General features: G+C 28.7%; 82 protein-coding genes (2 of these 82 only partly in view). 7 read left to right on the top strand and 75 right to left on the bottom strand.

The window, feature by feature from the left end:
- The 7 genes from J4863_RS03550 to J4863_RS03520 form a co-directional block, all read right to left on the bottom strand.
- Positions 1-586, bottom strand: the 5' portion of a protein-coding gene (locus tag J4863_RS03550; protein ID WP_211619089.1) for a radical SAM protein. It extends 119 nt beyond the left edge of the window; only the first 586 of its 705 coding nucleotides appear in the window; the start codon lies at positions 584-586; the stop codon falls past the left edge of the window.
- A 73-nt stretch (positions 587-659) separates the two neighbouring features.
- On the bottom strand, positions 660-1,370 hold the full coding sequence (locus tag J4863_RS03545) for a queuosine precursor transporter (RefSeq protein WP_211619088.1): 711 nt from the start codon (positions 1,368-1,370) through the stop codon (positions 660-662).
- A 417-nt stretch (positions 1,371-1,787) separates the two neighbouring features.
- Positions 1,788-3,515, bottom strand: a complete 1,728-nt coding sequence (locus tag J4863_RS03540; RefSeq protein WP_211619087.1) for an SH3 domain-containing protein — start codon at positions 3,513-3,515, stop codon at positions 1,788-1,790.
- Positions 3,516-3,639: 124 nt separating this feature from the next.
- Positions 3,640-5,238 carry a L,D-transpeptidase family protein gene (locus J4863_RS03535; RefSeq protein WP_211619086.1) on the bottom strand — a complete coding sequence of 533 codons (1,599 nt, stop codon included), beginning with the start codon at positions 5,236-5,238 and terminating at the stop codon, positions 3,640-3,642.
- A 242-nt stretch (positions 5,239-5,480) separates the two neighbouring features.
- Complete coding sequence (locus J4863_RS03530) at positions 5,481-6,686, bottom strand: MalY/PatB family protein (RefSeq protein ID WP_211619085.1); 1,206 nt, start codon at positions 6,684-6,686, stop codon at positions 5,481-5,483.
- A gap of 21 nt (positions 6,687-6,707) precedes the next feature.
- Positions 6,708-8,315, bottom strand: a complete 1,608-nt coding sequence (locus J4863_RS03525; protein WP_211619084.1) for a tetratricopeptide repeat protein — start codon at positions 8,313-8,315, stop codon at positions 6,708-6,710.
- A 90-nt stretch (positions 8,316-8,405) separates the two neighbouring features.
- Complete coding sequence (locus J4863_RS03520; RefSeq protein ID WP_211619083.1) at positions 8,406-10,076, bottom strand: formate--tetrahydrofolate ligase; 1,671 nt, start codon at positions 10,074-10,076, stop codon at positions 8,406-8,408.
- Between the two features lie 293 nt (positions 10,077-10,369).
- On the opposite strand from J4863_RS03520, the gene J4863_RS03515 reads away from it, so the two are divergent.
- On the top strand, positions 10,370-11,032 hold the full coding sequence (locus J4863_RS03515; protein WP_211619082.1) for a C40 family peptidase: 663 nt from the start codon (positions 10,370-10,372) through the stop codon (positions 11,030-11,032).
- A 36-nt stretch (positions 11,033-11,068) separates the two neighbouring features.
- Here the strand turns inward: J4863_RS03515 and J4863_RS03510 are convergent, their stop codons facing one another.
- Together J4863_RS03510 and J4863_RS03505 are read right to left on the bottom strand one after the other, a co-directional pair.
- Entirely contained in the window at positions 11,069-12,127 is a 1,059-nt protein-coding gene (locus J4863_RS03510) for a hypothetical protein (protein WP_211619081.1), read from the bottom strand.
- A 28-nt stretch (positions 12,128-12,155) separates the two neighbouring features.
- Complete coding sequence (locus J4863_RS03505) at positions 12,156-16,454, bottom strand: PolC-type DNA polymerase III (protein WP_211619080.1); 4,299 nt, start codon at positions 16,452-16,454, stop codon at positions 12,156-12,158.
- Between the two features lie 245 nt (positions 16,455-16,699).
- Between J4863_RS03505 and J4863_RS03500 the strand changes: the two genes are divergently transcribed.
- Positions 16,700-17,419: a YebC/PmpR family DNA-binding transcriptional regulator gene (locus J4863_RS03500; protein ID WP_211619079.1), complete on the top strand. Its 720-nt coding sequence runs from the start codon at positions 16,700-16,702 to the stop codon at positions 17,417-17,419.
- 220 nt (positions 17,420-17,639) lie between these two features.
- Here the strand turns inward: J4863_RS03500 and J4863_RS03495 are convergent, their stop codons facing one another.
- The 21 genes from J4863_RS03495 to J4863_RS03395 all read right to left on the bottom strand — a co-directional run bounded on the left by J4863_RS03495 (position 17,640) and on the right by J4863_RS03395 (position 46,739).
- Positions 17,640-19,340, bottom strand: coding sequence for an AAA family ATPase (locus tag J4863_RS03495; RefSeq protein ID WP_211619078.1), 1,701 nt, complete (start codon positions 19,338-19,340; stop codon positions 17,640-17,642).
- A 54-nt stretch (positions 19,341-19,394) separates the two neighbouring features.
- Positions 19,395-20,816 carry a DKNYY domain-containing protein gene (locus J4863_RS03490; protein WP_211619077.1) on the bottom strand — a complete coding sequence of 474 codons (1,422 nt, stop codon included), beginning with the start codon at positions 20,814-20,816 and terminating at the stop codon, positions 19,395-19,397.
- Positions 20,817-20,870: 54 nt separating this feature from the next.
- Entirely contained in the window at positions 20,871-24,116 is a 3,246-nt protein-coding gene (locus tag J4863_RS03485; protein ID WP_211619076.1) for a DKNYY domain-containing protein, read from the bottom strand.
- Positions 24,117-24,209: 93 nt separating this feature from the next.
- Positions 24,210-25,187: a YwqG family protein gene (locus J4863_RS03480; RefSeq protein ID WP_211619075.1), complete on the bottom strand. Its 978-nt coding sequence runs from the start codon at positions 25,185-25,187 to the stop codon at positions 24,210-24,212.
- 126 nt (positions 25,188-25,313) lie between these two features.
- A complete protein-coding gene (locus tag J4863_RS03475) occupies positions 25,314-27,125 on the bottom strand; it encodes an Hsp70 family protein (RefSeq protein ID WP_211619074.1) in 1,812 nt (603 codons plus the stop codon).
- Positions 27,085-28,638 (bottom strand): DnaJ domain-containing protein, encoded by a 1,554-nt coding sequence (locus tag J4863_RS03470; RefSeq protein ID WP_211619073.1) that lies wholly within the window; start codon positions 28,636-28,638, stop codon positions 27,085-27,087. The genes J4863_RS03475 and J4863_RS03470 overlap by 41 nt, the downstream gene beginning before the upstream one ends.
- Positions 28,639-28,864: 226 nt before the next feature.
- The gene (locus tag J4863_RS03465) at positions 28,865-29,527 is read right to left on the bottom strand and encodes a sakacin A production response regulator (RefSeq protein WP_211619072.1); all 663 of its coding nucleotides are present in this window, start codon (positions 29,525-29,527) and stop codon (positions 28,865-28,867) included.
- Between the two features lie 218 nt (positions 29,528-29,745).
- Entirely contained in the window at positions 29,746-30,558 is an 813-nt protein-coding gene (locus J4863_RS03460; protein WP_211619071.1) for a lipopolysaccharide assembly protein LapB, read from the bottom strand.
- Positions 30,559-30,739: 181 nt separating this feature from the next.
- Positions 30,740-32,029 (bottom strand): hypothetical protein, encoded by a 1,290-nt coding sequence (locus J4863_RS03455; RefSeq protein ID WP_211619070.1) that lies wholly within the window; start codon positions 32,027-32,029, stop codon positions 30,740-30,742.
- Between the two features lie 247 nt (positions 32,030-32,276).
- Complete coding sequence (purB, locus tag J4863_RS03450) at positions 32,277-33,719, bottom strand: adenylosuccinate lyase (RefSeq protein ID WP_211619069.1); 1,443 nt, start codon at positions 33,717-33,719, stop codon at positions 32,277-32,279.
- Between the two features lie 264 nt (positions 33,720-33,983).
- On the bottom strand, positions 33,984-34,472 hold the full coding sequence (locus tag J4863_RS03445; RefSeq protein WP_211619068.1) for a hypothetical protein: 489 nt from the start codon (positions 34,470-34,472) through the stop codon (positions 33,984-33,986).
- Between the two features lie 85 nt (positions 34,473-34,557).
- The gene (locus J4863_RS03440; protein WP_211619067.1) at positions 34,558-35,856 is read right to left on the bottom strand and encodes an adenylosuccinate synthase; all 1,299 of its coding nucleotides are present in this window, start codon (positions 35,854-35,856) and stop codon (positions 34,558-34,560) included.
- A gap of 318 nt (positions 35,857-36,174) precedes the next feature.
- The gene (locus J4863_RS03435; protein ID WP_211619066.1) at positions 36,175-36,960 is read right to left on the bottom strand and encodes an ABC transporter ATP-binding protein; all 786 of its coding nucleotides are present in this window, start codon (positions 36,958-36,960) and stop codon (positions 36,175-36,177) included.
- On the bottom strand, positions 36,961-38,112 hold the full coding sequence (locus tag J4863_RS03430; protein WP_211619065.1) for an ABC transporter permease: 1,152 nt from the start codon (positions 38,110-38,112) through the stop codon (positions 36,961-36,963).
- A 30-nt stretch (positions 38,113-38,142) separates the two neighbouring features.
- Positions 38,143-39,129, bottom strand: coding sequence for an ABC transporter substrate-binding protein (locus J4863_RS03425; protein ID WP_211619064.1), 987 nt, complete (start codon positions 39,127-39,129; stop codon positions 38,143-38,145).
- A gap of 116 nt (positions 39,130-39,245) precedes the next feature.
- A complete protein-coding gene (locus J4863_RS03420; protein WP_211619063.1) occupies positions 39,246-40,220 on the bottom strand; it encodes an ABC transporter substrate-binding protein in 975 nt (324 codons plus the stop codon).
- A gap of 194 nt (positions 40,221-40,414) precedes the next feature.
- On the bottom strand, positions 40,415-43,078 hold the full coding sequence (locus tag J4863_RS03415; RefSeq protein WP_211619062.1) for a cation-translocating P-type ATPase: 2,664 nt from the start codon (positions 43,076-43,078) through the stop codon (positions 40,415-40,417).
- 92 nt (positions 43,079-43,170) lie between these two features.
- Positions 43,171-43,887: a hypothetical protein gene (locus J4863_RS03410; RefSeq protein ID WP_211619061.1), complete on the bottom strand. Its 717-nt coding sequence runs from the start codon at positions 43,885-43,887 to the stop codon at positions 43,171-43,173.
- A 183-nt stretch (positions 43,888-44,070) separates the two neighbouring features.
- A complete protein-coding gene (locus J4863_RS03405) occupies positions 44,071-45,384 on the bottom strand; it encodes a hypothetical protein (protein WP_211619060.1) in 1,314 nt (437 codons plus the stop codon).
- A 58-nt stretch (positions 45,385-45,442) separates the two neighbouring features.
- A complete protein-coding gene (locus J4863_RS03400) occupies positions 45,443-46,183 on the bottom strand; it encodes a gamma-glutamyl-gamma-aminobutyrate hydrolase family protein (protein WP_211619059.1) in 741 nt (246 codons plus the stop codon).
- Positions 46,184-46,274: 91 nt separating this feature from the next.
- Positions 46,275-46,739 carry a hypothetical protein gene (locus J4863_RS03395; RefSeq protein WP_211619058.1) on the bottom strand — a complete coding sequence of 155 codons (465 nt, stop codon included), beginning with the start codon at positions 46,737-46,739 and terminating at the stop codon, positions 46,275-46,277.
- Positions 46,740-46,900: 161 nt separating this feature from the next.
- On the opposite strand from J4863_RS03395, the gene J4863_RS03390 reads away from it, so the two are divergent.
- Positions 46,901-48,040, top strand: a complete 1,140-nt coding sequence (locus J4863_RS03390) for an exonuclease SbcCD subunit D (protein WP_211619057.1) — start codon at positions 46,901-46,903, stop codon at positions 48,038-48,040.
- On the top strand, positions 48,037-51,384 hold the full coding sequence (locus J4863_RS03385) for an AAA family ATPase (RefSeq protein ID WP_211619056.1): 3,348 nt from the start codon (positions 48,037-48,039) through the stop codon (positions 51,382-51,384). Before J4863_RS03390 ends, J4863_RS03385 begins: the two co-directional genes overlap by 4 nt.
- A gap of 89 nt (positions 51,385-51,473) precedes the next feature.
- Here J4863_RS03385 and J4863_RS03380 read toward each other — a convergent pair whose 3' ends face one another.
- The 12 genes from J4863_RS03380 to J4863_RS03325 all read right to left on the bottom strand — a co-directional run bounded on the left by J4863_RS03380 (position 51,474) and on the right by J4863_RS03325 (position 75,232).
- The gene (locus tag J4863_RS03380; RefSeq protein WP_249111568.1) at positions 51,474-53,129 is read right to left on the bottom strand and encodes a Na/Pi cotransporter family protein; all 1,656 of its coding nucleotides are present in this window, start codon (positions 53,127-53,129) and stop codon (positions 51,474-51,476) included.
- A 168-nt stretch (positions 53,130-53,297) separates the two neighbouring features.
- On the bottom strand, positions 53,298-55,082 hold the full coding sequence (locus J4863_RS03375) for an oligopeptide ABC transporter substrate-binding protein (RefSeq protein WP_211619055.1): 1,785 nt from the start codon (positions 55,080-55,082) through the stop codon (positions 53,298-53,300).
- A gap of 25 nt (positions 55,083-55,107) precedes the next feature.
- The gene (locus tag J4863_RS03370) at positions 55,108-56,007 is read right to left on the bottom strand and encodes an ABC transporter permease (RefSeq protein ID WP_211619054.1); all 900 of its coding nucleotides are present in this window, start codon (positions 56,005-56,007) and stop codon (positions 55,108-55,110) included.
- A 9-nt stretch (positions 56,008-56,016) separates the two neighbouring features.
- Positions 56,017-56,979, bottom strand: a complete 963-nt coding sequence (opp4B, locus tag J4863_RS03365) for an oligopeptide ABC transporter permease (protein ID WP_211619053.1) — start codon at positions 56,977-56,979, stop codon at positions 56,017-56,019.
- A 3-nt stretch (positions 56,980-56,982) separates the two neighbouring features.
- Positions 56,983-57,933, bottom strand: coding sequence for an ATP-binding cassette domain-containing protein (locus J4863_RS03360; RefSeq protein ID WP_211619052.1), 951 nt, complete (start codon positions 57,931-57,933; stop codon positions 56,983-56,985).
- 9 nt (positions 57,934-57,942) lie between these two features.
- Positions 57,943-58,962 (bottom strand): ABC transporter ATP-binding protein, encoded by a 1,020-nt coding sequence (locus tag J4863_RS03355; RefSeq protein ID WP_211619051.1) that lies wholly within the window; start codon positions 58,960-58,962, stop codon positions 57,943-57,945.
- Between the two features lie 329 nt (positions 58,963-59,291).
- On the bottom strand, positions 59,292-69,911 hold the full coding sequence (locus J4863_RS03350; protein WP_211619050.1) for an autotransporter-associated N-terminal domain-containing protein: 10,620 nt from the start codon (positions 69,909-69,911) through the stop codon (positions 59,292-59,294).
- Positions 69,912-70,260: 349 nt separating this feature from the next.
- Positions 70,261-70,983: an acid phosphatase AphA gene (gene aphA / locus J4863_RS03345; RefSeq protein WP_211619049.1), complete on the bottom strand. Its 723-nt coding sequence runs from the start codon at positions 70,981-70,983 to the stop codon at positions 70,261-70,263.
- 233 nt (positions 70,984-71,216) lie between these two features.
- On the bottom strand, positions 71,217-71,474 hold the full coding sequence (locus J4863_RS03340) for a SemiSWEET family transporter (protein WP_211619048.1): 258 nt from the start codon (positions 71,472-71,474) through the stop codon (positions 71,217-71,219).
- An 86-nt stretch (positions 71,475-71,560) separates the two neighbouring features.
- The gene (locus J4863_RS03335; RefSeq protein ID WP_211619047.1) at positions 71,561-73,510 is read right to left on the bottom strand and encodes a fructose-specific PTS transporter subunit EIIC; all 1,950 of its coding nucleotides are present in this window, start codon (positions 73,508-73,510) and stop codon (positions 71,561-71,563) included.
- Positions 73,511-73,558: 48 nt separating this feature from the next.
- On the bottom strand, positions 73,559-74,476 hold the full coding sequence (gene pfkB / locus J4863_RS03330) for a 1-phosphofructokinase (protein WP_211616194.1): 918 nt from the start codon (positions 74,474-74,476) through the stop codon (positions 73,559-73,561).
- Positions 74,477-74,497: 21 nt separating this feature from the next.
- Positions 74,498-75,232 carry a DeoR/GlpR family DNA-binding transcription regulator gene (locus tag J4863_RS03325; RefSeq protein WP_211619046.1) on the bottom strand — a complete coding sequence of 245 codons (735 nt, stop codon included), beginning with the start codon at positions 75,230-75,232 and terminating at the stop codon, positions 74,498-74,500.
- A gap of 261 nt (positions 75,233-75,493) precedes the next feature.
- On the opposite strand from J4863_RS03325, the gene J4863_RS03320 reads away from it, so the two are divergent.
- Complete coding sequence (locus J4863_RS03320) at positions 75,494-76,621, top strand: S1C family serine protease (protein ID WP_211619045.1); 1,128 nt, start codon at positions 75,494-75,496, stop codon at positions 76,619-76,621.
- A 90-nt stretch (positions 76,622-76,711) separates the two neighbouring features.
- Here J4863_RS03320 and J4863_RS03315 read toward each other — a convergent pair whose 3' ends face one another.
- A complete protein-coding gene (locus tag J4863_RS03315; protein ID WP_211619044.1) occupies positions 76,712-78,487 on the bottom strand; it encodes a 1-deoxy-D-xylulose-5-phosphate synthase in 1,776 nt (591 codons plus the stop codon).
- Positions 78,488-78,941: 454 nt separating this feature from the next.
- On the opposite strand from J4863_RS03315, the gene J4863_RS03310 reads away from it, so the two are divergent.
- Positions 78,942-79,649, top strand: a complete 708-nt coding sequence (locus J4863_RS03310) for a response regulator transcription factor (protein WP_211619043.1) — start codon at positions 78,942-78,944, stop codon at positions 79,647-79,649.
- A gap of 78 nt (positions 79,650-79,727) precedes the next feature.
- Complete coding sequence (locus J4863_RS03305) at positions 79,728-81,491, top strand: HAMP domain-containing sensor histidine kinase (RefSeq protein WP_211619042.1); 1,764 nt, start codon at positions 79,728-79,730, stop codon at positions 81,489-81,491.
- Positions 81,492-81,769: 278 nt separating this feature from the next.
- On the opposite strand, the gene J4863_RS03300 is transcribed toward J4863_RS03305, so the two are convergent.
- The 32 genes from J4863_RS03300 to J4863_RS03145 form a co-directional block, all read right to left on the bottom strand.
- Complete coding sequence (locus J4863_RS03300) at positions 81,770-83,035, bottom strand: hypothetical protein (RefSeq protein ID WP_211619041.1); 1,266 nt, start codon at positions 83,033-83,035, stop codon at positions 81,770-81,772.
- Positions 83,036-83,038: 3 nt separating this feature from the next.
- Complete coding sequence (locus tag J4863_RS03295) at positions 83,039-84,214, bottom strand: hypothetical protein (RefSeq protein ID WP_211619040.1); 1,176 nt, start codon at positions 84,212-84,214, stop codon at positions 83,039-83,041.
- Between the two features lie 26 nt (positions 84,215-84,240).
- A complete protein-coding gene (locus J4863_RS03290) occupies positions 84,241-86,811 on the bottom strand; it encodes a DUF2339 domain-containing protein (RefSeq protein ID WP_211619039.1) in 2,571 nt (856 codons plus the stop codon).
- A 69-nt stretch (positions 86,812-86,880) separates the two neighbouring features.
- Positions 86,881-87,579 carry a tRNA (guanosine(46)-N7)-methyltransferase TrmB gene (gene trmB, locus J4863_RS03285; protein ID WP_371815586.1) on the bottom strand — a complete coding sequence of 233 codons (699 nt, stop codon included), beginning with the start codon at positions 87,577-87,579 and terminating at the stop codon, positions 86,881-86,883.
- Between the two features lie 85 nt (positions 87,580-87,664).
- On the bottom strand, positions 87,665-88,957 hold the full coding sequence (locus J4863_RS03280) for a 3-deoxy-D-manno-octulosonic acid transferase (RefSeq protein WP_211619038.1): 1,293 nt from the start codon (positions 88,955-88,957) through the stop codon (positions 87,665-87,667).
- 142 nt (positions 88,958-89,099) lie between these two features.
- Positions 89,100-89,378, bottom strand: coding sequence for an HU family DNA-binding protein (locus tag J4863_RS03275; RefSeq protein ID WP_211619037.1), 279 nt, complete (start codon positions 89,376-89,378; stop codon positions 89,100-89,102).
- A 125-nt stretch (positions 89,379-89,503) separates the two neighbouring features.
- Entirely contained in the window at positions 89,504-90,157 is a 654-nt protein-coding gene (cmk, locus tag J4863_RS03270; protein ID WP_211619036.1) for a (d)CMP kinase, read from the bottom strand.
- Positions 90,158-90,206: 49 nt separating this feature from the next.
- Positions 90,207-91,127, bottom strand: a complete 921-nt coding sequence (gene prmA, locus J4863_RS03265) for a 50S ribosomal protein L11 methyltransferase (protein ID WP_211619035.1) — start codon at positions 91,125-91,127, stop codon at positions 90,207-90,209.
- 42 nt (positions 91,128-91,169) lie between these two features.
- Positions 91,170-91,949 (bottom strand): TIGR00282 family metallophosphoesterase, encoded by a 780-nt coding sequence (locus J4863_RS03260; RefSeq protein WP_211619034.1) that lies wholly within the window; start codon positions 91,947-91,949, stop codon positions 91,170-91,172.
- 2 nt (positions 91,950-91,951) lie between these two features.
- Positions 91,952-92,431 (bottom strand): N-acetyltransferase, encoded by a 480-nt coding sequence (locus J4863_RS03255; protein WP_211619033.1) that lies wholly within the window; start codon positions 92,429-92,431, stop codon positions 91,952-91,954.
- Between the two features lie 113 nt (positions 92,432-92,544).
- The gene (gene rny / locus J4863_RS03250; RefSeq protein WP_211619032.1) at positions 92,545-94,119 is read right to left on the bottom strand and encodes a ribonuclease Y; all 1,575 of its coding nucleotides are present in this window, start codon (positions 94,117-94,119) and stop codon (positions 92,545-92,547) included.
- A gap of 12 nt (positions 94,120-94,131) precedes the next feature.
- The gene (locus J4863_RS03245) at positions 94,132-94,524 is read right to left on the bottom strand and encodes a hypothetical protein (protein WP_211619031.1); all 393 of its coding nucleotides are present in this window, start codon (positions 94,522-94,524) and stop codon (positions 94,132-94,134) included.
- Positions 94,525-94,600: 76 nt separating this feature from the next.
- Positions 94,601-95,458 carry a lysophospholipid acyltransferase family protein gene (locus tag J4863_RS03240; RefSeq protein WP_211619030.1) on the bottom strand — a complete coding sequence of 286 codons (858 nt, stop codon included), beginning with the start codon at positions 95,456-95,458 and terminating at the stop codon, positions 94,601-94,603.
- Positions 95,459-95,654: 196 nt separating this feature from the next.
- Entirely contained in the window at positions 95,655-95,918 is a 264-nt protein-coding gene (gene rpsO / locus J4863_RS03235) for a 30S ribosomal protein S15 (protein WP_211619029.1), read from the bottom strand.
- 147 nt (positions 95,919-96,065) lie between these two features.
- Positions 96,066-96,707, bottom strand: coding sequence for a V-type ATP synthase subunit D (locus J4863_RS03230; protein ID WP_211619028.1), 642 nt, complete (start codon positions 96,705-96,707; stop codon positions 96,066-96,068).
- 2 nt (positions 96,708-96,709) lie between these two features.
- On the bottom strand, positions 96,710-98,089 hold the full coding sequence (locus J4863_RS03225; RefSeq protein WP_211619027.1) for a V-type ATP synthase subunit B: 1,380 nt from the start codon (positions 98,087-98,089) through the stop codon (positions 96,710-96,712).
- On the bottom strand, positions 98,082-99,854 hold the full coding sequence (locus J4863_RS03220; RefSeq protein WP_211619026.1) for a V-type ATP synthase subunit A: 1,773 nt from the start codon (positions 99,852-99,854) through the stop codon (positions 98,082-98,084). Before J4863_RS03220 ends, J4863_RS03225 begins: the two co-directional genes overlap by 8 nt.
- A gap of 21 nt (positions 99,855-99,875) precedes the next feature.
- Entirely contained in the window at positions 99,876-100,184 is a 309-nt protein-coding gene (locus J4863_RS03215; protein WP_211619025.1) for a V-type ATP synthase subunit F, read from the bottom strand.
- Positions 100,177-101,178 (bottom strand): V-type ATP synthase subunit C, encoded by a 1,002-nt coding sequence (locus J4863_RS03210; protein ID WP_211619024.1) that lies wholly within the window; start codon positions 101,176-101,178, stop codon positions 100,177-100,179. Before J4863_RS03210 ends, J4863_RS03215 begins: the two co-directional genes overlap by 8 nt.
- Positions 101,179-101,206: 28 nt before the next feature.
- The gene (locus tag J4863_RS03205; RefSeq protein WP_211619023.1) at positions 101,207-101,761 is read right to left on the bottom strand and encodes a V-type ATP synthase subunit E; all 555 of its coding nucleotides are present in this window, start codon (positions 101,759-101,761) and stop codon (positions 101,207-101,209) included.
- 24 nt (positions 101,762-101,785) lie between these two features.
- Entirely contained in the window at positions 101,786-102,271 is a 486-nt protein-coding gene (locus tag J4863_RS03200; RefSeq protein WP_211619022.1) for a V-type ATP synthase subunit K, read from the bottom strand.
- 60 nt (positions 102,272-102,331) lie between these two features.
- Complete coding sequence (locus tag J4863_RS03195) at positions 102,332-104,284, bottom strand: V-type ATP synthase subunit I (RefSeq protein ID WP_211619021.1); 1,953 nt, start codon at positions 104,282-104,284, stop codon at positions 102,332-102,334.
- Positions 104,284-104,595 carry a hypothetical protein gene (locus tag J4863_RS03190; RefSeq protein WP_211619020.1) on the bottom strand — a complete coding sequence of 104 codons (312 nt, stop codon included), beginning with the start codon at positions 104,593-104,595 and terminating at the stop codon, positions 104,284-104,286. Before J4863_RS03190 ends, J4863_RS03195 begins: the two co-directional genes overlap by 1 nt.
- Positions 104,596-104,859: 264 nt before the next feature.
- Complete coding sequence (locus J4863_RS03185; protein WP_211619019.1) at positions 104,860-105,288, bottom strand: hypothetical protein; 429 nt, start codon at positions 105,286-105,288, stop codon at positions 104,860-104,862.
- A 4-nt stretch (positions 105,289-105,292) separates the two neighbouring features.
- The gene (rsmH, locus tag J4863_RS03180; RefSeq protein WP_211619018.1) at positions 105,293-106,219 is read right to left on the bottom strand and encodes a 16S rRNA (cytosine(1402)-N(4))-methyltransferase RsmH; all 927 of its coding nucleotides are present in this window, start codon (positions 106,217-106,219) and stop codon (positions 105,293-105,295) included.
- 141 nt (positions 106,220-106,360) lie between these two features.
- The gene (locus tag J4863_RS03175; RefSeq protein ID WP_211619017.1) at positions 106,361-106,915 is read right to left on the bottom strand and encodes a DJ-1 family glyoxalase III; all 555 of its coding nucleotides are present in this window, start codon (positions 106,913-106,915) and stop codon (positions 106,361-106,363) included.
- Positions 106,916-106,995: 80 nt separating this feature from the next.
- A complete protein-coding gene (gene ptsP, locus J4863_RS03170) occupies positions 106,996-108,702 on the bottom strand; it encodes a phosphoenolpyruvate--protein phosphotransferase (RefSeq protein ID WP_211619016.1) in 1,707 nt (568 codons plus the stop codon).
- Between the two features lie 56 nt (positions 108,703-108,758).
- The gene (locus J4863_RS03165) at positions 108,759-109,403 is read right to left on the bottom strand and encodes an ankyrin repeat domain-containing protein (RefSeq protein ID WP_249111567.1); all 645 of its coding nucleotides are present in this window, start codon (positions 109,401-109,403) and stop codon (positions 108,759-108,761) included.
- Positions 109,404-109,902: 499 nt separating this feature from the next.
- On the bottom strand, positions 109,903-112,173 hold the full coding sequence (ftsH, locus tag J4863_RS03160; protein WP_211619014.1) for an ATP-dependent zinc metalloprotease FtsH: 2,271 nt from the start codon (positions 112,171-112,173) through the stop codon (positions 109,903-109,905).
- Positions 112,163-113,539 carry a tRNA lysidine(34) synthetase TilS gene (gene tilS / locus J4863_RS03155; protein WP_211619013.1) on the bottom strand — a complete coding sequence of 459 codons (1,377 nt, stop codon included), beginning with the start codon at positions 113,537-113,539 and terminating at the stop codon, positions 112,163-112,165. Before tilS ends, ftsH begins: the two co-directional genes overlap by 11 nt.
- Before the next feature lie 21 nt (positions 113,540-113,560).
- Complete coding sequence (mltG, locus tag J4863_RS03150) at positions 113,561-114,511, bottom strand: endolytic transglycosylase MltG (RefSeq protein ID WP_211619012.1); 951 nt, start codon at positions 114,509-114,511, stop codon at positions 113,561-113,563.
- Positions 114,512-114,531: 20 nt separating this feature from the next.
- Positions 114,532-115,343, bottom strand: the 3' portion of a protein-coding gene (locus J4863_RS03145) for a hypothetical protein (protein WP_211619011.1). The gene runs 94 nt beyond the window's last position; only the last 812 of its 906 coding nucleotides appear in the window; its start codon lies off the right edge, out of view; the stop codon is at positions 114,532-114,534.

The raw sequence follows: 115,343 nt of genomic DNA, 5'->3' as shown, positions 1-115,343 counted from the left end.
TTTCTGTACCATTATTTACAAATACACTTACAACTAGCTCCTTGAAATTTTCCATTCCCTGCTCAATATCGCTTAAAATCTGTTCTTTCGTCTGTCCTTTTGTACAAATCATTAATAAGCACATTTGATATTCGCTTTTTAATTTTTCCAAAACTCTTTCATTTAAAATAAAATTTTTCTTCAAAATCTTAGTCCTATAATTATTGTCAAAAGTTTCCAATCCGAATGCAAATCTTACTTCTTGTTCAGAAAAATATTCTCTAATTTCATTCAATCTATTTAAGTACCCAAAATATGCTTCAAAATAAAGTATTTTTATATTTTTCTCTTTACAAACTTCTCTTATTTTCTCCAATGTCGCACCATTTAGCTCAAACACCGACCCAGAGTTTATAACTTCAAGAACTCCATATTCCCCAGTAACTCTGCTCAAAGCCTCAAAATTTACTTTTTTCATCTCTTCTTCGTCATTCGTATTATCCAAAATGTAATTACAAAAAGCGCACTTCCCATAAGCACAGCTAAACCCTTTTAATAATACGATTTCACGAGGATTTTTCTCTTTTATTACACTATATCTTTCCATGTTATAATTTATACCTTTTTTATTTTTTCATCTTATTTATTTAATTTTAAAATAATTTATAACAAATCTAATATTAATCACTTATTTTACCTTGTTTTTTCCATAAAGTCGCAATATACACAAAAGGTGTGTCAAGCAGTGAAATTACGATTTTTAATAAATATGTTGAAAATATGATTCCGATTACTGTTTTAAATGGATAAACTCCTGTAAATGCCAAAAATGAAAATACAATATTATCTAAAATTTGACTTATCATTGTACTTGCGTTGTTTCTAATCCAAATATCTCTATAAGATGGTCTAAATTTTCTAATAAATTGATAAGACCAAATATCAAATGACTGAGAAACTGCAAATCCGCACACACTTGAAATCGCAAGTCTTGGCATGAATCCAAATACTGCTGATAAAGCACCTTGCATTGTATCATCAGGCGAAACTTTTACTTTTAGCACAATTTGCATTATAAATGTCGTAAATAACATCGCAGCAAAACCTAGCGAAACTACTTTTCTTGAATAATGCTTCCCTTCATTTTCTGTCAAAATATCAGATGCCAAATAAATTCCTCCGTATGCAATATTTCCCATTGTAATTCCATCAAAACCGAATAAAGTCATCATTTTCCCAACTTGAATGTTAGCTAGAACGATTGACAACGGTACAACCGATAGTAGTCCTCCTTTTCCCCAAAATCTATAGGCAAGTACTACTGCCGAAAAATTTAAAATTAAATACGAAAGCCATAACAGCTCATTTACTCCAAATTGAAAATTATTCAAATTTCCACTTCCTTTCTTTTCTTGTTTATGTTACTAAAATTCAATTTTCTGATTTTAAAAATTTTCAATGTTTATAGAAATCATTTTTTACTTTATTTTCTATTTATACTCGAACCTATTTAAAATCAAACTACCAAAATTGTATAAAGTTAGATTTTAATTAAGTAGCTATAACTTTTAAGTTTAGTTTTAAAGCAATTTAACTGTATTATTTATATTAAATAATATTACATAAAAAAATATATTATCCCAAAAAAACTTTTAGAATAATATATCTCATAAAAGGTTTTTTTTATCGATGGATTTTCCCAAACATCAAAAATTTTTACTTATCATTATTTTAGTTATTTCTATTGGCTCTTATTATACAATTTTTTTTTTAAAATTTCAAGTACATAAAAATCAACTTTTAAAAAATTATTTAACTATTACAGCTGTTGGAACTGAAGGTACTCTATAACCATTTTCATTTCCTGGTGTTGAATTTCCTAACCAGTCGTATATAAATTTAATTTGGTCGTCATAATGTCTTACACATTTATGTGATTCAGGGTAAGTTCCTATTTTTTTAGCTGTTGCAGCTTTTCTTGCGTTTCTTGTTGCTTTTGGTTCAAATAATGATGGAATACTATGCATATATCCTCCACCACTGATTCTTACAGCATTTTTAGCATCTCCCACAATTGTTTTGTTATCAGAACCTGTGTATTGCATAACTGGTTTAGAATATGCCACCAAGAATACTCCATATGGTGTTGCATAAGAACCTCCGCCATCTTTACCTGTTGTCACAAATGAAGATGTTACAACGTTCCATCCGTTTCCACTTTTTTCTACAACCATTTCATCTTGGCTTGATCTATCAATATAAATAAATCTTGTAATTTCGCCTGTTATCCCTGTATCTTTTAATAATTTTCTAGTTGCCTTTTTCAAATAATATTCTTTACCATCATAAGCATCTATTTTAACTTTAACGTATTTATCAGTTTCTTCAACAATTGACATAATACTTCTATCAGGAATATTTATAAAATCTTTAAAATCTGCTGATAAATATCCTCTTTCACTTTGATTTTCTCTATTTCCGTATTTATCTTTTGAAGAACCGCTTCCTCCTCCAAGTGGAGTATAATCATCTAACACATATATTTTCTGATTTTTCTCCAACGCATCTTTTACGAATTTATTAGTTTTTTCAATTTTATGCATCATATTTGACCAATCAAATTCTCTTTTTATAGTCGCTGAATCAGAAATATATCCTAATTTCCCATCAAAGTAAACTTCATACCATTCTCCCGAACCATCTTTTCCTTTTACTTTTCCGACAGTTTTATATTTGTGGCTATAACTAGCAGTTTTCAATACCGCAGCATTATTGCTTGGTTCTTTTCTAATATTCGCTGTTGATGATTTTATAAATACAAATTCGTCCATATCTTTAGGCGAATTTTTATCATATTTATAATTGAATGATAAATTTTTTGGTCTTTCTTTCAAAAAATATTTGATATAAGGATAAGGCCCTTTTATTGAATTATTTACAGATTTAACCACTTCTGTTGTCGAATCTTTTTCATCTTTTATAACTTTATCTTGCGCTGTATTTCCATTTTTCAAATCATCTGGAACTTGATTTTTTTCTACTTGGCTTCCAGGATTTTTTTTCACTTCTGGTTCAGTTGGTTTTGTTTCAGTTGGTTTTGTTGCTGGAATCAATGGTTTTTTGTCGTCTTTTTTCACTTCATTTTTAGGCGCTTCTTTTTTCGTATAAACAGCTTTTATTTCATTTGTAATATTATCAAATTCTTCTCCTAATTTTTCTTTTGGAACTGTTTTTTCTACTCTTTTCCCTTTTTCAAATGAACTTGCTTTTTTTATATACGGTGTAAATCTCATTTGAACTTTATCACCATTTTCCAAATATTCAATTTCTACTTTATCTTTGTTCCCATCTCCATTTAAATCTGGCGTAATCTCTAATTTCTTCCATTCTACTTTCGTTGTTTCTGCTTTTTTTGTTTCTACTTTTTTAGTATTAATAGTTTTAGTATTCTCAGTCTTAGTAGCCGCTGCACTTGCTGAAAATACCGTTACCAACATCAAAGCAGCTAAGAAAAATTTTATTTTACCAAACTTCATAACTCTCACCTCATTTTTGTTTATGACACTTTATCTAATTTTATAATTTTGTACTTTTCATTATAATTATACCACTTAACTTTTGAAATTCAAAAAATAATTTTTTCAAACAAATTTAACTTCATTAAAGTACGATTACAACCGTATTTTCTTCTGGTATTGTATTGTCGCCTTCTTTTTCCTTGCTATTTCCGTTTATCCAATTTACTATATATTCAATTTGGTCATCATAATGTCTTACACATTTATGTGATTCTCTGTAAGTCCCAATTTTACTAGCTGTATATGCCTTAGCTCCTTCTCCAGCTCCAGTATTTACTGGTATTCCATGAAGATAAGCTCCTCCACTAAATCTAACAGCATAGTTTGCTTGTCCTCCGATCGCTAAATCAGGTCTTCCTGGTAACACTTTGTCTCCTGGTCTTGCGTGTCTTGTAAATAGCATATACGGTCTTGTGAACGATACTAAAAATGCTCCATGTGGCGTAGCATAAGAACCGACACCATCATCTTTTCCTGTCGTTACAAACGAATATGACATAACCTCGTATTTCCCGGTTTCTGGATTTCTTTGGAAAAGAACTTCATTTTGACTGTCAGGATCAATTGCTATAAATTTATTTACAACTTTATCTATCTCGATTTTTTTAGACACTTCTCCAGTTTTCTCAACATAATAAGGTCCACCATAAAAAGGCGTTTCTATTTTCAACATTCCTTTTTCTTCGCCTAAAATTCTAAAAATTGTTTGGTCTGGAATATTTATAAAATCTCCTTTTTTATCTGGATTAGTATAACCTCTAACACTTTGGTTTTCTCTGTTTCCAAATTTATCAGCTTTACTATAAACATCTTTTGTTAATGGCTTATATTCTGTAATAATATGTAACTCTTGATTACTATTTTTACTTTCTTCTATAAATTTATTAAAAGTTTCTATTTTTTCAACCATTCTATCCCAGTAAAATCCTCTTTCTGAAACATTATCACCTTGAGATTTTATAAATCCTTTAATTGTAGGTTCTTTAACCTTTTTTTGTACTTTTTTCCCATTAGCATCTTTTGTTACTTCAGTTTTTTCCCTCGTTAACTCTGTATAATACCATTTTTGACCATTTTTATCAATTTCAAATAAAATTTTTGGTTTTTCTTTGTAAGCTAAACTTGCTAAATTTTGTGCATTATCATTAGGTGCTGCCTTCATTGCAGTTCCTTTTTTTATAAATAAAAAATTATCTAAATTATCAGGACCATTTTTTTTGTATTTAATTTTACTAAAATCTATATCATCATTTCTATTATCTGTTACAATTTTTACATACCTTACTTCATTTGCTTGAAGATCTTTTGAATATTCATTAAAATATTTTTTTACTAAATCAATTTTATCTTTAACTTCCTTCAAATCAAACACATCATTTTTCTTATCAAAAGTTATTTGATATGCTAATTTATATCCTCCATTTTGTTGAGTATAAATCGAATATACATCTTCTATTTCTAAATTATTCAACTTATAATTGACAACTATTTTTTCTTTAGCTCCATCATTATTCAAATCATACTCATAAACATTTTTTTCATACCCTTTAACTTCAAAATTTTCTGAGTAATCCTTCGGTACATCTACTTTTGAAACTTCACTCGATATCCCAGCACAAGTGATAAATAAATTAGCCAAAACAAATATTCCCGCTTTTATTTTTAAAATTCTCTCTTTCATTTTTCCTCCATAATTTCCTCAATTTATTTAAAATTGTGAACTAATTTAATTTTGATTCTAGGGACATCAACTATGAAATCTTTTTTCAATTTTACTTTATGTTCTAAATATTTTGCGTTATCCCTTTCTCTCAATTCTACATTCTCTTTTTAATTACTTATTATATCATATTATTTATTTTTTATCGACCTTAAAATTTTCTTTTCAAAATTCCCAATTTTTATTTAATTTTTTCAAATTCATTATTTGCAAAATCTAGGATATTCTTCCTTGATCGCATTATAAATTCTCTCTAAAACTTCCTCAATATATCTCGTAGGCACCGCCAAATTAATTCTCTCAAATCCAGAACCAGCTTTTCCAAAAATGTATCCTTCATTAAAAAACGCATTTGCCTTTTTTGTCATAAATGCCTTTAACTCTTCATCTTTCAATCCTAAATCCCTAAAATCAAGCCATTGTAAATAAGTTCCTTCAATTAATGGAGCTTTAAATCCAATAAACTTTTCTTCAAAAAATTGTTTTACCAACTTTTGATTTTTATCCACTAATTTCAAAAACTGATTAAACCATTCTTCTGCTTCATTATACGCCAACTCACAAGCCTTAAATCCAAGTGCCGCAAACACATGTGAACCATCTTTCGTCATTTGAGCTTCAAACTGTTTTCTCAATTTCTTATTTTTAATAATAATATTCGACACTCCAATTCCAGCCAAATTAAAACTTTTAGTAGGCGCAGTACAAGTAACTGTTATCTCTGCCAATTCATCCGATAAAGTCTGCAAAACAGTATGCTTAAATCCAGGCATCAAAATATCACAATGAATCTCATCAGAAATAATTATCAAATTATTCTCCAATGCAATCTTTCCTATCTTTTCAAGTTCTTCCCTTTTCCAAACCCTTCCAACTGGATTATGCGGACTACACAAAATCAACATTTTATTATTCTCATCTTTTGCAAACTCTTCAAACTTCTCAAAATCAATTTCATAATATCCGTCAGTTTCAATCAATCCACAATCGACAATTTTTCTATTAGAAGATTTAATCGCATTATAAAAAGGATAATACACTGGCGTAAAAATAATCACACCCTCACCTTCTTGTAAATAAGCCTTCACTCCTGTATAAAGTGCCGCAACTACACCACTCGTACAAACAATCCAATCTTTTTCCACTTCAAAATTATGTCTTCTCTTCATCCACGAAATAACCGCTTCATAATATTTGTCAGTCGCTCCAGTATAACCTAAAATCGCCTCATCAATATATTTTTTCAATCCTTCTCTTATTTCAGGAGCAATCTTTAACTCCATATCCGCCACAGAAAACGGAACAATATCATCTGATAAATCAGGCATTTCTCTGTACATTGCTTCCCATTTAAATGAACCTTGTCCTTTTCTGCTTAAAAGTGTTTCAAAATCGTAATTTTCTGACATTTTCCAACCTTTCTATTTATTTTATTCAGTTTCTGCATCTTCATCAAAATTCTTTTCTAAATACAGTAATCTATTCATTGTTTCTGTTTCCAAATCACTTGCTGAATATTCTTTTAATATATCTGGATATTCTTTTAGCACGTGCAATACTTTTGAATAATATTGTTTTGCAACTTTAATATTTTTATTTTCCTCATAGTAATTTCCAACATTAAATAACGCTAATGGATTTGATTTTTCTGCAGCTTTTAAATAAAATTTTATAGCTTCTTTTTCATTTCCTTCTTTACTATAGATGTTAGCAAGATTATTCATAGCTGTTGTATGTCCTCTCTCAGCTGCTTTCGCATACCATTTTTTAGAATCTTCCATTCTTCCTTGTTCAAATGCAAAAAGCCCTAACTCGTACATTGCCACAACATGATCTTTTTCTGCAGCTTTTTTTAACCACGTGTCAACTTCTCTTGTATATTCACCTGTTTCTGAATAGATTGATAAAGCATAATTATACATAAACTTACTATCTCCAAACTCGCATCCCTTTAAAATATATTCTTTATATTTTTCCTTATTTCCCTTCTTTTTATTTAATATTGCTAAATTATAATAACATTCCTTTATCCCATATTTTTCAACCAATATTTTTAAATATTTTTCAGCTTTATCAAAATCTCCACTGGTTAGATAGACATTTGCTTGACTGTTATAAACATTTATTAATTTTTCAATAGCACTTTCTTTAAGATATGGGACTTTTTCTATCACTTCCTGAAAATACTTCTCAGCTTTTTCAAAATTTCCAATTTCATAATAAACATACCCTAAATTATATTTTGCTTCTAAAAATCCTAATTTTTCAGATTCTAAGTACCATTTTTCAGCCATTTTATAATCTTTTTTATTAAAATAAAGATTTCCTAAACTTAAAAAATCTTCTCCTCTTTTAGCTTCATCTTTTTCAATTAATTCTCTAAATTTTTCTATATTTTCTGTTGTTTGATAAAGATTGAATAATTTATCCTTTGAATCAGGACTTCCATTTTCCAAAGCCATTTTATAATATTTTTCAGAATTTTCAAAATCACCTTCAACAAAATATGCATCACCTAAACAATTAGGAGCATACTTATCATCTTTCTTATTTTTTAATATTGTAAAATTTATTTCTTTCACTTTATCATAATTATCTTGAAACATATAATAATTTGACATGTAGGCTAATACATCATAATCTTCCTTATCATCAAGTTTATTGTACCATTCCAGCATTTTCTCTTCATTATTATTTTTTGCATAAAATATAGCAAGACTTTTCTTTGCTATGTTTTCTCCTTGATTTGCAGCCTTTAGACAATATTTTTCATACATTTCATCATCTTTATCCATATAAAAAGTAGCCAACATTGTTGAAGCAGGAGGAAAATAATCTTCTATTCGCTCAAAATACAATTTTGAAACTTCTGGATAAAGTTCCCTTGTATCCATTCCCAACTTCATCATCTCTTCAATTTGCTCTTTTGTTAAATTTTCCCCTGCTTTATCAATATGCTCCTTAGCAATCTTCAAATATTTTTTCTCTTCATTATTTTTATTTCGAAATTTGTCAACTATTTTTCCAAATACACCCAATCAATTCACCATCCTTAAAACAAAGACGGAAACAGCACTAACTTTTTTCAGTCATCCTGTTCCGCCTTAATATTTCAAAATTTTAATTTTTTAGAATAACCCAGAAATTACTCCATGTTCATCAACATCTATTAATTCAGCTGATGGTTTTTTAGGTAATCCTGGCATATCAATGATTGTTCCTGCCATTGCTACTAAGAAACCTGCTCCTGCTGATAATCTAACTTCATTAATTGTTATTTTAAATCCTGTTGGTCTTCCTAACAATTTAGGGTCGTCAGATAATGATTTTTGTGTTTTTGATACACAGATTGGCAATTTGTCATATCCTAATTCTACGTATTTTTTAATATTATTTAATGCTTTAGTTGTAAAGTTTACTCCATCAGCTCCGTAAATTTCTTTTGCAATTTTTTCTACTTTTTCTTGAACAGTTAAATCTAAATCGTATAATGGTTTGAATTTAGTTTCAGATTTTTCATTTTCATCAATTGCTGATAAAACTTTTTCAACTAATTCTTTTCCACCTTCTCCACCTTTTTCCCAGATTTCACATAAAGCTACTTCTACACCTAATTCTTTGCAATAATCTCTAATCACTTGAACTTCAGCATCAGTATCAGTAATAAATTTATTAATTGCAACAACTACTGGAACATTATATTTTTGCATACTTTCAATATGTCTTTCAAGGTTAACCAATCCTTTTTTCAATGTTTCAATATTTTCAGTTTTCAAGTCTTTATCTCCACCGTGATGTTTCAAAGCTCTAACAGTTGCAACGATAACAATTGTATTTGGATCTAAATTTGCTTTTCTTGATTTTATATCTAAAAATTTCTCAGCACCTAAATCTGCTGCAAATCCTGCTTCTGTAATTGCATAATCTGATAATTTCAAAGCCATTTTTGTTGCTAACACTGAGTTACATCCATGAGCAATGTTCGCAAAAGGCCCTCCATGAATAAATACAGGTGTATTTTCTAAAGTTTGAACTAAATTAGGTTTTATTGCATCTTTTAACAATGCAGTAACTGCACCTTCTATTTTCAAGTCTTTTACTTTTAAAACCTCACCTTTTCTATTGTACCCAAATACAATTTCTCCAATTCTTTCTTTCAAATCAGAAATTGAAGTTGCTAAACAGAAAATTGCCATAATTTCAGACGCCACTGTAATTTGGAATGAAGACTGTCTAGGAATTCCATTTAATCTTCCACCTATTCCAATAACAATATCTCTCAATGCTCTATCATTCATATCAACTACACGTTTCCAAGAAATATTATTCACATCAATATCCAATTCATTTCCATGATTCAAATGATTATCAATACAAGCTGAAACTAAGTTATGAGCCGCTGATATCGCATGTAAATCACCAGTAAAATGCAAGTTTATATCTTCCATTGGTACAACTTGTGACATTCCCCCTCCAGTTGCTCCACCTTTCATTCCAAAAACTGGTCCTAATGATGGTTCTCTTAACGCCGCTATTGAATTATATCCAAGTTTATTAAATGCTTGTGTTAATCCAACTGTTACTGTTGATTTCCCTTCACCTGGAGGTGTTGGAGTGATTGCTGTCACTAAGATTAATTTCCCATCTTTTTTATCTTTATTTTTTTCTAGTACTTCCAAGCTAACTTTTGCCTTATATTTTCCATATTGTTCATAATCATCCTCTGTAAGTCCTATTTTTTCCGCAATAACATTAATTCTTTCCATTTTCGCCTTTTGAGCTATTTCTATATCTGTCATTTTTTCCTCCTAAAAAAATAAATTTATGATTTAACAATATGAGCTTGTGCATATATTGTTTTTCAACTATATTATACTAAAAAAAAGCTATCTAAGTCCAGTCTTTTTTATCACATTTCTTAAAATTATTATTTTTTTGTATTCATTTCATTTGTATAACTCAATATTAACTAAATTTTAATGAAATTATATTAGATTTCTTTCTTTTTAATGATAAAATTATTTACTAAATAAATATAAAAGAATTATCAGATATTTTTGATTTATCTGAAAAAGAAAGGATTTTTTAATTTATGAGAAAAAAAGGATTTTTTACATCTGTCCTTATGTTACTGGCTATGGTTCCAGGAAATTTACATGCAAAAGCGAAAGCAAAGAAAATTACAAAAAATAAGACAAGTTTGGCACATAAAGGAACAAAACATTCTACAAAAAAAAGAATATCTTCAGCAAGTTCTTCAGGTATGTATTCAACAACTAAAAACAACAGATCTCCAATTGTTACAAAAAAAATGAATGAGCTTAGAAAATATCATGAAAAAGTTCTTCATTCAGGAACTCCTGCTCAAAAAAAGAAAGTTTTTGCTCAAAAAAAATTATTGGCATCTTATAATAATTGGAAAGGTACAAAATATGCTTGGGGTGGTGATTCTAAGAGAGGAATTGACTGTTCTGCATTGACACGTAGAGTTTATCGTGAAGTTTATCATAAAGAATTACCTAGAGTTTCTACTCAACAAGTTAAGTTAGGAAGAAAAGTCGCTACAAAAAATTTACAGCCAGGGGATATTTTATTTTTTAAACCAGGAGGAAGAACGAATCATACAACCGTTTACGTTGGAAATTCATTGTTTATTAATGCTTCATCTTCTAAAGGTGTGGTTATGTCTTCTTTGAAAAGTCCTTACTGGAAAAAATATTATAAATATTCTGTTAGAATAAACAAAAATACTTAGAGATTACCTCTCTAAGTATTTTTTATTCTATATTATTTACACCCTTTTAAATTTAAGTAATATCATTTTTTTCCCAGAATTATAAACATAATCTAAATTTTCAAATTTATCAAATGTTTCAAAATTGAAATTTGTTCCATAAAGTTTTTCTACATATCCATCGAAAAAGCTTGAATCTACAACTATTCTTAGCTCACGTGTTTTAGGATTGTACTCATATTTTGTATTCTCAAAATAATTTAATTTGTCTGTAGGTACTGGCAACACTTCAAATTCACCATTTTTCATTTTAAGAAATTCTGAGAAAACTTTTACTAAACTATTTTCATAAACTTGTATACTTGCATATTCAATACTTTCAATTATTCTAATATCTCTATTGCTTTCATCATTTTTAGAATATTGATAATACGAAGCAAAATGAAAATAAATAATTATTAGCATAAAGAAAATTATTCCTCTTAATGGTATTGAAATATTATCTTTTATTCCAATTGATTCTAAAAATACTGCAATTACTGAAGTTACTAAATGTGAAATTATTAAAATCAAAATAATATTGCTACTTTTGAAAAAAGCTTCAAGTTTATTCGAATACATTCTTTTTCTTTTATATTTTATTTCTTCATTTAATGTTTTTCTTATCATTTTCAAATCATAAATATCTACTGGCTCATCACTTTCCACTATATTTTTTCCTATTTGATATTTAAAAATTTGATTTAATTTTTCTTCGTTAACTTTAGCTTCTCGTATCGTATTCTTTATTTCTTCATCCTCAAATTTGTTTATTTCATGTCTTATTTTCAATCTATAAAACAAATGAATAACAAGTCGTACTAATACTGTTGATGCAAGGAAAAACACAATAGAAATCACGGCAACATCTACAACTGATTTTGTAATGTCCACTTCTATGCTTTCTTTTATTATTTCTGCAAAAAGAATACGATAAATCCATTTTGTTATAAAAATACTCACTAATTCCGTTACCAGTATTCCAATAAAAACTATCCAAAAATACAACCCTCTAAAATTTAACCCCATTTTTTTGTCAAATTTATTACTCTCATTTAAAAAATATTTTAAGTCCATCTCATTTCCTTTCCTAAATCTCTAGTTGCTAAAACAATGTTTGCTGATTCGTTGCTGATAATTCAGGTATACATTTATTTTCTTTTAATAATTCTACAACTGTTTTATTTAATTTTGTTCTCTTCGTTAAGTCTGCCAATGATAAAAATTCTCCTTTTTCTCTTTCCTCTACCACATTTATTGCAACTGCTTCTCCAAGACCATCCATTGCAATCAATGGCATTCTAATTTTACCATCTTCAATTTTAAATGATTTTGCTTCCGATTTATAAATATCTATTTGCTCTAACTCAATTCCTCTGTAATGCATTTCAATCAAAATCTCATACAAAAATAGCTCTTGTTTTTCTTTTGGATTCAAATTACCTTTTTTATCCATTTCAAGTTTAGCTTTTTTCAAGTCGTCAACAGGTTTAAACATCATTGTCATTTTGAAATCACTAACTTTTCTATTTAAAAATGCTGTATAAAATTCAATTGGATAATGAACTTTGAAATAAGCAATTCTAACTGCCATCATTACGTATGCTACAGCATGTCCTTTTGGGAACATATATTTTATCTTTTCACATGAGTCAATATACCATTGCTGAACGCCGTGTTCTTTCATTTTAGTCGAGTATTCAATCCATTTTTCTCTATTTTTCGTAGGCTGACCTTTTCTGACAAACTCCATTATACTAAATGCTAACGATTTATCCAAACCATCATCAATAAGTTTATTCATAATATCATCCCGAACTGTTATAATTTCACTTAATGTCGCAGTCCCACTTCGCACATAATCTTGAGCATTATTTAACCAAACATCCGTTCCATGTGAAAGTCCTGATATTCTTACTAATTCCGCAAATGTTTTTGGTTTTGTATCAACTAACATTTGTTTTACAAAAGATGTTCCAAACTCAGGTATTCCCGATGTTCCAGTTGGTGAGCCAATATCTTTTGCAGTTACTCCTAAGGCTTCAGTACCACTAAATAAACTCATTACCTCTTTATCATCAAGTGGTATTGTGTATATATCAACACCTGTCAAATCCTGTAATATTCTTAATGTTGTTGGATCATCGTGTCCTAATATATCTAATTTTACCAATTGTTCGTCCATTACGTGATAATCAAAATGTGTTGTTTTTGAAGTAGAAGTCATATCATTTGCAGGTCTTTGTACAGGACAAAAATCGTAAATTGATTTATCGTGTGGAACTACTATCATTCCACCTGGATGCTGTCCAGTAGTTTTTCTAGCACCTTCACAACCTTTTGCAATTCTTGTAATTTCCGCTTTTCTCTTGCTAATTTCTGGCGTTCCTTCTACTTCTTCAAAATATTTCTTCACATAACCAAACGCATTTCGCTCAGCCAAAGTAGAAATTGTTCCCGCCCTAAATACATTATCTGAACCAAACAATTCTTCAGTATACTTATGAATTTTTGATTGATATTCTCCAGAAAAGTTCAAATCAATATCTGGAACTTTATCTCCATTGAATCCCATAAATACTTCAAATGGTATCGCATGACCGTCTTTTATGTATTTTGTACCACATTTTGGACAATCTTTATCAGGATAATCGACTCCACTTCCTTCAACCATCATAAATTCTGTGTGTTTACATTTTGGACAACGATAATGAGGATAAAGTCCATTAACTTCGGTAATTCCCATCAAATATGCAACAATGGAAGATCCAACCGAACCTCTTGAACCAACTAAATATCCGGCTTCAACTGATTTATTCACCAATTTTTGTGCAATCAAATACAATACTGCAAATCCGTTTCCAATAATCGAATTTAACTCTTTTTCAACTCTTTCTTTCAAATGATCTGGAATATCCTCACCATAAAGCTCTTCCAATCTCCTATAAGACATTTCTCTAACCTGATCTTCTGCTCCATCAATCTTCGGAGGATAAAATCCTGTTGGAATCGGTCTTACATGCTCAATCATATCATTAATCTTATTAGTATTTGCAACAACTACTTCATAAGCAATATCTTCTCCAAAATAGTCAAATTCCTTCAACATTTCATCAGTTGTTTTAAAGAAAAGTTTCTTATCATAAGAAAACTGTCTTCTTCCCATTCCACTTCCTAATACTAAAACACTTCTATTAATAGCTTCTCGTTCTTCAAGATAATGACAATCTCCTGTAGCAACCACAATTTTTCCTAACTTTTTACCTAATTCATAAAAATATTGATTCATCTCTTTAATTACTTCTATATTGTCTATTTCCCCAGTTTCAACTGCATCTACATAATTCGATAATGGATAAATTTCTATATAATCGTAAAATTTAGCTTTTTCCTCAATATCTTCTTTTTCTGTTCCACGAAGATATAATCTCGCCAATTCTCCACTATTTTGAAACACAATAGAAGCTGAACTCGCTAACAACAGGTTTTCTCTCATTTCGTTTAATAATGTTTTTGGAATTCTTGGTTTTCTATTTCCAAAAAATTCAATATGAGATTTTGAAACTAATTCATATAATGTTTTTAATCCAGCTTGATTTTTTACTAAAATCATTGTATTTTGAGTATCTGCATTTTGGATATTTGTTTGTAAAGTTGTATTTATTTCTGATAATTTCAATATTTTACGACCAAGTACCATATTTAAAAATTTCTGAAACATTTCAGCAGTTGCCTTTGCATCATCGACCGCTCTATGGTGATTTTCCAATGAAATTTTAAAATAATTGGCAATATTTTTCAATCCAAATCTTTTTTGATCTGGCAACAATATTCTAGCCCAATGTAAAGTATCAATAACACTTGGCGAATAATCTAACCCCAATCCTTTTGCTTTTTGATTCACAAATCCAACATCAAACTTCGCATTATGAGCTACAACAGTCGAATCTCCACAAAATTCTAAAAATTTTGGCAATACAACTTCAACTGTTTCAGCATCTTTTACCATTTCATCTGTGATACTTGTCAATTTTGTAATATTCTCTGGTATCGGAATTTCAGGATTTACAAAAACAGAAAAATCATCAATTATTTGGTTACCTTTCAGTTTAACTGCACCAATTTCGATTATTTTATCCTTAAAAGGATCCAATCCTGTCGTTTCCAAATCGAACACAACATAAGTCTCTTCTTCAATATTAATATCTTTTGGCTTCGTAATCATTTCTTGCTCATCATCTACAACATAAGCCTCTATTCCAAAGATTATCTTAAAATCTTCAGTCGCTTCCTTATACGCAAATGGATACGAATGAACTACTCCAAAATCAGTAACTGCCACTGCACTATGACCAAATTCTTTTGCCCTTTTTGCTAAATCTTTAGCAGACATAACTCCACTCATTTCACTCATATTTGTATGTGCATGTAACTCAATCCTTTTTTTCTCAGCATTATCCACTCTTTTTACATCTTTTGAAGGAATCTTATCCACTCTTTTTGTATTAATTATATATTCTTGCGTAAATCTATCCGCCTCAAAAATACCAATTACTTTTACCCAATCTCCAACTTTTATTTCCAAGTCTTCATCTGGTTTCAAAAAAATTCTACAACTTATTGAATCACTATAATCTGTAATCAGAAAATCATACATCAAATTTCCATTTTTAGTTTTCTTTATCTCTAATCCAAATATTTTCCCTTCTAATGCCACATCCTCTCCAGCATTCAAATATTCAAGAGCACTAAAAGGACTGGCTTTTCTATCCTCAGTGTTTGATCTATATTTATTTTTATTGTATGAAGTTGTAGTTTTTGATTGATTTTGATTTGAAGTCACAGGTTTTGGAATATCTTTAGCTTCAACTGGTTTTTCAAGATTATTAAAATGTTCCGCCAAATTTTTTCTCAATTCCTCAAAATCTCCAGTCGTCAATTCAACTTTTCTCTCTTCATCAGCAAACACTTCCGAAATTTTACTACTCAATCTATTAACAATTGGAGATTTTTTCACTTCTTCTACCATATGCTCGGCTGGTAACTTAATATAAAGTACCTTTTCAATATTATCCACTTCATAATTTGCAAATAAATATCGATATCTCTCACTCTCAAACTTATAATTTTCAATATTAAATTTCACATATCCAATTACATTATCTTTAATAAGTTCAGGCTTAATATCATATTCCACTCTCAACGTCAATCCATTACCAAAACTTTTATACAAAAGTTTCCTCAAATCCTCAATCTCCCTATCTGCGTTATAATTATTTATCTTCAAATGCAGTTCAATTATTTTTTTCTCAGAATACACACTAAGGCTATCTATCTCAAAACTTTTCATACTGTATTTGTCTAAAAAATTATCCGCCGGTTTTATTTTCATGTACCTTGCCATTTTTCCTCCCTTTTTACATTTTTATCCAAAACATTAAAAAATTTTTTCCACATTTTATTATACAAAACTTTTACTCTTATTACAACATTTTATTTCTAGAAAATTCTTAGCTCAAATAAAATTGACATTTTTCACTTTTTTATTTCTTTTTCGTTAAAAACAAGGGTACGAAGTTCAAAAAATACTTTACTTTGTAAAAAAAAATATGCTATAATTATTCGTAAAAAAATTTATGGAGGATTATTATGGGAAGACATGGTACAATAGCTGGACGTAAAGAAGCACAAGATAAAAAAAGAGCTGCTTCATTCACTAAACTTGTTAGATTGATTACAGTTGCTGCAAGAGGTGGAGAAAATCCAGAATTTAACGTAGCATTAAAACATGCTATTGAAAAAGCAAAAGCGATAAATATGCCTAATGACAACATTAACAGAGCAATAAAAAAAGGAGCGGGAACTGATGGTTCAACAGCTTTTGAAACATTAAACTATGAAGGATATGGACCTGCAGGAGTTGCAATTATCGTTGAAGCTCTTACTGATAACAAAAACAGAACAGCTTCATCTGTAAAAATGGCTTTTGATAGAAATGGTGGAAATCTTGGAGTTTCTGGATCAGTTTCATATATGTTTGGAAGAAAAGGTGAAATCATTATAGAAAAAACTGACGCAATTGACGAAGAAGCATTGATGGAAGTTGCTCTTGAAGCTGGAATGGAAGATATGGAAACTTTAGAAGATAGTTTCTACATCACAACTGAAACTGCAAATTTTGATGCTGTAGCTGATGCGTTAAGAAACGCTGGATATGAGTTATTAGAAGCAGATATTCAATATTTACCATCTATCGAAGTAGAATCTTTAGGAGAAGAAGATTTACAAAAATTGAAAAAATTAATTGATACTCTAGAAAATGACGACGATGTACAAAAAGTTCATCACAATTATGCTGGAGAATTATAAGAAAAAAAGAGGTTTTGGGCCTCTTTTTTATTTAACATATATTTGTTTCCTATTCCTTAAATAATACAACATTTTATAAAAATTAATACTAAATAAAGAGAGTCTTGAAACTCTCTTTAAACTGGCCTTTTTTTAACAATGAATATAAGTTTTTTATTTCATTTATTAAATTAATTATACAACATTTTTTTATGAAAAGCAATAATATTGTATTTTTTAACTATTTTTCAAACTTCACCTCAAATTCTTTCCCCAAAAATGCAATCCCAATTTTCAAGACTTTCTCAATCCCAGCATTTTTCAAAACAGAACTATATCCTTTCTCATCAATTTGATTTAACGCAACTTCACATTCCTTTTCAAGTTTTTCATGAATTTTATCATTACTTAAATTTTCTGTCCCATTAACAATTTTCAATTCAATAATAATTCCTTCTTTTCCTTCCAAAATATTTTTAGGTTTTAAAAGTAAATCATATCTTCCTTTTCCCGCAAAATTATTCGATGTAATTTCGTATTCATTTTTCAAAATTAAAATCAATCCTAACATCAATCCGTGATAAAATTGCTCTTTGTAAGTTCCACTCACATCAAATATTCCAGTATTTTCCAATAAAATTTCTTTTAGATATTTTTTGAAATTTGAAATATCGCCATTTGTAAGTGCATCAGTCATATCCAAAAAAATTCCAGTATTTTTAAAATATACTTCAATAAACATATCCGAAAACATTTCTAAAATTTCTTTATTGGGAATTTTTACACTGACAACTTTCTTCATTGCATCATATTTTTCTGCTAGAGTCAAATAACCACTGTGAAAAAATAAATTCCAAAAATTTTTCTCAAAATTAGCTTCTAAATTTCCGAAAGTCACATTATCATTGATAATTTTTGAAATATTCTCTTCATTTAAAAGTTTAGAAAAATCATCAAATATTTCTTTCTTCATTTTTTGTAAATACAATTTAATCAAACTATTTTCACTCGTATTTACCCAATAAGCTCCTAATTTTTTCTCGTCTAAAAAATTAATAATCGACCATGGATTGTAAACTTTCGTTTCACCAAATAAGTAACCATTGTACCATTTTTGAACATCTGATAAGTCATACTCTAATCCAAAATCTTTTAAAGAAGTTTCAACTTCATTTTCTAAAACTCCGAAGTATTCTGTAAATCGTTCATTAAGAATACTGTGAACTTTAATATTATTCAACCCAGAAAAAATATTTTCCTTGGCAACCCTCAAAATCCCAGTCATAACTCCCATTTCAAGATATTCGTTATCCTTCAAAACAGATCCATAAAAACTTTTGAAAAAATCAATAGTTTCATCGTAATATCCCTCAATATAGGAATTTATTATCGGCTGGTCATATTCATCTATTAAAACAATCACTTTTTTTCCATAAAAATCATACAAATAATTTGATAAATCTGCCAACGAATTTTTCCAATTAGCAAGATTAGCTTCCTCCATCAAAATTGAATCAAACTTTTTCTTTTTTCTTGTGCTAAGTTTTTCCTTCACAAACTCAAATTCATCATACAAGCCAGAAATAATATCTTTAATCATATCAAATCCATTTTTCCAATCTTTTTCCTGATATTTCTTAAACGAAACCGAAATCACAGGAAAATTCCCTTGCATGTCAAAATACTCACTTTTAGAAATATTCAACCCTTCAAACAGTTTCCTATTCTCATCTTTATTCTTAACATCAAAAAAGTACTTTAACATCGACATATTCAATGTTTTTCCAAATCTTCTAGGACGAGTAAACAACTTCACCTGAGAGCCATCTTCTAAAATATTTTCTATAAATTTTGTTTTATCAAAATAATAGTAATTTTTTTCAATAATGTCTTTAAAATTAGATACTCCGATTGGCAGTTTTGTTTTTTTGCTGTTCTTCATATCGGGTTCTCCTTTCTTCTTATTTTGTTATCTGAATAATTTTAATATCTATTTTTACTTAATTCTTTCTCCATGATAATATTTACTATTTTTATCTTTTACTATAGAACCGTCATAAGCTTCGTCTAGTATTTCAAAACTATCTTTATCTACTTGCTCTAATTTATATCCTTTGTAATAAATGTTACTTTGAGCTTTTCCAAAATCAGAACTTTCTTTCAACATTTTAAAATTTTTAACATTCGTATTTTTTAATTTTTGCAAATTTCCATCTTTATAGAAATAAATATTATTCTTGTCTCTATAGTAATTATTGTCAATTTTTTCAAAAGTATCTGCATCAACTGATAAAGGTTCTATTTCAGCTTCTTTTCCTTCAAAATTAGAAATTTTATATAATATATTTTTTATTTTTATAAAATCATTTTCAATTATTTCAATATTGTCAGGATTAACACCTTTCACTTTTTTCCATTTAAAGTACAAATTGTTTTTATCCTTTTTGTATCTTGTCATAAAAATATTTTGATAAGTCTCAATATCCAAATCATCTAACCTATGAAGTTTATAATCCTCCAAATAATAGACATTATTTTTATCCTTGAAATAATCATCCAACATTTTATTTGCTATTCCAAAACTTTCTATATCTATCTCATTATTTTTAAATTTTATTAAAGTTTTTTTATTTTCATCAATATAATAGACACCATTTTTATCTTTTATCAAATTTTCAGGTTCTGATATTCTATTTTCATAAATAACTTTAAAACTATTAACATCCAAACCTTTTATTTGTTGATTTTCAAAATAGACATTATTTTTATCTCTTAAAATATTTTTACTTAATTCATTAACACTGTTTCTATCTGCATTTTCTAGTTTCAATATTTTGTCACTAGAAAAATAGTAGACATCATTTTTATCTCGATAATATTTATTATCAAGATAACTACGACCGTTTATTTTTTCAAAAGTTTTCGCATCCACATTTTTTATTGGATAAATTTTCCCGCCTTTTTGGAAATAAACATCATTCTTATTTCTATAAATGGTTGGATTTTCACTTGAAATTACTTTAAAATCATTAAAATCTATATCAATCCCATTTTCTTTAAAATTTATAATTTTTAATTTATCATAATTTTTTCCAAAAGTATAAATTCCATTTTTATCTTTGAACATTGTAATATAGTATCCTTCAACTACTTCAAAAGTTTTTGGATCTATTTTATTCAGTTTATCTCCCAAATAGTAAACATTATTTTTATCCCTTCCAAAAGATTTGCTTTCTTTAAAAATTTCAAAAGTTTTCGCATCTGCATTTTGCAACTTTTCTAATCCATTTTCTGTTCTATAGTACACACTATTTTCATGAATTTCATAAAAAGGCACCACAAGAATATCTGCATTCGCAACACTCCCTACCAAAACAAACAAAAGCAGAATTTTTAACAAATATCTTTTAATGTTCACAATAACTCTCCTTTTTTATTCCAAAATTTAGCAATTCAAACAAAGCAATTCCTATTATTTAATCTCCATCTCCTCCTCAAACTTCTTCGGATTCTCCCCTTCCATTTTCTTCCCTTCAAAATAAACATTATTCTTATCTTTCCCATATTTTCCACTCATTGTCACTTCAAAAGTATCTATATCCGCTCCATTTATTTTCACGAATTTTTCTCCATTCAAAAAATAAACTCCATTTTTATCTTTAAAATAATTAGAACTATCCATTGGAGATTCAATTCTTTCAAGAGTTTTTAAGTCAATATTTTTGCTATCAAGTGGAATTATTTTATCTTTTTGATTTTCATTTTCCAACAATTTGTAAGCTCCGTTTTTGTCAACTAAAATTATATCATACGACATTCCGCCATCAAAATAGTTAAAGTTATTTGAACTGATTTTCTCCAATTTCTTCCCTCGATAAAACACACTATTTTTATCTTTTATCCAAAGCCCGTCTATTCCTTCAGCACTCTTAACATCTATTCCTTTCACTTTTTCTCCGTCAAAGTAAACATTATTTTTGTCTTTTGCAATAAAAGTATAATTTTCGTTGTCATATTCAAATGAATTTGGATCTGATCCATCTATTTTCTTAAACTCATTTTCTTCAAAATAATAAAGATTTTTATCGTCTTTATAATAATTTCCGCCTATTTCTTCAAAATTTTCAAGATTGACTTTTTCGTTGATTGGAATTAATTTTATCTCATTTTTTTCTTCATCTTCGTCAATTTTATAAAGTCTGTTTTTATCCTTTATAAAATTAAATACTATTTTTTCAAAACTTGCAGCATCGATTCCATCCAATTTTTTATTTTTATAATAAATATTATTTTTATCTTTCGCAAAATTATAATCCAAGTCTTTGAATGTTTTTAAGTCAGCATTTTCTATTTTATGTAAATTTCCAGAATCCTCGTAGTAAATACTATTTTTATCTTTAAAATAATAATCGCTATCATTAACTTTTTTAAAACTTCTCAAATCCAATCCTTTTAAGTTCAACTTTTTAGTTTTTATTTCTGAATTTTCATTTTCTTCTGAAATATTTTCCAAAAAGTACACTCCATTTTTATCTTTTATCATTTCATAGTTCAATGCTTCAAATGTCTTTGGATCAATTCCATCCACTTTGTACTCAAAAATATAAAGATTTTTATCATCTCTTGCAAAATAATCGTCAACAATTTCAAATGTTTTCGGATTCGCACCAGCCAATTTTTCAAATTCCATTTTATTATCTTTATCATTCAAAAAATATATATTATCTTTATCTTTAAAATATTTGTTATAAGAATCTCCAAAAAATTCTAAACTTGGAATGTCAACTCCTTTTGTATCTAAAACTTTCACTTTATAAGTAATTTCATTAATTCCATCACTTTCTCTATCCAAATAGTAAACATTCTTATAATCTTTCACAAAATTAAACATATCATCCAATATTTCAAACCCTTTAGAACTCACGCCTTCCAACTTTTGATTTCCAATAAAAATACTATTTTTATCTTTTGAAATAATTCCAAACTCAAATGTAGCCGGATCTGCTCCTTGCAGTATTTTTAAAGAAACATCTCCATCATTATCTTCTGCATAATAAACAGCATTTTTATCTTTGTAACTTAATCCACCGAAAATATCTTCAAAAGTTGCCACATCAATATTAAGATTTTTAATCGGTTTTACTTTCACTTCATCATTATCATTTACAGAAATTTCATAAACATTTTTCTTATCTTTCAAATAACCCTCGTTAAAGATTTTAAGACCATCTAATCCTACAAAAGCCAGTTTTTCTCCCAAGTAATAAACATTTTTACTATCCACTCCATAATTTCCGTTTACAACTTTAAATGTGTTTTTATCAACATTTTTCACAATTTTTATTTTCCCATCTTCATCATTCACAAAGTAAACATTTTTCCCATCTCTCAAATAACTACTAAAAACAGAATTTCCATCATCCAAATATTCCAAATTATTTACATCAATTTTCAAATTAACTTTCTCAAGTTTTCCATCAGAAAAATAATAAATATTATTTTTATCCTTTATAAAATCACGCAATTCAATTATTTTTTCAGCACTTTTAACATCAATGCCACTTTTAATTTTTTTTAAGTCATTATCTGAATGATAATAAAAATTATTTTTATCTTTATACAAATCGTACATTTCAAAATATTTAAATGTGTCATAATCAATATTCAAACCATTTATTTTCTTTATTTTAAATTTTTCTTTTGTATTATCATCTGACTTGTCATATGAATTTCCTTCATTTACAGTCACCAAGTAATGATCATTGCCACTTTGAAAAATATAATCGTAATCTCCTAATTCTTCAACAACTTTAGCATTATTCGAAGAAATTCCATCTATTTTTTCTCCAAAATAGTAAACGCCATTTTTATCTTTCCCAAATTCAGTATTCAAAATATCAAAACTACTTCTATCAATATTTTTCGACATTTCCAAAACCCAATTATAATTAGAGTCAGAATAATCATTTTTTAAAGCAAAAACATTATTTTTATCCCTAAAATAGTAACTCTCTCCCATTCTTTCAAAAGTCTTCGCATCCACATTTTTAATATCTTTACGCTCATCCATATAAAAAACTCTATTCTTATCTTTCGCTATCCAATTATCAAAATATTTAAAACTCGCAATATCTATATTTCCTAATTTTTCCCCTTTATTATAGACATTATTTTTATCTCTAGCAATAGAATACCCTAAAATTTCAAAAGAATTTCTATCCGCTCCTGTTATTTTTTCCAAATTATCTTTATCAATATAAACATTGCTTTTATCTACATAATAGTCAAAGTAGGAATCTTTATTATTCTCTAAAACCTTAAAACTTTTCACATCAAGTCCATCAATCGAAACTTTTTTCGTTTTTATTTCATTACTTGAAAAATAAGAAAGCGAATCAGTTTCAAATTTGTACAAGTTTTTATCATCTTTTACATATTTGGCATCCAAAATCTCAAATCCTTTAGGTGAAACATCTTTTATCTTTTTCCCAATGAAATAAGCATTCGTGCTATCTTTTCCAAAAAAGCCAGCCATTTCCATATTGTCTTCTCCAACATTCTCCAAAGTCTTCGCATCCGCACCTTTCACTTTCGACTTAATTTCAAAATATGGCATTTTATAATAAACTTCTCCATTTTCCTTAAAATACTCAGCATTTGCGATAGTTCCCGCTAAAATAAATAAAATCAATATTTTTAATAGATTTTTTGTTTTCATATTCGCTCCTTATTTTTAATTTTTCATTTTAATGTTAGATTTATCTAAATCCTTTTTGATAAATGCTATTATTTCCCTTGTAATTCAAAAATATTAACCACATTGAACATCAACAAAAATATCTGAAAAATCTTTATTTTTCAATTTTTCACTATTAATAAAAAAGTTCACAAATCCAGCATCAAAAATTAAAGCTCGCCAATCTCCATCTTTAGACAAATCACTTCCTAACTGAAAAAGAACCGTATCGTATTTTTCTTTTTCTCCTTCCTTTTCTCTAGGGTCATATCCTTGAAAAAAATCAGGATATCCGCCACAATGCGTTCTTGAATCAATTCCACACGCCTTTTCATCTACTATTTCCATATTTTTGTCAATATACTCATTCCATTTAAAATTATAGAATATGTCATCTTCTACCTTTAAAAATATATCTTCCTTTTCTTTTTCCGACAATTTTAAATTCATTTTTTCCAAAGTTGTCTCAAGATATTTTTCCTGCTTTTCCTCACTTATCTCTGAAATATTATACATCGAAGAAAATTCCAATGCATACCCAATCTCTCTTCCAAGCGTTTCTCCAAAAGGAAAATCTCCACAATCAAATTTTGGATTATAAATCTCCTTCAATTCTTCTTCACTATAATGTTCTCCGATATTTTCATAATAGATTACTTTCAAGTCATCTTCATTATAAACTTCAAAATCTGTATCCCCTTGCATATAAATTTGAATAAGCCCCTTTTCAGGAAAATTTTCAAGTCCTTTTAAATCCTCGCAATTAATTTGAGCAAACAGAGCCATTGTTTCATTTCCATCTTCATCGTCATCCTCATCATCTTCACAATCTGAAAACTCATCATAAAACATCGGTGCTCTTTCTCCAATCGGAATATACGGAAATCCTCCCACTTTACTCTCCGTCAAAGAAATTTCTTCTCTATCCAAAAGTTTTGCATGACGAAGTGGCTTAATATTAAGTTCCACATTATTTTCTTTAATTTCTTGCAAAAAATCCCCTTTTATTCTTTCTAAAATCTCATTAACAATTTCTTTATTCAAATTTGACATTTTTATTACTCCCTCTTTTTAAATATTTTTATTTTTTCTTAATATATTTTACCTCATTTTTTGTAATTTCAAAATTATTAAAATTTCAATATTTAATTATTTTTCTTCATAATTAAGAATCATTTTTTAATTCCAAAATTCCAGTTCATCTTCTTCCATAATTTCTTCATCTTCATTCTCATTAATATCTAACAAAATATCATCAATTCCTAAATCATTCATTTCAGGATCAATTTTATCAAGAAAATTGGTAAATTCTCTTTTAGCCTTTTGAATGCTGATTTTATCACCTGTACGAACAATCAAACTATAGTTGTCTAAATAAGACGAAATACGATTACGGATTTCCATATTTACAATTTCAGAAAAAATCCTATTTGCTCTTTCTATTAGCAACTTATCTTTGTATTGATTTTCTGATTGAATTTTCAATTCTTCCAAGATTTTAATTCTTTCATTTTTTTCCTCTTCTGACATTTCTCCATTGATAATAAGTTTATTTCTCTTTTCTCCTGTACTCAATGCAGTTGCTTCCACTTCCAAAATACCATTTATATCATAAGTAAATCTCACTTCAACATTTTCACGCCCAGCCAAATTTTTTGGAACATTTATTTCAAAATCTCCCAAAAATAAATTTTCAGCTATATTTAAACTTTCTCCTTGATAAATCGCAATTCTTATCACTGTCTGATCATCTTCTGTCGTAGAAAAAAATTGGGATCTGCTTGTAGGAACTGTTGCATTTCGAGAAATAATTGGCGCAAATCTTTCCCCAATTACTTCAATTCCGAGCGTAAATGGACACACATCTGTCAAAATTCTTTCCTTAAACGCCTTATTTCTCTCCTTCATTCCAACAGTCACTCCAACTCCATAAGCCACAACCGTATCTGGATTTTGAACTATTGATACAAGTTTTTTTCCATCAACAAAATTTGTACTATCTAAATATGTATTTTCTCCACGCATTTTGTTAAAATATTTCTCTACAAACTCTTCAATAATACCTAGTTTTACACCTCCACCAACTAAAATTACTTTTTCTATTTCGTGAGCACTCGTATTTCCGTCTTGCAATGCTTTGTCTATCGCATTTTTTATTTTCACAAGTAACGGTTTCACTGCTTCTCTAAATTCCTTCTGAGTAATTTTCGTTTTATAATTTGTTTCTCCAATTTTCATTTCTATTTCTACATCTTTTATACTTATTAATTTTTTTGCTCTATCAGCCTTCGTGTACAATTTTACTCTTTCATCACGACTCAAATCCAATACAGATTTCTGAATATTTCTCAAAAAAATTTCGCATATTTTTGTAGTAAAATCTTCCCCGCCAAGCATCGTATCCCCGCTTATAGAAATCACTTCCATAATATTTTCAAATGTTTCGAGCAAAGTAACATCAAATGTCCCACCACCCAAATCAAGCACCAAAAATTTTAAATTTTTATCTAAAATATAACTTCCTAGTGACAAAGCAGCAGCCGTTGGTTCATTTATAAGTCTTTCTACTGTAATTCCTGCCAATTCTGCCGCTATTTTTGTATCTTTTCTCTGTTTATCATTAAAATACGCTGGAACACTGATAATTGCTCTATCTATTTTTTCATTCAACTGTCTTTCTGCATTTTCCTTCAAATGTTTCAACACAATCGAAGAAAGCATTTGTGCATCAAAAACTTTATCTTTTATTTTGATTCTCGCACTTGTTCCCATTTTTCTTTTAAAATTACTTGCAGTTGCTCCAGAGTTCATCATCCTTCTCTCTTTCGCCAATTCTCCTACAGTTATCTCATTATTTTCATCAATTCCCACAACAGACGGAATTAAAATATTTCCATACTCATTTTTCACAAATCGTATTTCTCCATTATCATCAATATATGTAGCTAAACTATTTGTTGTCCCCAGATCTATTCCAATCATTCTTCCCATTTTTATTTCCTCCTTGATATTTTTTTAAGACAAATACATCTAATGTATTTAATACTTGTTTTGAAAAATCTTTTAATCGATTATATCTAATATTTGTAGTTACAATCATTTTTGTGATTATAATTGCATTAAAAAATATATATTGTAATATTAATTTCAAATAAGGCATATAGCCTAAATTTATTGATGTTTCATCACTAGTCTGAATAATTTTCCCTATCAAAATTATTCCGCTAATTAATAAAATAGACAGATAACTAGATATTCCGTATTTTTTACTCCATTTAAAATCTTTTTCATTCGCAATATTAATCCAATCTATAATCGTAAATAAAATAATTCCTATCATCGCCACATTTTTAAATATATAAATAACATAAATTATTACTAATACCGCTGCCATCCAAGCTAAAAATTTCAAGCAACTTATCACAATCAAATATAATACCATCATTATTGAACTCATTACCATCATTACAAATTTAAAATTATTTTTTGAGTTTTCATCATTTCTGTTATTAAAACTTTTCATAGAATTATTAATTTTGCGATACGAACTTTTAATTTTACTTTCATATTCATCTTTTATCATATGCATTCCGATTCTACGCAACATATATTTAAAAATATTTTTATCTTTGCCTACTACATCAAAAGGATACAACGCAATATTTATTCCAAAGACCTTAAAAACCATAACATTTAAGTAATTTTGGATAAACATGTCATATCCTTTTTCATTTTGCCAAATATTTTTACTCTTAATTTCTTTTGCAATTTCATCTAAAATTTTATTATCCATTTTAGAATTTCTTTGATTTTTTCCTAAAATTTCTAAAACAATGTTATTTTGTTCATTAGAATCACCAAGATTATAAATCAAAAGTTTTTTTTCAATATCAGTTATATTGGTCCAATCGTTATTTTTCCTCAAAATTTCCCTAATTTGCCTCTTCTCAAATTCATCAAAATTATAATGATATTCAGACAAAAGTACATCGTACTCATATAGTGGACGATTTTCTGAAAAAATAAGTTTTCTAAATTGCTCCAACCACTCAGATATTGATTTTTTCTGTTCTTCTTTTTTTTCAAAATTATTTGTATTCTCTTTTTTCTCTTTATTTTTTTCAAAAGTTTTTTCATTCTCATAATTGTTTTTATTAGAAAAAATATTCTCAAATTTATTTTCATTCTTTTCTTCAGAAAAAATATCTTCAAAATTTCCAAAAAAAGAGTTTTCTTTATTTTCTTCAAAATCCTTTTTCACTCTTTCAAAAAACTCTGTATCTTCATCATTTTTCTCAGCCGTCTCACTCTCTGATTTCACTTCATCAAAATCAAATTTTTCAAACTCCAAAACAACTCTATACGCTTCATTAATCTTCATAAACATCTCAGGAAACTCCTCAGGATGATATTTTTTTAATATTTTAGAATATGCAATTTTTATTTTCTTTTTATCATCTGTCGGTTCTATTTCCAGTATTTTAAACGCTTCATCAAAATTCAAAATCATCACTCCCAATTTTTCTCAAATAATAGAATAGATATGTTCGATAACCTAAGTTTACAAGGAATAACCTCTAGTTTTAAAATATTTATTTTGTCAAATCCTAAATTTATATAGTTATTGAACAAGTCTAATATAAAAATAATCTTTTATTTATTTTACAACAAATTTTTTAGTCTTTTATTCAATAGTAGTAAATCCCTTTAAATTTAAATAATTTTACTAGTTAGTGAGTAACAACATAAAACGGCATAAGTAATCTAATTCCTTCCAAAAATTCCTCAACAAGCTCATCCAAACTCTCAAATCTTTCAATCTCTTCCACATCAAACTTAACCAAAACTTTCCTGATTTCCCCATTTTCCAAATTTTTAAGAAATTTCTCTCTATTTTTTTCATTTCCTTCAAATCTATCCAAAGCACAGTTTTCCTTACTTTTCGCAAATTGCACAAAATAATAAAGCGGTTCATTAATCGGAACTTCCAAAACTTTATTCTGATTTTCAAGCGTATTTTCCCCAATTTTTCTTTCAACAAAACTCACTTCAAGCGAAATCCCAATTTTCTTAGTCTTCTCATTTTTAAAAACTCTCAAAGCAATCCCTGATTCAGTATCACTATCCCCATCTTGTCGCAAAAACACCCAAAGATAAGGTCTTGCAATCTGAGCCTGATTCATCCAGCTACTAACTTTCTGCAAATGAAATCCATCTGTCTTTTCTTCCAAAGCCTTTGCAATTTCCGTAAAAACTTTTCTAGCATTTTGTCCATTTTTTCTAAAAAGTTCCATATCTTCTTTTAAATCTCCAGCTTTTTCAGGTTTTACATATTTTTTCCCTTCATAATTTGTGTATTCAATTAATGGTTTGTAGTTAAATTTTTTTGTCATATTGATCATCCCTTTTTTCAGTTTTTTATGAAATTATACCATATTTCCAGAATATTTTTTAAATATTTTTCTTACTTTTAAAGTATCAAATATACCCAAATCATTTTAAACCTTTAAAAAATACGAATTTTATTTCCTTATAAAAAATAAAATGTGCCAAAAACTTTTGAAATATCAAAAATTTAAGACACAATTTAATACAATTTATAAGTTAATATTTAAAAACCATGTTCTTCCAATATCAATATAGTATTATATTCTACTTCCGCTTCTCGTGAACCTCTATCCATTGCCATTTTATAATACTTTTTAGCATTGCTATAATCTTTTTCATCTCGATAAATTGCTCCCACATTCATCATCGCATCTACTTTACCTTTTTGAGCAAGCGGTATCAAATATTTTTTAGCTTGTGCGAATTTTCCTTGAACTTTATATAAAATTCCTAAATTATATTCAGGATCATCGTTATTTCCAAGTTCTATTGCCTTCAAAAAATATTTTTCTGCTTCATCGTATTTTTTTTGATAGTAGCAAGAAACTCCTAAATTATAGAAAACTTCGCTTTCTTGATATTTTTCTTTCAATAATCGATTATAAAGTTCATCAGCCTTCTGATAATTTCCTTCTTGCCTGTAAATAATTGCCAATTGAAATATTGCATCATTTTGATTTTTTGCAGCCAATTTTTCTAAATAAAATTTCTCTTTATCATAATTCTTTTGTCTATCATAAAACATTGCTAAATTAAACATCGCATCATCATATCCCATATCAGCAGCCTTTTTATAATACTTTTCGCCTTCTATTATTTTTCCTTGCTCCATATAAAGATAACCTAAATTATATATCGCATGAACATCTTTCTTTTTAGCCAATTCCAAATATATTTTTTCAGCTTTGACATATTCTTTCTGTTCCAAATATGATTTTGCCAATTTAAATTTCTCATTAGAATTTGGATTTGAATTTGAAAAAACATTAAAAGAAAGTATAAAAATTGAAAAAATTAATAATATTTTACTTTTCATTGTATAGTCTCCTTAAACTGTAATACACTAACATCCATCTCGAATAGTTTATTACGAATCTCAATATCTATTTCTTTTTTTATAACTTAACTTCTCTTTTTTCCTTGAGTGCCATTAACCCTTCATTTTTTCTAATTCTGATTACTTATATTTAATACTTTTTAAAATTTTATTTTTTTACTTAAATACTTTTACACAACTTTTTATAATCATTATTTATCCAATTTCTATAATTTATCCAAATTGCATCATAAAGCGGTTCGCCTATCAGTTTTTGAATATATAATTTCCCTTCTGGAAAATATTTTTTATTATGGACTTGAATCGTAGTAACAACCTGATAAATATCATCGTGCGGAATAGTTTTATAGTCTTTCGTTGACAGCAAAGGAAGTAAATAGCACTCATTATCAAAATCATACACCCAATCATCCATTAATCTGACATTATAACCACAATGTATCATTTTATCAAACAAAACTTCAGCCATCGTAAAGGCAAAATCTCCCTCGTGTCCTCTATCCATTTCCTTCAAATTACCAAAATTTTCTTCCATTTTTTTCCAAGAAGGTTTTTCAACATATTTTAGCTTAATTTTAGGCAAAAATTCAAATTCTGGTATTTTTAACCACTCACTTTTCTCGAATTTATTGTCAAGTACGAAAAATGTTTGACTTTTACTATATTCATAATCCTTCCAGTTCTTTAGAATTTCTCTGTAATAAAGTTCAGTATTTCCTTCTGGATTTAATTCATTACGGTATAAACGATTATCATCTATACTGCAATCTACATAAAAATCACCTTTATCAAATTCTTCAAGATAGCTGCCATAATTATTGTATGGATATTTTAAAAGAGAAATATCAATCTTAGAATCTTTTAATGAAATTTTTTCTTTAATAAGTGAAAATATATTTGACAAAAAATTTTCTTCACTTTCTTTTCCTTGATATTTTTCTTCGTCATAGTTATATATTGTTTTTATATTTCCAGAAACAATGATTTTTTTCTTTCCATTAATTTCTATTCTTCTCAAATCTGTTTTATCAGGATTTATTAACTTTAAATAGTTCAGTCTGTCATAATTGAACCAATTTTCAAAAGCCTGTATCAAGGAATCTTTATAATTAAGGTTCATTTGAGATCCATTCCAATTTTTCATTCCTTCAGGAAAATATTTTTCGTGAAAAAGATGAATATTAATGCTCACTGACATTTTTTTATCAGTAGTTCCACCCCCGACAAATAAAGGTAATAAGTAATATCCAGTTTCAATCTCATGAATATACTGATATTCTCCTATTTCCTTCAATTCTACTTTTATTCCTTTTTCTATCAAAAATTCAGAAAATACTTCTGCAATCTTCATTTTTTCTGGACTTCCATAATAATAATCCAAAAGCTGCTGTGTATCGTATTCTAATACACTAGGCAATTTGTTTTCAAACTCGCTTAAATTCTTATTCACAAAAAACTCCTCCTAGTTTTGTCAAATTATTTCAAAACTATTCTGGTATAAATTAACCAAATTTTAGTTACTTATATTACATACTTTATTCTGTGGCTTCCATCTGCACTGAAATATTCTTTTCTTCATAATTAAATTGTGCCCAAAACTTTTAAAATACAAAAATTCAAGACACAATTTAATACAATTTATAAGTTAATAATCAAATTTTTATTCAAGTCATTAATTTTTTAGAAATTTTCCTAGATTAAACTCTCAATTCTTCCCTATCCTCAACGATCTCATCCTTATACTTATCCAAAATCGGATCAATCTCATTCTTAACGAAATCTTCAGTTTGTTGTCCAGCAAATCCAGTGTAATTAGCAGAAACTAAGATTCCTTCCATATCTTCTGCTTTAAGTCCCAATCTACCGTCTTTTATAATTCTATCAATTAATCTGTTAGGATTTCCATTTAATTTAATTTCTTTTGTTTCTTCCATTGAAAGTTCTCTAATAATTTCGTGAACTTCTTGTCTGTCCATTCCTTTTTTAACTGATTCCATAATAATATTTTCAGTCGCCATAAACGGCAATTCCTTTTGAATATTAGCTTCAATTACTTTTGGATAAACAACAACTCCATCCATAATGTTAAGCCAAATAATTAAAATTGCATCAACCGCCAAGAATGCTTGTGGAATAGACAATCTCTTACTTGCAGAATCATCCAATGTTCTTTCAAACCATTGCGTTGCAAAAACTAACGCACCTGTTTGTGAGCTTGAAATTACATATTTTGCAAGTGATGAAATTCTTTCACTTCTCATTGGATTTCTCTTGTATGCCATCGCACTTGACCCAATTTGATTTTTTTCAAATGGTTCTTCCAATTCTTTCAAATGTTGCAACAATCTAAAATCGTTTGTAAATTTGTGAGAAGATTGAGCAATATTTGACAATAAATTCAAGATTTGTGCGTCCACTTTTCTATCGTAAGTTTGTCCTGAAACACCTTGTTTTTTACCAAATCCAGCTTTTGTAGTAACCAATTCATCCAACTGTTTTACTTTTTCAAAATCTCCTTCAAACAATTCTTTAAAACTAGCCTGAGTCCCAGTAGTCCCTTTAACTCCTCTAAATCTCAAGTTTTCTAATCTAAATTCCAATTCTTCAAAATCAAGAAGCAACGAATGAAGCCATAAAGTCGATCTTTTTCCAACAGTAGTAAGCTGTGCCGCTTGGAAATGAGTAAATCCTAAAGTTGGCAAGTCTTTGTATTGTAACGCAAAATCTCTCATTTTTTCAATTAAGACAAGCAGTCTTTTTCTAATAACTAAAAGCCCTTCCTTAATTTGAATCAAATCAGTATTATCTCCTACATACGCACTTGTCGCTCCTAAATGAATAATTTTTCTTGCATTTTTAGCTTGTTCCCCATAAGTATGCACATGAGCCATAACATCATGTCTCAATTTTTTCTCGAATTCAGCCGCAACTTCAAAGTCAACATCATCTTTATATTTTTTTAGTTCCTCAATTTGTTCATCAGTAATAAAATCAAGCCCAAGCTCTTTTTCCGCCTCTGCCAAATTTATCCACAATTTTCTCCAAGTTCTAAATTTAAACTCTGGTGAAAAAATATGCAACATTTCCTTACTTGAATATCTCTCCGCCAACGGATTTGAATATATGCTCATATCTGCCATTTCTAATTCCTCCTAATTATTATTTTTTGTAAATTTATACTCTGAACCTAAATCCCAATTAAATTCAGTCCCTAATTTATCCCAATCAAACTTTTTATTTTTTATTCTTAAATTTTTATGATAACAATTTTCACAACATGTTATTATTTGAAATTTAAAAGAATATGATAAAATTCCTAAAACTAATAATTAATTATAATTTTATTTATACTTATTATTCCTTTTTGTATAAACAAAATCTCTATTTACAAAATTTTCTGTTGACTAATTATCCCAAATATAAATTGTTCCGTCTTTAAAATAAATTTTCTTTACCCAATCTTGATTTTCAGTAAATTTAACATCAAATGGTTTATATCTAATTCCTTTATCTCTTTCATTAGTTTCGTCTAAAAATCCAATTATTTGTATTTTTTCATCACTTTCAATAAAATTTCTTATCATTTTGGTAGAAACTATTTTACTTATCATAATTTTTGGCTTTTTACCATTTACTTGAAAATCTTTTTCTGTATAAACTTTTTTATTTTTTCCAATTGCCTTAAAATTTTCATATTCTAATTCTATTTTATTTTCATCATCTTTCGATAATCCTTGTCCAACTAATTTTAAAGTAATTGTATCAAAAGATAAATTTTGTGCAACACTTTCACTCACAGTTTTATCAATTTTTGATTTTTTACTATTTTGTGCTTTAGCTGAAAATGAAATTCCTCCTATAACTAACATCAATACTAATAATAATTTTTTCATTAATCATTCCTTTCTTTAAAGTTAATTTCAAAAGATATCTTTTATTCTCTTATATTTTTATAGATTTCAATTAATTCAAAAATTTCTATTTTACAAACTCTCCCAAATCATATCTATAAATATTCTGAGTTCTTTCAGGTCCAACTGAAATCATTGAAACACGGCATTTCAATTTATTTTCAATATATTCAATATATTTTTTACAATTTTCAGGCAAATCTTCGTAATTTTTTATTTGAGTAATATCTTCGTTCCATCCGTCCAATTCTTCGTAAATTACTTTCAAATCTTTAGATTTTCTCAAGTTTCCAGGATATGAGTAACAAACTTTTCCATCAATTTCATAACCAACTGCAACTTTTATTTTTTCAAATCCAGTCAATACATCTAATTTTGTCAATACAATATCTGTCAATCCATCAATTAACACAGCATATTTTCCGATTACTAAATCAAGCCATCCACATCTTCTAGGACGCCCAGTTGTAGCACCAAATTCGTGTCCAACTTTTCTCAAAGTTTCTCCATCTTCATTTTCCAATTCTGTAGGGAAAGGTCCTTCTCCTACTCTTGTTGTGTAGGCTTTCATAACTCCAAGCACTCTTGAAATTTTTGTCGGTGCAACCCCAGTTCCTACTGTTACTCCACCAGATGTTGGCGATGACGAAGTTACATAAGGATAAGTTCCATAATCAATATCAAGCATTAACGCTTGTGCCCCTTCAAAAAGTACAACTTTTCCTTCTTCAATCCCTTCATTAATTTCCACAACTGCATCAATAATTCTAAATTTAATCTTTTCAGCAAGTTTCATAAATTTATCATAAAGTTCTTCCAAATTGAAAGTTCCTTTACCGTATCTAACTAACATATCATTTTTTTCATTTACATTCCAAGTAAGTTTATCTCTAAATCTTTCTGGCTCCAATAAATCTCCAATTCTAATTCCATTTCTAGCAATTTTATCAATGTAGCAAGGTCCAATCCCTCTTTGAGTAGTCCCAATCTTATTTTCACCCATCGCTTCTTCTTTAGCCTTGTCAATTTCAATGTGATAAGGCATTATCACATGAGCTCTTTCATCAATAAATAAATTATCAAGCTTTTTCCCTCTTTTTTCCAACTCATCTATTTCTTTAAGCAAGACCTCGATATCAACAACGACTCCAGCACCAATTATACATTTCCCAGCTGAATTAATAATCCCAGATGGCAATAAATGTAAAATAAATTTTTCATCATTTACAACAACTGTATGTCCTGCATTATTTCCTCCTTGGAATCTAACTACATAGTCTGCTTTTGGAGATAAGACATCGATTATTTTCCCTTTTCCTTCATCTCCCCACTGAGTTCCTACAATTACAAAAGTATTATTTTTCATATTTTTTCCTCCTATTTTTTAGAGCTACAATCTATTAAAAAATTTAACAAATTCCCAAAAAGCTTTTTAATTTTAGAAATAATCTTTTACTTCTTATTTTACTATACTTTTGAAAATTTTTCTAGTATTTCAAGCCTTTTTTTATAAAATTTTAAATTATTTATTGCCTTTTTCTAAAAAAAAATTATTTTATCTTAATTTTTAAAATTAAAAATATTGAAAAAAAAATGAAATTATGTTAATAAACAAAAAAGCTATACAAAACTTTTTTTGCATAGCTTTTTCTATTTTCTCTATTCAAAATATTAAAAATTCTCACTAAAATACATCTTTATCAGATAATTTCGCATCTTTTGTCTTAAACATTTCAAGTAATTTTTCTACTGTCAATTGTTTTTTTGCTTCACCTTTTATATCGAAAATAACTTCTCCTGCATGAAGCATAATCAATCTATTCCCATAAGTTATCGCATCTTGCATATTATGAGTTATCATCAAACTTGTAATATTATTTCTTTCAATTACTTCTTTTGTTTTTTCCAAAATAATTTCTGAAGTTTGAGGATCAAGTGCTGCTGTATGTTCATCTAACAATAGTATATCAGGACGATTTAAAGTAGCCATTATCAATGATAAACATTGTCTTTGTCCTCCAGATAGTAATCCAACTTGAGTAAACAATTGTTTTTCTAGCCCTAATCCTATTGTTGCTAACAGTTCTTTGTAATATCCTATATTTTTTGTATCTAATCCAAAAGTAAAATTGAATTTTTTCCCTTTATTTTTAGCCATTGATAAATTTTCTAAAACTGTCATTGAAGGCGCTGTTCCCACTGTTGGATTTTGATAAACTTGTGAAATCCATTTTGCTCTTTTGTGTCTTTCAATGGTTGTGATATTCGTACCATTCAAGATTATCTCACCACTGTCTGGAACAACAGAACCATTCAAAACATTTAATAAAGTTGATTTACCAGCTCCATTACTTCCAATTATCGAAATAAAGTCTCCATCCTCTATAGTAAAATTCAATCCTTTAAACACTTGTTTTTCAGTTCCCAATTCTGAGAAGAAAGTTTTATATACATTTTTTAATTCTATCATTTATTTTCCTTCTCCTCTCTTAATTTTCATTGCTTTTGCTTTTTTCTTACCTTTTTTCAATTTTTTAGCTGTTTCATTCCACAAAATAATTGTTAAAATTACTGCTGTTATGATTTTAACATCTGTTGGTTTGATTTCCAATGTACTAATTAAACTATCATTGAATTTAAGCGTTTGATATAGATTTTTTGTCCAGCTGTTTGACATCAAAGCTAAATTTATTATGAAATAGTACATCAATGAACCAATTGTTATTATAGAAATTTCGTTTATTAATCTTGATTTTTTCAAAACTCCTAATCCAAGAATTATCGCTGCCAATCCAATTACCAATGTTCCTGTCCCTGAAATCAAGTCAGCAACTTTCATATTTTGTGCAAACAATGCACCTGACAATGCAACCAATCCATTAGATATCATCAATCCTAATATTTTCAATCTTTTTTCATTAACACCTAAACTAACCACTAACTCTTCATTATTTCCCAGTGCTCTCAACGCAAATCCGAATTTTGAAGTTAAAATATAATCTAGAATCATTTTTATTGCAAATGCAACAATTATAACAAACATTAATTTAATATCTTTTGTTGTTACTACATAAACAAAAAGTCCAATTGTAGCAATTACATAAACAATCATTGTTCTTATTACATATTTGTTTTCTTTTATTTGATAATCGTAGAATCCTTTTAGAACCAATAAAATTATAGTTACCAATACAAACGGAATAAAACTTTTTTCATAAGAAATTAACTCAAAAATATTTCTTTCTGATGAAATAAACACATTTGGAACACCGACAATCCTAGAGTTTATACTGTAAAATCCCGTCATTACTAAAATTCCAGATAATAATCCGTTAATTTTTAAATAAACATGTAACGCTCCTGTTAAATAACCTGCTATCATTCCACCAATAACTGCTAAAATAAGTCCTATAAACGGATTTGTAATTCCAAAAAATCCATTTTTTGATAAAGAAAACGCTGCAAATATAAATCCTCCTAACGGAAATGTCGCATCTACTGACATATCAGGGAAATCAAGTATTTTATATGTTATGTAAACTCCCATAACCATAATTGAATAAATAAATCCTGTTTTTAAAGCCTCAGGCAAACTTTGTATAAATACTAATAATTCGTTCATCATTCTTCCTTACTTTATTTTACTTTTTTATTATTTCTTTTTAATGATTTCAGCATTTGCCAATGCAGGATTTTTTACATCGATTCCTAAAGCTTTTGCTGTATCTTCATTTACGTATAATTTCATTTTTTTCGATGTTTCAAATGGTATATCTGAAACTGGTTTTCCTTTTAAAATTTCAATTGCCATTTCTCCAGTTCTCTTACCTAATTCATAATAATCTAATCCCATTGTAAATAAAGCTCCTAATTCAACAGATGAATTTTCACTTGATACTACTGGTTTTTTAGCATTTATAGCTTCCGAAGCTATCAAGCTTATACTTGAAACAACTAAATTATCAGTTGGCAAATATAAAGCATCTGTTGAAGCTACTAAATTTTTAGTTGCTTGTGCTAATTCACCAAAATTTGTTACACCTTGGACTACAACTTCTAAATGTTTAGCTTGTGCTTGTTTTTTAATTTCTTCAACTTGCACAATTGAATTTTGTTCAGAAGTATTATATAAAACTCCTATTTTTTTTACTCCTGGTTTTAATTTTAAAAGAATATCTAATTGTTCTCCAACATTTTCTAATTTATCACTTGTTCCTGTTACATTTTTATTTAATATTTTTGCTACAGCTGGATCAGTTACTGCTGAAAACAATACTGGTATATCTGTTATATTATTTGCCAATGCTTGTGCCGAAGGCGTTGCTATACCAAATACTAAATCCTTTTTATCTGCTTTATAATTACTTGCGATTAAGTTTGCTGTTGTTACTTCTCCATTCGCATTTTTTTCATCAAAATCTGCTTTAATTCCAGCTTCTTCAAAGGCTTTTTCAAATCCTTTTTTTACTAAATCCAATGACGGATGTGTCATAAATTGTGTAACACCAATTTTATAAGTTTTTCCTGCTGTTTGTGTTTGAGTGGTTGATTTTTCAGCTGTAGAGTTGTTTTCACTACTCTTTTTTCCACATGCAAAAACCATTAACGCACTCATGGCTAATATTAAAAATTTTTTCATATCCTAATTCCTTTCTTTATTTTATTTTTATATATTATTTTTTTGATAATTTCAACATTATAATTAACGAAATTCAAAAAAACATTAATATCAACTTTATATTTTCAAAAACCATTTTAATTTATTATTTTAGCTTTTGATTTTATGTCCTCTGGCAATGTAATTCCTAATGCTGCCATTGTTTTTCCATTTACAACAATATCATTTAAAGACATTCTTTGATATTTAATTTCTGAAGGTTTTTTACCATTTTTCAAAATATCAATTGCTATTTTACCAGCTTGTTTACCCATTTCGTAATAATCTATTCCTTGTGTAATCAATGCTCCACCTTTTACATGTGCAGATTCAGCACCAAAAACTATTTTTTTCGCTGCTGTTGCTTTATCTGTCAAAAGATTTACTACTGAAGCTACTAAATTATCAGTTGGCAAATAAATTGCATCAGATTCTCTTGTTAAAGCATCTGCTGCTTGGGGAATTTCGCTAGCTTGAATAACACTTTTCTCTACTACTTCTATACCTAATTCTTTTGCTGCTGCTTTTAAATCATCAACCTGAACTTTTGAATTTTGTTCTGAAGAATTGTAAATAACACCTACTTTTTTTATTTTACTATCCAATTTCAACAATAATTGTAATTGTTGTTTGATATCTACTCTGTCACTTACTCCTGTTACATTATTTTTCAAAATTCCTGCTGATTCTGGATCAGTTATCGCTGAAAATACTACTGGTATTGTATTTGTCGATTGTGCTGCAGCTTGAGTTGTACTTGTTGCAATAGAATAAATTAAATCCACTTTTGAACTAACAAAGCTATTTGCTATCAAATTTGCTGTTGCTGCTTCTCCATTTGCATTTTTTTCATCAAAATCTGCATCGATTCCCGCCTCTTTAAAAGCCGCTTTAAATCCTTCTCTAGCACTGTCTAATGCTGGATGTGCTACAATTTGAGTAATTCCTATTCTATATTTTTTAGAACCTCCCGTTGAAGCAGAATCACTTTTTTTCTCCTGACTAGTGTTCCCATTTCCACAACTTAATATCATTAATGTCATAAGACTTAATAATGTTAATATTTTTTTCATATATTCCTCCTACTATCCTACAAAATTTCTACTAAATAATACCATTTTTTTTTATTAAAAGCAAGTGAGTTTTCTTTTTGTCTATCACAATTATTTTTTTGAAAACTAAGTTACTTCTATTAAACTTTACTTCCTATTTAAAAATAAAATTGCCTTGCAAATATACTTTACAAGACAATTTTTTCGTTTAAAAATTATTCACTTTTTCCTCTTGTAACAACTTTTATAATTTCATTTATTGCAAATGGAATTAATGAAAGTCCGATTACCATTCCCCAATGACTTGGATCTAATGCTGTTACTTTAAACATTTCTGCAATTGGTGGGATTGAAATTAATAAAACTTGTAATATAATACTTATTATAATTGAAATTATTAAAAACATGTTACCGAAGAATCCTACTTCAAATATAGTTTTTTTACTATTTCTCATTGATAATGAATAAAATAATTGAGAGAAAGTAAGCACTATAAATGCCATTGTTCTTCCGTAAGTAACTATTTCTGTACCATCTTTTGCTTCTTTTATAGAAACGTCTCCAAAATGAATAATTCCTAAATAAAATGCTACTAATGTTAATATTCCTATTAAAACTCCTCCAACAATCGCTCTCATTCCAGCACCTTCTGCAAAGAAACTTTCCTTTGGATCTCTTGGTTTTCTATTCATAACATCTTTATCACCTGGGTCCATTCCCAATGAAATTGCTGGTAACGTGTCAGTTATTAAGTTTACCCATAATAATTGAGTTGGAACTAACGGCATTGCCCATCCAAATACTGTTGCAAAAAACACACATAATACTTCTCCTAAGTTACAAGAAAGCAAGAACATAATTGTCTTTTTAATATTGTTATAAATATTTCTTCCTTCTTCAATTGCATGAACTATTGTAGTAAAATTATCATCTGTTAAAATCATATCACTCGCACCTTTAGAAACATCTGTTCCTGTAATTCCCATTGCAACACCAATATCAGCTGATTTTAGCGATGGTGCATCATTTACTCCATCTCCAGTCATTGAAACAATATTTCCTTGCTTTTTAAACGCTCTTACAATTTTAACTTTATGTTCTGGAGAAACTCTCGCAAACACTCTATAATTATTGATTTCTTTCGCAAATTTTTCATCTGGAATCGAGTCAATTTCTGAACCTGTCAAACTTTGACTAATATCTGTCGCAATTCCTAATTCTTTAGCAATCGCAACTGCTGTATTTTTGTGATCTCCTGTAATCATAATTGGTGTTATTCCAGCTCTTTTAGCTTCTTCTATTGAACCTTTTACTTCTATTCTAGGCGGATCAATCATTCCAACTATACCAACAACAACTAAATCTTTTTCCATTTCTTCAGGAGCAATTTCTGTATTAACATCTTTAAAAGCAACTCCTAACACTCTTAAAGCATCATCTGACATATTTTCAGCCACTTTCAATATTTTCGCTTTAGCTTCATCTGTTATTGACAAAATTTCTCCATTTACTAAAATTCTATTCGATCTCATCAAAATATTGTCAATCGCACCTTTTGTATGTACTCTAAATTTATTACCTTCTTCATTTAATGTTGACATTAATTTTCTGTCAGAATCAAATGGATTTTCTCCAACCCTTTTATATTCAGCATTCAATGTATTTTTTTCTAAATTAAATTTGTCACCTAATACTACTAATGCAACTTCTGTTGGATCTCCAACATCTTGTCCACCATCAATTGAAGCATCTGAACATAATACGAATGATCTAATTAATTCAGTTTCATCTACATTTGCTTTTTGATTTCTTTCATCTGAAATATCTTTTAAATTATCCAAAGTATAAGTTTTTACAACTGTCATTTTGTTTTGAGTTAATGTACCAGTTTTGTCTGAACATATGATATTTACAGCTCCCAATGTTTCTACTGCTGGTAATTTTCTAACAATTGCATTTTTTCTAGACATGGATTTTACACCTAATGACAATACAATCGCTACAATCGCAACCAATCCTTCTGGAATTGCCGCAACCGCCAAACTTATTGAAGTCATAAACATTTCTACAACTTGTCTACCTTGTAACATTCCTACAACAAAAATAATTCCACAAATTGCCAAAGCTCCATAACCTAGAGTTTTTCCTAATTCCTCCAACTTAATTTGCAATGGTGTCAACATATTTTCATCTTCATCTAATATTTTCGCAATCTTACCAATTTCAGTATCCATCGCTGTTGCAACAACAACTCCTTCTCCTCTACCATAAATTGCTATTGTAGACATAAATGCCATATTTTCTTTATCTCCAACAGATATTTTTTCATCTGAAGTAATAAAGTCTGCATTTTTTTCACTTGGAACTGATTCTCCTGTTAATGATGACTCTTGAATTTGTAAATTAGCACTTTCAATAAGTCTAACATCTGCTGGAATATATCTTCCTGCATCAATTATTAAAATATCTCCTGGCACTAATTCTTCTGAATTAATTTCTATAACTTCACCATTTCTTCTAACTAAACTTTTTGGAGCAGTCATTTGTTGTAATGCTTCCAACGCCTTTTCAGCTTTTGACTCTTGAATAACCCCAACTAACGCATTAATTAAAACAACCGCTAAAATTATTAATGCATCCGGTATTCCTTCTGTTCCATGTGCAATAATATTAATTACAGCTGCACCAATCAATACATAAATTAACACATCTTTTAATTGTGCTAAAAATAATTGTAATAAACTTTTTTTTGGTTTCCCTTTCAATTTATTTAGACCATATTTTTCAAGCCTATTTTTTGCTTCCTCCGTTGATAATCCTGTTTTAGAATTAACATTTAATTCCTTTAAAACAGCCTCTTGTGATTTAGTAAACCACATTGACTCCACCTCTTTCTTAAATTTTATATTTTTGGTATATTATACACTAAATTTGTATTTATTTCACTCTTTTTTTACAAAAGTTCTAAAATCTACTGAAAATATACTGTATTTCGTAAAATTTTCTTAACTGCTCTTTTAATTCTTCTTTTAAAAGACATCACAAATCCAATAATTTCAAATATTAATAACACTGTCAACCCATTTTTTATAAATCTTCTAGTATCTTCATAATATTTAATTGTTCTTGGATTTTTTCCAGCTTCAATTAATTTTTCATTTTTTTCAAGATATTTAGGCTCCAAATTTTCCTTTGTTCCTAAACTTTCTATATAATAGCTAGGATTTTTGAAATTCAGTTTCTTTTCGCTCAAATAATTTTTCAATTGATCTTCTGTCATTCCCTTTTGCACAAAATCCTTATCAATCACAAAATATCCCGCATATTCTTTCAATTTTTCTTTTAATATCAAATTAGACATATCTTCGTCATCCCAAAAATATGTAGCATCTTTCATTGTTTCCTCATAAGGAGCTATCCTTCCAACCCAAACTTCATTTATCCTAAGTAATTTATCTACATAACCGTACTCATTTCTTGTATAATAATTCTGTTTCGAACTATCAGAATAGCTATAATCTTTTCCAATCAATATAGCTTCAACATTTTTATTCACTTTTGAAAATTTATCTTCTAAATAGAAATTTTCCGTCAAATTTAATCTATAATTTCTCGTTATTTTTTTAGAAAAATTAACAATCAAAATCAACGTAACTATAATTGATAACAAATACAATAATTTCTTCATTTTTTCTCCTTTTCTGTATTTTTTCCATTTCTTTTATTATTGAAATTTTTTCTTCCTCACTAAAAAGTATTCATATTTGTATATCATATCATTTTTTTTACAAAAATTAAAGTCTTTCATTTAATATAACTATTAATATAACTATGCTTCTCATTTACTAACTCATATAATTTCAGCAAAAAATTATTTAGAAAAATTTTTGATTTTATCTAAATTTGAAGTTGAAATTCGATATATTTTGACTCCGTAGCTTTTTAGCTTGTAATATGCTGAATGAGAGTTGTAAGATGTATCAAAGATTACGATATCTGAATTTTTTAATTTATCTGAGTTTCTAAAAACAGCTGTAGCATGAATAAATTCTATTTTAAATCCTTTTTCTTTCGCATATTTTTCAGCTTTTTCAATAACTTTTTGACTCCATCTACCACCAACTACTTTTACATTCTGATTCGTCAAGTCTATCGTCTTTTCTTCTGACAACTCTTTTATATTCACATTTTCAACTACTTCAATATTCTCATCCTGTTCCATATTTTCAATTTCTTTTTCAAGACTTTTTATCTGAATACTCAATTTTTTAATTTCTTTTTTCTGTTTTTTAATCGTCTTCTCAGCCTCTTTATTCCTGTGTTTTCTCAAATCTTCCTTCAACTTTTTATTTTCTTCTTCAAGTTTATCACAAATAGAATTTAAAAATTTATTTTCCTGCTCAATTCCCTCAATGTCAGTAATTATCTCTTCTAAATCCCTTTCTTTTTCACTAACCTTATACGAATTTATATTAAAAAACTCAAACCCTCTCTTAAAATTTTTTCTCATCAAAAAATATTCCTTCATTTTTTCATCAAAAAAGCTGATAAATTCTGCTGAAACATTAAATTTTCTATTTTCTTCATCAAATTCTAAACCATATTTTTGCGATAATTTTTCCAAATTTCTCTTCTTAACATTTATATATTTTGCACTTATACTCTCTTGAAATTCCTTCTCAAAATCCTCATTTTCCAGTTCTTCCATAGCTTCTTTCAAAAATGTCTCTTTCTCCAATATTTCCTGCTTATTCTCTTTCAATTTCTCGATATATTTAAAATATTCTTCCTTGAAAAAATCTAAAAATTCAACCAGTTTATTTGTACTTAAAACATACATTATCATTTGCTCTGGATTCAATCCTCTTCCGTTTACCCTTAAAATTTTATCCCTCTGAAATTCCCTCAAATAGTCTTCTTTCGCAAAATTCAAACATTTCTTTTCAACATAAGAATTATTTGTTTCTACAATTTTTCTCAAAAAATCTTTATTTAACTCATCAATTTTCCCAATAATATCAATTTCTCTCTCAAAAAAAATTGAATTTTCATTCAATTTTTTCCCAAATTTTTTTTCTAACAAATCATTATTAAAATTATCAATCACTAAATCAAAAAAAATATTTTTATTTATCAATTTTAATTCTTCAATTAGTAACACAACTTTTTCATTCTTTTTTGCCAATTTTATTCATCTCCAATCATCAATAATATGGCACAACATCAAAGAATTGTGTCACATTTTATTTTTCTGTAACATATTTTATAAATTTTTTGAATATTTTTTGTGCTGGAATATTGTTCGCAGCTAATAATTCTGGATGCCACTGTAATCCAACAATCAAATTATCGTCACAATCTTTTTGAATACCTTCAATAGCTCCATCTGGACTTTGTGCAATCACTCTAAATCCAGGTGCCACATCCTTCAAAATTTGATGATGGAAACTGTTAATTAATCCTGTTTCTTCTCCATCAAAAATATCTCCTAAAAAACTGTTTTTATCAATTTTTACAGAATGAGATAAATCATCTGATTTAGTTTTTTGAAAATGTTGAATGAAGACATCTTTTGCATAAGAAACGTCTTGGTACAATGTCCCACCATTTACAACATTCAAAATTTGAACTCCACGACAGATTCCTAAAATAGGTTTCCCTTTCTTTTGAGCTTCACCTATCAATAATGAATCAAATTTATCTCTTTCAAGAAATGTAGCTTCTAATTTTTGCATAGGTTCTTCGTTATAGCAAATTGGAGATACATCGTGACCTCCTGACATAATTAAAGCATCAATTGCATCAACAGCTCCTCTAATAACATCCTCATCTGCATTAATTGGGATGATAAAAGGAATTCCTCCAGCAGCAATCACTGCTTCCACATAATTATTTCCGACGCAAGCTCTTCTATGTCCTGCAAATAATCCTTTTTCTGAAATTTGTACACTTCCTGAAATTCCAATTATAGGTTTTTTACTCATTCTCTTATCCTCCTTCAAACTAAAGCAATTCACAAATATATTTAATCACATTTTGTTTGTATAGTCAATTAATTTCATTTAACTAACATTTTTAACGCTCTACTCCAGACTCAATATCATTGTCTTTAGCCTTTCCAAAATCATTCGGATACAATTTTTCTAAAATTTCATCTGTTTTTCCATTATCGCTATCTAATACTTCAGGAAAAATAATTTTATTTGTATCTTTATCTACAAATACAGCTCTTTTCAATTTTGTATCATATGCAATACAAACGTCTGTATCGTCACATATCATATTTTTATTTTTCATTGCATCTACTGAAAATGTTGGTTTATCAGTCTTCTCTCCTGTTTCAAAATCATTATAATATACAACTTTATATTTTTGATCTGACAATTTTTCTATTTTTAAAGTTGTATCTTCAGTACTTATTTCTCTATTTAACAATTTTTCCTCATAAAATTTTCCATCATTTGTAAACGGTAAATCATATCCTAATGCAAAACTACTAAAACTTCCTAAAAACATACTCAATATTAATATTTTTTTCATAAACTCACGTTCTCCTTTTTCTTTTTCACATTTTAAATTATATCAAAATTTTCACTGTATAGCTATTTATTTTTTTGTTTATCATTTTTTAATTTTATAGTATAATATTTTTGTAACATTTTAAAAATTTTATAAATTTTAATGAAAAGAGGGGATTTATAGTGAAAATAATTCATTTAGCTGATTTACATATTGGAAAAAGAGTCAATGAATTTTCAATGATTGACGACCAAAAACATATTTTAAATCAAATTTTAGAAATTATTGATAAGGAGAAGCCTGATGCGGTAATAATTGCAGGGGATGTTTATGATAAGCAAGTTCCATCTATTGAAGCAGTGGAATTGCTAGATAGCTTTATAGCGGGTATTTCTAAGCGAAAGACGACTACTTTTATAATTAGTGGAAATCATGATTCTGCTGAAAGATTAGCTTTTGGTTCAAGTCTTATGGCGATGGGGAAAATTTATATTTCACCAGTTTATAATGGAAAAATTTCAAAATACACTCTAAAGAACGATTTTGGAAGTGCTAATTTTTATCTTTTGCCATTTGTGAAACCTAGTCATGTTAAACGATTTTTCCCAGATGAAAAAATTGAATCTTATACTGATGCAATAAAGGTTGTTATCGATAATTTAAAACTTGACACTTCTGAAATAAATATTTTGATTGCACATCAGTTTGTGACTGGAGCGAGTCGAACTGAATCTGAAGAAATTAGTGTTGGAGGGCTTGATAATGTTGATGCTTCTGTTTTTGAGGATTTTGATTATGTTGCACTTGGACATATTCATAGACCGCAAAAAATTGGTACAGAGAGAATTCGTTATTGTGGAACACCTTTAAAATACTCATTTTCTGAAGTTAATGATACAAAATCTGTTTCAATAATAGAAATTAACTCAAAAGAGGATTTTAATTTACGTATGATTCCTCTTATTCCTAAAAGGGATATGCGTAAAATAAGGGGGACTTACGAAGAATTAACTACAAAAACTAGCTATGAAAATACTAATACTGACGATTACATTCATGTTACTTTGACTGATGAATTTAATGTGGCTGATGCGATACAAAAATTGCGAGTTATTTACAAAAATATTATGAAATTAGAATACGATAACATACGAACTCGTGAATCTAGAAAAATAAATCTAGATGACATGGTTATCGAAAATAAAAATCCATTAGAAATTTTTTCAGAATTCTATAAATTGCAAAATAATAAAGAAATGAACGATGAGCAAAAGGAAATTATAAAAAAAATAATGGAAGAAGTTTGGGAGGAAAATAAATGAGACCTTTAAAATTAACTGTTTCTGGCTTTGGACCTTACGCTAAAGAGCAAGTATTTGATTTAGAAAAATTGGGGAATTATGGTATTTATTTAATTACAGGAGATACTGGTGCTGGAAAAACTACTATTTTTGATGCGATAAACTTTGCACTTTTTGGAGAGGCTAGTGGTAAAGATCGTGATGGAAAAATGCTACGTTCAAAATATGCTGATTTGTCTACTGAAACTTTTGTTGAATTGGAATTTCTTTACAGAGATGAAAAATATGTAATTAGAAGAAATCCTGAATACGAAAGACTTGCGAAAAGAGGAAAAAATCCAACTACAAAACAAGCTGCAAACGCCACTTTAATCCTACCAGATGGAAAAATAATAGACAAGAGTGAAAAAAATGTTAATAAAAAAGTTGAAGAAATTTTAGGAATTACTCAAAAACAATTTAAGCAAATTTGTATGATTGCTCAAGGTGATTTTATGAAAATTTTACTTGCAGACACAAAAGAGCGAAGCCAAACCTTTAGAAAAATTTTTAATACTGAAAAATATGAATCTTTTGAAAAAAAACTTGATGAATTGAATGATAAATATAAAAATCAATATAACTCTCTAACAGATAAATTGAGTAATTCTAAAGAAAATATCTCATTTGATGAAAACGAAGAGTTTTTAGAAAAATTTCCAGACTATGAAAATAGGATTAAGACTAATTTTCAAGAGTTCTTAGAAGAAGTTATTGACTTTCAAAAAAAGAAAAATGATATTTATTCTCGTGAAAATGATGAAATTCAAGCAAAAAAAGAGAAAAATTTATTGGCTTTGAATGAAGCACAAGAAGTTGAAAATAAAAAATTACAGTTAGAGCAAAAAAATAGCGAATTTGAAATTGTAAATAAAGATGTTAAAATCTATAAAGATTTGATTTTACTTCATCCAGAATTACAAAAATCAATTAAGAATAATACTGATAAAATTAGCTCTATTGAAAAAGATTTAGAGATTTATGAAAAAATTTCTAATCTAAAAAAGAAAATTTCTGAAGAAAATGATTCGCTTGAAATAAAAATTTCTGAAAAGTTGGATTTAGAAACTCAAAAAAATGAACAATCTTTATTATTAGACAAAAATAAAAACGATAAAGAAAAATTGAAAAATTCTAATATAAAATTACAAGAATTTATTTATGAGAAAAATAATTTAGAATTAAAATTTAAAGAATTAGCAACTTTTAAAAATTATATTTTTGATTATAATTCTAAAAACAGTGAGTTGGAAAAAATTAATGAAACAATTATAACATTTGATTTTGACATTAATTCTTTAAGAAATGAAATTGCTTCTTTGGAAAAGAATATTGAAAATCAAAATAATCAACTGTTAACTTTTAATGATATTCAAAAAAATGAGAACAAAATAGAAATTGAAAAAATTAATTACAATTCTAGAATTCAAGATATAAACTCTTATAAAAATTTATATTCTGAAATAAAGAATTTGAATGTAGAATTAGAAAATGAACAAAAAAAATATACTGAAATTTCTGAAAAATATGCTCAGAAAGATTCTCTTGCTAAAAAAATGAGAAAAAATTATAACGACAATCAAGCTGGTATTCTCGCTCAACAATTAGTTGAAGGGGAAAAATGTCCAGTTTGTGGTTCAACATCGCATCCACATCCAGCTAAAATACTTTCAGAAGAAGATATTTTGAATCTTGATAAAGATGAAATTGAAAAATTTGAAAATGAAGCTCTGTCTCTTTCTAATGAGGTAAAATCTCAAAGTGAAATTTGTTCTGGGATAAAAGGAAAACTTGAAGATAGAAAAAAATCTTTTGAAAAAGTGTTAAATAATGAAAAAATTGAATTTGAAAATGCAGAAAATTGGATTGAAGAACAAAGTTTATTTTTAGAAAATAAATTAATTGAAATTGGAAATTTGATAGATAAAGAAAATAATAGAAAAATTGAGAAGGAAACAATTGAGAAGGAAATTCAATCGTTGAATAAAGAATTAAAGATTAAAAACGAGAAGTTTAATTCACTTGATAGTGATAAAAAAACGCTCGAAAATCAGAAGATTAAGTTAGAGGAAAATATTAAAATTATTTCTAAATCGATTTCTGAAAATAGTAATTTGGTTTCTGATTCTCAAATGAAAAATGAGGAACTAAATTCTACTAATAATTTAAAAAATTGGATTGATTCTATTGAAAAATTGGTGACTACTAAGGAACAGAATTTGTCTGAACAATTAGATTTGGTTGATAGAAATATTGAATCTGAAGAAACAAATGTTAATCTATTTAAAAAATTGGAAGAAGAATTTCCAAAAATTGAAGAAAAACTTAATGAAATTTCGAGTTTTATTAAGGAAAATGAATCTGAGCAAGTTGCAATTAAAACACGATTGAATCTTCTAAATAAGGATTTAGCTGAAATGAATGATTCGTTATCATTAGAATTTAAAGATGAAACTGTTTCTTTGACAAAAATTAATGAGCTAAAAAATAATATTTTAAAAACTGAAAATAAAATCAATAGTGAAAAGGAAATTTTAAATAATTTGCAAATAAAATTAGCAAGTCTTGAAGGAGAAATCTCAAATTTAAAATTGGATATTCAAAATCGTTCTTTTAAAGATAAAAACGAACTTTTAGAGCAACAGAAAGAAATTGATTTGGAATTGAAAGAACATAAAGAAAAATTTGATAAGAATAAGTTTAATTTGATTGCTAATGAAAAATTATTAAATGAAATTGGAAAACAATCTAAAAAATTATTTGAAATAAGAAAAAAATATGACTCAATACAGGCTCTTTCAGCGACTACAAAAGGTACAATTAGCGGAAAAGATAAAATTACTTTTGAAACTTATATTCAAATGAAATATTTTGAAAGGGTTATCGCTAGAGCTAATTTGCGGTTTATGATTATGTCAAATGCTCAATATGAGTTAAAAAGAGAAGAAGAAGCTAAAGATGCAAAATCAAAAAGTGGCTTAGAACTAGAAATCATCGACCACTACAACAATACAACTCGGAATGTTAGAACGCTTTCTGGTGGTGAATCATTCATGGCTTCTCTGTCACTTGCTCTAGGGTTTTCTGATGAAATTCAATCAATGTCAGGAGGAATACAACTTGATACAATGTTTATTGACGAAGGATTCGGTACACTTGACGAAGATACCTTAAAAACAGCAATTGACGCACTTATAAAATTGTCTGATGAAAATAAACTTATTGGTATTATTTCTCACGTTGAAGAGTTAAAAAATCGGATTGATAAGCAAATTGTTGTAACAAAATCTACTGACGGGACTAGTACTGCGAATATTATTAGCTGATTTAAATTAATTTAAATGGAAATAAAAAACTATCTTGTAAAATAACTTTCACAAGATAGTTTTAATTTTATATTATATTCTACCAAATATTAAACCATTCCATTTATTACTTTTTCTGCTAGATTTCTTGCATGATCTCCTACTCTAGTGAAATGTAATAATAAATCTGTGTACAACAATCCTGATTTTATTTCACATTCTTGTGCACTCAATCTTTTTTGGTGTTTTTTCCTTATTTCTTTATCTTTTGTGTATAATTTATTATGTAAATCTAACACTTCAATTGCTTTTTCTTTGTTAGAATCTTTTACTGCTTCGATTGAAAGTTCTATCATTTTAACTATAATTTTAGTTAATGTATCCACTTCTTCATATACTAAGTTAGAGAATTTTAAACTTTTTTTCATTCCTAAATTAACTTCTCGAATTATTCCAGCTGCGTGATCTCCGATTCTTTCAATATCTCTACACATATCTAAATAAGCTGTAACATCTTCTCCGTCTTTATCATTAAGATTTTCTCTCAATATTCCTGTCAAGTATTTTGTAATTTCTTGATCAATGTAGTTTATAACTTCTTCTTTTTCTTCTACTTCTTTAGCGTATTTTTCCTCTCTTGTATTGAAAAATTCTACCGATTCTTTTATATTTTCCAATGAGAAATTAGTCATTTCAATCAATTCTAATTTTACTTGTCCCAACGCAATACTTGGTGTTCCCATCAACATTGGGTCTAAATATTTAACTGTGTAGACATCTTTTTCCACTTCTTTTTTCTCTTTAATCAACTTAACAACAATGTATTCCAAAGCTCCAATGAATGGGAATAATAAAACTGTTGTAACTGCATTAAATGTACCATGAGAAAATGCTATTGTCATTTTAGGATTTAGATGCAAGAATTTTTGCATGAATCCAATGAACGAAGAAAAAGGACTTAATAAAATTAAAAATATTAATGTTCCAATTACGTTAAACATTACGTGTGAAGCTGCTAATCTTTTTGCTGATGTATTTGAACCAATTACTGCGATTATTGCTGTAATTGTTGTACCGATATTATCTCCAAATAAAACTGGTAATGCTCCTTTTAAATCAATCAATCCTTCTTGGTAAAGATTTTGTAAGATACTTATTGTTGCACTTGATGCTTGAACTAACATTGTAATTAATGTTCCAACGAATACTCCTAAAACTGGATTTTTACTCAAATTAACAGTCCATACTCTAAAATCTGGTAAATATTTTAATGGTTCCATTGCTCCAGACATTAGTGTTAATGCATAGAAAATTCCTCCAAATCCGAATAAAATACGACCAGCATTGTTAAGGGTTTTTACTTTTGTGAAGAATAATAACGCTGCTCCTAAAAATATTATCGGTAATGAAAAATGCGAAATGTTAAATCCAATTATGAACGATGTTATCGTTGTTCCTATATTCGCTCCCATTATTATTCCAATAGCTTGTCTTAAAGTTAATAATCCTGCACTTACTAATCCAATTGTAATAACTGTTGTTCCTGAACTTGATTGTATTAGCACTGTTACAAATATTCCAACTAAAACTCCCAAAAATGGAGAAGTTGTATATTTGTCTAAGATATATTTCAATCTATCTCCTGCTGCTAATTGCAATCCATCTCCCATATACTTTATACAGAATAAAAACATTCCTAGTCCACCTAAGAAACTAAAAATAATTTGTTGCCAGTTAAGCGTGTTCAATGATGTCGCTGCACCCATTTTTTCTCTCCTATCTATTTTTTATTGTACACTATAAGTTTTTATATATTTTATATCTCTTGTAGATATTCAAAATTAAATATACTCACTTCCGTACTTTCTAATAGTATACTATAATTTAAAAAATATCAAGCATTTTTTTTATTTTATTATATATTTTTTATATTTTTATCTGATAGGTTTTTTCGCTGTTAATTCCCATTTATTTATATCTTTACCTAATTTAGCTGAATCATATCCTATGTAAACATTTTTTAATCTTTTATTTACTGGATAAATTACATATTTGTAAGTTAATGGTACTACAACCGCTTGATCGATGTAGTATTCTTGCCATCTTTTGTATGCTTCAGCTTTGTAATTAGGATTTGTTAAAGTTTTTGGACTTACAACATCGTCCATTAATCTTTCATTTTCTTCAGTAACATATCTCGAATAATTAAATTGAGCGTCTTTACCAGCTGTACTACTTGGAATTAAGCTACTTCCAACTCCCCATGCTGCAAAAAATACGTCGATATCCTTATCATCTGCTCCTAATTTATCATAAAAAGTATTTAATTCTATTAATCTTCCAGTTGTTAAAACTACTTTTAATCCAATGTCTTTCCAGTTTTGGATATAAAATTGAGCTAGAGGTTCGGCGATGTCTCCACCTGACATTGAAGCCATTTTTATTACAAAAGGTTTACCATTTTTATCTTCTCTGTATCCATCTCCATTAATGTCCTTGTAACCTGCTTCATCTAATAATTCTTTAGCTTTTTTTGGATCATAAGGATATCCTTTTAAGCCTTTTGGAAAATATTTAGTCATTACTGGCGGAACCATTGAAGTTGCACGTTCTCTTATTCCTGAATAGAATGTTTGAACCATTTGGTCTATATTTAATCCGTATGCCATTGCTTGACGTAATTTTTTGTCTCCCATTTTTGCTTTTGGATCAGTGATATTAATACCTTTATTTTTATCAAAATGTCCTAATTTAAATCCTAAATAAGAGTAGTATAAATCTTGTCTTCCTAAAATTTCTGTATTTTTCAAGTCTTTTAATGAATCATACAAATCTCCAGGCATAAACATTACATAATCGTATCTACCTGTTTTCAATGCTGCAATTATTGATTGTTGATTTATTACTTCCAATACTACTTTTTCAATTTTGGCTTTTCCTTTGAAATAATAAGGGTTTGCTTTAAATTGAATACTTTCTCCTTGAATCATTTTTGTAGGAACATAAGGCCCTAATGTTACGATATTCGTTCTTATCTTTGGTGAAGAAACTAAATCTTTTATTGGAACATCTTTTAGATAATGTTTTGGCAAGGCAGTTGCTATTATTCCATTTCCTAAAGTATAAACGCTGAATCCCATTTCTGTGAACGAGATTTCTACTGTTTTATCATTAATTTTTTTAATTCCAGAAATTGTTTTTGCTTTTCCGTTATGGTAATCTTCTATCCCAACGATTTTTTTAGCTTCGGTATCGTATCGCACACCTGTGTAGTCTTTACTTCCTACCACTTCATAAGGATAAATGATATCTTCAGCCACTAACGGTTGCCCGTCACTCCATTTTACACCATCTTTTATTTTAATTGTTACTTTTTTGGCGTTTGCGTCTACATCCATTGTTGCTAGTCCTGTATTAATTACTTCGAAATTTTCATCTACATCAAATATTGAATTACTCATAAATGTATTGTTAACTTCACTATCATATCCATCTGTTGACAATGTTTCTTCAAAAATTCCAACTAACGGAGCATCCTTTACCATTGCGACTCTTAAAGGGGATCCGTCAACTGCAGGAGCGTTATTTTTTGTTTCCAGTGAAAAATTTACTTTTTCGACTTTTTCTCCAATACGCTCACTTCTCTTTTTTCCAGGACTGCAAGCTGATAAAATCACTAACAAAATCATTAACAATCCCAAATATTTTACATTTTTCATTTTATTCCATTCCTTTCGCTACAAACTATCCTAATCTTTGTCGTGCATCTGCTGCTCTCTTCAAAGCTTGTCCGATATAGTTTATACACAACATCATTATTAATATTAAAATTGAAGCTGGAAGCCATATCCATAGCTTAGTTGATAAAACTTCTGGATCTGTCGCATAACCAACTAATGTCCCCAAACTCGGTGTAGTTGGTGGTAACCCAAATCCCAAAAAGCTCAATCCTGTTTCAATCCCAATATTTCCCGCAAATTCTAACGTTAAATTTACGATTATTAATGAACTCAAATTTGGCAAAATTTCTCTAAAAATTATTTTGAAATCACTTGTACCCATTGTCTTTGAAGCATTTACATAATTTTTTCTACTTTCAGTTAACGCTTTACTTCTGATAAGTCTTGCAATTCCTGTCCAATAGAAACAGCTCATTATTATAATAAATGAGAAAATACTGTATTTTGGAACAATTGTTATAAATACAATTATTAGCATCAAAGTAGGTAAAATAGTTATAAAATCAATTATTCTCATTATTACATTGTCAACTTGACCACCGTAATATCCTGAAACTAATCCTATCACAATCCCAATTCCAGAAGTTATCAAAGTAATCGTAAACCCAATGATTATCGAATTTCTTGCTCCAATCACTAATTGCCCTAAAATATCTCTTCCACCTGAATCTGATCCTAGCCAAAATCCTTCCATTGGTTTTGAATATTTATCCAATAAACTTATTTTCATAACTTCTTCTTGATTAGTAAGTGCTGCTCCAATAAAAATTACTAAAAATAATATCGCCAACACATATACTGAAATTAAAGCCAACTTATCTTTTTTTATTTCTCTTACAATTACATTAAATCCTGATGGCTTTTCATGCTTTTTCATCTCTGCTTTTTCATTTAATTTTTTCATAAACACCACCTATTCTATTCTTATTCTCGGATCAACTATACTCAAAATAATATCAGAAAGTAAACTTCCAACCAACGTCAAAAATCCGTAAAGTAAAATTAATGCCGTAACGACACTGTAATCTCTCGTTGTTATTGACGATATAAATAATCGCCCCATTCCAGGATAGTTAAAAATCAATTCAATAAACACTGAACCACTTAACAATCCAGTTATTGTGTATCCAAAAAATGCCGCTATTGGTAAAATTGAATTTCTAAATATATGTCTTGAATAAACTTTATTTTCTGGCACACCTTTACTTCTCGCTGTTTTCACATATTCCAAACCTTTTGCATCAATTACTTCATTTCTTAAATATTGAATTGTTCCTGTTGTTGCAAGTAAAGCATATGTAATCGCTGGTAATATAATGTGATGTATTCTGTCTACAAAATACTCAAATGTATTCGGCTCAAGTCCAATAGTTACAGATCCTGTTGTTGGGAACCATCCTAATGTGTATCCAAAAAACCATAACATAATAAGTGAGAAAATAAATGTCGGTATCGCATAACTCACATAATTATAAAATGTTACAACTTTATCTAATTTTGAATTTTGATATCTTCCAGCCCACATTCCCAATGGAATTGCAATACAATAAGTTAAAATCACACTTACAAGCGATAAAATAAACGTATTGTTCGCCCTTTGTCCAATCAATGTTTTTACTGGAATTTTATACGCATAACTCATTCCAAAATTTCCATGAAAAGCATTTTTCATCCATCTTAGATACTGAATATGCCAAGGATCATACAATCCAGCTTGTCTTTTTAATGCTTCCAAAGCTGCTGGATCAGTTTGAGGTGTTATCAATCCTGTGAATGGATCCCCTGGCATTAATTTTGCTAGTATAAATATTATTATGCTCAGTATAAATAATTGCGGTATCATAATAAGAACCCTTCTAAGCACCGTTTTCCACATAAATTATTTCGCCCCTTTCTTTTTTCCATCTAATGCCACAAAATGTGTTTCTGACAACGATTTCAAATCATAAACTCTTCCATTTTCATCATAATAATTTGATTCATTTTCCTTATATTCCTTCTCAATCGCTAGTCTATTTAATTTTTTCTCTTTCCTATTTCGAGGATTAACTTCTGGAATCGCTGCTATCAAACGTTTTGTGTAAATATGTTGAGGATTTCCATAAATATCTTTTTTCAATCCTTTTTCAACAAATCTTCCTTTATACATTATAAAAATTTCATCACACATATGCTTGATAACTCCCAAATCATGAGAAATAAATAAATAACTCATTCCAAATTGTTTTTGAATTTCTTTCATGTAATTTAATACTTGAGCTTGAACTGACAAATCTAACGCCGAAACAGGCTCATCTGCAATAATCAATTTTGGCTTAGTCGCAACTGATCTAGCAATTCCAATTCTTTGACGCTGTCCTCCAGAAAACTCATGCGGATACTTATACAACGAATCATCCGATAATCCAACAATTTCCAGCAATTCTGAAGCCCGTCTTTTCTCCTCTTCATACGACAAATTCTCAAAATTCTTCAAAGGCTCTGTAATTATTTCAATAATCCTTTTTTTCGGATTCAGACTCGACAATGAATCTTGAAATATCATCTGTATATCCTTACTATAATTCAAATTTTTATCTCTCATTTTTTTATGATTTATTTCTTTTCCTTCATAAAAAATCTTTCCACTTCGTATTTTTTCAAGTCCAATTATCGCTTTTCCTATAGTAGATTTTCCTGACCCTGATTCACCAACCAGACCATAACTTTTTCCTTTTTCTATTAACATATCTACTCCATCAACTGCGTAAACATAATCAATTATTTTGTTAAAAAATCCACCACGGATAGGATAATGAACTTTTAAATTTTTCACTTCTAAAAAACTCATATTTCCTCCTTAATAAATATATAATCTCCCATTTCTCTTTTCTTCAAGAAAATGAAAATTTTTCCAGCAAGTACATCTTACAAAATGTTCTTTTTCAATTTCGTGTAATTGTGGATTGTTTTCGTGCTCTTTTTTATCAATCCAAGGAATTCTGTTTGAAAATCTACATCCGTTTCTATCTAGATTTTTCAATGATGGAACGGTTCCTTTTATTGTGTATAATTCGTCTGTTTCTGTGTCTATTTGAGGGATTGATTTTAGTAATGATCTTGTATATGGATGTTTTGGATTTTCAAATAGTTCATTGACAGATGCTATTTCGACAATTTCTCCAGCATACATAACTGCTACTCTGTCAGCCATTTCAGCTACAACTCCTAAATCGTGTGTTATCAAAATTATTCCAGCGTGTATTTCATCTTGAATTGATTTTAATAAATCTAAAATTTGTGCTTGAATTGTTACGTCTAGTGCTGTTGTTGGTTCGTCAGCAATTATAACGTTTGGTTTACAAGCTAAAGCAAGTGCAATCATAACCCTCTGTCGCATTCCCCCAGATAATTCGTGAGGAAATTGTCTTGCAATTCTTTTGTAATTTTGTATTCCCACTTGTTGCAATAGTTCGTAAACTCTGTTTTTTCGCTCATTTTGATTTAATTTTGTGTGATAAATAAGTCCCTCTTCGATTTGTGCTTCTATTCTCATTAACGGATTTAAAGCTGATAACGGATCCTGAAATATCATTCCAATCTCGCCACCCCTTATTTCATTATATTCCTCTTCACTCAATTCCAACAAATTTTTATCTTTGTAAATTATTTCCCCCGATAATTTCGTATTCAATAGATTATGCAATCCCATAATTGAAGTCGCCAATGTACTTTTCCCGCAACCAGATTCCCCAACTATCGCCAGAATTTCATTCTTTTTCAATTTCAAATTTACATTATCGACAGCCTTATAATAATCATCATTAATACGAAAATTTACATCTAAATTTTTAATTTCAACCAAAGTATTATTTTCCAATGATTTCTATCTCCTTTCTGAATTTATTCATAATTTGTACTATTTTTAATTTTCTACAAACTTATGTCATAATTATGCAAAGTTTATAGTAAGAAAAAGACATTTCATTCCCTTTCCTATCTAAAAATATCTATAAATAAATTTTATAAATTTATTTGCCTTTATAGTATTAATTATATAAAATTTTAAAAATTTTTTCAATCATTTTAATATTTTTAATTTATTTTTTATTTCAAAGTATTTTTGATTACGTAAAATAAAAAGTTCCCTCTCCAAAAATTTGAAGAGAGAACTTCTTAAATTTTATAAATTGTAGTATTCAAAAATGATTAGTAAATCGCTCTAAATCCAATTCCACCTCTTACATTTTCGCCTTTTGTATCATAACCTGCATTTACTGTTACACCAAATCTTGTATTCTCAATTCCAAGGTTCAAGTCAACTTTTCCGTTTCCTCTTCTGTCGTCTTTTTCTCCTCTAATATTGAACCAATCTGCTGTTGTGTAACGAACTCTTGCTTGGTTATTTACATCTCCAACTTGTCCTAATTCATTTTCATACGCAAGTCCTAATTTAGCTGTGAATGTAGTTCTTACTGCCATTGGTTGTTTATATTTGAATTCCACTCCAACTTCAGGTTTTATTGAATAATAATCGTTTCCTTTTACTTCTAAACGAACTTGTCCTGAATCTTCTTTGATTCCATTAAATCTTCCATATTCTAATTTCAAGTTTCCATATGGTGAAAGGCTTGTTCTTTCACTCAATCTAATATTTTTTCTAAGTTCATTTTTCAAGCCAACTCCATAAGAATAATAATCAGATTTTGCCTCAAAAATATCATCTACAACAAGGAATTTTCTATTCATTTCAGCATTTCCAATAAATCCTTCTGCTGCTACAGTCCAATTCCATTCGTTATTATGGTTATCATATCCAAGTGGCATTGACTTAAATACTCCAGCTTTAATCATATTTTGTTCTTCTTTTGATTTTCCTATATCGCTGAAATCAAATTTATTTCTAATTGCTCCTGCGTACCATCCGCTAGATTCTCCTAATTTTACAGTTTCATCTTCATGTAAGTATGCAAATCCATATGCATCATTTCTATAATCAATAATTCCAGCCGTATCAGTTTTGTACTCGCCTTTCATTCCAAACACTTTTATCTTGTTAGATTGTTTAGATTTAGTATCCCATTCATCTCTTAAATATCTAAACTCTTTATTCAACATATTTCCTGTTTCAAAAATTCTTTGTTGAACATTAGCATATTGGTGTCCCATCATTTCATCGTAAGCTTGTACTAATAATGCTTCTTCACTATTTCCAATTGTATTCAATTTGTTGAATACTTCTTTTTCTTTTGAATCTAGTGCATTCTTGTCGTATCTTTGTTCCAATCCATCAGTAAAATTGTACTCGTTAGATTTTCTCATTACAAAAGCTGTATAAGGAATTTTTGTCATAAGAACACGAGTAATTTGCTGAGTAGACGGATCTACTTCAGGTGTTGCCATCCAAGTCAATGATGCAGAATAAGGTGTAAAGTTAAATATTCCTGCATTTATTTGATTCAAGAACGGTTGTAATATTTGTTTTCCAATTATTACATCTTTTGCATTTGTAAGTACTGAAAATTCTGTTCCTATTAATAAATCACTGTCAATTCCAATGTTTGTTGCTCCATTTACGTTAATTGGTCTTGTTCTTCCTAAAGTATCTACGTAAACTCCAAAGTTTGATAACGCAAAGTTAGTAGTTTGTGGTGCATAATTGAATGTTTGAACTTGGCTATCGTTCAATACTACTCCATTTCTTTGGATTGCTAATCTTCCATTTGGTAATTGAATAATTCCTACTCCAGCAAGAGTTTTACTAGGGTCTTTTGGTGCATAGTAATCATTTGCTCCATTTGTAGAAGTTATTGTTCCAACTCCACCATTTAATGCTGGTAACACATTTGCAGGTGTTGCATCAGTTCCAATTGGTAAGTTTCCACTAACTCCTTGAGAATCTGCATCATATCTCACACCGTAAGATCTTAAACCACTAATATTTATTTCTCCATAATTTTTAATGATTGATTTATTTGCTGCAGTTCCTTTTATTAACACACCATAACTGCTATCCGCATCAATATCAATTTTTCCATAATTTTCCAATGTACTTCCATTTAATACAGCAACTCCAACAAGTCCTTGAACATTATTATTTCCGTGGTATGAACCAACTGTTGTGATATTTCCTGTATTTACAAATTTGGCTCCATTATTTACGAATACTCCCATCATTGTTTGAATTTTATCAGTTGCTGTTGCACTTGATGGATCTAAGTAGATATTTCCAGAGTTTTTAAGTGTTGTTCCTCTGTCATCTCCATACATTCCGATGCTTAAGTGTCCTGATACATAGATATCTCTATCATTTGAAATACTAGCTCCATTAATTGCTGCCATTCCTATTCCATAAACAATGTTATTTGGATCAGAATTATCTGTTTTTCCAACTTTTATTACTCCTCTATTTACTGCATTTGAAGCTCCTGTCACAAGAATCCCTTGGTTTCCAATTCCATTCGACAAGTCAATCATTCCGTTATTTACAATATTCGCTCCATCTTTTCCATAAATAGCAATAATCTTATCATTAGTTCCAGATGTCATTGTTGCATTATTTGTAACATTAGAGGCCCCTTCAGTGTAAATAAATGTTGATTCTTTTCCTAAAGTTATATTCGACGAAGCCGAATTTGAGTAAACATTTGTTTTTCCAATTCCTGGATTAGCTAAAATTACACCGTAAGATTTATCTCCAACATTGAAGTTTGTTGTAGTGTCTGTAACAGTTACTCCGCTTGATCCGTAAATTCCTACTGGTTCACTATTTGGATCAGTAGCTGTATGATTCGCAACATTAATTATTCCACCAATATTTGCAGTTCCACCTTTTTTGTAAATACCAATTGCTTTATCGGCAACATTGATTACTGAACTTCCAGCTGTTTCCACATTTCCATTTTCACTTAATGAATAAATTCCAAATGAAGACTCTCCAACATTTATTGTTCCACTATTTTTAATATTTATTTTTGAACCATTTTGTGCATAAATTCCTACTGTCGAATCATTTCTCACAGAAGTCGTTGTTTTATCAACATTTATTGTTCCGCTATTTTCAAATGTTTGATCCGATGTCCCCTCTAAATATGCTGCGATTGAACGCTCTCCAGTAATATCAATATTTCCAGTATTTACAATATTTTTTGCACTTCCTGAATTATTTCTTGAGAAAATTCCAATTGAATCATCATCACTAAATTGCATATTTGCTTTATTCGTAACATCTGAGTTTATCGCAACAATTCCTTTTGCTTTATTAGCCGTTCCAGTAATATTTTTACCGTCTATCGTAGCCTTTGAATTTTCCACATAAATTCCAGTAGATCCACTATTTAAAGTCATGTTATTCCATCCACTGAAAGTCGAGTTTCCAGTCATGTAAACTCCAGTTCCATTCGCAGACACAACAATATCGTTATTATTCATATTCGCTTTACTGTCAATAATGTATAACATTGGTTCTGAAGATGTTGTCAATGTTCCTGTATTATTATAATCCAATACTGAACCATTTTCTAAGTACGCCAAACTTCCACTATTCGCAAAGTTATAATTTCCACCATTTACAGTCAAGTTAGAATCATTTCCATACAATGCAAACCCTTTATTTCCAACTGTAATATTTCCTGTAGTTGTCAAATTAGTTTTATTTGTTGCATAAATTCCCACAGAAGTTGAAGTAGCAACTCCACTCGCATTCAATATTGAATCTCCAACTGTGATATTCCCACTATTTACAACTGTTGCATTAGGATTATTTCTAGTTTCAGGCGTAATGTAAATTCCTGCTGATCCTTTTCCTAATGTGATATTTCCTGTATTTGTAACATCTATATTTTTAGCAGTTGATAATCCAGTCGTATTTTTTGCAAAAATTCCAACTGATTTATCTCCCCCAGTTATGCTTCCATTATTTTCAACTTTATCAAAATCAATCGCATAAATTGCTGATGATTCATCTCCAATTTTTATCTTAGAACCAGCAGTTGTCATGATTTTTCCTTCATTTTTAGTTCCAGCTACTGCATCACTATAAATTGATGTTGTATCATTGTAAACTCCATAAATTCCAGTAGATTTATTTCCTACAGCAATTTCGTCTTTGTTAATTCCTCTTGAAGAATCAAGATACATTGCAGTACTTGTAGTTGCATTTGATAAATCAATTTTTCCATCATTTATAGCTTCGTAATCAACATCTCCTTTCCAAGATGTATGAGTTGGACTAGGATTTTTAATACCATCTGCCATAAGTCCAATAATATTTTGTGTTCCAGATTTTGCTTCAACAGTAATTCCTGGATTTACTACTGTTTCTCCGTTTATAACGTGTGAAATTATATTTCCACTATCTGCCGCTGCCGCTCCTGTTAAATTTGCTGCAATTATAGAACTTCCTTCAGTAACTCTCGTTCTTTCAACAGAATGTCCTTTTGTATTCAATACAGCACTATTAGTGACATGAGCTCCTTTTTGTCCATAAACTCCTACTCCATCACCTTCGAAATTAATTGTTGTTGTTCCATCTATATTAACTGTAGAATCTGTAGTTACTATAGCTCCTACTCCGTTTGAACCATTTAAATTAATTGTTGTCCCAGTTACTGTCACTTTTGAAGGATTAGGTGTCCCACTTGTTCCATTATTTCCAACATAAATACCCGTTCCAGCATCTTTTCCATCTCCAATAGTCATAGTTCCAGTATAAGCAAGATTACTTCCATTTTCAGCAATCAATCCTACTCCATTTGCTCCAGTCGTGATAGCTGTTGTAATTGCTTTTGGTGTTGTTGAAGTTCCTTGATTATCAGTGTAAAGTCCTACTGCATAAAAATTACCATCTGTGTCTCCTACTTTTATTCCATTAGTGTAACTTGAAATGTCAGTATTTCCTTTCAATACTAATCCTATTATTCCTTTTCCTTGCGTAGTACTTCCACTTACAAAATCAAGAGTTGGTGCATTCAATTTTGTAGCTGTTAAAAGTGGTGCTCCCGTATTATCTGTTCCATCTAAATAAACTCCGACACCATAACCATTAATATTTCCAATAGAATTCGATATTGTTCCTTTACCTTTAATATAATAAGCCACTTGATTTTGTGATTTATCATTTAAATTAATTACAGCACCTGTTCCATCTGCTGTTGCTTCTTGAGTAAGATAAACTGCAACTGATGAATTAGCATTTTTAGTCATTGTGATATTTCCTACTTTAGAAATAGTAGATTTCGGTGTATAAATCCCAACTGTCTTTTCAGCATCTAAAGTTATAGTTCCTGTATTTTTTATAGATGAATTAGCAACTGATCCTGAATAAATACCACTTCCAGTAGCACTTTCAGCATTACTAGCAAAAATTCCTGTTGATTCTTTCCCTTTTAAAGTTATAGTTCCTGTATTTGTTAAATTTATTTTCTTTGATGTAGAACTTGCAAGTCCAAACATACCTACTGAATTTTTTTCTGCTATTTCAATATTTCCATTACTTTCATTTTCTGCTACAGCATCGTCTTTAGCGAATATTCCTGTTGAATTTTCTTTTAATAACTTAATATCTTTTCTATTTTTAACTTGTGTTCCACTATCTGTACCGTACATTCCAATTACATTTTTAACTGTTCCAGAAATTTCCTTTTCATTGGTTATAACTGCACTATCAGCTGCACCCATTCCTGTAGCTCTTTCTCCAGATAAAACAATTTTCCCTGTATTTTCTCCAGTTGTTCCTAAACCTGTAGCATACATTCCTGTTGAACTTTCACCAGTAACTTTAATTCCTTCATTAGTTGAAGTATTTTTTATTTCTGATCCTAATTCTCCAAAGATTCCAATAGATTCTTGTCCATTCACTTCTATGGTTTTATTATTTGCAACAGTAACTTTCTCACCAAATATTCCAACTGATTTTTCTTTTGAAGTTATAACTGTACCACTATTATCAACTATTAGATTTCCTTTTCCATTTGTTGAAGAATTTTTAGCATAAATCCCAACCGATTCTTTCATACCAACATTTATTATTGAACCAGTTGAATTTCCAATAGAAAGTGTCTTTGTAGCTCCAGATTCCAATTCACCATAAATTCCTGCACTTCCTTTTTCAGAATTACTTGTTGCTAAAGTAATTATTCCACTATTTGTAATTGTGTGATCTTTATCATTTTTAAATTTACCATATATCCCTGCTGACTTATTTTTATCTACAGTGATTGTTTTATTTGCATTATTCACAACATCACTATCACTTATATAAATTCCTGCTGATTTTTCTCCTTCTGTAGTAATATCTGCATTATTAGTAACATAAGAATTATCAATTGCATAAATCCCTGCTGATTTATTATCCTTTACTTCAATTATTCCATCATTTTGAACAGTTGCTGTATCTGCCATTATCCCTACTGATTCAGCTTTGTCTATTTTGATTATACCATTAGATACATTATTATTTATTACAGCTTTTGTTCTATCATCTAACTCATTTTTTATATACATTCCTACTGAACTTTCATCTTTTAAATGAATAGTCCCACTATTATTCATTGTAGTTATTCCAGGTGTAACAGCTGGTGTAACTAATGTATTTTTATTTACATTTGCATACATCCCAATACTTTTTTCTTTTTCAGCATTAATAGTCCCCGAATTATTAAGTATATAATCTTTTGCCGAAGTATTTTGTGCATAAATTCCTGCTGATTCATTTTCTTTTAAGTTAATCATACCTCTATTTGTAGCATTACTATTTTGTGTATAAATTCCTGCTGAACCTGTTTTATTCATTATAATTTCTGCAGAAGAAACATCATTTATTATTTCAGCATCATTTATTCCCATCATTCCAGCAGATTTTCCACCTGACATTTCTATTTTCTTTTTATTAGTTGCTTTTCCACCATCTGACAATATTCCTACTGAAGCCGAATTAGGATCCGTACTTGTTGCCAAAATGTTTCCATTATTCTCAATCTCAGAACCTTCTTTACCAAATATTCCTACTGATTTTTTACCTTCTATTTTAACTATTCCTGATGACTCATTTGTTACTTTTGCCTTTTCAGCCAGAATTCCTACTGATGAATCAACTTTCATTGTAACTTTATCTTCATTATCTATTACAAAATTATTTTTACTAGATGTTCCATTCTTACCAAATATTCCTACTGATTCTCCCGTTGAAACTTCAATATTTCCACCAGTTTCATTTATTAAAGTTAATTTACCAGTTGCCGTACTAACTAATTCTCCATAAATTCCTGCATTTTTAGTTTTTCCTGAACCAGTAATTTTAATATTACCTGAATTTTTAACAGTTTTGTCAGAAGCTGATGAAGATTTTGAAAATATTCCAGCTGATTTTTCATCTTCTGTAGTTATAGTTCCACTATTTGTTACATTACTATTTTCTGCATATATTCCAGCAGAAGAAGCTTTTTTAACTGTAATTTCCCCACCTGAAGCGTTTGTTAATTCAGAATCTTCCAATCCTAAAATACCTACAGAACCAGATTCTTTCATTATTATTTTACCAGTACCTGCATTTTGACCATTACTTTCATTAGCATAAATTCCTACTCCAGAAGTTCTTGAAGATTCTAAAATTCCTTCATTTTTAGCTGTAGAAGGTGTATCTCCTGTATTTGCTCCTTTTGTCGCAACAAGTCCAACTTGAGTATTTGTAATTAGTTTCACACCATTTTTAATTCCTACAGTTGAATTATTATTGGCAGATAAAACTGAAGTTGAAGGATTTCCACCATTGGTAATAGTATAATCTCCATCTAAAATTGCATTTCCAGAATCACTTGCAAAAAATATTGTTGCACCTTTTCCAAAATTTGTTATATTTATCTTATTGTTTGTTGGATTATTATTCAAAAATTTCTTTAAAGATGGACTTGTAGTATTTCCACTAACAAACCCAAAGGCTGAATTTTCACCAAGAGAAACATCCAATTTCTCACCTGAGTTTATTTTAAATGTATCAGCAAATCTTGATGAATCTTCCGAATAAAGCCCTATAGCTCCTTTTCCAATTGTTAACTCTGAACCTGTTCCAAAATTAACATTTGCATTACCATCTGAATAAAATCCAATTGTTGTTCCACTGTCTACTCCAGTACCACTTTCTTCTAGTTTAACAGGTGCTTTAATATTTACTATTCCAGTAGAATCCTTAACATAAAATCCAGTTGCATTTTTACCAACTATAACTTCTCCGCCAGTATGATTAAATTCATATGTACCTTTTGCATAAACTCCTGTATTTGTATTACCTACTAAATTTGTATTTGAATTTTTATTTGCATTAATGTATATATTACCAGTATTGTTGAAAGTAATCTTATTACTGTTTCCATCTAACGCTACAGCAGTATTACGGGTATTTTTGGCTGTTGTAACTTCGATAGTTCCTGAGTTATCAAATTTATCTTGTTCTCCATAAAAACCTACTGATTTTATTGAACTAGGTTTAACACTTATTGTTCCACTATTTGAAGAATTTCCACCTTTTATCAATGCAAAACCTACTGAAGTTTCTCCTTCGACATTAATTCTTCCTTCATTTATACCTCTACCATATTTAGATTTATCTGTTCCCTGTTGCATATCATCTAAAGCTCCAGGAAATTTAGAGTAATTTGAATTATTATTAACTACAAATCCATAATTTGTTTTACCTTCTACTGTGATAATTGATCCTGTATTAGATTTTATATCTCCAGATCTTAAGTATTTACGACTAACTGAACCGTTACTTCCATTTAATTTCCCATCATTTAAATCAACTGAAGTTTCTCCAACATAAGCTCCTACTGCATTTTCTGCATTTTCTTTTATGTTAATTTTACCTTTTAATTCAACAAAATCAGGTGTTGCTGCAGTAGGTAATCCTACTGGAACTCCTGTAAATACTCCTACTCCTTTTTTCGAATAGATATTTATTTCTCCATCAATTTTAGCTTCTTGGATATCATGTAATAACCCAATAGCAATACTATTTTCACCTTTTATATTAATTTTTCCTGTACTCTCATTATAAACTCCACTTGTAAAACCTGAAACTGTTGTATTTCCAAATTCTCCTCCCGGTCTTACACGTGCTTTATTTGACGTATGATTCAATTCATCAGTAAGTTCTACTTCTGAATTTAAATTTTTATAAATACTTTTATTATTAAAAAAATTTATAGGAAGACCTTCATTATAAACTGTTGTTATACCGAAACTATTATTTCCTTCTATATTTATTTCTTTTTCATTAATAGCTTGCATAGCAACTTTTCCACGCTTAGGGTCTTCTTTTTTATAATCAATTCTAGTTGGAGCTGCATTCCAATTATTTGGGTTCCAATTTCGTGGATCTTCTGGTTTTAACTGAAAAGCTGCACTTTCATCTGATTTTAATGTGATTTCTCCTCTATTTATCATCTTAGTCAAAGTTTTATTGTCTGAAGCATCTGGATTGTTAAATCCAAAAGCAACTTGATTTTTCGTATTAGCAGTTGTTTTTTCACCTATAATCTTACCTTCATTAATAGCTTCCAGCAACTTCCCATTCATTGTTCCACTTTTTCCTGAACCATGAGTACCTTGAATATCAATTGCAACATTTTGACTTCCTTTAAGATTAATAGTTGCTTTACTTGTAAACGATTGTTTATCAGCTGCCTCATCTAAAACGAACGCTCTATTATTATTTGCTACAACGTTAAATGTATATGTATTATCTACTGTTGCTTTACTAATATAATCTGAACTTAAAGTTATATAATCTCTATTTTTTAATTCAGTAATATTATGTATTTTATTTCTATCTCCATTAGACCAATTTTTCCAACTTGAGTTTTTATATTTAGCATCTCCTGTAGGATCAATAGAAAACTTAATTGGTGATATCACAGGAGCATTTATTGTTGGTAATTTTACCTCATTAGGTTTATTAATTGTCAAAGGTTTGATTTCTGGTGGCGTTACATTAATACTTATATTTGGTGTTTCAGGTGCTCCAAGATTTAATGTAACAGTTGGTGCTGCTAAATTAATATTTATATTCGGTGCTCCAATTACCTTTGGTGCACTTGGTGGTATTGGATCTTTTATATCAATATTAATTGGTTTAACATTTGGAAATTTTAAATTCGGTGCACTTATCGGTTTAGTCACATTCAAATTAATCGCTGGTTTTACCACTGGTCTTGGCATATCAATTTGAGGATTGATAGTAATTTCCTCTTTTGTAACTGATTTTGGACGTACGTTTGCCATGATTTGGATTTCCACTTCAGGTTCTTGCACGTGTAATAACGAAGCCAATCCATAATTTCTTGAATCCATTAGTGTACTCAATGATGAAACTCCGTATCTTCTACTAGATAAAACTCCCGCTTCAGCCCAATTTCCACGAGTATAAATTCCATTATAACGATATTTTTCAGCTTTATCTCCTCTTCCTTTGTAAGTCCCATTACTACTTGACATAAACGTATTCACACCATATTGCCAAGAACTCCAAGGCGATTTTACAACTTGATCTCCTTGTTCCATCAATTCAATTAATTCTAAATTTAAATCTTCTATTGATTCTTCATTTTCTTTTTTCTTCTTCTTAATTACATTCCGCGTCTGCTCTGCTGACATTATAAGCTCTTTATTCATACGCTCATACAGTACACTCGAAGACGTATTTATCCCAATAGAAAACGTAATCAATCCCGTTACTAAATAAGAAAATAGTAACGATTCTGTATATTTAACATTCTTAGCTCTTTTAACAAAAGCCTTTAAATCTTTCTTTGCTTGAATCAAATTATTATTCATAGACCACTCCTCTTTAATATTTACTTTTCTACAACAATTTCATTTAAAATTTTCATTATTTCTTAATATTTTTAACAATCTTTTCATTTGCAAAAAATTATCCATTGTTTGTTTGTAATAATTACAAACTAATATTTTCCCATAAATATAGCCAACCTTGTCTAAATTTTCTTACTAATCTATTTAGACGGATTGGCCTACAAGATTGTACTTTTCTTTGTGTTACATTATATCATTTTTAGCTTTTCTTTACAACAAAAATTTTTTCTAATTTGAATAAAAAGGGAGCCATAACTCCCTTATTAAATAAATTTATCCAATTATATAATTAAAAATTTTTACTTTTTTTCTACCAAGCTGAATTTATTAAAACTTCTTCTCCATATCCACCATTCATTTTTTGAGGATTTGTAGAATTGTAAGCTCTTTGAACTCTTATTCCACGAATTCCTAATTCTCTTGCAGCTAAAATATCATCGTCGCTGTCACCGTAGTGAATTGAAACATTGTGTTTTTTCATATAATATGATTTATCATATTTGTAGCCACCTGTCGGAGTATCAGCTGTATATTCTACGTAAACTTCTTTTGGCAAATCAAAGTATCTTTGCAATGTTTTTGATAATTTTGTTGAAGTATAGTTTTTATCTTTTGAATGTTTTGTTCTTCCTGTAATGAAAAATATGTGATCTCCTCTTTCCAAATGCATTTTAATTAAATCTTTTGCAGATTGTTTTGGAATAGAGTGTTCATCTCCGTTTTCAGCAACATAATCCCAAAATTTTTGATTATACAAATAACTTGCAGCTCCTCTTTTATCTCCTGGAATTTGGAAATGATATTGCCCGTAATTAAAGTAACCGCTTGAATGCACCAATGTATCATCAATATCAAAACTTACATTAATAGGCCCTTTCCCTTCTAAACTTTTCTTAATATCGTCAACAGATACAAAATGAACAGCCTTCTGAACTTTATCTGTCGAATAAAATCCTTCGTGAGTATAAGGAACTTTTGGTCCTGCTGCAAATATTACAGATGCAGCAAATAAAAATAATAATGCCTTTTTCATAACATTTCCTCCTATATATTTTTTTAATTTTTTTACTATTTTATCAAAATAACAAATATTTCTCTTTTGTTACCTTTTAGCAGTAAAATTATACCTTTTTTATAGACAAAGTCAACATTTTTTTATCTTTTTTATAATTTTTTGAATAAAATTTCCAATTTCAAAAAAAAATCACAGTCAATTTCTCAACCGTGATTTCTTTATTTTCTTTTTTCAAATAATTATTTATCTCATTAAAATGCTGTAACTGTTGCTAAAAATCCAAAAATTACTCCTGGTAAATTTGCTGCTGACAATGGATAATCTTTTTCTTTTTTCAGAAGCCCATAGCTTGTCCATATTGCACAGTTAATTGTTGCAGCTAAAGGTTGTAAGAAAAATGTTTTATGTCCTTGTAAATTTCCCATTATTTGAGGAACATACGATACATACATTATTACTGAAAGTGCAGTTCCAAGCCATCCTATGATTTTTAAATTTTTGTCGCTCATTTTTGCCTCCTATATTTTATTTAAATATTATTTTAACACATTTTCTTTTAAAATACAAATAAAATATATTTAAAATAAAGTAAAATTTATTTTTCATCTACCTTTTTCTTTAACAATCCTAACAATACTGCTGATACAATCGCACCAATTACAACTGCTATCAAATACATAAAGAAATTATTACTCAAGAACATTACTAATATTCCTCCATGAGGTGCTGGAATTTTAATTCCAAATAATCCAACTAAAGCTCCTGCAATTGCTGAACCTACAACACTCGCTGGAATAACTGCTTTTGGATCTGCTGCTGCATAAGGAATTGCACCTTCTGTAATGAATGAGAATCCCATGATGTAGTTTGTAAGTCCTGCTTCTCTTTCTTGTTCAGTAAATTTATTTTTAAATATTGTTGATGCTAATGCAATTGCGATAGGTGGTACCATTCCTCCAGCCATAACTGCTGCCATTGGAATACTTCCTCCTGTAGTCATTGTCGCTGCAAGTGAACCTGAACCAAATACGTAAGCTGCTTTATTAACAGGTCCTCCCATATCTACCGCCATCATTCCACCTAAAATCAATCCTAATAATACTGCACTTGTTCCGCTCATTGAGTTTAACCAGTTATTCAAACCGCTGTTTATAATTGTTGCAATCGGATTAATTACTAACATCATTAACACACCTGTAATCAATACTGACAATACTGGGTATAATAAAATCATTTTCAATCCATTTAATGTTTTTGGTAATCCATCTAATGCTTTTATTAAGAATTTAACAACATAACCTGCTAAGAATCCACCTAATAACGCTCCAATAAATCCTGATGTTGGACCATCTTTTACTAACGGTACTGTTGCCAACATACCTGCTACTAATCCTGGAGTCAATGCAGCTCTTTCACTAATACTATAAGCAATATATCCACCTAAGATTGGTATAAATAATCCAAATGCCGCTTTACCAACTGTCATTAACATACTTGCAAATGGAGATGTTGAACCAAATCCTCCACCAACATTCGCATTTCCTGCCAATGTATCAACTAAAAATGCCAACGCAATTAAAATTCCTCCACTTATTACCAATGGTAACATGTAAGAAACCCCACTTAATAAGTGTTTATAAAGTCCTTTTTTATCACTAGAAGCTTCGTCACCTGAAGAATCTTTTGAAGAACCACTCGCATGGAAAATAGGTGCTTTTCCATCTAAAACTTTTTGAATTAATTCTTTTGCATTATTAATTCCTTCTTTTGCTTCCACTTGAATCAATGGTTTTCCATCAAATCTATCAACTTCGATATTTCTATTTATCGCCAAGATAACACCTTTTGCTTTTTTGATGTCGTCACTTGTCAATATGTCCTTTCTACCGTCTGCTCCATTTGTTTCTACTTTAATTTTTACTCCCATTTCTTCAGCTGCTTTTTTCAATGCTGCCGCTGCCATATATGTATGTGCAATTCCTGTTGGACAAGCTGTTGCTGCGATAATGTAAGGTTCGTCACCTGAAGATGTAGAATTAGCCACTGGTGCTTCTTTTACTTCTTCTTTTTTAGCTTCATCTGGAAATTTTTCTGCTTCTGTTTTATTAATAATATCTAAAACTGCATCTGCTGTTGGAGCTTTTTCCAAAGCCGCTTTAAAGTCATCATCCAATAATAATTGTGAAAGTCTAGCTAATGTTTCGATGTGAGTATTATTCGCTCCATCTGGTGCAGCAATCATAAAGAACAATGTTGCTGGTTCATCATCTAATGATTGATAATCAATCCCACTCGTTTTTCTTCCCATTGCAAGTGCAGGTTCTTTTACATATTTTGTTTTTGCATGAGGAATTGCAATCCCTTCACCAATACCTGTTGAACTTTGTGCTTCTCTAGCCTCCAATGCTTCAACATAACCTTCATAGTCATTTAACACACCTGTTTTTTCATGCAATTTTGCAAGTTCTCTAATAAGGCTAGGCTTGTCATTTGCTTGAACATCTAGGTTTATTCTATCTTTAATTAGTAAATCTGATATTCTCATATCTTTCCACCTTTCTTTTTTATTTTTATATTTTAATTTTTAATAATTTTATAAATTTTCTTTTAAAATTTCAATTTCGCTATACAATTTATCAACTAAATCTTTTTCTGCCATTCCATAAGAATAAGCTGTCGCACTTCCTGAAGCCACTGCCAATTTGAAAGCATCTTCTGTAGACATTCCTTTAACAAATCCTGCCACAAATCCTGCTACCATCGAATCTCCAGCTCCAATAGAATTAATCAATTTCCCTTTAGGAACACTAGCTTCCAATACAAATTCTTTATTTACAAGCAAAGCTCCATCTCCACCACGAGATAAAATTACATTTTTTACCCCTCTATCCAAGAAATATTTACATTTTTCAACAATTTCCTGTTTAGTTTCTAATTTTTCACCAAACATATCTCTTAATTCATGAATATTTGGTTTAACGAAAAGATTGTTATGAATATTGTCTTGCAATAAGTTTCCTCTTGTGTCAAGCACTATTTCTACATTTGCTTTTACATTTTCTGATAATTCTTTATAAATTTTGTTACTAATAGATGAAGGGATACTTCCAGATAATACCAAAATGTCTCCATCTTTCAAGTCAGCCATTTTCTTTACTAATTCTTGTAATTTTTCATCTGTTATTTTTGGCGAAACTCCAGTTAATTCTGTTTCTTTGTCGTTTCCATTAACTTTTACATTAATTCTTGTAATTCCATCTAATTCTACAAATTCTGATTTTATTCCATCTTTTTGTAAATCTTTTACAATGAAATCTCCTACAAATCCTGCAACATATCCTATCGCTGTAGATTCAATTCCTAAGTTTTTCAAAACTTTTGAAACATTAATTCCTTTTCCACCTGCTCTGTAATTTACCTCTTTTGCAAGATTCAAGTTTTCTGCTTCCAATTCATTTTCCAAATACATGTCGTAATCTAACGCTGGGTTTAGAGTCAATGTATAAATCATCTTTTTCCTCCTTAAAATTTATTAATAAAAATATTTTTTATATCTATTATTTTCTTTAATTGCCTCTTTTGACGTAATTATTTTACATTCTTTAAACGAAGAAAAATTAATATTTGAAACTCTATTAAATTTTCTTTTGTCCGCCAAAACGAAACTTTCTTCAGACAATTCAATTGCCTTTTTTTTCAAATACGCTTCATTTACTTCTGGTGTTGTAAATCCCGTATCCAAACTTATTCCATTAGTCCCTAAAAAGCATTTGTCAAATCTATACTTAGATATGAAATTAATAGCTTCTACACCAACAATTGCCCCTGTTTGCCCTTTTATTTCTCCACCTAAAACGACAGTTTTGATTTTATATTTCATTAGTTCCTCTAAATGCATTAATCCATTAGTCACAACAGTTACATCTAAATCCTTCAATTTTTCAATTACATAGAATATAGTTGTTCCTGCATCCAAATATATGAAATCGCCTTTTTTTATAATTTTTGCTGCTTTTTCAGCAATTTTTTTCTTTTCAGATATATTTTCATTAAACCTATCCATTACATCTAAATCGAAATTCAATCTTTTAATTTGTGCAACTCCACCTTTTATCTTTGTAAGTAACCCATTTGAGTACATTTTTTCTACATCTCTTCTGATTGTTGAATTTGATACATCTATAAGTTCATCCAATTCTTGATATGAAAGTCTTCCTCTTTTTTCCAATTCTAATAAAATTTTTTCAAATCTTTCTATTTCTAACATTATTTGGTTTCCTATCTTAAAATATTTTAAAATCGTACATTTGTTGTACACTAAAATATACCTTGATTTTCAAAAATTGTCAACTTTTTTTTAAATTTTTTTCATTTTTTTTCAAAAAATTTTTTTCACAAAAGTAATTTTGATTTATCATTTTACACATTATTTTCTAATAAACATCTATTAACATTATAGTCTATTCATGTTATAATTCGAATAATTACAAGCGAATATTAAACTAAAAAAATATAAAGGAGTATTATTATGAATTTAAAAAAAGTATTAACAACTTCATTTTTAATAACAGCTTTGGGGGCTAGTGCTGAGACTACAACTAATTCTCAACAAGTTGCTAGACCTCAATCATCAAATGTTTCTAGCAGTCTTTATGGAATACAAGATGCTTTTTCTAACGTTTATGAAAAGGCTAAAGATTCTGTAGTTAACATCCGTACAAAAAAAACACTTATTGTAAATACTTACAATCCTCTAGAAGCGTTTTTATTTGGAACTTCTGGTAGAAGACAAGAAAGAAGAGAATCAGGAAGTTTAGGTTCAGGATTTATCACTTCAGAAAATGGTTACGTTGTTACAAATAATCACGTTATTGATGGAGCTGATGAAATTTTCGTAAAACTCTCAGATGGAGAAGAATATTCAGCAAAATTAGTGGGAACATCACCTGAAGTTGATATTGCCGTTTTAAAAATTAACTCGAATAAAACTTTCAAACCATTAAAATTTGCTAATTCAGACAACATTAAAATTGGAAACTGGGCAATTGCTTTTGGAAATCCTTTAGGACTTAATAGTTCTATGACTGTTGGAGTTATTGGAGCGTCTGGTAGAAGTTCGCTTGGTATTGAGCAAGTAGAAAATTTCATTCAAACTGATGCTGCTGTAAACCAAGGAAATAGTGGAGGACCTTTATTAAATATTAATGGAGACGTTGTTGGAGTTAACACTGCAATTTACTCACCTAATGGTGGAAGTGTAGGATTAAGTTTTGCAATTCCTTCAAACCTTGTTACAACGGTAAAAGATTCTATTATTAGAACTGGAAAATACGAAAGACCTTATTTAGGAATTTCTATTTCAGAATTAACACCTGAAATTAGAAAACAAAGAAACATTCCTTCAGCTACTGGAGTTATGATTACTGCTGTTTACAACGGTTCTGCTGCTGCTAAATACGGTATTAAACCAAATGATGTTATCCTTGAAATAAATGGTAAAAAAGTAACTTCTGCTGGTTCATTTGTTGGAGAACTTGCTGCTAAGAAAACAGGAGATGTATTAAATCTTAAAGTTTACTCAAATGGAACTGAAAAAACATTAAATGTTAAATTGGAACCATTTAATTATCAAAATGCTAGACCTGTAAATAGATAAAAATTACAAAAAGAAACGCTCTTAACTAAATATCAAGAGCGTTTTTTATTGCTTTTATTCCACTTTTTTATATGTCTATTACTCAAATTCCTATTTTAATGCTTCTAAAATATCCTCAACAATTTGTTCTTTCGTAAGTCTATTTTCCTCAAAAAATACATCATAAGGAACTTCATCAGTAAATTCTTTTTTAGCACCTACATTAAGCACTTTCATGTCAGAAGTACCATAGAAACTAGAAATTTTCGTTCCAAATCCACCTTCTTTTTGACCACTTTCCAATGTAACTACTAATTTATGATTTTGTTTTAATTCATTCAATAAATTTTCATCAAGACCACTTATAAATCTAGGATTTATTAATGTTGCGTCAATTCCAGCTTTTTTTTTCAACAATTCCTTCACTTCTTTACCTAACGCAAAAAATTCTCCCAATCCGACAATCGCCACATCTTTCCCTTTTTCCACAACTTTGTAGCTATTCAAGTTAGAATAATCTTTATCCACATCAGTTTCAGAATGTTGAACTGCTCCACCAGGCACTTTTATAAATACTGGATTTTCATTTTGATCAATCGCCCAGTCAAGCATTGCTAAGTATTCTTCTTTTGTAGTTGGTGCCAAATACACGATATTCGGTATATTTGAAATCATTGGTATGTCAAAGTATCCCAAATGTGTTACATCGTTCATACCTTTTAATGTCCCACCAAATACTAAAGTAACTGTTGGTGCTTTATTTATTGCAATATCATGAGATATTTGGTCGTAAGTTCTTTGAACAAAAGTACTAATTACACCAAATACTGGTTTTGCACCATTTGTTGCCATTCCTGATGAAAAGGTTGTCGCATGTTCTTCAGCAATTCCAACATCAACATATTGTTTTCTCAATTTATCCAATTTTTCTCTTCTGTCTTTTGTAAATCCAAATCCCATAGGAACACCAGCATTAATAAATGTAACTGTCAGATCTTTTTCCATTTTATCTGTCAAGAAATCAAATGTTATTGTTCCAAAGTCCTCTTTTGGTTCAGGTTTAGTTTTTGGTTCACCTGTTTTTGGATCAAAGTTTGAATTATAATGCCAAGGTTCTCTATCTTTTTCAGCATATGGCAATCCTTTTCCTTTTATTGTATGAATATGTAAAACTATTGGATGATCGATATCTCTCACTTCTTCAAATACTTCAATCAATTTATTAATATCATGTCCATCGGCCACATATCTATAATCCAAACCAAGTGATTTAAAGAAATTGTTTGGTGCCTCACCATTACTTTCTCTCAATTCCCTTAAATTTTTATACAATCCACCATGATTTTCCGCAATTGACTGATCATTGTCATTCGCAATAATTATCAGATTTCCTCCTTGTTCAGCAGCATTACTCAATCCTTCATAAGCAAGTCCTCCACTTAACGAACCATCTCCAATCAATGCAATTATATTCTCTTTAGCACCTCTCAAATCTCTAGCTTTTGCAAGTCCTGTCGCTAAACTAACTGATGTTGAAGTATGTCCAACTCTAAAGAAATCATGCTCACTTTCATCTTGGTCAGTATACCCATTAACAGTTTTAAATTTATCCTCGTAAAGAAATCCATCTTTTCTCCCTGTTAAAATTTTATGTGGATAAGCTTGATGCGACACATCAAACACAATTTTATCAATTGGCGAATTAAACACATAATGCAAAGCAATCGTCATTTCAACCACACCAAAATTAGGACCAACATGTCCTCCTTTAGGATAATTCGTCAATCTATTTAATAATGCTTTTCTTATATCAGCCGCTAATTCAATCAATTCTTCTCTTTTTAAATTTTTTAAATCTTTTGGACTATTAATTTTGTCTAATATCATTAATTTACTTCCTTTCCTTAATTGTCTAATGATTCATTTGTGCACATTATACAGGTTGGAGTAGACTCCAAGTCAAGTTTTTTTTATTTTCAAAAAAAATTAGCTTCTATTCGCCATTCTTTCTATATCTCTTTTTATTTTAGTTTGCTCACTCACACAAGAAGTCAACATCCCAATCAAACATCCCATTAAAATCGCTAATATTAAGTTTCTCTTCATTTTTAAAATTCACTCCTTTTTAAACTTTATATTATTTTCATTCGTCTTATATTATCGCAAAATTTAATAAAAAAATCAATATTCTTTTTTCAAACCTTTTATGCTAAAATATAAAAAAGTTATAGTTTTATCAAAAGAATCTCATGTTTCATTATATGAGAATAATTTACTAAATTTTATATTAGATTTTAAGAAAGGAGTGAGTCTACTTTTCAAAAGTATTCTCAAAATAGTTATGTATAATATACTTATTGCTGATGATAATAAACAGATTGTTTCAATTTTATCTGAATATGCTAAAAAATATGGTTTTAGCGTATCAGTTGCATACGATGGAGAAGAAGCTCTTAATATGTTTACTGATAAAAATAATAATTTTGATATTATTTTATTGGATGTGATGATGCCAAAAAAAGATGGATTTGAAGTTTGTAAAAAAATTCGTTCGATTTCAAATATTCCAATTATAATGGTTACTGCGAAAGGTGAAGATTACGAAAAAATAATGGGCCTTGAAATTGGTGCTGATGATTATATTGTGAAACCATTTTCTCCAGGAGAGGTTATTGCTAGAATAAATGCTGTTTTAAGAAGAATTGTTCCAAATGACACACCTTCTAATAACACTAATAATGATCCTAAAATCTTTACTTTCGATAACTTAATTATTAATTTAAATGATTTTACAGTTTCAATTAATAGCCAAGATGTTTCTTTGACAAAAAAAGAAATCGAAATTCTTTGGACATTAGCAAATAATCAGAAAAAAGTTTTTACTAGAGATGATTTGCTTGATGCTATTTGGGGATTTGACTATTTTGGAGATAGTCGGACTGTTGATTCTCACATTAAACGATTGCGTTCAAAATTAGATAATTATCCTCACAATAATTGGGGAATTAAGACTATTTGGGGCGTTGGTTATAAATTTGAAACCCTGTAATTTTTATAATTGAAAATACTCGACTGGTTTATACATTCCAAAAAAATGTAAATTTTAAATATTTATTTAAGGAAGTTTATGAAAATTTTAAGGAAAATTAATTTAAAAAACAAAATTCTTAATAAGCTGATTTTGTATTTTACAATTTCACTTGTGATTTTTTCTATATTTTTAGGTAGTTTGTTTGCCTATATGTTTGTGAGAAATACTATTAATTTTAATAAAGCTATTTTAGAAAAAAGAGCACTAAAAATTGCTGATACTATTTCAGTTTTATGGTATGGCGATCGAGAATTTAGGCTATCTAAAAGACTTTCAGATGACCCTAATTTTCAGAAAAAAGATAAAATTTATGAAAAAAAACAAAAATTTGAATTTGAACAATATACTCCTGTTCTCAATATTAAAGATTTAGAAACCTTCAAAAATAAAAATTTAACTTTTGAAAATTCTAATTTGCTTTCATCACAAAATGATTTTTTTGAGGAAGAATTGATGACTAATGAAGAAATTCTTGATACTAATAAAAATTCTCAAGAGGAATCTATAGAAAGCAAGGAAAACAAAGGGTTTTCAGAAAATTCGCATCATGAAAGACGAAGAAATATGAAAATGTTTGAGGATATTGCAATGGGAGAAATTTGGTTTGTGGATGCAAAAACTGGCGATATTATACAAGGTCACAATTATTCAGATGCACCGACATCCTACAGAAGTTTACCACCAAATGCGGAAAATGCAATAAAGGAATCTTTGAATGGAAGGGTTAATACAACTGAAAATTTCAATGAATTTTTAGATAATAAATCAATTACAGTTGCAGCACCAATTTTTTCTAAAAAGGATAATTCAATTGTTGGAGCAGTACTGCTTCATGCTCCTGTTTCTGATATTTCAGATTCTCTAAAAAGTGGAATTTATACGCTTATTATTAGCATCATTATTGCTTTAATTTTATCTATTATCAGTGCTGTATTACTTTCTTTAAGTTTTACAAAACCATTAAGCAAAATCCGAAAAACCGCCTTACTTTTAAAAAAAGGAAATTACAATGTTAAAACGGAAGTTAAACAAAAAGATGAAATTGGAGAATTGGCTCGAACGATGGATGAACTTTCGGAAAGATTGTACATCAGTTCAAAAGAAAGTGAGCGTTTTGAAAAAATGAGAAGTGACTTTATTACAAATATTTCGCATGAATTAAGAACGCCAATTACTGTTATCCGTGGTTCAATCGAAGCAATTTGCGATGGAATTATTACAGATAAAGATAAATTAACCGAATATCACAAACAAATTTTATCTGACAGTATTCACTTACAACATTTAGTTAATGATTTAATTGATTTGACTAAACTTCAAAATCCTGATTTTTCTATTCAGAAAAATGAAATTAATTTGCCTGTTGTAATAAATGATGCTGTTAGAAGTATGCGACAACTTGCTAAGAAAAAAAGCATTCAAATTTCGTTTACGACCGATAACGAATATTATTTTTCTGGTGATTATCAGCGAATACGTCAAATGATAATAATTATCATTGATAATGCTATCAAATTTTCAGATGAAGGAAAAGAAATAAAACTAAATCTAAGCGACCATCAAACTTTTTGTAGATTAAATATTCAAGACGAAGGTTGTGGAATTTCTGAAGAATCTCTCAAAAATATTTTTGATCGTTTTTATAAATCGACTGATCAAAAGAATAAAGAAGGAATGGGATTAGGTCTTAATATTGCACAACAAATAGCTAAAAGACATAATATAAAAGTCAAAGCTACTAGTAAATTAGGTAAAGGAACTTTATTTTTATTTGATTTTCCGTATCAAAATTTAAAATAATTTTTAAATTTTTATTTACTTTTTAAACAGAAAATAGTCTTATTTAGAATACTGTATATACAATTTTATGTAAATGCGTACACAACAAAAAAAGGGAATTTCTCATAAGAACAAAATTTATATTTTTCCTATTCTTATACGATTTTCCCTTTTCTATATCTAAAGTTATCTTTTTTGAAACTCAGTTCATATTTCAATTTATATATAGTAAAACTGCTTTAAAATAAAACTCAAAAACTATGACTATCTTATACTCAACTCTTAAATTTATATACTTTTTAATTTTTTAAAATTTCTATCCCTTTTTTAGCAACAAATTTTACATACTCACCGTACATCTCCAAAGCCTCGTCCTCTACATTATACTTTGGATGCTTTTCAAATTGAAAATCTATTAATTTTTCTAAAATCTTAATGTGTCTCTCTTTCAAATATAACTTCAATATATCAATGAGTCTGATATTAAATGGGGTTGATTTTTCATAAATATATTTTTCTACGATCTCTTTTTTTTGAAATTCCATTAAATCTTTTAGAGGAATATTATTCAAAAAAGAATGTCCGTTGTCGAAAATTGGAGCCGTTTTAACAATTTTATTGGTATCATTATTAATAATCATACCAAAATTCCCAAAATGCCTATCAGTATTTCCAATAATTACATCGAAAATCATTAAATCTTGAAAATTTTCTATCCCATAAATTTCAATCGCTTTTTTTAAATATTCTTTTTCATTTCCTATTAATTTATACATCGGAACATAACCAAAATTCTCATTTGTAAACAACTCACACTTGGAAACTAACCTTTTTCGATATTCAAAAACCTCATATTTAATGCTTTCAAACTCAAAAAGCGATTCAACTTGATTTGTATAAAATTCTAAATATGGCTCAATTCCGCCATAATCACATTGCAAATAATAATCATAAGAAAGATTCGAGCTTCCTTTAATTAAATAAATTTTTTCATTTTCTCTAATCCAACGTTTCTCTAACATTCCTTCTGTTGTATATTCAGGCGTTTTTAAAAATTCATCACTTTTATACGAACCACCCTCAAAAGCAATTAATCCAATTTTTTCATTAAAATTATTTTCATAAAGATTATACTCTTCCCATCTAAAACTATCACCCACTTCATTAATTTTTTCTATAGTTTCTAATGAAATATTTTCTCCAATTTTTATAACACAATTTTTATTAAGATCTTTAATTTCAATAGGTAATGGTATAATCCAAAAACTATCATTCAAAGACAATGCAAACGTTGTATCTACATAACTCATTAAATTATCTTCTTTCATTACTTCCATTAATTCTTGCTTATGTTTCCTATTATTTGGAATTTTCCTACTTTTCACAAATTTTTTTATACATTCATCATCTTCTAAATCAAGCCATATCGGTAACATGTTTTTTTGCTCTTCATTCACCCACAAAATTTCAAATTTCTCACTCCAACCCATCTCTGTCAATTCTGCTTGAAATGAAAAATCTATTAAAGGAATATTTTTATTTTTTAGCTGATATATTTTTTTCATAATTTACTCCTTTTTCCCAATTTTTCGAGCCATAAATACAACTAACAAAATAGCAATAATCCCAATAAAAATATTATAATAAACTGAAAAATCTTTTGGATTTTTAGCTACTTTGCCCTCAATCTTATTCAAAGTTCCCAAATCTACAAAATCTCTATCTTTTATCATATCATTAATTTGTGCCAAATCGTAATTCAATTTTCCTAAATTTTCATTCCCGAAAATTATTTTGTATCCACCATTTTCTGTAGCTTTAAATACAATTTTTTCCAAAATATATTTTCCTTTTATACCTTTTATTTTTAGTGGCTTATTATCTTCATTTTCAATTTCAATAATTATAGAATCTTCTCCAGAAACTTCTTCAACATTAATTTCCAAACTACTTTTAGATCCAGGAATTTTAAAAATATGTCCACTTTCGTAATATTTCGTTCCATCTGAAACATTATATTCTCGACGAAATTCATCATCTGCTACATCGATACTAACCGTTTTTAATGGCAAATTTTTTGTTTTAATTTTTAAAAGTGTTGTCTTTTCTTTTTCTTCAACTTCAAACGGCAAATTTGTCTCAACCATTTTCACACTTTCAGTTTTTGGATTAAAATATTTCAAAACCGCTTCATCAAAAATATTTCCCTTATCAATTGGTGTTACAATTTTGTAGTATTCATATTTTTTCTCATTAAATTTTATTGTCAAATTCTGCTTATCAGGTGTTTTATAAATCTCTCCAGCTACTATTTTATCCCAATTTTTACCATTATAGCTTCCAAATAACTCATATTTTGTATAAAAATTTTCTTTTGAAATTATCTCTAAAATATTTCCAATTAAATCTTCATTTGGATTTTGCGAATTAAATTTCACAACAAATTCAATTCTATCACTTTTTACAATTCTCTCAGAAATTTTTGCCTGTGCAACAACATTCTCACTTTGTTTCCTTTGACTTTCTTCATTTTCAATCACAAATGGAACTTCTTTCCCATTTTTGTCAACTATTCTTATATCATCTAAATGATTTTTACTGTTTTCATAAATATCTTCTGTTATATAGAATTGTTTATATTTCAAATTCCCTTTTAAATTAATATCTTTATAGTATTGACTCGATAAAATTTGAGCTACCGTTAATAAAAATAAAGAAATTATCAATTTATTAATATTTTTCATTTCCATTCACTCCATTTAAGTAAATTTTATTTAATTTTCTCTTTTTCGCTATTTTTTTCAACTTCTTCTTTTAAAACTTTATCTAAATTTTTTAATGCAGATTGATAGATGTAAGAAGTCCCAATCAAAATCGCTCCCATCACAAAATATGCAACTAATCTAAACGAACTATCAAATTTCATAAAATCTACAAAAAAGCTCTTAAATACAAAAACGATTCCGATTCCAAGTCCAATTCTTCTAACATTTTTATTCGGTGTCTTAAATCCTTTCCAAACCAGATATCCACAAATTAAAAGTCCTAAAATACTTAAATACAATCCATCTCCAACTAAATTTAAATTATCCATAATCACATTTGAAACAAGTAAAATATAAATCATCTCTCCTAAAATCCAAAAATGATGTTTTTCAGGTTTTTTAAAAATTAAAAAATGAAAATCTGTTCGTGTTGCAGCAAATAAATAAATATTCGTTATAATTAATATTATAATTCCTACAATATCTCCCAAAGTTTTTTGATACGGTTCCGTATCCGCTATAAAAAGAAAATTATTACATAAATTTATAAACATTAAGTAAACAATCTCCATTATAACCAAAAACTTCAGACTGAATTTATCATTTAATTTTTTCATTTTGTATGTAACTTCTCTTAAAAGATATATTATTATTGGTATTATTAGCATTACTGCGTTATTAATTAAACTTATACTATCTTCCAAAACCTTTATTTTCAAATCCCAAACAATATCTGAAAATAAATTTGAAACAAAACTCATGCTATAAATAAAAATTATGTACTTAAAAACTCCTAGAAGTACTTTTAATATTCCATGATATATTTTTTCTCTTAACATAAAATAAACAACAAAAGAAAGTGAAATATTCATAAAATCTTGCAAATTTCCTAAAAAATAATGAGCTTCCCGTATTAAGAATCCACTTAGAAAGGCAACACAATAAATCGCCAAAAATCCATATTTTAACTCCTTACTTTCATATTTTTTATATAAATAATAAAGTAAAACAGCTTCCATTCCCCAAGCCAATACAACCAAGTTTTTCGGCACAATCAAAGGAATAATTAATATAAAACTTCCAAGTGCAACAATATTAAATATTTTTGAAATTCTATTCTCTTTAAGTTTTTCTCCAAAAAATCCGTATATAATTCCAACTCCACCAACTAATACCGTTTTCACAATTGACGGTGTATTTTTATCAAATAAACTATAAATTAACGAAAATTTTACAATTAAATTTAGACTTACTAAAAAATAGTCTATAAAATTAATTTTCCTATTTTCTTTTTTATAAGAATTTAAGAAAATAAATGTATACGCAGTTGTAAAAATCAATATGTATACAAACGCAACTATATCTTTATTTAGTTTATTATTCAAATAATACACAAGTCCAATCATATTGAAACTTCCAATTACAAATCCAAATATTTTATTTACAATCCAATCTTTTTTCCAACTAATTCCAAGCACAGTTCCCTGTAAAATCAACGAGTACACAATCAAATAATAAATTTGAACATTACTTTTATTAATCCAAATATACGCTCCATACGGCAAATATCCACCAATTAACGACAGAATTCCAATCACTTGATTATCGTATCTCAATGACAATACAACTACAAGTGCTGTCAATATTATCGAAATTAGAAGGCCCACTGGCATCGGAAACAATTTCAAACGAATCGTAGAAAGCAAAGTCGTCAAATATAAAATTCCAATCCCACCACCAATTAATCCAACTGCAAATTGTTTCTTATTTTTCTGATAAAATCTTTCTCCAACAAATAAAAATGCCATTCCAAGTAAATATGCACCCGTACTTTTTACATAATTATTTGAAAATATTTTCACAAATTGTGTTCTAAAAATTAAAAATACACCTAAAAATATAGAAATTATTCCTAAAAAATTAAATCCTTTTAACCCAATAAATTTTTCATAAACAAATCTAGTTTTCTCTTTCTCAAATAAAAATTCATTCCCCTTCATTTTCGCTTCTTCTCTTATTTTATTATGAAAAACCGAAGAATTTTCCAATAAAAATTGCTTTTGTGTCTCTGTTTTCTCACTACTTTCTTCCACAAATTTCGCAATCTTCACATTCAAATCTTCCAATTCCTTTTTTAGAACTCTAGCATTTTCAGAAAAATCATTTTCCAAAACTTTTTCTGTCATCTTTATTTTTTCACTCATAGTTTTAGAATAATCCGAAATTTTTTTATTTATTCCTTTTTCTAGCTCCACATTCACCTTATCCGCAACAAATATCTGAAATTTATTTATTTCATTATTCGTTTTTGCCCTCTTAGCATCCTTCAATTCTTCAATCAAAATAGAATTATTATTTTTAAAATTTTCCAACTCTTTTTCTTTTTTCTTCAAATTTTCAGTGATTTCCACTAATTTCTTTTCAAGTTCAGCTTTTTCCTCAAGAAGCTCATTTTCACGGTTAATTTCAGCTGATTTTTTTAAACTTTTTATCACTAAATTTATTTCCGAATTTAATTGTTCCATTTCATTATACTTGTTCTCAAGCTTTTTCAACTCTTTCATCTTATCAACCATAGCAAAACTCCTTTTTCAAATTATAGTCATACTATAAAATCCAAACCTCAAAAAAACACCTTTAATCCCCTATTTTTTCAAAATTTCAATATATTTTATATTCATATTATGTTTACTTAAAAACATTTGCTCAAACTCAGTCCTAATGTTTTCAGATGCCTTTTCAGAATTATGCAAATCATCTGTATGATAAACAACCTCATATTTATCCAATCCATTTACTAATTCTAAAACATCCTCATAATATTGCTGATGATCTGTTTTAAAGAACAATTTCCCATTTTCTTTTAAAATAACATCTAATTTATCAAATAACCCTTCTGAGATAACTCTTTTATGTTCCTCACCTTCCCAAGGATCAGGAAAATTAATATAAACCCCACTAACCTCATTTTCTGCAAAAAAATCAAGAATAGTTTCTCCTCTTTTTCTAATGAACAAAATATTCTTTAATCCTCTTTTTTCAGCTTTTCTAGCTCCTAACACCAATCTTTTAAATCTCAATTCCAAAGCAATATAATTTCTATCTAAAAATTCCTCAGCATTTTTTACCGTAAAATTCCCACTTCCACAACCAATTTCCAAATAAATGTCGTTTTCATTATTAAAAAACTCATTCCATTTACCTTTATAGCTGTCAACTTCTTCATTATCAAACATCAAATGATCTGGATAATTCACCATTTCAAACATATACTTATTATAATTTTTTTTAGGTTTCTCAAAAAAATACTCCCAAATTTCCTTCCCTTTTTTATCTTTTAACATTTCATTTTTTTCATCCATATTATTTTCCAAAACTCTTCCTTTCTCAAAAACTTTTAATTTTTAAACAACAAGATTTTTTTTTATTTTAATCACAATAAAGCTCTTTCACAATCTTCTCAAGCTCATTATTTTTTTCAAAAAACTTCGATGTATCTAAAATCTCTTCACTTTTTATACTTTCTATAATATCATCTTCATTTTCAACAATCTTCACATAATTCATTTTCCGTGCCTCATTAACAATTTCCTCAATATTCTGATAATATTTACCAATAATCGGCACTTTGTTATAATAAAGCGGTTCTAATATCGAATGACCACCAATATTAACCAGTGTTCCTCCTACAAACACATAATCTGCCAGTTGATAAAAATCTCTCAAAACTCCCATCTTATCAACTAAAACTATTTTTTTCTTCTCAAAAATTTTCTTTTCATTTTTATCTGTTTTCCTTTTCAAAATATCTTCCGAGTCGATATTCCCCTCTAATTCAAAATTCTGAATTTTAGAAAACAATTCATAATCATTCTCTGAAAATAATCGCTTTATTTCATCTTCAATTTCCTGCACTCTTTCCAAATGTCTAGGAACTATCACCAATTGATACTCATCATTCTTATTTATTGCAGAAAACACCTCTAACCATATTTTCTCTTCACCTGGTCTTGTACTTCCACAAACAATAATTTTTTTGTCTCTATTCACGCAATTCCGATAATATTTTTCTTTTTTCTCCTCAGATATTTTTTCATATTTTATCGAATACTTCAAATTTTTGTAAACCTTAATTTTATTCTCATTTATCCCCAATCGCAAATATCTCCCTTTATCTTCTTTACTTTGAACCATTATTCGTTTCGCACTATTCAAAACTTTTTTTACTAAAAATTTCATTTTTAAATACGATTTCATTTTCTTTTCAGTTAATCGACCATTCACAATATACAATTGCGACTTTTTCTGTGCAAAATAATAAAGATTTGGCCATATTTCCGTCTCGATAATTATCACTTTTTTTACATTAAATTTCTCAAATATTCTTTTTATAACAAACAAATCATCCAAAGGAAAATATATTATCTCTACATTTTCATTACTGTCATATGCCTTTTTCACAGCATTATAACCTGTATCAGTCATAACAGAAATTAAAACTCTCTCTCCCTTTCGTAGCAACTCCTCAATCAATTCTTTCGATAAATTAAACTCTCCAACTGAAGACATATGCACTAAAATTACATCTTTAGAAGAGAAGTTTTTATTTTCAATATTTTGAAACAATCTTTTTTTTATAAATCTCGATAATTTCTTATTAAAAAACGATACAAAAAATATTGCTATGTACAATAAATATCTCAAAAAATTATATACTAACATTTTTTCCCTCCAGTACAATTCTACCTCATTTTTTCGCCAATTCAAAATTAATAATTTATATAGAATTATTACATAAATAAAAAAACTATTTCTCAATGAATACTGTCATCTTGAAATAGTTTTTATCAATTAAGTTTTAAAACTATTTAGCAGCTACTTTATCAGCTAATTTTTTACCAACTTTGAATCTAACTACTTTTTTAGCAGCAATTTTGATTTCTTTTCCACTTTGAGGGTTTCTTCCTACTCTTTCTTTTCTTTCATGTACTCCAAATGTTCCCCATCCAACAAATTGAACTGTTTCTTCGTTAACCAAAGCTTCTTCAACTGTTTCTAGAAATTGATTAATTAATTCCTCTGCTCTTTTTTTAGTTTCTCCTGTTGCTTTTGCGTAAGCATCTACAAATTCTTTTTTTGACATATTATTTTACCTCCAAAATTATTTATCTAAATACCTTAACTATTATACACTATTTTCAGTATTTGTCCAGTATTTTTTTATTTATATCAAATTTTATTAAACTTTGCAACCATTTTTTTAATTTTTTACAAATTTTTGTATAAATTCAATATTTTTTCCTTAACCTCATCTATATTTTTAGAAGTTGTATCTACTTCCACTGCATCTTCAGCTTTTTTTAAAGGTGCCTCTTCTCTTGTAGAATCAATTTTATCTCTCATCAATATATTTTGATAAATCTCTTCCAAAGAAACATTTTCTCCCTTTTCAGTCAATTCTTTATAACGTCTATTCGCTCTCTCTCTAGCATCCGCCACCAAGAAAACCTTTAAGTCGGCATTTGGAAAAACAACTGTTCCAATATCTCTTCCATCCAAAATAACATTTTTTGCCTTAGAAAATGCCCTTTGTAAATCAACCATTTTTATTCTTACTTCCTTAATAGCAGCTATTTTAGACACATTTTCCGAAACAATCGGCTTTCTAATTTCCTCACTCACATCAACACCATCTAGATAAAATCCATCCTCTCGAATATCAATCTCCAAATTATCAAGCAATTCATTTATTTTATCCAAATTTTCTAAATTTTCATCTAAGATACCCATTTTTAAAGCCTTTAAAGTTACAAGACGATACATTGCTCCAGTATCAAGATAAATTAAGTCTAAATCTTTCGCTACAAGTTTAGAAATCGTACTTTTTCCGCTCCCAGCAGGTCCATCAATTGCAATTATCATTTTTTCTCCTATTTTTTCTATTTTAAAATAATTTTATTGTTTAGTTTATTTAATTATATTTAAAAACTAATGAAACCCAATTATTCTTCTCATTTCTATCAATTTCAATTAAATTATGCTCTTTTGTTTTTCTTAAAAATTCCTCTTCTTTATCTTTTATTATCCCAGAAAAAATAATTGTCGCTCCTTTTTCTAGCGTTTTCTCAATATTTTCCAATAATTCTGTCAAAACATCAACCAAAATATTTGATACAACTAAATCATATTTTTCATTAATATCTTCAACCAAGTCACCAATTATAATTTCATAATTATCTTTTATATTATTTTTCTCAAAATTTTCAATTACAACATCTTTTACATTGCTATCAATATCAATTCCAACAACCTTTTCTACTCCTAGTATCTTACCGATTAACATCAAAATCCCTGAACCACAACCTATATCAAGCAATTTCTTCTTCCCTGGAACATATTTTTCTAAAAATTCCACACATAAAGCCGTTGTTTCATGAGTCCCGGTCCCAAAAGCCATTCCTGGATCAATTTCTATCACAGTTTCTCCTTCACTAGCTTCATAATCATCCCAACTAGGCTTAATTATTATATTATCTGTTATATTCACAGTATGAAAATATTTTTTCCACTCATCTTTCCAATCATCATCACTACATTCAGAAGTATAAATTTCATACATAAATTCTTCATCATCCAAAGAAAACTCTTTCAATTTATCAGAAATAATATTTAATTTTAGCTTAGAAAATCTATTGTTAACAATATAACCAATTATACTCCAAATTTCACTTTTTTTCTTGAAGTTAATATTGTAATCAAGAGAATTATCTGAAAAATAATCGATTACTTCTATTTGCTTAATTCCAATCTCTTCAAACATATTTATTAATTTTGATTTTGTCTCTTCTAATGTATTAGAAAAATAATCTATTTTTACTTTAATCCAATTCATTTTTACCTTCTCATTTCATAAATTTTCATTCTTACCTTTTTCTTAAACTTCATTGTATCCCATGTTTACTCTCTCTATAGAAATTGCTTTTCCAGTTTTTTCATCAATTTCTACTTCTATCCCATTTATTCTAGGATTTTCCTCACAAACAGAATATCTTGCTGGCATTCCATCTTTGAACTTTTGAATACTTTCTCGTCTATTCATTCCTAAAATTCCATCATGTCCACCAGTCATTCCAACATCAGAAATATAAGCAGTTCCTCCTGGTAAAATTCTCTCGTCAGCAGTTTGCGTATGAGTATGCGTACCGTAAACAACCGATACTTTTCCAGTCAAATTCCATCCCATCGCTTGTTTTTCAGAAGTCGCCTCACCATGAAAATCAAGAATTATAATATCTGTCTTCTCTTTTATTTCAGGTAAAACTTCCTCAACTGCTAAAAATGGACAAGCTATAGGTGGCATAAACACCTTTCCTTGCGCATTAATAACTGCTACTTTAATCCCATTTTTCTCAACTATCGTATACCCATTTCCTGGTGCACCTTTTGCAAAATTAAGTGGTCTAATCAAATTTTTGTGCTCATTTATATAAGGATAAATCTCTCTTTTATCCCAACTGTGATTCCCCAAAGTAATTACATCTGCACCTCTTTGAAAAAATTGTTCAGCTATTTTTATATTAATTCCAAAACCTCCAGCTGAATTTTCTCCATTTACAATTATAAAATCATAATTCTGTTTTCTTTTTTCTAAAAATTTAAACAAAATATTTCTACCTGGTTGTCCTACAATATCTCCTATTATTAATACTTTCATTTTTACTCACTTTCTAATTTTCTTTCCATCAATATTTTCAATGGTTTAAAACCTATTTTTTCATAAAATTTCTTTGCACCTTCGTTAAAATTCCAAACATGTAAAGTTATGCTCTGGCATCCATTATTTTTAGCTACCTCTGTCACAAAATTATACAATTTCGTTCCAATTTGCTGTCCTCTAGCACTTTCATCCACACAAAAATCATCTATATATAATACTTTTCTAGCAACTAAAGCATTCCCACCGCCTGTCTCTTCATATTGACACATGATGTATCCTAAAACCTCATCATTATCATCTGTATAAACGAAAACTGGTCTCATTTCATAATCTTCTATAAGATTTTTTAATTCATCATCACTAAGTTTTCTATCTCCAACCACAAATATATCTGGTCTTCCATCAGAATGAACTTTATGAATTTGGTACATCAATTTTCCTATTTTTTCTACATCTTTTTCTAATGCTTGTCTTATCATTTTCCTCCTTCCATTACTCTACTTTTATTATAATATTACATCTTTTATATTTAATAAAACATTAATAAATAATAATAAAACTGCCCTATTTAAAGACAGTTTATTATTTTTATTTATTTTGCGTATTCAACCGCTCTTGTTTCTCTTATTACAGTTACTCTAATTTGTCCTGGATATTGCATTTTTTCTTCAATTTCCTTAGCAACTTCCCTAGACAAAATCGTAGCTTTATCATCATCAATTTTATCTGGATGAACAATCAATCTCAATTCTCTTCCAGCTTGTATTGCATACGAGCTTTCAATTCCTTCATGACTATTTGCTATTTCCTCCAATTGTTCCAATCTCTTCAAATAATTAGACAATGTTTCTCTTCTAGCTCCTGGTCTTGATGCTGATATCGAGTCTGCAGCTTGAACTAACACAGCTTCAATACTCAATTGCTCTACTTCATTGTGATGCGCTTCTACAGCATTTATAACAATCTCATTTTCTTTAGAGAATTTTCTCAAGAATTCTCCACCATTTAAAGCATGCGATCCTTCTTGTTCATGAGAAAATGCCTTACCGATATCATGCAACAAAGCTGCTCTCTTAGCCACTTCCACATTAGCACCAACTTCTGCCGCAAGTGCCGTAGCAATATGTGCTACTTCAATTGAATGTTGTAAAATATTTTGTCCAAATGATGTTCTAAATTTCAATCTTCCTAATACTTTTAACACTTCTCTTGGCAATGTAGGAATTCCAACTTCTAAAATAGCTTGTTCTGCTGCATCTAAAATACTTTCATCAACTTCACCTTGAGCTTTTGCAACCACTTCTTCTATTTTAGTTGGATGAATTCTACCATCAGAAATTAATTTTTCTAATGCAATTCTAGCCACTTCTCTTCTAACACCATCAAATGATGATAAAACAACTGCTTCAGGCGTATCATCTATAATCAAATCCACTCCTGTAGCTGCTTCAATTGCTCTAATATTTCTTCCTTCTCTTCCAATTATTCTACCTTTCATCTCTTCACTTGGCAACTGAATAACTGAAATTGTCGAATCTATAACATAATCAGGAGCTGCTTTCCCAATAGCTGTAGAAATAATTCTCTTGGAAATTCTGTCTTTCTCTCTATCCAAATTATGCTCAAAATCTCTTATTAAAACTGCTTTATCATGATCTAATTCATTTTCCAATTTAGTAAGAATTATCTTAGCTGCATCTTCCTTCGTCAATTCTGATATTCTTTCTAACTCTTTCTCTTCCTTAGAAATCAATTCATTCAATTCATTTTCTTTTCTTGATAATTTTTCACGATGTCTTTCGATTTTGAATTCTTTTTCTTCTAATCTTTCTGTTTTTCCCTCTAAAATTTCTTCTTTTTTTACAATTCTTTCTTCTTTTAAAGCAATTTCAGATTTCATTTTTTTTATTTCTTCATCTGCTATTTTCTTTTCATTAAGCAGTTCTTCTTTTACTTTTAATGTTTCTTCTTTTCTAAACGATTCTATTTCTCTTTCAACTTCTTTTTTTGATGATTCCAATCTTCTTTTTGCATCAATTATTCTTAGCTCTAATTCACTCAATTCTCCATATTTCTTTTTAAAAATCGAGCTTCCAAAAAAATAAGCTATGAAAAAAGCTAAAAAAGAAAAAATAACAATCAACAATATAACTATTGATATGCTCATTTTTCTCCTTTCCTATTTTTTTTCAACTACATCAGCAATTTTCCAACTTCCATCATTAGAAATTTTCCAAGTTATTTTAAAATAATTACTCTCTGAACCATAATTTACTACCATTGTCCCTTTTGCCTTATCTTTTGAAATAACATCAATTTCTGAAAATACTAATGTTAAATTTGAAAGATTATATTGTTTAAGCTGTTTAACAACATATTTATTTTTTAATGTAGGTAAAAAAAAGTTTTCTAATTTATCATATTCATTTAAACTTGCAACTTCTTTTAATTCTTCGATTACAGTTGTAATCTCATTACTAATTTTACTAGTTTCCGTTACTGTAGTAGATGCATTTAATGATGTACAGCTCATAAAAATTAATAAAATTGGTAAAAATAAATATTTTTTCATCTATTTTCCCTCCAAAAAGTCTACCTTATAATTTTATCACACTTTTTTTTTATATTCAAGTCTGTGAATTAATTTTTTATTTTTTTCTCCATCTTTTATGTTGCCACATATACTGATCTGGATATTCTCTTATGATTTCTTCAAATTCATGGAAAATCTTTTGCATATTGTATTGCATTGTTTCTTTTAATTTTCCTTTTTTCTCTATTTCTAAAATTTTCTTATTTTTTATTTTAATTACATTGTCTTCAAACACTGCATAAGTCAAAATCAACGGAGTCTTATTTTTAAACCCTAATAAGGCAGGGCCAGTTACAGCTTCAACTGGTCTTCCAAAAAATTGAATCTCAACACCTGATCCATGATGATCTGAAGCCAATGCTATCATACATTTCTCTCCTAAAGCCTTATTCAAAGCATCTGTATCTTTCAATGGCAATGAATTAAGTCCTCCTTCTTCTCTCCATTTTGTCATCAAATCATTTAATTTCCTATTTTTCTGTCGTCTAAATACTGCATAAAATTTTCGAATATTTCGCATAACACTTCCAGCTTCAAATCCACCTAAATGTAACGAAACAATAATCACAGCTTTTTCTGAACGAGAACACGCCTCAAGCATCAATTCTTCATTTTCCACAATTGTATTCCCGTTTTTCGTAATTTCTTCCAAATAAATCGACGTCATTATCATTTTTCCCATCGTTTTATAAGAACCTTTTGCAATTTCAATAACTTCCTTCTCACTTTTTTCAGGAAATGCATTTTTAATATTATCAATCGTTAACTCTCTTCTTTTCTTTATCAAGTAATAAGCCAACAACCCTAAATTTTCAAAAAATTTATACCTCATTTTTAGCGGAATAAAAGATAGAATTTTTCTTATTCCAATCACTAAAAATCCTTGAATATTTTCACTAAATGTATATTTCATATCACAATCTCCAATTTTTCTAAATAATAAATATTCTCATAATAGTTCTTACTTGTTATGGTTATCTCTAAAAAGTATCTATTAAAATATTTATTTTTTAAAATTATAACATTTTTTTATAATTTCTTCTATAACTTTTATCAAATTTATATCAAAAAAAGCTACCTCAAATCGAGATAGCTTCAATTTACTTTTGCTATTTTCTGATTCCTAATCTTTCGATTAAGTTTCTGTAATCATCAACATTTCTATTTTTAATGTAGTTTAATAATCTTCTTCTTTTACCAACCATTTTTAATAATCCAACTCTTGAGTGAACATCTTTAAAATGAACTTTCAAGTGTCCTGTTAAATGGTTAATTCTTTCTGTTAATAAAGCTACTTGAACTTCTGCAGATCCAGTATCTTGTGCATTTTTTCCAAATTCTTCAATAATTTCTTGTTTTGATCTCATTGCCATTGTTTAATTTCCTCCTAATTATATATTATCCAATCCAAGAATATAGTGGCAACTTATATTCATAGATTAAATTACCTTTGTTATGATATCATAATTTACAGTTTTTGTAAAGAAAAAAGTTTTGGAAAGTTAGGAATTTTTCTTCACTTACTGTGCATTAGCCATCATATCTTTTACTTTCATTAATCTAGTTATACTTCCACGTTCATTTTCATCCAATTTCATTTGGATAAATCTTATTGTTTCTTTTAACTGAGGTATCGTTCTATATTCCAAAGCATTAACACGACGTCTTGTTTTTTCAACTTCATCCGCCATTAATTGACACGCTTTTTCAATTTCAGACAATTCTAATAACTCAGACATTACATTGCTTAATCCATCAATTGCATCATCCAAATCAGCTGATGTTTGAGCATACCCATAAGGATATATCGAACCTTCGGCACTTGTTTCATCTCTAATAAATTCCATTTTAGGAACATTAACACTCATAATATTTTTTTTAGTGATATTCACACTAATTTTTTCTTTTGGATATGCGATCGCATTTTCAAGCATTTCATCTGACATTACACCTCTCGCTAAAAGAAAATCTTTGAATGAATCTTGTAGTCTTACTTCAACTTTTTCACGCAACTTTTTATTTTGCTTAATCATTTCAATAAATTGTCTCATAAGCTCATCTTGTTTATCTTTTAACAATTTGTGCCCACTTGATGCTGTTTTCAAACGAATCTTTAACTTAGATAACTCCATCCTAGTAGGATTGACATTTAATCTTGCCATAATTATTCATCTCCTGCTGGTAGATATTTTTCCAAATATTCATCTCTAATTCTTTTTAATTCTGTTCTAGGTAATATTTTTAATAATTCCCAACCTAAGTTTAAAGTTTCTTCTATCGTTCTGTTTGTTTCAAATCCTTGAGCTACATATTTTTCTTCAAACGCATTCGTAAATTTAACAAACGCCTTATCTGTATCTGATAATGCAGATTCTCCTAGAATTACTGCTAATTCTTTTGCTTCTTTTCCTGTCGCATAAGCCGCAAATAATTGATTCATCGTATCTGCATGATCTTCTCTAGTTTTATTTTTACCTATCCCTTTATCTTTCAATCTTGAAAGTGACGGCAATACATCAATTGGTGGCATCAAGTTTTGTTTATACAATTCCCTTGATAAAATAATCTGCCCTTCTGTTATATATCCAGTCAAATCTGGAATTGGATGCGTTTTATCATCTTCTGGCATTGTTAATATTGGTATTTGTGTTATTGAACCTTCTCTACCTTTAATTCTTCCTGCTCTTTCATATAAAGTTGATAAATCGGTATACAAGTATCCTGGATATCCTCTTCTTCCTGGAACTTCTTTTCTAGCTGCTGATACTTCCCTCAACGCTTCACAATAGTTAGTCAAATCTGTTAAAATTACTAACACGTGCATACCTTTTTCAAATGCTAAATATTCTGCACACGTAAGTGCCATTCTTGGTGTTGCAATTCTTTCAATTGCTGGATCATTAGCTAAGTTCATAAATAATACAGTTCTATCAATTGCTCCTGTTTTTTTGAAGTCATCAATAAAGAATTGTGCTTCTTCAAAAGTTATCCCAATCGCACCAAATACAACCGCAAATTTTGAATCAGTACCAAGTACTCTGGCTTGTCTAGCTATTTGTGCTGCTAAGTCAGCATGTGGCATCCCTGAACCAGAGAATATTGGTAATTTTTGTCCTCTAACCAATGTATTCAATCCGTCAATTGCAGAAATTCCTGTTTGAATAAACTCTGAAGGGTAATCTCTGGAAACTGGATTAATCGCAGTTCCTTCAATATCTAATGTTTTTTCTGGAATAATTTTTGGACCATTATCTTTTGGTCTACCCATTCCATCAAATACTCTTCCTATCATATCTTCAGATACACCCAATGATAAAGGTCTTCCTAAAAATCTAACTTTTGAATCTTTCAAATTTAATCCAGCAGAGTTTTCAAATAATTGAACCATTGCTTTATCTCCATTTACTTCAAGGACCCTACCTCTTCTTAATTCTCCAGTTTGAGTTTCAATATCAACTAATTCATAATATTTTATTCCTTCAACACCTTCAACTACCATCAAAGGTCCTACTACTTCAGTTATAGTTTTGTATTCCTTAAGCATCTAATGCACCTCCTTTTGCTATAAGATCATCTATTGCATTTTCTAATTCTTTTCCAATTTCATCAATTTTGAATAATTCATCTTCTGGTAAGTATTTAGCTCTCGCTATTCTATCTCTTACTTCAAGTGAAGCAATTTCATTCAAATATGCTCCATGTTCTAATCCTCTATTACCTTCATCATAGAATTTTAAAACTAAAGCTAGCATTTTTTCTTGTTTTTCTAATGAAGTATATGTATCAGATTCCATAAATGCATTTTGTTGTAAATAATCTTCTCTTATTGATTTAGCTACTTCTAATTTCAATTGATCTTTTTCAGATAAAGTATCTTTACCAACCAATCTTACAATTTCTTGTAAACTATTTTCTTCTTGTAATAAAGCCATCGCTCTAGCTCTATTTTTTGAGAATGCTGGACCTATATTTTTATCCATCCATCCATCAACTTTTGTTTGATACAATGTATACGAATTCAACCAGTTAATTGCTGGGAAATGTCTTCTGTAAGCCAAGTTTGCATCTAATCCCCAGAACACTTTAACAATTCTCAATGTTGCTTGCGAAACTGGTTCTGAAATATCTCCACCTGGAGGAGAAACCGCACCAATAACTGTTAATGCTCCTTCTCTTTCATCTTTTCCTAAACAAACAACGTGTCCAGCTCTTTCATAAAACTCAGCTGCTCTTGAACCTAAGTATGCTGGATATCCTTCATCTCCTGGCATTTCTTCAAGTCTTCCTGACATTTCTCTTAATGCCTCTGCCCATCTTGATGTAGAATCAGCCATTATTGCTACTGAATATCCCATATCCCTAAAGTACTCAGCAATTGTAATTCCAGTATAAATACTCGCTTCCCTTGCCGCAACTGGCATATTTGAAGTATTTGCAATTAATACTGTTCTTTTCATTAATGATTCTCCAGTTTTAGGATCTATTATTTCAGGGAATTCCATAAGAACGTCTGTCATCTCATTTCCACGTTCTCCACATCCTACATAAACAATTATTTGAGCATCTGCCCATTTTGCCATTTGGTGTTGCACTACTGTTTTTCCTGATCCGAATGGTCCTGGTACACAGGCAGTTCCACCTTTTGTTACTGGGAAAAATGTATCGATGACTCTTTGTCCTGTTATTAATGGTGCTTCTGGATTCAATTTTTTAGCATATTTTCTACCTCTTCTTACAGGCCATTTTTGCATCATTTGTACTTCCACATCACCTTTTGGAGTTTCAATTACAGCAACTGTTTCAACTACCGTAAAACTTCCTTTTTTAATAAATTTTATTGTTCCTTTTACACCGTATGGAATCATAATTTTATGATTAACCACTGCTGTTTCTTGAACAGTTCCTATTATATCTCCAGCTTCAACTTTATCTCCTACTGAGGCTACTGGTTCAAAATCCCATTTTTTCTCTCTATTTAATGAAGGTACTTCTACCCCTTTATTCAAAAAGTCTCCTGCTTTTTCCTGGAATTCCTTCAAAGGTCTTTGAATCCCATCAAACATAGCTTCTAGCAACCCTGGTCCCAACTCAACACTAAGAGGTTCTCCAGTCGAATAAACTGGTTCTCCAGGTCCTATACCTACAGTTTCTTCATAAACCTGTATAGAAGCCCTGTCTCCTCTCATTTCAATTATTTCTCCAATCAGTTTACTATCGGATACTTTTACAACGTCATATACATTTGCTTCATCCATACCTTCAGCAACAACTAAAGGTCCTGAAACTTTTATTATTTTTCCTACTTTCAAGAATATCTGCTCCTTTCCACATTAGAATATGTTCGATCCTATTGCTTTTTCAACATATTCATCTATTTTACTCAATCCAATACCTAAACTTCCTTGGTTATTTGGTATCAATATAATCGCTGGTGTTAATTCTTTATTATATCTCTCAACAGTTTCTTCTACTAATGCGGCTACTTGTTCAGTAACAAATATTATACCATATTTCTCATTAGCCAAACTATCAATTCTTTTTCTTGCTTCTTCTTTAGTCACGACTGGATACACATCTACACCTAAAGCCTTAAAAGCTAAAATAGAATCTTTATCTCCTACTACACCTACTTTATGCATATGTCTCACGCAGCCTTCCTTTTATTTTATCAGAACTAATATTATTTATTTTACTAACCATTATCATTCTTAACGCATTAATTTCTCTTTCTTTTGCAACTAAGTATGTAAATAATGGTTCAGGCCCAAATACTACATATTTAGACTCTTTATTTAGCTCCATCAAATAATTATCACTTATTTTCTCAAATTCTGATAATCTCTTACTTTCATTGAATGCTTCCACACCTTCCACTAAAAATGCACCTAATTTTTCTCTTCTAAAATTTTGTGCTATAACTTCTGGCGTATCATTCAATGAAGCAACAATTTTATTTTTAGGAATTGTTCCACCTTCATGAACAACTGTTTCTAAAAATTTCATATCTCTATGTTGTTTTTTCACTCTAAACAAAGTTATTATATTTTGAAAATCAACAAGTCCTTCAACATAATTAGTTATTAAAGGCACATTGACCTTTCTTGCAATACGAAGTAAATTTATATAATAGTATTTATCTACTATAATATCTATTCTTTGTGGATCTTTTTTCTCATCAAAATCTTTTTCTACCTCGTTAATTGCTTTAGAAAACTCATCTGGAAATTCACTATAATGTTTCGTATCAAATCTTAATTTTAATTTATCTGCTTTCTGAGTACCTGCATCCATCAACAAATACGAAAAATCATTCCCAGACAATCTTCCTTTTAATAATACTTTTAGATTATGATAATCATATTTTAAAGAAAGTATGTCAACTATTTCAGTATCATTACTTAATTCTCTAACTAGATTAAACACTCTTTCAGTTTCTCTTTTCAATATCACTTCATAATCTTGAGCATTTTGAATATCAGACATATTTTGAGAATATTCTGTATCTCCCAATAATTTTAATACTTCTTCGGGAGTTTCAGCATCAATCATTCTATCTAGCTTATTTTTAGTCAAAAGTTTTTTTTCTAAAACTCTAACCGTTACGACACTACGTCCGTAATCCATTCTATTCATTTAATATCTCCCTTACTCTTATGAATTCTTATGAAAAAAGAAGTTGAGAAATTTGAACTTCTAAATCATCTCTCATAAATTCTAATTTAACTTCAAATGTATAATTTTCTTGAACTCCATTTTCTTCCAAAATAAATCCTGAATTTACAAATTCTTTTTCAGAAATATTTGCATTTGGAAATTCTTTTTTTACTTTTCTTAAAAATTCTTTTTTAACAATTAACTTTTGATTTTTATTTAAAGAAGAATTATCTAGATTTTTTTTCATGTAATCTATATATTCTGCTTCATTCATATTTAAAAGTTTTTCTCTCAATCTATTGATTACTTTATCAATAACTTGTTGTTTTGCTTTTAATTTTTCATTTCTTATTTTCAAGCTAGCACCTGATTTTATTCTTTCTACAGCTAAATCTCTATCTCTAACTGCACTTTCCTCCAATGATGCTTTTTGAGAATTATACTTTCCAATTTCTTTTTTATATTTTTCAGCTGCCGTTTTTTGAGCTGCTTTCACTATTTCATCTGCTTTGATTTTTGCATCATTTAATATTTTTGATGTTAAATTATCCAAATTAGACATTTCTTCACATCCTTTCAATTTTAATTATTTAAATGATACTCCAGATAATAACATAATTGATACAACGAATGCTAATAACGCATAAGTTTCAACCATTACGGCATAAATAATCCCTTTTGTTGATTGTTCTTCATTTTTTGCTAATAAGCTAATACCTGATGCTGCTACTCTTCCTTGTGCTACTGCTGAACCATATCCTGCAATTGCAATTGGTAAACAAGCCATCAAAATATATACACCTTCTGCAAAACTCATATTTACATTCAATCTACCTAAAACCATCAATCCAATAACGAAACCATACAATCCTTGTGTACCTGGTAACAATTGTAATACTAACGATTTACCAAATTTTTCTGGTTCTTCAATCATTAATCCTGATGCTACTTCCCCTACTATTCCTACTCCTTTGGCTGATCCCCAACCTGCTAAAAACGTTGCTAACGCTGCTCCTAAAGCTGCAAAAAGTACTCCTCCATGTTGTGCTAATACACCTGATACATTATTCATTTTTTTCCTCCTAAAATTTATATTTTTTATTTATTTTTTCAAATATTTAACTAAATTTAATTAATCTTCTATATTTATATATTTACTATCTGTTCTAAAGTCTCTAAATGGTTTTCCTCCACCTTCATAAAACTTACCAAAAAATTCTACATACATAAGTCTTGAAGTATGAACATATCCACCTAAGAACGATAAGAACATATTAAAGAAATGTCCACATACAAATATAATCGGAACAAATATTAATCCAATCCATGAACCTGATACCATTCCAATAATCATATTAATTGCTTGAGCTATAAATCCTCCAGAAAGTCCTAAAGCCATCAATCTCGAATACGATACAAAATCTCCAACATAACTTGAGATTCCATAAAGGCTATACAATCCGCCTCCTAATTTCGCTCCAACACTTTTAGCTTCTCTTCCACCAGTCAATACAATTCCAATCATTCCAATTACAGCAATAATTCCTGAAACTGTAGCAACAGTCGGATTTAAGTTTGTCATCTTAAACAATAAGTAAAGCATTCCTCCAGTTAGTGTCATATACCAAAATAGTACATCATACACAGCTTCCATTGGTTTTTTCGCTTTTATTAACAAATATGCTTTTAACGCCAATCCAAAGAAAATATGCACTATTCCAAATAACACAGAACCAACTAATAATTTGTTATAATCTTTTCCAGGATCTATAAGTCCTTTTACTAATGGCAATCCAAAATAAGAACCATAAATCAATCCCCAAATTATAACTGAAAAACTTAAATAGAAAAAGAATTTTACAAATAATCTATTACTTTTATTTAAATTCATACATTTCAATACAAATAAAGTTCCTAGTAATAATACTAATCCATATCCAACATCTGCTCCCATCATTCCAAAGAACACTATATAAAACGGTGTTAAGAATGGTGTTGGATCAATTTCATTATATTTAGGATATGCATACATTCCTGTTAAACTTTCAAATGCACTTGCAATTTTCCCATTTTTTAATTTTATCGGTACTTCAGAATCATCTCTATCTGCTTCCTGTGTCTTCAAATAGTAATTATCTCCCACTTCCGATTTAATAGTTTTTTCAAATACACTTAACTTACCAGTTGGAACCCAACCTTTTATAACACAAGTTTTCTCAGTTTGTGCTAAATTCTCCATAGTTTCTATTCTAAGTTTTTTATTTCTTAAATACTCATAAATAGCTTCTAAGTGTGGTAAGTCATCGAGATAATTTTTAATTTCTTTTTTTAATCCTCTTTTAGTAACCTTTAATTGCTCAATTTCTTTTTTAATATCTGAAATATAACTATTTGGTTCTTTATCAATATTCAATTCTGCCAAACTAAAACTACTATTTCTAAAAACTTCATCTAATTTTTCTTTTTCTTCATTAGATTTATCTGAAATAACTAAATAATAAACATCTTCTTTCGTTATTTTTAATTCTTCGTAATAAGTATATTTTAACTCGCTAATTTTATCAATAAACGAATTTTTTAATTTAATAGGAATACTCCCTAAATAACTTGTTACATTTTTTAATTTCTTCAATTCTTGAGGATTTATATCCAATCTATTCCAAATTGAAAGATCTTCAATTTCTGAATATTTTTTAGAAATTTTTGATTTTACATTTGAGTATCTTACTCCCAAATCTTTTAAATTATATGCTACTGTTTTCCAATCATATGTTCGAGCTTTTTCTGATAACTCATTAAAAGTATAGTTATCATTCCCTCTCATAATTGCTTTTAAACTTTTATCTACTGGATGATATTTTTGTAAAAGCTGAATAGCTGTATCTACCGTTGTTAAACGTTCATCTATTCTAGTCAATTCCTCATTATTATTTACTTTTTTCAATAAAATTGTTTCATCTTCTTTTTCTTCAATCTGAATATCATCAAATTCTACTTCTTTAAATTGTTGTAAACTTTTTAGAAGTGGGGCTTTTTGTGAAGCAAAAGCAATTAAATTAAATTTACTCATTTTTACTATTGACATTATTTCACAACCCTCTCTCTTAATATATTTGCTATTTCGTCAATTTTTTTATTATCGACATTCAATATATCTTTTATATTTTCCTCTTCTTTAGCAAGGAGAATATCTACAGATTTATTAGCTTCTTCAACTGTTTTTTCTTTCAATTGTTTCAATTCAGTTTTTAAATCTGAAATTATTTTATTACCATCTTCTTTAATCTTTTGATCAGTTTCTTTTGCAATATTTTTAGATTCTTCACTGGCTTTTAATATAATTTCATCAGCTTCTTTTTCTGCTTTTTGTATCTTTTTTAAAACTTCTTCTGCCAAGATTTATACCTCCTTCTAACAAATTTGAATTTTACTAATTATCATTTAATTTATCAAAAAAATAATATGACAAAAAAATGACTAATCAGTCATAAAAATAATACCACTTTTTTATAATTCTGTCAAGAATTATATCTTTGAAAATGTCTTAAGTTTTAAGAATTTAATTGAATTTATTACAATTTCTTGAATTCTAATTTTTTCTAAAAAAAGACGATAGCCTAAAGTCATTTTCATAACAACCTTAATCTATCGTATTTTCATTTACTTATCTAATCTAATATATTTTAATGAATTCTTTTCAACAAAACCTTGTCTTATAGCTTCTTCTTTTTTTTGTGCGAAATCATTTTTTGATATAGTTTCATTTTCAAGATTTTCTACATTAGTTTTTAATTCATTTAATTCTTTTTGTTTAGCATTTTTTTCTCTACCTAATTTATCTACACCATTAGACGCATTAGTCATAATCATTGCAGCAACCACTACTATCATTATGTAGAAAACTCCAATTATTACTTTCGTTCTATTAAAACCATTAACATTTTTAGTAACTTTTCTCTTTTTTATTTTTGATGTTGACCAATCATTTGAAAATGTATTGTAATTTTGAGATACATTATTTGTAGTTGTTTTTGGAATATCGGGAAAATCCATCATTTGTAATTTTTTCTTTCTTGTACCACTACTCATCCCTTTATTCACCCCTTTCAAATATTCTTAATTTTGCCGAATGTGCTCTATTATTCATTTCTAACTCCTCTTTTTTTGCAACTATCGGTTTTCTCGTTATTACTTTACCTAAACTTTTTTTATTACACACGCATATTGGTATGTCTGAAGGACATGTACATGGATTCTCAAATTCTCTGAATTTTTCCTTTACTATACGATCTTCCAAAGAATGAAATGTAATAACCAATAACCTTCCTTTTGGATTTAATAAATTAATTGCCTTATCTAAAGTTTCTGTTAGTACTTCTAACTCTTTATTTACAAATATCCTAATTGCTTGAAAAGTCCTTTTAGCAGGATGTCTCTTCATGCTTTTTCCTATAGATTTTATAACAATATCTGCTAATTCAGTAGTTGTTTCAATATCTTTATTTTTTCTATATTCAACTATATTTCTAGCAATTCTTCTAGATTTTGGCTCTTCTCCATATTTATAAATGATATCTGCTATTTCCTTTTCAGAAAATTTATTTACAACATCGTAAGCACTAACCTCTAATTCTTTGTTCATTCTCATATCAAGTTTTGCTTCAAATCTATATGAAAATCCTCTTTCAACATTGTCCAATTGATTGGACGAAACTCCTATATCCATTAAAATTCTATCTACTTTATCATATCCAGCTAAATAAATCACAGTGTCTAAATTTTTAAAATTATCTTGAAACATCTCTAATTTATCTTTATAATCTTTCAATCTCTCTTTTGAAAAATTAATTGCTTCTATATCTTGATCTATCCCTATAACTTTAGAATCTGCTGAAGAATTTTTTAAAATTCCTTCCGTATGTCCGCCACCACCTAAAGTACAATCTACATAAACAGCTCTTCCGTCAGTTATTATATTTTCAATTGTTTCATCATACAAAACGGGCTTATGGTAATCCACTTAAGACCTCCTTCCTTTCTTTTATTCTATATTCTATCTATAAATATTTGACTACCGTATTAATTATAATAAGTATTGTACCATAAGTTTAATTTTTTGTAAACGTAAAACACGATAAAACTGTATTTTTTTATAAAAACATTAATAATAAACAATTTCTTTTCCAATCTTTTCAGAAATTTCTTCCCCCAAAAGTTCTTTAATTAAAGCTAACCCAAAATCTATAGCTGTTCCTGCTCCTCTACTTGTAATAATATTCCCATCTTTAACAACTGCTTCTCTAGTCAAAATAGCTTTCCCTTGTTCTAAATCAGGTTCACATGCTGGAAAACAGATTGCTTTTCTATTTTCCAATATTCCTAACGAAGCCAACACAGTCGGTGCTGCACAAATCGCTCCAACTTTTTTATTTTCAGCAAACTTTTTTACTATTTCTAAAACTTCTTTAGATTCGAAATAATTTTTTGTCCCAGGTCCCCCAGGTAAAACTACCATTTCATATTCATCAAAATTCACATCTTTTATTATTTTATCTGCCAATACAGTAATCTTACGAGAACTTACTACTTCTTTTTCCTGATTTATAGAAATCGTATTAACTTCAATATTAGCTCTTCTCATCAAATCTACTGGTGCCAATGCCTCTAATTCTTCAAATCCATTAGTTAAAAATAACGCAACTTTTTTTCTTTCCATATTTATTCTCCTCTTAAAATCTAATTTCATAAAAGCAAGAAGACCTGAAAAAATCAGGTCTTATATTTATTTACTTTAAATTATAACAATTTTTCTAATACTTCTGCTGGTGTATCTTGTTGTAAGATAATATCTCTATATTTTTGAGCTTCTGCATAACTACTGCTTCTAATAATTTTCTTAACTTGTAATGTTGATGAAGCACTCATACTGAATGAATCAAGTCCCATTCCTAATAATAATTTAGTAGCCTTTTTATCTCCAGCAAATTCTCCACACATACTTACACTAATACCTGCATTATGTGCTGCGTCAATTACTTTTTGAATAGCTTCTAATACTGCTGGGTTAAATGAGTTATATAAAGCTGATACCATTTCATTTCCTCTATCTACAGCCAAGAAATATTGAGTTAAATCGTTAGTTCCAATTGAGAAGAAATCTACTTCTTTAGCGAATTTGTAAGCTATAATTGCTGTTGATGGAGTTTCAACCATTATTCCAACTTTTATATTTCTATCGAACAATTGACCAATTTCATCTAATTCATTTTTACATTCTTCTAAAATTTCATTAGCTTTTCTTATTTCATTAACAGAACTTATCATTGGATACATAATTTTTATTTGACCATAATGAGACGCTCTTAAGATTGCTTTCAATTGTGTTTTGAACATATCTTTATTTTCTAATGAAATTCTGATTGCTCTATATCCTAAGAATGGGTTCATTTCTTTTGGTAAGTCTAAATAAGGTAATTCTTTATCTCCACCGATATCCATTGTTCTTATTGTAACTGGTTTTCCTTGCATTTTTTGAACTACAACTTTATATGCTTCATATTGTTCTTCTTCTGTTGGGAAGTGATCAGAGTTCATAAATAAGAATTCTGTTCTATATAATCCAATTCCAGTTGCTCCTGAAGCTATTACAGCATCAACATCATTAGGACTTCCGATATTCCCCCAAATATCTACTTTTCTTCCATCAGTTGTAACTGCTTCTTCTGAAATTAATTTTTTCAATTCTTCTTTTTCTGCAGCTAATTTTTCTTTTTTAGCAACATATTCTGCAATTAATTCTGGTGAAGGATCTAAGAATAATTCTCCTTCTTCTCCATCCATAATTACTGTTTCTCCTTCTTTCACTTCATTAAGAACACCTTTAATTCCAACTACTGCAGGTAATTCCAATGATCTAGCCATTATAGCTGAGTGAGCTGTTTTTCCACCAACTTCAGTCAAGAAACCAACACAATTTTCTAAATCTAATTGAGCTGTATCTGATGGTGTCAAATCATAAGTTACAACTACTGTATTAGGCTCTAAGTCACTTAAATCTTTTATTCTAATACCTAATAAGTTTTTCAACCATCTTTTACCTATATCTTGTAAATCTGCAGCTCTTTCTCTTAAATAAGGATCATCTAATTTTGATATCATTTCACAATATTCATTAATTCCATCATGTAAAGCTTTTGCTGCTGGTAATCCTTCACCTTTAATTTTATCTTCTACTTCCATGATCAAATCTTCATCTTCAAGAAGCATTATATGACCATCAAAAATCGCTGCTTTATCTTCACCCATTTTTTCTTTTACTTTTTCTCTAATAGCAATTAGTTGAGTTTTTGATTTTTTTAAACCATCTTCTAATTTTGTTAATTCTGCTTCAATTGTTGAATTTTCATCTTTTACTTCTGGTATAATCATTTCCTCTTCTGTAAAAAGTAATACTTTCCCTATAGCTACTCCTTCTGAAGCTCCAATTCCTGTTAATCTTTTCATATTCTTCTCCTCTATATATAATATTTTATAAAAAACAAATTTATTTAGAATATCAATTATTTCCGCTTAGATTTTATACTATCTCTAAACAATTTTACTATCTCACCTTTTCCAAAATCAGTTGCCATATCCATTGCATCTCCTCCATGATTATCTTTCTGCATTGGATTTGCTCCATATTTTAATAATAACTTCACTATTTCTGTATTCGATTTTAAAGTTGCATCTTGAAGTGCATTCCAACCATCATATTGACTCTTAATATTGATTAATCGAGGATTTTTTTTCAATAATAGCTCTGCTGCTTCCAAATTTTCATAATAGGCAGCTGTTCCTAACACAGTCCTATTTAAAATTGGATGCTTAACTCTTAAATCTGCATTATTTTCTAAAAATATTTTAACTAAATCATTATTATTAGATTCAATCGCAACAACTAAAGGTGTATATCCATCTAGGCTTTTTTCATTAACATTGATTAATTCTTTTCGTCCTATCAAGGTATATATGTCATCATCTAACGGACCATAAACTTCACTTCTATTTATTTTAGTTTCATTAGGTGACTTTCTTAGTGTATTTTCTCTTAAATCCATCCTATAAATAACATATTTATTATTTTTTTTCCTAATCGCATTGAATAATAATTTTAATTCATTCTCTTTTTCATCTATTTCCTTTTTTAAAGTAACTAATTCCAAATCTCTAGTGTATGAAAATAAACTTTGTAGTTGTATAAAGAATAAACAAAAAATTATCAATTTTACTGAAAAAAAAATAAACCTATTTCTTAATTTTAGACATCTCATATCTTACCTCACTATAATTATACCACATGATTTTGAAAGTGTAAATATTTTGTGATTTTTTTTTCACAACAAATATAAAAAATACATAATTTGTTAATTATTTAAATTTACAAAACATTTATATTTTTTATGAATCTTTAGTGAACTACTCTGATTTTTGGAAGTTGGAGACTTCTTACTACCTTCCTATTAAATCAATTTACACTAAATAAACAATGAACTCTCCATTTTTACAGTTTATCAAGTTTCATTTAAATCACTACCTTAAAAAACTTTCATTTGGAGAGTTCTCAATTAATTTCTATATTTTACATTCTCTTCTTACTAAATCTTTTTGCTTTTTAAAAAATAATTTATCTTTTTTATCAATCAAAAATAAACTTTTTAAAAATTATTTCATAAAATCTGGAATATCTATTTTTTTCTCTTTCTTTTCCACATTTTCTTCTTGCTGTTTTGGAGTATCTCCATTATCAAAATCATCTGAATTATTCGAATCATCTGAATTATCTTCATCTGAACTTTCAGGATCTTCAGAATTTTCTTTTTCTTTTTTTAAATCTTCAACGATATCTTCTTCTAATTTTATTATATCTTGCTGATTTTCTTCAATTTCTGTCTTCAATTCTTCTGTTTCTTTTGTATTATCTTGTTCTTCAACAATTTCATCTACTTCTTCAACAGTTTCCAATATTTTTTCTTGAAATTGTTGCTCATCTTTCTTTTCTGAAATTTGTGCTTCTTCAGCTAAAATATCTTCAAATGTAGCTCCTGCAATTATTTTTCTTACAGCTTCTCCTGTTATAGTTTCTTTTTTCAATAATAACTGTGCTACATTTTCAAGTTTTTCTCTATTTTCTCTTAAAGTATTTAAAGTTTTTAAATACTCATCTGTTAATATTTTTCTGATTTCTAAATCAATTTCTCTAACAGTTTCATCACTTTTATTCGTAGTAAATGAGAATTCTTCTTCAGAATTTTCAAAATTTATAGGTCCTAAATTTTTACTCATTCCAACTCTTTCAACATATGTTCTTGCTAATTGAGTTGCTCGTTTTATATCAGAATATGCTCCTGTACTAATATCTTCTAACACTAATTCTTCTGCAGCTCTACCACCGAATAAAACTTTAATTTCAGCTAAAATTTCTCTACTTGTTGTAACTAATTTTTCTTCAGGAAGCGGCATCATAAATCCACCTGCATCTCCTCTTGGAATAATTGTTACTTTATGCACTGGATCTGCTCCTGGTGTTAACTCTGTCATTACAGCATGTCCTGCTTCATGATATGCCAACAATCTTTTTTCTTCTGGTTTAATAATCTTACCTTTTTGACCAAGACCCATTCCAATTTTATCTACTGCTTCATCTAAATCTTCCATTGTAATTGTGTCAGAAGATCTTCTAGCTGCTAAAATTGCTGCTTCATTTAATAAGTTTGCAATATCTGCTCCAACAAATCCTGGAGTTATTTTCGCAATATCTTCTAATCTTACATCAGCTGCAAGTTTTTTATTTCTAGAATGAACCTTTAAAATAGCGATTCTACCTTGTAAATCAGGTGCATCAACAGTTACTCTTCTATCAAATCTACCTGCTCTTAATAATGCAGAATCTAACACATCTTCTCTATTTGTAGCAGCTAAAACTATAACTTTTGTATCAGTATCAAATCCATCCATTTCAACTAATAATTGATTTAAAGTTTGTTCTCTTTCATCATTACTTCCACTATTTTTCCCAGCACTTCTTCTTCTACCGATAGCATCAATTTCATCTATAAAAATAATTGATGGAGTAGATTTTTTAGCTTTTTCAAACAAGTCTCTTACTCTTGAAGCTCCAACTCCGACAAACATTTCTACAAATTCAGATCCTGAAATACTAAAGAACGATGCTCCTGATTCTCCAGCTACTGCTTTTGCTAGTAATGTTTTTCCAGTACCAGGTCTTCCTAATAATAAAACTCCTTTTGGAACTCTTGCTCCAGCTTTTGTATATTTTTCTGGATTTTTTAAGAAATCTACAACTTCTTTTAATTCTTCTTTAGCTCCATCTACACCAGCAACATCATCAAATTTAACATCTGGTTTTTTATCCATTTTATCAGCACGAGACTTACCAAATCCAAACATATTTCCAGGTCCGCCTTGAGAACCATCCATCATTTTTTTAGCAAGATAAACCATTAGTCCAATCATTAACACCATTGGTAATAAATTAATTAAAAGTGCCATAAATAATCCACTTCCTGATGGTGGTAAAGATGTAACTTTTACTTTGTTATTAGCTATTGCTTGGACAATTATTGGGTCATTTCCCACTCTTTCAGTTATCTTTTTTGTGTAATAATACACATCTTGATTTCCTTCTCTAACTTTCGAAAGTAATCTGTCATCTTTTTCTTGAATTTCACTAAAACTTCCATCTTTAATTTTATTTACAAATTCACTATACGTTATATTTTTCTTTGGTTGAAAATACTCTTGTATTGACCCATAGAAAATAAATGTAAACGCTATTAATATAATTGTAAAAAATACTAATGGTGATCCAAATGGTGATTTATTACCGTCATCTTTTGAATCATTTTTTCTGTTATTTTCTTTTCGTAACTCTTCTAATCTTCTTTTTATATCATTTCTGTTTTTATCTTCCATCTTTCCTCCCTATTATCAATATTCTTTTCTCTTTTCCTAACATATTAAATTCTACTTTTTTCAAAAATTTAGAACTCTTTATATTTAAAACTAATAAGATTTCTCTCTTATCTCCATCCTCCACATCATTGATATTTTCAATAATTGGAATTTTATCACGCTCCCACTTAGGTATCTTTTCATCTATTAGAATTTTTTTTATTTTTTGATGTTCAGAATTTTTACCTAATATTGTATCTCCAGCTTTTCTACTTCTAACGACTAATTTACCTATTTCTAAATCTGATTCTATCTCATAATAATTATATTCTTGACTATTTTTTTTCAAAAATTCTTTTTCAAAAATTTCAAAATTTTCATACAATATTATCTCGTAATTATACCACTCAACACTTTGATTTTTCTTAATAATCACTTCAATATTATAATCTTTTTTTTCTTCTTTTTCAACTACTTTTAATTGCCCATATTTTTTTTGCAAAATTTTACCATTTCCCAAATAAAATTCCTTCGAACCCTTTGAATCTATCAATCCATTTTTATTAAAAATAATTTCATAAATTTTATTAATTTTCTCTCTTGAAATCTCTTTAACACCTTCATTTTCAAGATATCGAACGAACTTATCCTTCGATATGCTCACTTCAACATTTTGAACTTTCACATTTTTATCTCTATCATTTATTTCTAAAATCAAATTATTAATCTTGTCTTTAAATCTCGGATTTATTTGGATAAATTTAGGAAAAACCTCATTCCTAATAAAATTCCTCGTATAATCAATTTCATTATTTGTATAATCAATAATAAATTTTTGATTCAATTCTTCTAAAAAATTAACAATATTTTTTTTTTCAAATTGTAATATCGGTCTAATTATATTCTTTCTAACTCTCGGTATCCCTTTCAACCCTCTAATAGACGTTCCTCTCAAAAGCCTAAAAATAAAGGTCTCCACATTATCATCTAAATTATGACCTGTTGCTATTTTCGTAAATCCTTCTTTTTGAAAAACCTTTTCCAATGCTTCGTATCTCAATTCTCTAGCCGCTAACTCGATGGATTTCTTCATTTTTTTTGAATGACTATTCACATCAACGCTTTCAATATACAATTTTACATCATTTTTTTTAGAAAAATCCTTCACAAAATTTAAATCATTATCAACATCTGATCGCAAATTATGATTTACATACATTAATGCTAATTCAAGATTGTACTCACTTTTCAAATAACTCAATAAATAAAATAGAAATACTGAATCTGGTCCACCAGAAAAAGCAATTAATATTTTATCATTTTTTTTTATAATTTCTTCTCTTTTTAAATTTTTTAGTTGCTTTGAAAATCTTTTAAAATCCAGCATTTTTCTTCCCTATTCCTAAAATTATTTTAATTGCCCACTTTCTCTTCTCTTTTTCAGATGTTCTTCGTGAGTCTTCGAATAATAAGTCTTTCCTCTATAAGTAAAGAAAAATAAGTCATCGCCTCCAACAGCATCTTCAACAATTTTTACTGTTTCATAAGGTGGATTTCCAATTGGAGTTGGTGGTAACCCTTTTGTTTTATACGAATTATATGGTGTGTTTGTATTTTTCAATTCACCTCTTAACGCTTGTCTTCCCAATTCATATTTCAATGTCGCATCCGATTCCAATCTCATTCCTTTTTCTAAACGTTTTTTAAATAATCCTGCAACTTTAGATTTATCAGCATTATTTGGAACTTCAGCTTCTACAATAGATGCCAATTTCAAATTATTATAAAATTCTGCTTTATTTGGATATTTTTCTGGAGGAAATTTCTTCAAAAATTCATTTAAGATAGTTTTTACTACTTGTTCAGTCGTTACATTTTCATTAAAAATATAAGTTTCTGGATAAAAATATCCTTCAAAATTATTTCCTTCATGTGGATACGGAAAATCTACGGTTTTCAATACATTCTCTATTTCTTCTCTTGAACCTAATCCCAACGCATCCATTCTTTCATATATTTGTTTTGTTGTAAATCCTTCAGGAATCGTCAATCTTATTCCATTAGTTTCACTATTTTTTATTTTTCTAATAATTTCATATTTTGAAAACTTCCCATCAAATTTATAAGTTCCAATTTTTAAATTTGTATTTTTACCTTTTGTTTTCAAATACAATCTATCCATTATCCCATAATTTAATTTCAACTCTTTATAAATTTGTTGAAATGTTGTTCCTTTTTTTACATTTACATGCACATTTTTATACTCTTTTTTCCCAATAAAAAAACTTAAAAAGAACATTAGAAACATCATTAAAAGTATAAAAATAACAATATTCGATATTTTAAGTAATTTTTTCATAACTCTCCAATACATTTTTATTATTTATTTTTAGATTTTTTTTCTTTAATTTTTTTTGTTTTTGATTTTATACCCGTATCTATTTGAAAGAATTTCTCTGGATCCGCATTAATTTCTTCTTCAATCAATCTTGCTCTTTCCTGTTCAATATACTCTTTCCTTGATTTTTCAATTTCATCATTTCTCAATGTAGTATCATATTCTACATCTTTCAAATTTGGAATCACTTTTAAGATTGATTCGTACTCAGACTTTTCATTTCCTTCCAAATCTACATCATCGTCTGGCTCTCTTGAAAACACTCTAACAACTCCTGTATCTTGATACCTTATAACCATGTATTTGTATTTTCTATCAAAAAAAAGAATTTCATTTTTAAAGCTCTTAAATAATTTAGCCTCTGTACTTAAATAAACTTTCCCTCTCTCTTCTTTAATCCAAGCTCTTTCATTATTTTCAACCCAAATTTGGTTCGCTGGAATAAAATAATCTCTTGTAATTCTGTAACCATTCATTTCTTGTGCAAAATTATATCTTACATTTTGAAAATTTGCTTCTTGAGGATCTGTTGTTTTTATCAAATACCAAGTTCCATAAGATGCTGGTACATAAAATTTCAATGTCGGATTAACTTTTTCATCTATTTTCCTAATAAATTTATCAAGTTTATTAATTACCTTATTTTCTTTTTTTACTTCTTTTACATCTGTATCGTCTTCATCTAAATAGATGTATCCTGCTTCTCTTTCTTCATTATTACTTTCTTCAAGATAATCATTCCTGCTTGATTCATCTTTTTTATTAATAATTATTTCAACCTTTACTGCTTCAT

The organism is Leptotrichia sp. oral taxon 221 (assembly GCF_018128245.1).
Taxonomy (GTDB): Bacteria; Fusobacteriota; Fusobacteriia; order Fusobacteriales; family Leptotrichiaceae; genus JABCPH02.
This window is presented reverse-complemented; position numbering and strand designations above follow the sequence as displayed.

Excerpts from the sequence above, each read along its gene's own strand:
- ftsH (WP_211619014.1), bottom strand. The coding sequence starts at position 112,173 with ATGGAAGATAAAAACAGAAATGATATAAAAAGAAGATTAGAAGAGTTA.
- J4863_RS03395 (WP_211619058.1), bottom strand. The coding sequence starts at position 46,739 with ATGAAAAAAATATTAATATTGAGTATGTTTTTAGGAAGTTTTAGTAGT.
- J4863_RS03530 (WP_211619085.1), bottom strand. The coding sequence starts at position 6,686 with ATGTCAGAAAATTACGATTTTGAAACACTTTTAAGCAGAAAAGGACAA.
- J4863_RS03275 (WP_211619037.1), bottom strand. The coding sequence starts at position 89,378 with ATGTCAAAAAAAGAATTTGTAGATGCTTACGCAAAAGCAACAGGAGAA.
- J4863_RS03430 (WP_211619065.1), bottom strand. The coding sequence starts at position 38,112 with ATGAACGAATTATTAGTATTTATACAAAGTTTGCCTGAGGCTTTAAAA.
- ptsP (WP_211619016.1), bottom strand. The coding sequence starts at position 108,702 with ATGAAAAGATTAACAGGAATTGGAGCTTCAGAAGGAGTAGCTATAGGG.
- J4863_RS03310 (WP_211619043.1), top strand. The coding sequence starts at position 78,942 with ATGTATAATATACTTATTGCTGATGATAATAAACAGATTGTTTCAATT.
- tilS (WP_211619013.1), bottom strand. The coding sequence starts at position 113,539 with ATGCTGGATTTTAAAAGATTTTCAAAGCAACTAAAAAATTTAAAAAGA.
- J4863_RS03240 (WP_211619030.1), bottom strand. The coding sequence starts at position 95,458 with ATGAAATATACATTTAGTGAAAATATTCAAGGATTTTTAGTGATTGGA.
- J4863_RS03290 (WP_211619039.1), bottom strand. The coding sequence starts at position 86,811 with ATGGTTGATAAGATGAAAGAGTTGAAAAAGCTTGAGAACAAGTATAAT.
- J4863_RS03425 (WP_211619064.1), bottom strand. The coding sequence starts at position 39,129 with ATGAAAAAATTTTTAATATTAGCCATGAGTGCGTTAATGGTTTTTGCA.
- pfkB (WP_211616194.1), bottom strand. The coding sequence starts at position 74,476 with ATGATTTATACATTGACTCTAAACCCAGCGTTAGATTACGACATGTAT.
- J4863_RS03340 (WP_211619048.1), bottom strand. The coding sequence starts at position 71,474 with ATGAGCGACAAAAATTTAAAAATCATAGGATGGCTTGGAACTGCACTT.
- J4863_RS03495 (WP_211619078.1), bottom strand. The coding sequence starts at position 19,340 with ATGAAGAACAGCAAAAAAACAAAACTGCCAATCGGAGTATCTAATTTT.
- J4863_RS03260 (WP_211619034.1), bottom strand. The coding sequence starts at position 91,949 with ATGAAAGTATTAATAATAGGAGATATTGTAGGACAACCAGGTAGAAAT.
- purB (WP_211619069.1), bottom strand. The coding sequence starts at position 33,719 with ATGGCAGATATGAGCATATATTCAAATCCGTTGGCGGAGAGATATTCA.
- J4863_RS03225 (WP_211619027.1), bottom strand. The coding sequence starts at position 98,089 with ATGCTTAAGGAATACAAAACTATAACTGAAGTAGTAGGACCTTTGATG.
- J4863_RS03505 (WP_211619080.1), bottom strand. The coding sequence starts at position 16,454 with ATGGCAAGGTACATGAAAATAAAACCGGCGGATAATTTTTTAGACAAA.
- J4863_RS03435 (WP_211619066.1), bottom strand. The coding sequence starts at position 36,960 with ATGATAGAATTAAAAAATGTATATAAAACTTTCTTCTCAGAATTGGGA.
- J4863_RS03420 (WP_211619063.1), bottom strand. The coding sequence starts at position 40,220 with ATGAAAAAAATATTAACATTATTAAGTCTTATGACATTAATGATATTA.
- prmA (WP_211619035.1), bottom strand. The coding sequence starts at position 91,127 with ATGAATTGGATTAAAGTAAAAATAGATTATTTTTCTAATACATTAGAA.
- J4863_RS03535 (WP_211619086.1), bottom strand. The coding sequence starts at position 5,238 with ATGAAAGAGAGAATTTTAAAAATAAAAGCGGGAATATTTGTTTTGGCT.
- J4863_RS03380 (WP_249111568.1), bottom strand. The coding sequence starts at position 53,129 with ATGGGTGCAGCGACATCATTGAACACGCTTAACTGGCAACAAATTATT.
- J4863_RS03195 (WP_211619021.1), bottom strand. The coding sequence starts at position 104,284 with ATGTCAATAGTAAAAATGAGTAAATTTAATTTAATTGCTTTTGCTTCA.
- J4863_RS03460 (WP_211619071.1), bottom strand. The coding sequence starts at position 30,558 with ATGAAAAGTAAAATATTATTAATTTTTTCAATTTTTATACTTTCTTTT.
- J4863_RS03335 (WP_211619047.1), bottom strand. The coding sequence starts at position 73,510 with ATGAGAATATCAGATTTACTAATTAAAGATAGAATAAACCTAGATGTT.
- J4863_RS03445 (WP_211619068.1), bottom strand. The coding sequence starts at position 34,472 with ATGAAAAAATTATTATTAGTATTGATGTTAGTTATAGGAGGAATTTCA.
- J4863_RS03520 (WP_211619083.1), bottom strand. The coding sequence starts at position 10,076 with ATGACAGATATAGAAATAGCTCAAAAGGCGAAAATGGAAAGAATTAAT.
- J4863_RS03305 (WP_211619042.1), top strand. The coding sequence starts at position 79,728 with ATGAAAATTTTAAGGAAAATTAATTTAAAAAACAAAATTCTTAATAAG.
- J4863_RS03320 (WP_211619045.1), top strand. The coding sequence starts at position 75,494 with ATGAATTTAAAAAAAGTATTAACAACTTCATTTTTAATAACAGCTTTG.
- J4863_RS03510 (WP_211619081.1), bottom strand. The coding sequence starts at position 12,127 with ATGGACTTAAAATATTTTTTAAATGAGAGTAATAAATTTGACAAAAAA.
- J4863_RS03465 (WP_211619072.1), bottom strand. The coding sequence starts at position 29,527 with ATGACAAAAAAATTTAACTACAAACCATTAATTGAATACACAAATTAT.
- rny (WP_211619032.1), bottom strand. The coding sequence starts at position 94,119 with ATGAGCATATCAATAGTTATATTGTTGATTGTTATTTTTTCTTTTTTA.
- J4863_RS03480 (WP_211619075.1), bottom strand. The coding sequence starts at position 25,187 with ATGTCAAATTTGAATAAAGAAATTGTTAATGAGATTTTAGAAAGAATA.
- J4863_RS03360 (WP_211619052.1), bottom strand. The coding sequence starts at position 57,933 with ATGAGTTTTTTAGAAGTGAAAAATTTAAAAGTTCATTATCCTATCCGT.
- J4863_RS03230 (WP_211619028.1), bottom strand. The coding sequence starts at position 96,707 with ATGGCAAGATTAAATGTCAATCCTACTAGGATGGAGTTATCTAAGTTA.
- J4863_RS03175 (WP_211619017.1), bottom strand. The coding sequence starts at position 106,915 with ATGGAAAGAAAAAAAGTTGCGTTATTTTTAACTAATGGATTTGAAGAA.
- J4863_RS03415 (WP_211619062.1), bottom strand. The coding sequence starts at position 43,078 with ATGTGGTTTACTAAATCACAAGAGGCTGTTTTAAAGGAATTAAATGTT.
- J4863_RS03280 (WP_211619038.1), bottom strand. The coding sequence starts at position 88,957 with ATGTTAGTATATAATTTTTTGAGATATTTATTGTACATAGCAATATTT.
- J4863_RS03210 (WP_211619024.1), bottom strand. The coding sequence starts at position 101,178 with ATGAATAGAATGGATTACGGACGTAGTGTCGTAACGGTTAGAGTTTTA.
- J4863_RS03295 (WP_211619040.1), bottom strand. The coding sequence starts at position 84,214 with ATGAAAAATATTAATAAATTGATAATTTCTTTATTTTTATTAACGGTA.
- cmk (WP_211619036.1), bottom strand. The coding sequence starts at position 90,157 with ATGATAATTGCAATTGATGGACCTGCTGGGAGCGGAAAAAGTACGATT.
- J4863_RS03215 (WP_211619025.1), bottom strand. The coding sequence starts at position 100,184 with ATGCATAAAGTAGGTGTAGTAGGAGATAAAGATTCTATTTTAGCTTTT.
- J4863_RS03315 (WP_211619044.1), bottom strand. The coding sequence starts at position 78,487 with ATGATATTAGACAAAATTAATAGTCCAAAAGATTTAAAAAATTTAAAA.
- J4863_RS03300 (WP_211619041.1), bottom strand. The coding sequence starts at position 83,035 with ATGAAAAAAATATATCAGCTAAAAAATAAAAATATTCCTTTAATAGAT.
- J4863_RS03540 (WP_211619087.1), bottom strand. The coding sequence starts at position 3,515 with ATGAAGTTTGGTAAAATAAAATTTTTCTTAGCTGCTTTGATGTTGGTA.
- J4863_RS03255 (WP_211619033.1), bottom strand. The coding sequence starts at position 92,431 with ATGATAAGACAAGCATTAGAAAAAGATGTAGAAAAAATAGGAAAATTG.
- J4863_RS03245 (WP_211619031.1), bottom strand. The coding sequence starts at position 94,524 with ATGAAAAAATATTTATTTTTACCAATTTTATTAATTTTTATGAGCTGT.
- rpsO (WP_211619029.1), bottom strand. The coding sequence starts at position 95,918 with ATGGCAATGAGATCAAAACAAGAAATTATTGAAGAATTTGGAAAAAAT.
- opp4B (WP_211619053.1), bottom strand. The coding sequence starts at position 56,979 with ATGTGGAAAACGGTGCTTAGAAGGGTTCTTATTATGATACCGCAATTA.
- J4863_RS03350 (WP_211619050.1), bottom strand. The coding sequence starts at position 69,911 with ATGAATAATAATTTGATTCAAGCAAAGAAAGATTTAAAGGCTTTTGTT.
- J4863_RS03385 (WP_211619056.1), top strand. The coding sequence starts at position 48,037 with ATGAGACCTTTAAAATTAACTGTTTCTGGCTTTGGACCTTACGCTAAA.
- aphA (WP_211619049.1), bottom strand. The coding sequence starts at position 70,983 with ATGAAAAAGGCATTATTATTTTTATTTGCTGCATCTGTAATATTTGCA.
- J4863_RS03200 (WP_211619022.1), bottom strand. The coding sequence starts at position 102,271 with ATGAATAATGTATCAGGTGTATTAGCACAACATGGAGGAGTACTTTTT.
- J4863_RS03185 (WP_211619019.1), bottom strand. The coding sequence starts at position 105,288 with ATGAGTAGTGGTACAAGAAAGAAAAAATTACAAATGATGGATTTTCCC.
- J4863_RS03410 (WP_211619061.1), bottom strand. The coding sequence starts at position 43,887 with ATGAAGAAATTATTGTATTTGTTATCAATTATAGTTACGTTGATTTTG.
- trmB (WP_371815586.1), bottom strand. The coding sequence starts at position 87,579 with ATGTTAAAAGATAAAAAAGGGAAGGAAATTTGGGAGTATTTTTTTGAG.
- J4863_RS03400 (WP_211619059.1), bottom strand. The coding sequence starts at position 46,183 with ATGAGTAAAAAACCTATAATTGGAATTTCAGGAAGTGTACAAATTTCA.
- J4863_RS03475 (WP_211619074.1), bottom strand. The coding sequence starts at position 27,125 with ATGGGAAGAATGATTGGAATAGATCTGGGGACAACAAATAGTTTAGCT.
- J4863_RS03205 (WP_211619023.1), bottom strand. The coding sequence starts at position 101,761 with ATGTCTAATTTGGATAATTTAACATCAAAAATATTAAATGATGCAAAA.
- J4863_RS03515 (WP_211619082.1), top strand. The coding sequence starts at position 10,370 with ATGAGAAAAAAAGGATTTTTTACATCTGTCCTTATGTTACTGGCTATG.
- J4863_RS03375 (WP_211619055.1), bottom strand. The coding sequence starts at position 55,082 with ATGAAAAATGTAAAATATTTGGGATTGTTAATGATTTTGTTAGTGATT.
- J4863_RS03440 (WP_211619067.1), bottom strand. The coding sequence starts at position 35,856 with ATGAAAAATAATACTTTTGTAATTGTAGGAACTCAGTGGGGAGATGAA.
- J4863_RS03370 (WP_211619054.1), bottom strand. The coding sequence starts at position 56,007 with ATGAAAAAATTAAATGAAAAAGCAGAGATGAAAAAGCATGAAAAGCCA.
- J4863_RS03485 (WP_211619076.1), bottom strand. The coding sequence starts at position 24,116 with ATGAAAACAAAAAATCTATTAAAAATATTGATTTTATTTATTTTAGCG.
- J4863_RS03325 (WP_211619046.1), bottom strand. The coding sequence starts at position 75,232 with ATGTTAGAAATAGAAAGATTTGAAAAAATTTTATTAGAATTGGAAAAA.
- J4863_RS03500 (WP_211619079.1), top strand. The coding sequence starts at position 16,700 with ATGGGAAGACATGGTACAATAGCTGGACGTAAAGAAGCACAAGATAAA.
- mltG (WP_211619012.1), bottom strand. The coding sequence starts at position 114,511 with ATGAAAAAATTACTTAAAATATCGAATATTGTTATTTTTATACTTTTA.